Genomic DNA, 109,830 nt, shown 5'->3' with positions numbered 1-109,830 from the left:
ACCGGGTGCTCTGCATCGGCTCGGCGCACGCCTTCGGCGGCACCACGGCCGCCCTCGACGCCCTCGCCGACGTGGTCCGGCCCGGTGGGCGGCTGCTGTTCGGCGACGCGTACTGGGAACGGTCCCCCACGACGGAGATCGCCGAGGTCTTCGGCCCGGAGGTCCCGACCCTTCCCGGGCTGATCGAGGCCGCCCGCGAGCGCGGCTGGCGGTTGCTACACCTGAGCACCGCCGACCAGCGGGAATGGGACGACTTCGAGTCGACCTGGCTCGCCGGCCGGCAGGAGTGGCTGCTGGCATACCCGGAGGATCCCCGTGCGGCCGACGTCCGCGCGGAACTCGACGACCGGTTGCGTCAGTACGTCGGCGGTTACCGGGGTGTCCTCGGCCTCGCCTACCTCGTCCTCGGCCGCTGACGGTCCCGGTCACGTCGGGACCGAACGGCAGAGCCCGGATTGCTGGGCCGCCCGGTCCGCCGACGGCCGGTCGTGACCACGATCGCCGTTGACGCCGATGGCTACGCTGCGCCTTGCGTAGCGGTCCGCTCTACGGTGTCGGAGAGCGAGGCTGACGTGTCTGATACCCGGACGTCCCCCGACTCTCGTCTCGCCCTGCGCTGGCGAATCCTCATCGTGTTCGCCAGCACGGTGCTGGCGTGGCTGTTCCTCTATTACGGCGCGCTGCTCGGCCGTGACTACGACCGCCCGACCCATGTGGCCAGGGCCATCCTCACGACGGTGCTCATCGTCCCCCTGGTGGTGGCCGCCCGTCGCCTGCTCGACCGCCGCCCCTGGACCGGCCTCGGGCTGCCCTCCCTGCGCACCGGCTGGCGACGACTGCTGCTCGGCATGGCCTGCTGGCTCATCCCCGCCGCCGTCGGGTTCGCGCTCTGCCTCGGCTTCGGTTGGGTCGAGATCCGCCTGCGCGTCTCCGCGACGGACGCCCTGGGCGTGGCGGCGCTGCTGGTCGTCCTCGTCTTCCTGTACGAGGCACTGCCGGAGGAACTCGTCTTCCGCGGCTACCTCCAGCGCAACCTCGCCACCCGGTTGTCGGCCTGGCAGGCCGTCCTCGGACAGTCCGTGTTGTTCACAGTGTTCGGGTTCCTCGTCGGCGCCGCCACCTCCCTCGACAGACTGCTGCTGTTCTTCGTCTTCGCTCTGCTCCTGGGTGGCTTCCGTGTCGCCACCGGCGACATCTGGGCGGGCATCGGCTTCCACGTGGCGTTCCAGACCGTCGCCCAACTGTTCGGCGACGTGGGCGCCGTCTTCGACGTGACCGGTTCGAACGTGCTGGGAGTCGTCGCCATGGGTGCCATTTCGTTCGCATTCGGCTGGACAGCCATGCAACGGCTGCACCGCAACCGCCTGAACTGGCAGGCACGAGAACCGGAGCCGACCGGTTGACAAGCCCGTTCGGCGCTACCCCAGGGGCTAGCGCCGGTCGGTGCCCGGCACCGGCTCCTGGCCGGTCATGGCGTTCTCACGACGTCACCGGCGTCGGCTCGCGCGGGTGGGTGACCAGACGGCGCGTGCGGAGCCCGTACGCGCTGGCGGGGCCGTCCGGCCCGGGCGCCGCGTCCGCGGGTGGGTGGGCTGGTCGGCCGTGCGGGCCTGGGCAGCACGAGGCAGACGACGGCGAGCAGCACTGCCGCGACGACGCCGTCGAGCCAGTAGTGGTTGCCCGTGGTCACGACAACCAGCAGGGTGACGAGCGGGTGCGCCAGCCACAGCCACCGCAGGCGCCCGCCGGTCACCGCGATGAGCGCGACGGCGACGGCGAGAGCCCAGCCGACGTGCAGGGAGGGCATGGCGGCGTACTGGTTGCTCAACGCGTCCGTGTCGGGCGGGCCGTAGACGGCGGGCCCGTAACGGCTGCCGGTGTCCACCATGCCGGTCAGGGCGGTCAGTCGCGGCGGTGCCAGCGGAACCAGGAAGTGCAGCGCCAGTGCGGCCGCGGTGAGCCCGGCGAGCATGCGGCGCGTCCAGAGATAACGCACGGGGTGGCGTACGTACAGCCAGATCAGACAGATGATCGTGGCGGGGAAGTGCACGTACGCGTAGTAGCCGTTGGTCAGGTGCACCAACAGCTCGTGGGCGAGCACAGGACGTTGGAAGGCGGCCTCGTCGGGCAGGTGGAACAGGCGCTCCACCCTCCAGATCCATTCCCCGTTTCCCACCGCGGTCGACACCCGGTCGGCCGCCGCCACCCGAGCCGCCTTGTAGATGAGGAACAGTGCGGCGACGAGCCCCAGCTCACGCATGGCCCGGAGCAGTGCGGCGGCTCGCCGGGCGGGTGCCGCTGGCAGCTCCGCGGTATCCACAGACCCCTCGATTCGGTGACGTTCGCTCGTACCGGCCCTGGCTGGACAGACCGGGGCCGCCGCCGTCTGAGGACGGCGGCGGCCCCGGGTCGGATGGCCCGACGTCAGCCTCGCCGGGTCGGTCCGTCCTGCGGGGTGTCGACGCGCACCTGGTCGAAGGCGGGGGCGCCGTCGACCGCGTCGGCGGCGACGGCCGCCGACGTGGCGGCGTCCGGCAGGTCGAGGCTGGTCCGCAGGGTGATCGGCTTGAGCAGGAGCGCGGCGATGATGCCGACGACCCCGATGGCGGCGGAGATGAGGAAGATGTGTCCGGTGGCGTCGCCGTACGCGGCCCGGACGATCTCCTGGACCTGCTCGGGCAGGGCGGTGATGTTGAGGTTGCTGCTGCCCGAGCCGCCGGAGGTGGGGATCCCGGCGGCGGTGAGGTCGCGGGTGATCTGGTCGCCGACCCGGCGTGCGAGGACGGCGCCGAGCACGGAGACGCCGATGGTGCCCCCGAGCGACCGGAAGAACGCGACGCTGGAACTGGCCGCGCCGATGTCCTTGAGCGAGACCGTGTTCTGAACGGCGAGAACGAGGTTCTGCATGGTCATGCCGACGCCGACGCCGACGGTGAACATGGCGGCGCCGACCAGGACGAGCGACGTCTCGTGGTCGATGGTGCCGAGCAGTGCGAACCCGGCGACGAGCAGGATCGAACCGGCGACGATGTACGGCTTGATCTTTCCGCTCTTGGTGATCAGCCGACCCGCGACGATGGAAGAGCCGAGGACTCCGGCCATCATCGGGATGGTGAGCAGGCCTGCCTCGGTCGGGCTGTAGCCGCGGCCGATCTGGAAGTACTGACCGAGGAAGACGGCACCGCCGAACATGGCCATGCCGACCGCGAGGCTGCCGAGGATGGCCAGCGCGGTGGTGTGCTGGCGCACGATACCGAGCGGGACGACCGGCTCGGCCGCGCGTGATTCGACCCAGACCGCCAGGGCGAGCAGGACGAGCGATCCGCCCACCATGGCCGCGGTCTGCCAGGAGGCCCAGGCGAACGAGCCGTCGACGAAGGAGATCCAGATCAGCAGCACGCTGACGCCAGCGGCGATGAGGCTCGCACCCAGGTAGTCGATCTTGACGTTCTCACGCCGTGCGGTCGGCAGGTGCAGGGTGGCCTGGAGCAGGATCAGCGCGATGGCGGCTACCGGCACGCCGACGAAGAAGCACCAGCGCCAGCCGAGCCAGGACGTGTCGACGATGAGGCCGCCGAGCAGTGGGCCACCGACCGTCGCGACGGCCATGACACCACCGAGGTAGCCGTTGTAGCGGCCCCGCTCGCGCGGCGGGATCATGGCCGCGATCGCCACCTGGACGAGCGCCTGCAGACCGCCGACCCCGATGCCCTGGAACGCACGGGCGGCGATGAGCTGGCCGGCGCTCTGCGAGAAGCCGGCGACGACCGAGCCCACCAGGAAGACCACGATGGCGACCTGGATGAGGATCTTCTTGTTGAACAGGTCGGCCAGTTTGCCCCAGATCGGGGTGGTTGCCGTCGCGGTGAGCAGGGTGGCGGTGACCACCCAGGTGTACTGGTTCTGCGAGCCGTTCAGGGCTCCGATGATCTTCGGTAGCGCGGTCGAGACGACAGTGCTGCTCAGCATCGCTACGAAGAGCACCAGCAGCAGGCCACTGAGCGCTTCCAGCGTCCGCCGATGGGTCATCGGCTCAGCGCCGGCCGTCATGGTGGGTGCGCTCATCGCGCGGCCTCCAGGTTGTCGTTGTCGTTGTTTCCGAGGGCGATCTCGATGTCGCCGGTGAATCGGCCGAGGGCGACGCTCAGCGCCGCCACCTCGCCGGGAGTCCAGTCGGCGAGCGCCCGTTCGAGCACCTCGCCGTACCAGCGGTGGCTGTCGGCCAGGGCGGTACGGCCGGCCGGGGTGACCGCCAGGATGGTCGCCCGCTTGTCGGACGGGTCCGGCCGCCGCTCGACCAGCCCGTGCGCGACGAGCGCCGCGACGGAGCGACTGACGGTCGATGCGTCCAGCCGAGTGCGGTCGGCCAGGTCGCGGGCGTGACAGTCGCTGGAGAGCTGTTCGATCTGCACGAGCATGCCGAGCATGCCGGCCGGGATCACCGGGTGTTCGTCGGCCCGGCGCTGCTTCAGCAGTCGAACGCTTCTGACCAGGTCGTACAGGCGAAGGCCGACTTCACCGGCATCGCTGTCCACGTCTGCTCCCCACCCGAGTTGGTTGCCTCAAGCAAGCATCTACCGATCTTTCCCACTGCGCAAGTTTGCTCATTGAGAAGTCGCTCACCCGCACGTACCCTCGGTGCAATGGACGAGACGACCGGTCTGCGGGAGCGCAAGAAGGCGGCCACCCGCCTCGCCCTACACGAGGCGGCCCTCCGCCTCGCCGCCGACGAGGGCATCGACGCGGTGACGGTCGAGGCGATCGCCGACGCCGCCAACGTCTCCCGGCGGACCTTCTCCAACTACTTCTCCAGCAAGGAGCAGGCCCTCTTCCACGGCGACACCATGCGCCTGCACCGACTGTTGGAGCTGATCCGGGAACAGCCCCTCGACGAGGCGCCGTGGACCGTCCTCAGCCGGGCAGCCGAGCGCCTCACCGAGGAGGTCTTCGGCGGTTCTGAACCCTCCTGGCTGACCCAACGCCGGGAGCTACGCGGGCACCCCGGTCTGGCCCCACACCAGGTGGCGGCGTACGCCGCGATCGAGCGCGAGCTGGCCGCGGAACTCGCCCACCGGCTGACCGACGACGACGTCGCACTGCGCTCCCGCCTCCTGGCCGCGACCTTCCTGACCATCCTGCGGGTCGCCGTCCAGCATTGGATCGAGCACCCGGACGACCCCATGGCGGAAACCGTCCGGACCGCGCTCGTCGCGGCCGCGCCCGCGGTGCCCCCCGGACCAGCACCGGCACCTGGCACCGCTCTCCGATCCCCGCAGAATCCCCAGGGCCCAGTGAGTGGTAGCCAACGGGCGCGGTATTGACGGAGCGCAGACATCGGAGGTTTACTGCGTCAGCGACAGAAGTCGATGCGCCTTGACCATCCTTTGTGGTAAGTGGGGCACCTCGGCGACGCGATCGCGATTGGTCGCCACTGCCGAACCAGCCGTCTCCTGGCGCTGGCGGTAGCGACGCTCCCCCCTCGGCGGGCGGGGAGCACCGGCACGGCAACCCGCACGGCGCAGCGTCGCGCTACCCCCGCAGGACGATCCCCACAGGTACGGCACCACCCCGCACCATCTCAGCCGAGCGTCGGCGGCCCGGCTCCGTACCACCGCCAACCTCGGCCCCGGCGAGCCCGCACAGCTCCGTGACGCGCGCCTGGGCCGACGCTCAGCAGAGGAGCAAGACCATGCGTTCCCGTCCCCGCCTGTTGGCACTCGTCACCGGCCTGGCCGTCATGCTGGCCAGCCTGGTCGCCCTGCCGACCCCCGCTTCGGCGGCACCACTGACCAAGGTCCTGGTGTTCAGCAAGACCGCCGGTTTCCGGCACTCCTCCATCCCCAACGGCATCGCCGCGATCCAGCAGCTCGGCTCGGCCAACGGCTTCACAGTGACCTCGACCGAGGACGCCGCCCAGTTCACCACCTCCAACCTGGCCCAGTACCAGGCGGTGGTCTTCATGTCGACGACCGGCGACGTCCTCAACGCCAGCCAGCAGACGGCGTTCGAGTCGTACATCGCCGCAGGTGGCGGGTACGTCGGCGTGCACGCCGCTGCCGACACCGAGTACAGCTGGCCGTGGTACGGCTCGCTGGTGGGCGCGTGGTTCGACTCGCACCCGGCGATCCAGAACGCCACGGTGAAGATCGAGGACCAGACCAACCCGTCGACCGCCCACCTCGGCACCACCTGGGTCCGCTCCGACGAGTGGTACAACTACCGCACCAACCCGCGGTCCACCGCACGGGTCCTGGCCAGCCTCGACGAGTCGTCCTACAGCGGCGGCAACATGGGCGGCGACCACCCGATCACCTGGTGCAAGGCCTACGGCGGCGGGCGTGCCTGGTACACGGGTCTCGGGCACACCGAGGCGTCGTACACCGACCCGAACTTCACCAAGATGCTGCTCGGTGGCCTTCAGGTCGCCGCGGGCTCCGTCACGGCCGACTGCTCGCCGCGCACGACCACCCCGCCGCCCACCGCCACCGGCTCCACCCTGCGGGCCCGCGCCAACAACCAGTACGTCAGCGCGCCCAACTCCACCACCTCGCTGATCGCCAACAAGGCCAGCGTCGGCACCACCGAGCGGTTCGACCTGGTCAACCTCGCCAACGGCAACGTGGCACTGCGGGCCAAGGGCAACGGGCAGTTCGTCGCGGCCGAGAACGCCGGAGCCGCCGCGCTGATCGCCAACCGGGCCACCGCCGGCGCCTGGGAGACCTTCCAGCTGGTCCGCAACTCCGACGGCACGGTCAGCCTGCGGGCCACTGTCAACAACCGCTACGTCGCGGCGGACAACGCGGGCGCGTCCCCGCTGATCGCCAACCGGACCTCCATCGGTCAGTGGGAGAAGTTCGACCTGGTCACCACCAACTGACCTGCTCCCCCCGCTCGTTCTCCACCACCCCACCTGGTCGTGGTGCGCCCCCGCGCGCCCGTCCCCCGGTCGTCGAGAAAGGACGATCATGCTCTCGTACCCCCGGCGCTGGCCCCGGGCGCTCTTCGCGGCGGTCCTCACCGTCGCGAGCGCGGCCCTCGCTGTGGCTGCACCGTCCACCGCCCAGGCGGTGGTGATTCCCGCCTCCGACTATCAACAGGTCAAACTCGCCACCGGTTCGGGCGAGCTGGGTGAGGCCATGTCCCTGGCCGTCCTGCCCAACCGCTCGGTGCTGCACACCGCCCGCAACGGCGTGCTGCGGGTGACCGACGTGGCCGGCAACACCAAGGTCTCCGGCACCCTGTCCGTCTACACCCACGACGAGGAGGGGTTGCAGGGCGTCGCCGTCGACCCCAACTTCGCCACCAACCGGTGGATCTACCTGTACTACTCCCCCACCCTGAGCACCCCGTCCGGGGACGCCCCGACCACCGGTACGCAGTCCGACTGGGACCGGTGGAAGGGGCACCTGCGGCTGTCCCGGTTCACCCTCAACAGCGACGACACGCTCAACCTGGGCAGCGAAAAGATCGTGCTGCAGGTCGCCAACGACCGGGGGCAATGCTGCCACGTCGGCGGTGACCTGGACTTCGACGGCGCCGGCAACCTGTACCTGACCACCGGCGACGACACCAACCCGTTCGAGTCGTCCGGCTACGCGCCGCTCGACGAGCGGACCAACCGCAACCCGCAGTTCGACGCCCAGCGCTCTGCGGGCAACACCAACGACCTGCGGGGCAAGGTGCTGCGGATCAAGCCCCAGGCGGACGGCACGTACACGATTCCGTCGGGCAACCTGTTCGCCCCCGGCACGGCCAACACCCGTCCGGAGATCTACGCGATGGGGATGCGTAACCCGTTCCGGATGAGCGTCGACAAGGCGACAGGCGTCGTCTACCTCGGCGACTACGGCCCCGACGCCGGCAGCACGAACTCCAGCCGGGGCCCGCAGGGTCAGGTCGAGTTCAACCGCATCACGGCACCCGGCAACTACGGCTGGCCGTACTGCACCGGCAGCAACACGAGCACGGAAACATACAATGAATACACCTTCCCGTCCGGGCCGTCGCAGTCCAAGTACAACTGCACGGGCGGGCCGACCAACAACTCGTTCCGCAACACCGGGCTCGGCACGTTGCCCGCGGCGAAGCCGGCCTGGATCAAGTACGCGGGCGACTCCGGTTCGCCGTCGGAGTTCGGCAGCGGCTCGGAGTCGCCGATGGGTGGGCCGGTCTACCGCTACGACGCCTCGCTCAACTCCAGCATCAAGTTCCCGTCCTCGCTGAACGGTCAGTTCTTCGCCGGCGAGTACGGCCGCCGCTGGATCAAGCCGATCGCTGTCAACTCCGACGGGTCGCGCGGGGAGATCTCCAGCTTTCCGTGGACCGGCACCCAGGTCATGGACATGGCCTTCGGCCCGGACGGCGCGCTCTACGTGCTGGACTACGGCACCGGCTCGAACAACCAGGCGCTCTTCCGGATCGAGTACATCGGTGGTGGCAACCGCAACCCGATCGCGGTCGCCTCGGCGAACCCCACCTCGGGGGCCAACCCGTTGACTGTCAACTTCTCGTCGGCCGGCAGCTCCGACCCGGAGGGTGGCGCGCTCAGCTACCTGTGGACCTTCGGTGACGGCACCACGTCGACGGCGGCCAACCCCACCAAGACGTACACCACAAACGGCACGTACAGCCCCACCCTGAAGGTCACCGACCCGACCGGCCTGTCCGGCACGGCGAGCCTGATCGTCACGGTGGGCAACACCGCCCCGACGGTGTCGCTCACCACGCCCGCCGACGGGCAGCTGTTCACCTTCGGTGACACGGTGCCATACCAGATCTCGGTGAGCGATCCGCAGGATGGCACTATCGACTGCGCCAAGGTGAGCCTGACCTACGCGCTGGGCCACGACAGCCACGCCCACCAGATCACCTCGAAGACCGGGTGCAGCGGGACGATCACCCTCCCGACCGACGGGGAGCACGACTCGGCGGCCAACATCTACGGGGTCTTCGACGCCGCGTACACCGACAACGGCGGGCTCACCACGCACAGCATCAAGACGCTGCAACCGAAGCACCGCCAGGGTGAGCACTTCGGCGCCCAGTCCGGTGTGCAGGCCACCGACCACACCAGCGCCGAGGGTGGCCGCACGGCCGGCTTCATCGAGAACAACGACTGGATCTCGTACCAGCCGTACAACCTGGCCAACGCCAACCGCTTCACCGTGCGGGCGTCGTCGGCCGGCGCCGGTGGCACGATCGAGGTCCGGGCCGGGTCGGCCACCGGCACCCTGCTGGGCACCGTCACGGTGCCGGTGACCGGCAACTGGGAGACCTTCGTCGAGGCGTCCGGCACGATCAGCAACCCACCCACCGCGTCGACGACGCTGTACCTGGTCTTCAAGGGTGGGTCCGGCTACCTGTTCGATGTCGACGCGTTCACCTTCGCCACCGGCACCGGTAGCAGCGCACCGGCGAGCACCCTGCGGGCGCAGGTCAACAGCCAGTACGTGTCGGCGGTCGGCACCAGCCCGTTGATCGCCAACAAGGCGAGTGTCGGCACCACCGAGCAGTTCGACCGGGTGGACGCCGGCAACGGCACCATCGCCCTGCGGTCGCGCGCGAACGGACTCTACGTCTCCGCCGAGAACGCGGGCGCGGAGCCGTTGATCGCCAACCGCACGTCTGTGGGTGCGTGGGAGACCTTCCAGCTCATCAACAACTCCGACGGGACGGTCAGTCTGCGCGCCACGGTCAACAACCAGATCGTGGCCGCAGAGAACGCCGGGGCGGGGGCGCTGATCGCCAACCGCACCTCGGTCGGCTCCTGGGAGAGATTCATCCTGACCACAGGCTGACGAGTGGTGGGGCCCGGTCCGGTCGGTGACCAGGCCGGGCCCTACCGCGTGAAGTAGGCGGCGCTCTCCGGGTCCGCCGGGTAGTAGGACTCCACAGCGATCTCCTCGACGGTGATGTCCATCGGGGTGCCGAAGGTGGTGATGGTGGAGAAGAGCCGCAGCTCCCGCCCACCGATCCGCAGGATCATCGGGAGCACCACGTCGGCGTCGGCTCTCTCGCTCGTCGGCTGGTCGGGCAGCGGGTTGAGCAGTTCCTCGTAGAGTGCCGCGAGCTCCGCGTCGGGAGCGGCGGCGAGCTGGCGCGAGATCCGGCTGCGGAACACCGCCCGTACGTCCCCCAGGTTGACGACCAGCGGGGCGAGGCCACGCGGGTGCAGGCCCAACCGGACCAGGTTCACCGGCGGCCGCAACAGCTCGGGTGCCGCGTACGCGAAGAACGGGTCGACCGCCCGGTTGGTCAGCACGATGTTCCACCGGCGGTCGAAGACCAGCGCCGGATACGGCTCGTGCGCCTGGAGCACCCAACGGACCGCGTCGAGGGCACCGGACAGGGCGGTGTCGTCGAGCGGGCGCTGCGGGTACCGGGGCGCGAAGCCGGCGGCGAGCAACATCTGATTGCGGTCACGCAGCGGCACGTGGAGTTGGTCGGCGAGCCGGAGGATCATGCCGGCGCTCGGCGTGGACTTGCCGGTCTCGACCAGGCTGACGTGCCGCGCCGAGACATCCGCGGCGATGGCCAGGTCGAGTTGGCTGAGCCCTCGGCGTTTGCGCCACTGCCGCAGCAGTTCCCCGACCGCGTACACGATCATGAGCCTACTCATCGTCGCCCGGGACGCCATGAAGTGCGATGTCATCGACAAGCGCCCGGGCCGGGCAAACACTTGCGGCCATGACCATCGAGAACAAGAACATCGTGGGACGTGCGTTGGCGGGCCTTGTCGACACCGGCGACGTCGACACGCTCGCCTCGTTCCTGAGCGATGACTTCCTCCATCACCGGTCGGATTCGACGACCTCGACCAAGGACCAGTGGCTCGCCGCAGTCGGCGCCGCGCTGGGCCCGACCGCCGGGATGCGGGTCGACATCCTGCACCTGCTGGCCGACGGCGACCACGTGGTGGTGCACTCGCGACGCCGACTCCCCGACGCGGGGCCGGAGATCGTGGTGGTCGACGTCCTGCGGATCGCCGACGGGTTCATCGCCGAGGTGTGGGAGGTCATCGAACCGGCCGCCCAGGCGGCCGCCAACGCCGCGTGGTGGGACGCGGACGCCTAGATCGGGAAGCGGCCGTGGCGCCAGTGCCAGTGCCCGCCGGCTTGGAGGTGGTCGATGATCGCCCGCTGGAGCACGGTGCGGCGCGGCAACTCGTCGAGCGGCGTGCTCAGGGTGCGGAACCCGAACCGCAGCACCTCGATGTCGGCGTCCGGCCCCGCCGACTCCTCGTAGGGCTCCAGCTCGAACCGGCGCTGGAACCGCACGATGTTGGAGTCCTCGGGGAGGTACTCCCGCAGCTGCGGGTCGAGCAGCCAGGAGGCGCAGGAGAACGCGGTGTAGTGCTCGTCGGGAAAGTGCCGGGGGAAGAACGCGCGGGCCTCGTCGAGCGACGCCTCGATCGCCGTCGGGGTCAACGGCCCCGACTCCGGGACGTGCAGGCCGATCGCGGCGTCGCCGCGCTGGTGCTGCAGCCGGCCCAGCTCGTAGACGCTGCCGCGCGAGTGCAGCGTCAGCCAGCTCTGCATGATCGGCCAGCCCTCGCCGCGCATCCGTCGGTCGATGGCGAGGTTGCGACCCAGGTCAGCGAGGGTCACCCAGGTCACGGCATCGGGGATGCCGTGGTCGCTGTGGTACCCGCGCACGACGTCGACAAGGGCCAGGTACGCGTACACGTAGAGGTGCCGCCAGGCGGGGCCTCGGTCTCGGGGCAGCTCCGGGCCGGGCGACAGCCAGTCGTAGCCCGCCAGGTCGGCGCGGACCAGGGCGATCGAGCGGTCGAGCAGCCAACGCAGCTCGGGAGTCCACAGCGGAGAGTCGGGGTCGGGCCAGCCCGCCATGATCTCGGCGGCGTCGTCCGGCAACACGGCGAGCCGGTCGAGGATCGCGGGCGCGTCGGCCTTGGCTGGCAACGGCGCTGATGGTCCGTCCCCGGCGAGCCGGCGCACCCGGTCGACCTCCTCGACGGGCACCCCGAGCCGGGCGGCGATGTCGTCCACGTCCACGCCGACGACCCTACCGGCCGGCGGGCATTTCAGGAGTCCGCGGGCACTCCGGCGTCGAGCTGCCCGATCATCGGCGCGAGGAGGTCGTTGAGTTCCCGGGCCAGCACCGCCACGGCCCGGTGCGCCGCCACGGCGACCTCGTCGTCCGGACCGGCGGGCGTCGGCGGCAGGTCGTCGAGCGGGACGGGCGCCTCCACCTGCAGCAGCGCGCGCAGGTGGGGGCGGCGGGTCTGGTCCTGCTCGGTGGGGGTGGTGAACTGCCCGAACAGCTGCGGCCAGTCCTGCCAACCACGGTCGCGCTGCCACTGCTTGGTCCAGGTCAGTTCGGCCGGCCAGCAGGAGGCCACGGTCACCGCGCAGACCAGGCTGCCGTCCCAGGGGCTGCGGGCGCAGGTCGCCGAGATGACCCGTCGGTGCCAACGGACGAAGCCGGGCGACAGCTCGGTGGCCAGCCGCCAGGCCGTCACCGCGAACGCCACCGGCGCGAAGTCACCCCAGGTGTCGGCGAACTCGTCGACCCGGCGAAAGACCTCGGCCTCGTACCGGCCGCGCCCGTCGGTGCCGTGTTCGCGGTCGAACTGCTCGTCCAGCCAGAAGGCGCGCGGCTCCGGCATCCCCAACCCCCGTTTATGAGAAGTTCTCGGATGCACGGCGGTGCATCACAGTCAGGCAACCGTCACCGAACGTATACGCACGCCCACTGTAGACCCTCTTCGCCCGAGCCTAGCGTCTGCGGGAGGACGTCGGAGCGCATCGGCTCCGACCATCAACCTCAGGGGGCTCGGCGCGTAGCCGACTCGGATTCCTCACGGTGGGCAGAACGGTGCTTGCCGCTCTCACCGTCGCGCCGGCCCAGGCGGGCGCGACCGCCACCGCCGGCGACCGTGGCCGAAGCGCTCGCCGCCATCCAACGGCGGCCGTCCACCGACGCCGACACCGCGGCGAGGTTGAGCACGGTCGCGAGGAACAAGCAGTGACCGGTACCCACGTCGGCGGTGACAGTGGGTTGACAAGGCACGGGTTCGAGAGTGGACGATGCACCGTGCGAATTCTTGTGGTGGGTGGCAGTGGTCTGATCGGCGCGCACGTCGTGGACGTGCTCCGGGAGCGTGGTCACACCACGACCACTGTGGCGCGTACCGCCCAGCCGGGCGTCGACCACCTGCTCGACGTCGGGTCCGCCTCGGTCGAGGAACTGCGGCCGTTGCTGGCCGGCCACGACGGCGTCGTGTACGCCACCCGCACCGACGAGCAACGGCCGCTGCCCAAGCCGATCTATCCCGAGTTCCGCCGCGACAACGTCGACCCGGTGGTACGCCTGTTCACCGCCGCCCGCCTCGAAGGGCTCACCCGGGGCGTCGTGATGGGCTCCTACTACACCTACTTCGACCGGCTCCACCCGCAGTGGCGCCTCGCCGAACGGCACACGTACATCCGGTGTCGCCTGGAGCAGGCCCGGGAGGGGCGGGCCGCCGCCGGCGAGGGCCTGCCCGTCGCCGTACTCGAACTGCCCTTCGTCTTCGGTCGCGTCGGCGACCGGCTGCCCAACTGGGCCGGACCGCTGGACCGGTGGGCCCGCTCGCGTACCCCGCTGGTCGCCCCGACCGGCGGCAGCGCCGCGGCCTCCGCCCGCAGCGTGGCCGAGGTCGCTGTCGACGCCCTGGAGCAGGCCAGCGGCGCGGACCTCCCGGTCGCCGACGAGAACCTCACCTGGCACGACATGATCGCGCGCATCGCCGACGCGGTCGGTCGGCGTCGCCGGGTCGCGCGGATGCCGTCCGCCGCGGCGAAGGCCGCGCTGCGACTGGGCGGCGCGCTACAGGCCCTCGGCCGCAAGGAGTCGGGGGTCAACCCCAGCTACCTCGCCGACCTCCTGCTCACCGACCTGTTCATCGAACCGACGAGCGGTCGACCGCTGGACCCGGCCCTACGCGAAACCTTCCCGAGCGGCGCCGCCTGACCCCCCTCGGCGTCGGTCGTCAGGTTGCGGGGCCTGCCGCACGGCGAGGTCCACGAACTCGTGCACCAGGGGCGACCGGTTGTCCTCGGCCCAGGCCAGGCACACCTGGTTGTGGCCGAGGTCAGTGACGGGCACGTGGCTGACGTCGGGTCTCGTGTAGAACGTCGCCGTCGACAGCGGCAGGATCACCATCCCGGCGTACGCGGCGACATGCTCCAGCTTCTCCTCGACGGAGTTCAGCTCGGGCCGAGGGCGGGGATCGGGGTCGACGGGGCGGTTCGGCAGGTCCCGCCACTCCGGCACCGCGTCCGGGTCCTGCAACAGCCGCTCCTCGACCAGCTCGGCGAGGCCGACCGACTCCTTGCCAGCCAGCCGGTGATCGGTGGGTAGGACGACGACCCGGGGTTCGGTGAACAGTGGCCGCAGGCACAGGCCGCGCTGGTCGACCGGAAGCCGCACGTAGCTGACGTCAGCGCGCCCCTCGCGGACGATGTCGGCCTGGTCGTCCCAGGACGTACGGACGACGTTGACGGCCAGGTCGGGGTGCCGCTGGCCGATGGCGCGGGCCTCGGCGGTGACGAGAAGGCCCGGCATGAACGCGATGGTGAACGTCGGCCTGCCGTGCGCGGCCCGTTGCACCCGCCGCCGCAGGGCGTCCGCCGAGGCGAGCAGCGGGCGGGCGTCGGTCAGCAGCTGTCGACCGGCCTCGGTCAGCGCTGTGGAGCGGCGGTCCCGAACGAAGAGCTCGGCGCGCAGTTCGTGCTCGAAGGCCCGGATCTGACGCGAAAGGACCGGCTGGGCGATGTGCAGTCGGGCGGCGGCGCGACCGAAGTGCAGCTCCTCCGCGACCGCCACGAAGTAGCGAAGCTTGCGTAGATCGACGTCCACCCTGCCCCCGTCCCGATTCCCGCTCCGGGCGGTTCCATGATACCCGTCGGGTATGAGTGGGGTGATGCCCAACGGGCATCACAGGAGGTGGAAGAGGTCTTGGACGCGGACGTTCCCGGCGGCGCACGGTGGTAACCGTCTCCACCACACGATCCGGAAGGACACCAGCATGACCCTCATCGACCAGCGCGTCGTCGTCCTCGGCGGAACGTCGGGGATCGGCCTCGCCACCGCCGCCCGTGCCGCCCGCGAGGGCGCCCAGGTCGTGGTCGCCTCCAGCAACCAGCGCAGCGTGGACCGCGCCCTGACGACCCTGCCGACCACCACCCAGGGGTACGTCGCCAACCTCACCGACCCGGAGGCCGTGTCCCGGCTGTTCCACGATCTCGGCTCGTTCGACCACCTCGTCTACACCGCCGGCGAACCCCTCGCGCTGATGTCCGTCGACGCCCTCGACCTCGCCGCCGCCCGTACCGCCTTCGACCTGCGCTACTTCGGCTCCCTGTCGGCGGTCAACGCGGCACTGCCGTACCTGCGCCCCGGCGGGTCGATCACCCTCACCACCGGCACCGCCAACCACCGGCCCAGCGCCGGCTGGTCGGTCGCCGCCAGCATCACCGGGGCGATCGACGCGCTGGTTCGCGCGCTCGCCGTCGAACTCGCCCCGATCCGGGTCAACGCCGTCTCCGCCGGCGTGATCCGCTCACCGCTCTGGGACTCCCTGCCCGAGGCAACCCGGGAGCAGATGTACGCGCAGCTCAGCGAGTCGCTTCCGCTGGGCCGGGTGGGCGAGCCCGAGGAGGTCGCCGAGGCGTTCGTCTACCTCCTGCAAGCGACCTACGCCACCGGCACGGTGGTGACAGTGGACGGCGGCACCCTGGTCGCCTGAGCCCGCCGCCCGCGCCTGGGCGCTGCGCCCTCCACGATCCGCCCTACTTCAGGGATGTAGTGGTCTCCGCCGCTCGCGAGGCCCCTACATCCTTGAAGTAGTGGGTGGGCCCGACCGGCGGCGGCCGTCAGCGGAGCTGTTCAGCCAGGCCGACGATGATGCCCTCGGGGCCCCGTACGTAGCAGAGCCGGTAGATGTCCTCGAACCGCTCCACCTCCCCGACGAGTTCGGCGCCGTGGCCGCGCAACCGGGTGATCACGTCCTCGATGTCGTCGACGGCGAACATGATGCGCCGAATGCCCAGCGTGTTCGCCGGCGCGTCCTTCGGCTCCGCGCTGATCGCCGCCGGTCGGTGGAACATCGCCAGCTCGACCTTGCCGTGGCCGTCCGGGGTCCGCAGCATCGCGACCTCCTGCCGGACGTCGTCGATCCCGATGACCCGCTCCACCCACCGCCCCTCGACCGGCCCTCGCCCCTCCAACTCCATGCCGAGTTCGACGAAGAACGCGATGACCGCGTCAAGATCCTCGACAACGATGAGGACGTTGTCCATCCGCTGGATCCCCATGCTGGATCTCCCTGCTCTGGTGCGCTCACAGTGACCGCATCCTCCCCGAGGACGGAGCCAGTCGGCGGTTCTCGACATCCAACACGTTTCACGCTGTCCTGTGTCCCGTGTGTGCCCCGGACTCCATGACCGTGGACGGCTCTCGGAACATGGCGGGCAGGTCGCCCAGGGTGGGGAATACCGGCCCGCCCCAGCTCGGGTCGGTGTCGTTGTGCTCTGTGGTCCGGAAGACGGTCATACCGACCGCTGCCGCCCCCGCCAGCTCACCGTCTGCACCGTCACCAACAAAGACACACTCTGCCGGCCCAACGCCCAGGCGCTCGGCAGCAAGGTGATAGATCGCCGGGTCGGGCTTGGCCAGCCCGACATCGCAGGAGAAGACCGTTACATCGAACCGTTGGGCGAGCGGACTCTGCGGCCACGCCTCGGCAGTGTCCGAGGTGGCATTGCTGATCAGGGCCAGCGGGTGCCCGTCGCCGCGGAGCGCGTCGAGCACGTCCAAGGTGGCGGTCGAGACGCTGTCCAGCACCCGCCGGGCAAGGGCTCGCCGATGCTCACCGGCCCGTGTCACCTGTTCGTTGGTTGGTGTGCCACCGACACGTCCGGCGAGGATGCGGATGGTCTCCTCCACGTCCCACCGGACCAGCCGGTCCCGCCAGGTGGCGTGGTACGCGGCGACCAGCTCGGTCGGAGCTACCCCAACCATGACCGCCATCTCGCCGACAACCCGGTCACGCTCCTCGTCGGCTCCCTGAACCAGGGTATGAAAGAGGTCGAATACCACTGGTCGAGACATCTCAGCATCCTACTGAGATCGTCACCGCAGTCACCTTGCACGCCATGCCTAGCGGCGCTGCCCCTCGTATCGTCCAGCGACAGCTGGGCCGAGGTCGGCCGGAAGGTGGGCGACAGCGAGCGCCACTGCCTCCGTGGCGGTTGCGGTCTCGCCGAGGACCTCACGCCGTCCCCAGACCCGGAAGTTTGAACGCGAACCGTGCGCGCTGAGACTGACCAGGTTGGGCGAGAACGGATATCCCGTGGTGGTGGAGAAGTTCAAGACGGAGTGACTCGTGTACGGGTAGAGCTGCCGTAGCCTCGGCTCGTTGTAGGCCGCCTCGATCAGCGCCGTGTGGTTTGGCCAATCGGCTTCTTCGGTGCGCTGTCTGAGCCACTGCCATTCGGCCGCCACCACTCCCGCCGGGCCCTGCTCGACGACCTCGCCCCGGCGAGTCAGCACGACGAATGGCGCCGAACGCCTGATGTCGTGCAACGGCGTGCCGGCACGCCAGCCGTGCGCCGCACGGACGACCCCGACCAGGTCGTCGGTGTCGCCAACGATCAAGGCGATCCCCTGCCCCCAGCCTTCGAGACTGAAGCGGCGTTCACCGGTGCTCGCACTCACCGTCAGATCGTCACGTACTGGGGATTCACCAGGGACACTTGCCGAGGTCAGGGGCGAGGACGAGTCCAGGGCTCGAACCGTTCCGAGCGACAGACCATGCTGAACAGCGATGGCATCGAGGGCGGCGGCAAGACTCCCCGCGGTTGCCACCTCGGGGTACAGGTCTTCAACGGGATCGCTCGGCATGCAGGCATTCTGCCGCAACCCGGTGCCGGCAGCCGTCCGTGCGTCCGAGCCGATCGAGGCGAATACGGGCGGACGACGCGAACCGCCTCTGGCATCCTGCCGACGTGGACGAGACGCTTAACGTGCTGGGCCTGGCAGAACGCGCCCACGAGCTGCTCATGCCCCGAGCCGCCGCGCGCTGGCCCAAGGACCGCCCCCGCCCGACACTGACCGTGCTCGAACTGTTGATCGATGGAACTCCGTTCCTCGACATGGTTCACGCGCGACGACCCGGCTACTCACTCCGCTCACCGCTCTGGGTCGGCTATCCGCGAATCCTGCAATCCCATGCACGGGCACTCCTCGGCGAAGCACCGTCGGACCTGGCCGCCGAAGATCCGCCAGATCATGTCGCGCTACTCATGTGCCCCAGTTGCGGAACGGGGGGCTGCGGCGTGCTGTCTGCCCGGCTGCTGCGAGGGAGCGGCCGAGTCCACTGGACCGACATCGGTCGCCAGGTGCCCGACCTGGGAGATCTTGGCACGTTGACGTTCGATGCCGACCAGTACGCCGCAACCCTGAGGCCCCTGGCCGAGCTGCGGCCCTGCGGTGACTAGTCCCGGTCCCACTCCGTCGAAGCGGTGAGCACCAGCGGGATCGTGTCGACCAGCTCTTGCGGTCCCTCGATCTGCCACGCACGTACACAGCAGCCGCAGCCGGTCTCCGTTATCCGGCCTGCTGTGACGGGCTCAGTCTTCACACCACCATCTTGCCGGTGCCCGTGCGGCCCGGCTACCCCATGACCTCCAGGCGACAATCGCGGCACGCCTACCTGCTGCCCTGTCGAACTCTGGCTCCGGGCATGGTCATCGCTCGCCAGTCCCCCTACGGCTACCCTCGCGCGGTGGAGCCAGAACGCCAGGACACGGAGGCACCTCCGCCTCGCCCCACAGGCGTTCACCGCCGATGCCCGGAATGCCGTGGTGTTGCGCGGCTCCCGGGCATGGTGAAAACCACGGGCATGGGTAAGGGAATGGGAAGCGTTTTCGGGCCCTGCCCCACTTGTGACGGCGTTGGCTACCTGACCGATGATGACGAAGCGGACTGACCATGGGCAGAAGCAGGGCTCGTCAGCCGTGACCGTGACAGGCGCATCCGCCATCTGGCGTCCCAAGCATCAGGGTGAGCCCTTCCTCAGCCGCCAGCACGGCAGCGCCGAACTCCACCTGAGCGGCGGCCACTGCCGCCTCCCGGTCGTTGCCGGGCCAAAATTGGGTGAGCATCAGGCGGCGGACACCCGCCCGACGAGCCCACCGACCAGCCTCGGTGGAGGTCATCAGATTTCGGGTGGGACGGCTTGTCTCGCCGCCGCGGTCCGTCGCCTCGACGATGAACAGGTCGGCGCCACGCCCCAGCTCGGCCAACGCGGGAGTCGGCCCCGTGTCTCCGGAGTAGGCGAAGGCAATCCCGTCGGCCTCAATCCGGACGCCGGCGTTGGGCACGAAGTGCGGCAGAGACAGCCCGGTGAGGTCGAACGGCCCGACCCGGTAGCTGCCGGGTAGTGGGTGCACCTCGAATACCGCGTGCAGGTCGACGTCGGGCTCCAAGCCGCTGAGCCGGTCGAGCACGCCGGGCGGGCAGTACAACGGCAGCCGTGGTCCCCCCGGCTGACCGTAGAACCGCATCCTGAACAGACCGTGCAGGTCGACGTAGTGATCCGGGTGCTCATGGGTGATGACGACAGCGTCCACCGCACCATCGGGCCAGTGCCTGAGCAACCGCGGTAGCGTGGCGTAGCCCAGGTCAAGCACCAAGCGGTAGCCGTCCCAGTCCACCGCGAAACCGCTACAGGCACGGCCTGGCTCGGGAAAAGCACCACAACTACCGAGTACGGTGACCTGCCGCATCCAGGCAGCGTCTCACCTTGCCTGCTGGGGCCGAATGCCTGGGTAGGAGCGTCCCGGCCTCGTGCAGCCCGATCGTCACCCAGTCCCCCCGGCCCCGGAATGGAGGTCCGGCTGGCCGGAGCCTCACCTGCCGGTTGTGAGCCGGTGGGGCGAAGTCTTCGGCAACGACGTGGTAGCCGCAGCCATGATCGACCGCCTTGTCCACCACGCTGAGGTGATCTCGATGAAGGGCGACAGTTACCGGCTCAAAGACCGCGACCTCGGCCGCGTTCCCGCAGCCACCAAAACCAACGACTGAACATCGACAACCAGCGAGATCACGCTGCATTCGCTCGGCAATCCTGGTGTGGCGGGCCGCGGCTACACTGACGCCTCCAAAGCCCCTGCTCGGCAACGGAAACGGAGGCGCGATGGGTAATCCGCTGTTGGACGCCGAGGATGCGCGGGAACGCCTGGAGGCATGGCAGGCCAATGCCTTGCGTCGGGCCGCCGACACGCAGGCCGCCGCTGCCGGCTTGGGCGCGCTGCGGGTCACGGCCAGCGACGCCCACGGGATCGTCGAGGTCACCGTCGACTCCACGGGGGCGATGGCCGACGTCCGGCTCTCCGCGCGGGTGCAGCGCGTGAGTCTGGAGCAGACGCAGCAGGCGATCATGGGCGCCTATCGCAATGCGCGGGTCAAGCTCGCCGAGGCCGCCGCCGAGGTCGTGCGGGAGACGGTCGGCGCCGACTCGGCGACCGGCCGGGCCCTGCTGGCCGGATTCCGGACCGCCGACACCGAGGACGATGAGGGGCGTTACTGATGCACGGGGGGTTCGAGGTCGACGTCGAGGCGCTGCGCGCGCACGCCACGGCCATGTTGGCCATTCACGACCGCTTCGCCGCCGTCAAGGCCGCGAGCGGCACCATCTTCCAGGCCGACGAGGCGTACGGGCAGCTCTGCCAGTTCTTACCGCCCATCCTGGAGGGACGCCACCGGGACCAGGACAAGGGCGTGGGGATGCTCGCCGAGAACATCGAGCTGCTCGCCGCGGGAATCAAGAAAACCGCCGACGCCTACCAGCGGGCCGAGGAGTCGACCACCGACGGCTTCAACTCCTTCCACTCCGCGACCTGAGCCGGCCCGGCGTCCTCTCATGAGCAACCCACTGGTCGCCACGACCTCCGACATCCCTTCGACCAGCGCCGCGCACCGCGACGGCTGGACCGGCCTGCCGCTCGCCGACGACTACATGGGCATCAAGGACGCCATCGACTCCGGCAGCTGGATCGACGGCTCAATCGCGGGCTTGGGCGCCGCTCTCGACGGGGCGGCCATCGCCATCGACCCGTTCAGCACGCTCCTGTCGATGGGCATCGAGTGGGCCATCGAGCAGGTCGAGCCACTGAAGCAGGCACTCGACTGGCTCGCCGGTGACCCCGCGACCATCGAGACGCACGCCATGACCTGGGACAACATGGCCAGTGAGCTGCTCTCCATCGCCGAGGCCCTCAAGACGCGGCTGGTCGGCGACCTCAACGAATGGCAGGGCGCCGCCGCCGACGCCTACCGCGACATCCTCACCATCAACATCGACGTCGCCGGGATCTTCGCGGGCACGGCCGCCGGCATGGGTGCCGCGACCCGTGGCGCGGGAATCCTGGTGCAGACGGTGCGGGAGGTCGTGCGCGCCTTCATCGCCGACTGCATCGCCAAGGTCGTGGTGTGGCTGGCCGAGGTGGTCTTCTCTCTCGGCTTCGCCACACCGCTGGTCGCCTCCCAGCTCGCGATCGCCGTCGTCCGCTGGACCGGCCGCATCTTCGGCTGGCTGATGGGCCTGATCACCAGCCTATCCGCCCTTCGCGCACTCCTCGACGTCTAGGCGGCCCCCGATGCGACAACTCATGGCGGCTCTGCGGACCACCGCCGTCCTGGTGGTCCTGTTCGCTGTGGCGGGTCTCCACAAGCATCCCTCAGGCCCCACCCCACCGCACGGCGGTGGCGACGATGGCCCCAAGCGTCCCAAGTTCAACCCCGGAATGATGCCCAAGCGCGTGGGACCAGCCCAGCAGCACGGCATCAAGCGCGCCGAGGAGGGCCGCCCGAAGGGCGCCGACACATCCGAGCCCGAGGCGCCCAAGAAGACCAACCCCTGGGACGACCCCGACTTCACCGACGCCAGATACGACATGCACCGCTTCGGTGAGATGGGCGACGGGGCGATGGACAAGATCTGGGACGGCGACGGCCTGGGCAGTGGCAACCACAAGCCCTCGTCCACCGAGCCCGGCAAGACGCTCTTCCCGCCCGGCACCACCAAGGCGCAGGTCGAGGGCTGGTTCAAGAGCATCGCCGCCAACCCCGACAGCCGCCCTCAGGCGCGTCCCCACGGCGACGGCTGGGTCGTCAGCGGCACCCGCGACGGCATCACCTGCGTCGTTACCCTGGACAAGGACGGCAGCATCTCCGGCGGCTTCCCCGTCAGCGGCGAGGGCGTCACCACCAACCCGCCGGCCTAGCCACCGAACCCACGGGAGACCCATGGAAGTCATCGATTTCTACCGGCTCAGCCGCCGGATCACCGACCAGCTCGCACCCAAGATCAGCCCGAATTACCGGCCGATCGTCCTGACCGCCGGAGGCGCCGGGGCCTGGGACCTGGCGATCCCGACGCTCGTCGGCGCCCTGTCGGAGGAGGACGTTGTGATCACAACGGCGGAGAAGGACGCGCTGCGGGAGCTCATGGAGTTCCGCCGGGAACCTCTGACGTACCTGGAGCAGATCCGGACCTCGGACTGACGGCCGAAGCGTAGATCGGGCCCCTCGAACCCTGCACCGTGTCGACCAGCGGGCGTCCCATGCCTGGCCCGATCTCGGCGAGCATGTCGATGGCGACATTCACCGAACGGTAGATCTCGGGATCCGACTGCGGAAGGTGTCAAGATTTTTGAGCGGGTTGATCAGGGATTCTTTGAGCGAATCTGCTGGTCGTCCTGCTCCTGGGCGGGTGGGTTGATCCATGCCGCTGCGGGCAGGACTGCTGGTTCGGGGTGTTTACGGACGAATCGTTCGGGGTGGCGCTGGTAGGCGGCGGTCAGGACCTCGGCGCGGACCGCGTGGACGGTGCCGGCGTGTCCGTGACCTGCCGCATCCAGGCAGCGTCTCACCTGGCCTACTGGGGCCGACTCCCTGGGCAGGATTGTCCCGGCCTCGTGCGCCCCGATCGTCACACAGTTAGTCCCCCAGCCGAACGGCATCGCCGCGAGCACGCACGCTCGGACTCGCGCACCAACGGGCAGTATCGACGTGCTCCCCGACCATGAGCGCCTTGCCCGTTCGGCTCTGCCGTCGAGCAAGCTCCAAGCATCAAGTGCGGCTAGCACAGTTGCCGTACTTCGGTGCTGTACTGCTGGCCATCAGACGAGACGTTGGGTGCGGACCTTCGGGCGCTCGTTCCTGAGGTGGCCATGCTTGTGTTGGCGGACCTGCTCGTCCCAGACCTCCTGGTCGTAGTCCGGGTCCGGCGGGATCCACCTGTGGGAGCCGTCGCTGTAGTGGAACTTCTCGTCGTCCGGCCGCAGGATGCTCATCGGGTCCAGCCGAGGAATCGGTAGTGCAGGTGGCCGGAGGGAACGTGGGCAAGGTCTTGAGCGGCGTCGACGAGGTGGCCGGCCAGGTAGAGGGCGAGTGACACCGGCGCACGGTGATACTCGGCCAGCAGCTCGCGCCGACGGGTCGCACAGGGCCAGTCGGCACCGCAGCCGCCACACATCCAGGCCGGCCTGACCGGGAGATGGGTCGTCATCTCGCTGCCGACGCGTGGGTTGTCTGGAAAGCAGTAGATGGTGGGCGACGAACTGCCCGAACGACTCGGCCCACTCCCTGCAGCGCGCGGCGGTGCGGCAGCGCGAGCTGCTGCTGCTTACCGCCTGGTGCTCGACGAGAATGCGTCGCCGGCCGTGCCAAGGTCGGGACGGTCACGACGACCGCTCACCCGCTGCCGTCGCGACCAGGACGTCCACGCTGACCAGTAGCTTTTAGCAGAACGGCGCCGTGCAGTCGGCGGACTCCCACGCGCACTCCAGCCCGTGGCCGTACACCCAGGCATACGCGGGGTCGTGAGAGTCGTGGACAGACACGACCCGGATGTCGTGGTAGGTGTGGCCGGGCTGCCCGGGCCGGATCTGCCACTCGCCGGGTCGAACCGACACCCGGGTGCCCTGGGCGGGCATCGCCCGGGCGGTCACCGGGTCGGCCCGTCGTAAAAGTGCTCGGCGGCCCGGCCGCGGGCCTGGGAGAGCAGCTGGTCCTTGGCGGCTGCCTGCTCGCGGGCCTGGATAGGCGGGCCCGCGAGCTCGACCGCTAGCGGCTTCCAGCAGCCGCCGCAACCTGAGGACAATGTGCATGTTGTCGCCTCCCCCGGTCCGGGGGCGCGACGATCCTCGCGATAGCGCTGCAGTCGATCCGCGCCCGGTTCAGTGACCAGGACGTTATGTACGCACACGGACCGCAATGGGGACGGTCTGTCCCCCTGGGACAACTACCCCTCCAAGCCCATGGCAAGCGCCAGCTCGCGCGCGTCCTCGCCCACCGTCCCCGGCCGGGACGACAACTCCAGCGCGGCCGTGCGTGAGTAGGGGTTGTGCCGGACGGTGTCCACGCTCTCGCGCAACGCCCGGCCGAGCAGGTGCACAGCGGCGACTTCCTCACGACGCAGCAGGTGCGCCCGAGCGGCGTCGATCAAGTGCCCAGCACGGCGGGTACGCGACGGCAGCGCGCTGTAGTTCGTCGAGTCAGCGCGCCGCACTGCCTCCCCGGCATGGCACAGATCCGTCTCCAACGTCACTGCATACGCGGCGCAGGCCGCCGGGCCGAACATCAGCCACGGGTGGGCGTAATCAGCACCCAGCCGGTCAGCGGCGGCGTCAGCCGCGTCCCAGGCCCGCCACGCCTGCCCGTCCCGGCCCGCCTTTGCGTGGCCAAGCGCGCGACCCAGTTGAAGCTGCGCCCACCGGGCGTACTGCTCCACACCCGCCTCCTTGTCGACGAGTTGCTCGGCGTCGACGAGCACGAGATCGGCTGCGTCGAGCTGGTTCGCTGACCGGTAGACGTGCGCGTAGTACCACGCCGCGGCTGCGATCGCGTCTGGGTCGTCGGCATCCTGCGCGGCGCTCATGGCGCGGTCGGCCGCTAACCACACAAGCTCCGGGTATGGCTGGTGGGCGACATACAGCTGCGCCAAGTGGTAAACGCGTGCCAGCTCGGCCAGTGCAGTCCGCCTATCCGCGCCGTCGAGCCGCCGCGATGAGCGTCGGGCGTCGTCGAGAAGTCCTGGTAGTACTGCGGCTACAGCGGTTCGTTCGGTGCTGGATCGGTGCCACAGCGACCACGCCTGGTCAACGAGTCCGCGCAGCACGGCGACAGGCATCGGATCACCGGCCGGCACGGTGGCGCGTTGCATCGCCGCAGCGACGCTGTCGACGGCAGGGTGCCCGGCGCGGGTCACGGATGCAACCGGCAGAGATTGGTCGCCGGTCAGCTCAGCCAGGTCGGTGAGGTCGAGGACCTCCGCCAAGCGCAGTAGCATCGGTAGCCGCGGCGTGAGTAGGCGTCCAGTCTCCAAAGCTTTGACCCAGTCGGCGCTGCGGCCGACGAGTCCGCCGAGGACGGCGCGGGTCTTCCCGACGTGTTCACGATGCGCGCGTAGGCGGGTGCCAAAGGTGGTCGGCTCAGTCATAGCCGCGGCCTTCCCCAGGTAGCGGTCTGGGCGGCGGCCCGCCGACCGCTACAACCGGCGGGCCTGCCATCACCGACGGTACCGCGATGAGTCACACGAGTCGCGGACACGCGGGTGCGGAATCTGGAGCTGGCGGCCGGTGGGCAAACACTGGCTGCCTGTCTGCGGCGCACCCTCACCGTCGACCGGCAGGTCCAACCCGGTGCCGCACCTCGGACGCGCCAAGGTTGCATCCGGTGTCTTGTGCCCCGCCTGTGCCCCACACCCGCCGTCGAGGGTTGCCCAACCCTGGCCACGCGTCCCGAAGTTGCGATCCGTCGTCGTCGCCTTGGCCGGCGCTTCGCGCAGCGCCTAGCCTCTGCGGCATGGAGCAACTGCGCGACCTTGGCATCCGGCTGGCGATGGACGAGCCGGTCGGCGATGACCTGCCAATGGCGGCTGCTCATGCTCTGACCCGAGGCGTCGACTCTCCGAGCTTGCGTGAGCTCGCCGGCCTTTCGAATGGCCAGTCGCGGGAAGCCGTCGACCTGTTCCGACAGGCGATGGATGAGCTGGGCTGGCCGGTCCCGGACAAGAGCGGCGCCCGGCTACACCTCATGCGCCAGGCGGCGGCGAACATAGTTGCCGGGAAGCGCGACCCCGAGGATCTGGCGCACGAAATCTACTGGCAGGCCTGCTACTCCGAACGGCCGGAGCTGCGACCGGTCGGCGATCGCTTCCTAGAGTTGTACGCCGGATGGGGCGCAACGTACAACGAGGCGGAAGAAGCGGTGGCGGCCATGAAGGCAACAGCACAATCGTTCCTACGCGACCACCCAGCCTGAGCGACTATCCGCTACAGCAAGGCGTTTCCTAGAACGGCTTGACTCCTTGACCCACAGGCAACCATCACGATGCCCTGACCTGCGGCGGCCGTCCGCTACGCTGGGCCAGATCGTCCGCCGCTGTCCACCTGCGTCCAGCGTTGTTCTTCTCGATCGTCACCCAGTTAGTCACTCAGGAAGGTGCCCGTGGCCCGGTTCCCGCATGGGGTCGAGCCCGCTTCGTCTTGTCTCGGAACGGTGACCCTGCATGAGGATGACTCGACGGAGTGCAGCCGACAAGACTGCCTGGCGGCGGGCAACATCCATTGGGACGTCGAGGCGTGCGAGACGACAGGCTGCACCCGTTGTCCGTCGGGACCGACGTGGAGCCACTGGACGCCTTCGTGTGAAGGAAGTTCCGGGCCAAAGTGAACAGCGGCGATGTGGAGGTTTGCTACTCGGTTGGTCCGCCGAAGCCCATGGTTGTTCGGCAGTGTGCTTACCGGCCATCACTCAGTTGGTCACCCAACCAGCGCTGCCGCCTTGGCGCTGGGCTCAGCCCGCCGCTGCCGAGAGATTCACCGCGAAGCCCCCGAAGACGAGAGCAGCGGACAGACCAGTCAGCTTCAAAATCCCCATAGGCTTCCCCTCCGTCTGACGTGCATCTCCTTCGACTGCAACGGCAACGATCGTGAAGAGCCAACCGGCGATCATGAATAGGAGCGACGGAACCCGCAACTGCGGGCTCAGCCCAGCGCCGATTCGATCGTACGTCACCCACGCTCGACCCTCCGGCCGCCGCCCGCCAGCCTCGTCGCCATCCCGTCGCGCCAAAATGCCCCGCCGGAGACACCTGCCCGTGCGGCGATCACCACCACAGCCCCAGATCTACCAACCAGAATGACGGACCGAAACTCTTCGCGCCGCCGGCGGGGCTGCAACCGCCGGGGTGCGCCCCGTGCGCTTGCGCTGTGGGGCGCGGGGCCCCGGTCGGCGGCCCTGTCACCGACTTTGGCCAGGACGATCGAGAAACCACGGCCAACTGTCGCGCATGTGCCGGGACGGATTCGTCAAGCAGGTCGTGGGACAAGACACGCCGGCAGCCCGGCCGAACCACTGGCAACGGGATGGCGAGCAGGCTGGTTCGCTCCGTACCCCTGGCGACATGGCCGCCCTCTTCGATACAGCCCAGGAAGGTGCGACATCTGTTGAAGACGCCGTTGCCCCGTCGTTGGGGTCACGTCCAGGCGGTCGCTGCCAGGGCGGATAGGATCAGAGCCGCCGTTTCGGCCGAGGATCGCGAGGATGGCCCGGAAGCCGTCGACGGCCTGGAGACGGCATGATCATGGTCCGGCGGCTTCCAGGCGACCTCAGGTGCAGGTCAGGCCACCTGCCGTCGTTACTTGGCGTTGAAGTAGTTGGCCTCCGGGTGGTGGACCACGATCGCGTCGGTGGCCTGCTCCGGCATGAGCTGGAACTCCTCGGACAGCTCGACCCCGATCCGGTCCGCGCCGAGCAGGTCCATGATCTTCGCCCGGTCCTCCAGGTCCGGGCAGGCCGGGTAGCCGAACGCGTACCGGCAGCCCCGGTAGTCGTTGTGCAGGATGCCGGCCAGGTCCGTCGGGTCGTCGTGCCCCAGCGGGCGACCGTCGGGCAGGGTCATCTCGGCGCGGATGCGCTGGTGCCAGTATTCGGCGAGGGCCTCGGTGAGCTGCACGGAGAGCCCGTGCACCTCCAGGTAGTCGCGGTACTCGTTGCGGGCGAACAGCTTCGCCGCGTACTCGCTGACCGGCTGGCCGACGGTGACCAGTTGCAACGCGACCACATCGAGCTGGTCGCCCTGGGGCTTGAAGAAGTCCGCCAGGCAGAGCCGCCGCTCCTGCCGCTGCCGGGGGAAGGAGAACCGGGCGCGCTCCGCGTGCCCGTTCTCGTCGAGCACCACCAGGTCATTGCCTTCGGAGTACGCGGGGAAGTAGCCGTACACCACGGCTGCCTCAAGGACCTGGTCGGCGATCAGCCGGTCCAGCCAGTACCGCAGCCGCGGCCGACCCTCGGTCTCGACCAGCTCCTCGTAGGACGGTCCGTTACCGCCCCGGGCACCGCGCAGCCCCCACTGCCCGGAGAAGGTGGCCCGCTCGTCGAGCAGCGCCGCGTAGTCGGCCATCGGCACGCCCTTGACGACGCGGGTGCCGAAGAACGGCGGGGTGGGCACCGCCACGTCGGCGGCCACGTCGGAGCGGACCGAGGAGTCGTGCAGCTCCGGCAGGGAGGTGGTGACCATCGAGCGCTGCCGTTCCCGGCGTGCCCGCCGGGCCGCGAGCGCCGCCTCCCGCTCCGGGTCGATCACCGGGGCGCCGCCACGCTTGGCGGTCATCACCTTGTCCATCAGGGACAGACCCTCGAACGCGTCCCGCGCGTAGTGCACCTGCCCGGGGAACGTCGAGCGCAGGTCGTCCTCGACGTACGCGCGGGTCAACGCCGCCCCACCCAGCAGGACGGGCCAACGCTCCGCAACCCCGCGGGTGGCCATCTCGGCCAGGTTCTCCTTCATGATGACCGTGCTCTTCACCAGCAGCCCGGACATGCCGATCGCGTCGGCGCGGTGCTGCTCGGCGGCGTCCAGGATGGCGCTGATCGGCTGCTTGATGCCGATGTTCACCACCTCGTAGCCGTTGTTGGACAGGATGATGTCGACCAGGTTCTTGCCGATGTCGTGCACGTCGCCGCGCACGGTGGCGAGCACGATGCGACCCTTGCCGCCGTCCTCCGCGGTCTCCATGTGCGGTTCCAGGTAGGCCACCGCGGTCTTCATCACCTCGGCGGACTGGAGCACGAACGGCAACTGCATCTGGCCGGAGCCGAACAGCTCACCGACCACCTTCATGCCGTCCAGCAGGATGTCGTTGATGATCGACAACGGGGACCGGCCGCCGGCCATCGCCTCGTCGAGGTCGGCCTCCAGGCCGTTGCGCTCACCGTCGATGATCCGCCGCTTGAGCCGCTCGTCCAGCGGCAGCGCCGCCAGCTCCTGGGCCCTGCTGGCCCGGGCGCTTGTCACGTCGACGCCCTCGAAGAGCTCCAGGAAACGCTGCACCGGGTCGTACCCCTCGCGGCGCCGGTCGTACACCAGGTCCAGGGCGACCTCGCGCTGCTCGTCGGGGATCTTCGACATCGGCAGGATCTTGCTGGCGTGCACGATCGCCGAGGTCAGGCCGGCCTGCACGCACTCGTGCAGGAACACCGAGTTGAGCACCTGCCGGGCCGCCGGGTTGAGCCCGAAGGAGATGTTCGAGATGCCCAGGGTGAAGTTGACGCCCGGGTAGCGGCGGGAGATCTCCCGGATCGCCTCGATCGTCTCGATGCCGTCGCGGCGGGTCTCCTCCTGGCCGGTGGCGATCGGGAAGGTCAACGCGTCGATCAGGATGTCGGCCCGGTCCATGCCCCACCGGCCGGTCAGGTCGTCGATCAGCCGGGCCGCGACCCGGACCTTCCACTCCTGGGTACGGGCCTGGCCCTCCTCGTCGATGAGCAGCGCCACCACCGCCGCGCCGTGCTCACGGACGATCGGCATAACCCGCGCGTACCGGGAGTCGGGGCCGTCGCCGTCCTCGAAGTTCACCGAGTTGACCACGCAGCGGCCGCCGAGCATTTCCAACCCGGCCTCCACCACGTTCGGCTCGGTGGAGTCCAACATGATCGGCAGGGTGGAAGCGGTGGCGAACCGGCCGGCCAGCTCCCGCATGTCCTGCGTGCCGTCGCGGCCGACGTAGTCCACGCACAGGTCGAGCAGGTGCGAGCCGTCCCGCGCCTGACTGCGGGCGATCTCCACGCAGGCCCGCCAGTCACCGGCGAGCATCGCCTCCCGGAACGCCTTCGAGCCGTTGGCGTTGGTCCGCTCCCCCACCATCAGCACCGACGCGTCCTGGGCGAACGGCACCGGGTGGTACACCGAGGAGACGCCCGCCTCGTGCCGGGGCTCGCGGGCCGGGGCGGTGACGCCGTGCAGCCGCTCGGACAGCACCCGGATGTGCTCCGGGGTGGTGCCACAGCAGCCGCCGACCAGCCCCACGCCGTACTCGGTGATGAACCGCTCCAGGGCCTCGGCCAGCTCCACGGGAGTCAGCGGGAAGTACGCCCCGTCGGCGGTCAGCACCGGCAGGCCGGCGTTCGGCATCACCGACAGCGGGATGCGGGAGTGCTGCGACAGGTAGCGCAGGTGCTCGCTCATCTCGGCCGGGCCGGTCGAGCAGTTGAGCCCGATCAGGTCCACCCCGAGCGGCTCGATCGCGGCGAGGGCCGCCCCGATCTCGCTGCCGACAAGCATCGTGCCGGTGGTCTCCACTGCCACGTGACAGATGATCGGCACCGACTGACCCAGCTCGGTCATCGCCCGCTTCGACCCGACCACTGCCGCCTTGACCTGGAGCAGGTCCTGGCAGGTCTCGATGATCAGCGCGTCCGCGCCACCGACGATCAGACCCGCGGCGTTCTCCTGGTAGGCGTCGCGCAGAGTCGAGTAGGCGGCGTGCCCGAGGGTGGGCAGCTTGGTGCCCGGCCCGATCGAGCCCAGCACGAACCGGGGCCGCTGCGGGGTGCTGGCCGCGTCGGCGGCCTCCCGGGCGATCCGGGCGCCCGCCTCGGACAACTCGCGGATGCGGTGCGGGATGTCGTACTCGGCGAGGTTGGCGAGGTTGGCGCCGAAGGTGTTGGTCTCCACGCAGTCGGCACCGACGGCCAAGTAGGCGTCGTGAACCCCACGCACCACGTCTGGGCGGGTGACGTTGAGGATCTCGTTGCACCCCTCCAGCCCGTCGAAGTCGTCGAGCGAGAGGTCTGCGGCCTGCAGCATCGTGCCCATCGCGCCGTCGGCGATGAGAATGCGACCAGCCAACACATCCATCAATGAAGTCCGCACCAGTTCAGATTAGTGCGATCCGGCCGAACTCCACGACCGTCCTCGAGCGATCCCCTATTGTGTCACCGGGATCACCCTGTCTGGTTCGTTCGGGTATGACCTGTTGCCGGAGCGGCCGACCGGCGCGGCCGACGGGCCGCACCCTCGCCCTGCACGTAGGCTGACGGACGTGAAGGACAACAGGGACGCCGCCGTGCCCCACGGTATGACGACCGGGCGCGGTCCCGGCGCCAGCCGCGACGAGCAGGGTGAGGTGACGGCGTGACCGAGTTCGACGGACTGCCGGTGCTGCGGTCCCCGGTGGCGATCGCCGCGTTCGAGGGTTGGAATGACGCCGCCGACGCGTCCACCGCCGCGGTCGAGCACCTGGAGCAGGTCTGGAACGCCCGGCAGATCGCCGAGCTGGATCCGGAGGACTTCTACGACTTCCAGGTCAGCCGGCCCACCATCACGATGGCCGACGGGGAGACCCGGCGGGTGGAGTGGCCGACGACCCGGTTCATGGTGGCCAGCCCGGAGGGCACCGACCGTGACGTGGTGCTGATCCGCGGCATCGAGCCGAGCATGCGCTGGCGGACGTTCTGCGAGCAGGTGCTGGAGATCTGCCACAGCCTGGAGGTGGAACGGGTGGTGCTGCTCGGCGCGTTGCTGGCCGACGTGCCGTACACCCGGCCGCTGCCGATCAGCGGCAGCGCCTCGGACGCGCAGGCCGCCGAGCGCTACCAGCTCACCCCCACCCGGTACGACGGGCCGACCGGCATCGTCGGCGTGCTGCACGACGCCTGCACCCGCGCCGAGGTGGACGCCGTCTCGTTCTGGGTGCACGTGCCGCACTACGCCAACAACCCGCCCTGCCCGAAGGCGACCCTCGCCCTGCTGCACCGGGTCGAGGAGGTCGTCGACCTGCCGGTGCCGATGGCCGACCTCGCCGAGGAATCCGCCGAGTGGGAGCAGCGGGTGCGCAGCGCCGCCGAGCAGGACGCCGAGCTGGGTGAGTACGTCCGCGAGCTGGAGGAACGGGTCGGCGACGAGGGGATCACCCCGTTGACCGGTGACGAGATCGCCCAGGAGTTCGAGAAGTATCTGCGCCGCCGGGGCGGTTCGGCCGGTCCCACCGCCGGCTCCTGGTAGCACTGTCTCGCCGCGGGCCTTCGGACCTTCTGTGGTCCGGGGGCCCGTTTTCGCGTGTCCCGGGTAGCGCCGTCACACCCTCTACGGCATCCTAGGAACCTAGATGTGATCAAGGAGGCGGGTGTGCAGATCAATCCCGGGGCCGCCGAGTTCCCGCACCGACAGATCGCCGCGCAGCTCAAGGCCCAGGTCCGCCGCGGCGACTGGGGACCGGGCGAGCGGCTGCCGTCCATCCCGGCCATCGCCGAGATGTTCGGCGTCGCCAAGCAGACAGTGCAACGCGCCGTCGACCAGCTGCGGGTCGAGGGCATCCTGATCACCAAACCCGGCTCCGGTACGTACGTCCGGGGCACCCGCCGCCGCCTCAACCGCCTCTCCCGAGGCCGGTACGGCGGCTTCCGCGGCTACCACACCGACCTGGCCGCCCGATACCGTCAACAACTCGTCTCCGTCGGGCACGCCCCCGCCCCCGCCGAGGTGGCCGACGCCTTCGGCGTGTCCGACGGCACCAGCCTGCTCTGCCGCCGACACCTCGTCCGCACCGACGACTCCCCCGTCGAGGTGGGCGCCTCCTGGTTCCTGCCCCGCGACACCGCCGGCACCTCACTGGAGCGCACCGAGGCGTTCGGCCGGCCGCTCTACCAGGAGGCCGAGGAAGCCACCGGACGGCGCTACGTCTCAGCCACCGACACGATCAGCGCCCGCCAGCCGAGCCGGGAGGAGGCCGAGACCCTGCAGATCCGGCCGGACACCCCGGTACTGCACCTGCTGCACGTCGCGTACGACGCGCACCGCAAGCCGATCGAGGTGTCCCAGGCGACCTGGCCCGGCCCCATGACCACGCTCACCGAGGAATACAAGATCCCCGGCCCAACCCCCGACCCGGAGCCCGACCCCGGCCTCATCCTCGGCTGACGGTTCCCCACGGACCACGACCCCGCGCGACCCGCGCACACGCCGGTCGATCGTGAGGTTGACGGGGTGATCGACTCGGCTTCCTGGAAGTCGGGGCATCACCCTGGTCGGGACACCGCGACTTCCTGAAAACCGAGTCGATCATCCTCCCGCAGCGGCACGGCGCGCGGCGCGGACGGCGCGCGGCGCGGCGCGGACGGCGCGCGGCACGGCGCGCGGCACGGACGAGGCGCCGGGGGCCGGTGGGCTAGAGGCGGATGCCCAGGAGGGCGTCCACCGTCTTCGCGAAGAGGGCGGGCGCTTCGGGGTCGTCCGTGGCGCCGGCGAGGGTCGCGTCGGCCCAGCGGTCGGCCGCGGCCAGGGCGCCCGGGGTGTCCAGGTTGTCGGCCAGGCGGGCGCGTACCTCGGACAGCAGCTCAGCCCCGGACGGCCCGGCGGGCGCGGTGGCGGCCCGCCGCCAACGGTCCAGGCGCTCCTTAGCGGCGGTGAGCAGGTCGTCGGTCCAGGTGCGGTCGCTGCGGTAGTGCCCGGAGATCAGCGCCAGCCGGATCGCCATCGGGTCGACCTTGTCGGCGCGCAGCCGGGACACGAAGACCAGGTTGCCGCGGGACTTGGACATCTTCTCGCCGTCGAGGCCGATCATCCCGGCGTGCACGTAGTGCTCGGCGAACGGCGCCTGGCCGGTGAGCCGCTCGGCGTGCGCGGCGGAGGCCTCGTGGTGCGGGAACAGCAGGTCGTTGCCGCCGCCCTGCACGTCGATCCGGTCGCCGAGCAGGTTGAGCGCGATCACCGCGCACTCGATGTGCCAGCCGGGGCGGCCCCGGCCAAGTTCGCCGCCCGGCCAGGACGGTTCGCCCTCGCGGGTGCCGCGCCACAGCAGCGGGTCCAGTGGGTCCCGCTTGCCGGCCCGGTCGGGGTCGCCGCCGCGCTCGGGGAAGATCTCCAGCATCTGCTCGCGGGTCAGGTTCGACTCGTAGCCGAACCGGCCGGTAGCGGAGATGTCGAAGTAGACGTCGCCGGTGCCGTCGTCGAGCCGGTACGCGGCGCCGTCCTTGAGCAGTACCTCGACCTTGTCGGCGATGTCCGGGATCGACTCGACCGCGCCCACGTAGTGCTCCGGCGGGATGATCCGCAGCGCCTCCATGTCCTCCCGGAACAACGCCGTCTCGCGCATCGCCAGGACCACCCAGTCCTCGCCGTCGCGGGCGGCCCGCTCCAGCAGTGGGTCGTCGATGTCGGTGACGTTCTGCACGTAGCGCACCGGGCGGCCGGCGTCGCGCCACATCCGCTGTACCAGGTCGAACGTGATCATGGTGGCGGCGTGGCCGAGGTGGGTGGCGTCGTACGGGGTGATGCCGCAGACGTACATGCTTCCCGCGTCGGCCGGCTCACTCGGGTGGACACCCTGCCGCGCCGAGTCGTACAACGCCAGTGGCTCGCCCCTGCCCGGCAGCCGTGGCACCTCGTGTCCCGCCCAAGACTCCATGGGATCAGCCTAGCCAGCCCGGCGACGACGCCGGAGCGCCCCACGGGTGATCAAGATGACAGCGGCTCACATGGGCGGCCAGGGCATCGCCGGCCAGTCCTCCGGCGGCTGGGGGAAGCAGCCGGTTTCGCGCAGCCGGTCGACCCGGGCGGCCACCTCGGCCACCTCGCTGATCGTCAGGTGGTCGGCCAGCTCCGCGCCGAGCGCCCCGGCGACCTGCCCGGCCAGCGCGTCGAGCATCTCCACGGCGTCCGGGGGCAACTGCTTGCCGGCCCAACCCCAGAGCACCGTCCGCAGCTTGTCCTCCACGTGGAAGCTCACCCCGTGGTCCACGCCGTAGATCCGGTCGTCGGGCCCGACGAGCACGTGACCGCCCTTGCGGTCGGCGTTGTTGAGCACCGCGTCGAGCACGGCGAGCCGGGCCAGCCGCGGGTCGTCGGCGTGCGCGAGGGCGTACGCGGCGCCGTCGTCGTCGCGGGCCGCGGCGATGGGAATCCAGCGCGGCGGTATCTCCCCGGCGGGCAGGAAACCGACGAGTGGTTCGGCGTCCTCCGGCTCGTCGATCCACAGCTGGCAGGAACCGGGGCCGAACGGGCCGTCGCGCAGCACGGTGGGCGGCACCAGGTCCCACCCGGTGGCCCGGGAGACCAGGTACGCCGAGACTTCCCGACCGGCCAGGGTGCCGTCGGGGAAGTCCCAGAGTGGGCGCTCACCACGGACCGGCTTGTAGACGCAGCGGGCCGTCACCCCGCCCAGGGTCAGGATGCCGCGCAGCGTCGTGTTCGACGCGTCGACCAGCCGACCCTCCAGGTCGAGGACGCCGTCACGCAGCAGCCGCAGCGCGGCGTCGCCGTCCTGGCGAGGCTGGAGGCCGGACGAGGTCACCGGTGATAACCGTTGTGCCGCGGGCAGAGGTGCCCGGCGGGGTCCAACGGTTGGCCGCAGAGCGGGCACGGTGGCCGGCCCGCGTTGACCACTCGCCGGGCCCGCTCGATGAACTGGCGGGTCGCCTGCGGGGTGAGCCGGACCCGGAGGCGATCGAGGTCCTCGTCCGGCTCGTCGTCCTCGTCGTCGTCCTCGTCGTCGTCCTCGTCGCCGAGCTCGACCTCGGGCTCCACCTCGCCCGCCGCGATCGCCTCGATCACCACGGTCGCGGTGTCCACGTCGAAGGCCAGCCCGAGGGTCCCGACCCGGAACTCCTCGTCGACCGGAGTGTCCAGTGGCTCGTTGTCGCCGATCACCGGCGCCAGCTCGGGCAGGTCCACCCCGAAGCGACGCTGCGCCTCGGTGAGCAGCTCCTCCAGCTTCTCGGCGAGCAGGGACACCTGGACCTTCTCCAGCGCGACGCTGACCAGCCTGCCGCCGCCGCGGGCCTGCAGGAAGAACGTGCGCTCCCCCGGCGGCCCGACAGTCCCGGCGACGAACCGCTCCGGCGGTTCGAAGGCGTGCACCTGGTGGGTCATACCCACGACCCTATCCGGCCCGCCTTGGCACCGCGCACCCCACCGACGCGAATCGCCGTGGCGACGGCGCGCCCGGTGTGCCAGGGGTTACACCCGGGCGTGGCGGCCTTTCCGGCGTGCGCTGACGCCCCGGCCGGGGGCGGTGTCGTGACACGCCTCACCGCGAGGCACCCGCTCCGCCGCCGACGGCCGCGTCCGAGTCGGCCGCCCGGCTCGCGCGGCGACGCCGCTTGGCCGGCGGCGGCACCAGCGCCGCCAGGTCGCCACCGGTGTCGTTGAGTCGCACCAGAAACGGCCGCAGCGGCGTGAACCGGATCGCCGTGACCGACGCCGGGTCGGCCACGATCCGCTGAAAAGCATCCAGGTGTACGCCGAGCGCGTCCGCCACGATGGCCTTGATCACGTCGCCGTGGCTGCAGGCCAGCCAGACCGCCTCGGGCCCGTGTTCGGCGCTCACCCGGGCGTCCCAGGAGCGCACCGCCGCCACGGCACGCGCCGCCATCGCCGCCATCGCCTCCCCACCCGGGAAGACGGCCGCGCTGGGGTGCTGCTGGACGACCGGCCAGAGCGGCTCCTTGGCGAGCTTCTTCAGCGGCTGGCCCTCCCAGCTGCCGTAGTCGCACTCGATCAGGCCGTCCTCGACGACCGGGGTGGCCTGCGGGAGCGCCAGCTCCAGGGTCTGCCGGCAGCGGATCAGCGGGCTGGTCACCACGGCGGCCAGCGGCACCTGCCGCAGCCGCTCGCCGACAGCGGTGGCCTGGGCGCGCCCAGTGTCGTCCAACTCGACCGGCTGGCGGCCGGCCAGACCGCCGTCCGCGTTCGCTGTCGTCCGGCCATGTCGCAGAAGGAGGAGGGTCGCCACGGGGACCACCCTATGACCTGGACTCCCGGTCGGGTCGTCGCGGGTTCCGGAGGCACCACCCGGTTCTTGCCGCCGGCGCGCTGCCGACGCCGGAGCGACGTCAGCCCGCTCTGGTGGTCGTTGTCCGATCACCGGGTGCGCGATCTTCATGATCGACTCGGTTTCCAGGAAGTCGGGGTGTCGGGCCGTCCCGGACAGCGCGATTTCAAGGAAATCGAGTGAATCACGCCCGGCGGGCGGCGGGCGGCGGGCGGCGGGCTAGCAGCATCGCGGGTGAGGCGGTGGGGATGACGACTGCGTCCCCCGGCTCCGCCTACGGGCGGGGCCGGGGGCCCTCGACGGGTCGGTCAGGTGGCGCTGATCGTGCCGGTCAACAGCAGAGCCAGGACCAGGGTGCCCAGCGCGACCCGGTACAGCACGAAGACGTACAGGGTGTGGTGCGCGACGTACCGCAGCAACCAGGCGATGGCCGCGTACCCGATGCCGAAGGCGATGAGGGTGGCCACGATCGTCTGGGCCACGGTGGGCACGGACGTGCCCGGCGCGGACGGTTCGAAGACGTCCCCGAGGCTGAACACGCCGGACATCACGACCGCCGGGATGGCCAGCAGGAACGAGTACCGCGCCGCCGCCTCCCGGGTCAGGTTGAGCAGCAGGCCGGCGGTGAGCGTGCCACCGGAGCGGGACACACCGGGGACCAGCGCCATGGCCTGGGCGAAGCCCATCACGATGCCGTCCTTCATCCGGAAGTTCTCCAGGGTGCGGGTCTGTCGCCCCCAGTACTCGGCGAACGCCAGCACGAACGCGAACACGATGAGCGTGGTCGCCACCACCCACAGGTTGCGCCCGGCGGTCTTGATCTGGTCCTTGAAGACGAAACCGAACAGCCCGATCGGGATCGAGCCGACGATCACGTACCAGCCCATCCGGTAGTCGAGGCTGGAACGGACCGACTTGTCCCGGATGCCCATCAGCCAGGTCCGGGTGATCCGCCAGATGTCCTTGGCGAAGTAGATCAGCACTGCCGCTTCGGTGCCGAGCTGGGTGACCGCGGTGAACGACGCGCCGGCGTCCCGGTCGAAGAAGATCGCCGAGGTGATCCGCAGATGCCCCGACGAGCTGACCGGAAGGAACTCGGTCAGTCCCTGGACGATGCCCAGGACGATGGCCTCGACCCAGGTCACTCGCCGACTCCCGAAAGATCGAGAGCCTCGGCGACGGTACGCAGGGTCTGCACACCGCTGTCCCGGTCGGCCACGAAAAGGGTCACCGACAGCGTGGTGACGCCGGCCGCGGCGTACTCCCGCATCCGCTCGGCGATGCGCTCCTTCGGGCCGAGCAGCGAGGTGCGGTCGATGAACTCCATGGGTACAGCGGCGGCGGCGTCCCGCTGCCGCTTGGCCAGGTACAGGTCCTGCACCTCGCGGGCGGCGTCGCCGTAGCCCATCCGGGTGGCGAGCTGGTTGTAGAAGTTCTGCTGACGGCTGCCCATGCCGCCCACGTAGAGCGCGGCGTACCAGCGGACGAGTTCGGCGCAGGAGGCCACGTCGTCGCCGACCACCACCGGCACCGACGGCACCACGTCGAACCCGGCCAGCTCCTTGCCGACCTTCGCCCGCCCGGCGCGGACCGAGGCGAGCTGCTCCTCGGCGAACTCCGGGGCGTAGAACACGGCCAACCAACCGTCGGCGATCTCGCCGGCCAGCTCCAGGTTCTTCGGGCCGACCGCGGCCAGGTAGATCGGTATGTGCTCGCGGGGTGGGTGGAAGCCCAGCCGTAGGGCCTTGCCCGGGCCGTCCGGCAGCGGCAGCGTGTAGTGCTCGCCGTCGTACGCCACCTCCTTGCGGGCGATGGCCAACTTGACGATGTCGACGAACTCGCGGGTTCGGGCGAGCGGCTTGGCGAAGCGCACCCCGTGCCAGCCCTCGGACACCTGCGGGCCGGAGACGCCCAGGCCGAGCCGGAACCGGCCGCCGGAGAGCGCGTCGATCGTGGCGGCGGTCATGGCGGTGGCCGCCGGCGTACGGGCGGGGATCTGCATCACCGCGGCGCCGACGTCGATCCGTTCGGTCTGCCCGGCCATCCAGGCCAGCATGCTGGGCGAGTCGGAGCCGTAGGCCTCCGCCGCCCACACCACCGAATAGCCCAGCCGGTCCGCCTCCTGGGCGAGCGCCAAATGGTCGGCCGGTGTGCTCCACGCCGTCTGATATCCGAGACTGAGCCCGAGTCGCACTGGTCCTCCCCCATCCGTGGCACAGGTCGCCCCAGGTTACGCAATGCCGATAACGGACTCGATCACCGGCTCGACACAGTTGATCCCCCCTCCATCGGGGCAGCCCGGGGCGGCGGAACCGGCAGAACCGGCAGAGATACGGGAGCGAGGATATCGGTGGCGGCAGGTTCGAAATAAGGTTCACCCATGCAACAGCGACCGCTCGGCCGAAGCGGGCTGGCGGTTTCCCGGCTCGCGCTCGGCACCATGACCTGGGGCCGGGACACCGACGCCGACGATGCGGCCGCCCAGCTGAAGAGTTACCTGGACGCGGGCGGCAACCTGATCGACACCGCCGACGTGTACGGCGACGGCGACGCCGAGTCGGTGATCGGCTCACTGCTGGGCTCCCTCGTCCCCCGCGAGGAACTGCTGATCGCCACCAAGGCCGGGTTGCGCCCCGGCAGTGGCCGCCGCCGGGACGGCTCCCGGGGGCACCTGCTGCGCACGTTGGACGCGTCGCTGCGCCGGCTCGGCACCGACCACGTCGACCTGTTCCAGGTGCACGGGTACGACCCGGACACCCCCCTCGAAGAGACCCTGGCCGCCCTGGACCACGCGGTGGCCAGCGGGAAGGTCCGCTACGTGGGGGTGTCCAACTTCTCCGGCTGGCAGACCGCGCGGGCCGCCGCCTGGCAGACCGCCTGGCCGGGGCGGGCGCCGGTGGTCGCGTCCCAGGTCGAATATTCGCTGCTGGAGCGGGGCGTCGAGCGGGAGGTGCTGCCCGCGTGCGACGCGCTCGGCCTCGGCGTGCTGCCCTGGTCGCCGCTGGGACGGGGCGTGCTCACCGGCAAGTACCGGCACGGCCGCCCTGGCGACTCCCGGGCCGCGTCACCACACTTCGAACGGTTCGTCGCCACGTACCTGGAGCCGCGCTGCTCCAGCATCGTGGAGGCGGTGGCGACCGCCGCAGGTGGGCTGGGGGTGTCGCCGCTGGAGGTGGCGTTGGCCTGGATCCGGGACCGGCCCGGCGTGACCGCGCCGATCCTCGGCGCGCGCACGGTGGGGCAGCTGCTCGGCGCGCTCCAGGTGGAACGGATCACCCTGCCCGAGGAGATCACCACAGCGCTGGACGACGTCTCCGCGGTGCCGGTCGGCTACCCCGAACGTGACGGCTGACCCGCCCGCCGGGTCACGGCTGATCGGCGCGCCGGGGTCACGGCGTGGGCCGCTGACCCGGGAGGTCCTGGATCGCGGTCAGGAAGCGCGACTGGTCATCGCGGAGCGCGGGCTGGGTGAGCCGGATCCACGAGCCGTCGTCGAAGACGATCGTGGAGGCGAGCTGCACCAGCCCGCTCGCGCCACGCTCGGAGTCGACCCGGGCGACTCGGTCGCGGCGCACACTCCACAGCACCCGCGGTTGACGGCGGTCGGGCCGGTCGGCGTCCGGGCGGGGCCCCATCCGCAGCAGGTGCAGGTGGGTGTCGGTCACCGCCAACGGGGTGCCGCTGTAGCGCTCCAGGAAGAGCAGCAGGCTGCCGGCGAGGGTGGCGAGGTCACCGCTGAAGACGTACCGGCGGCGGTAGGCGATCTCGGCGAGCTGCTCGGCCAACGGACGGTACTGGCTCAGCCGGAACAGCGCCCGGAACGCCTCCTGCTCCTCGGTGAGCGGGATCGGCTCCCGCTGGGCGGGTTGGTGGGGCAGGCCCGGCTCCGGCGCGGCCAACTCCGGCACACCGGCGGCGACGGCGCCGGCCTTGCCCGGCAGCAGCAGCACACCCGCGGCCAGCCGCACCGGCGTCAGCACGGCGTCGACCCAGACCACCGGATTGACGATGTTGAGCAGCCCGAACAGCACCTTCGGGTCGAGCGCGTCGGCCAACTCGGCGCCTACCTCGTCGGCGAGCTGCCGACCGGCCTGGTGGGTCTGCGACATGCGCACCGGCCCGAGCCCCACGTAGCGCAGCTCCTGCTCCGGCAGCAGCGGCGTCACCAGGGCCCGCTCCGGCTCGTCGCTGGTGCGGAACTCGTCGCGCAGCTCACGGGCCTTGTCCCGGGCGGCCCGCGCGCCGCCGAGCACCGCGTCGGTGAACCGACCCAGCCGACCCCGCTCCCCTGACATCACCCGTCGCCTCCCTAGCGGCCCGCCGGCTGACCTGCCGGCGGCTGCCCGAAGACATTCTGGTCGATCCAGTCCGCGCCGCCCTGCACCGCCTTGTCGATCTGGTCGCCGACCTGTTCGCTGCCCGGCACGGAGAGCCCGCTGGTCAACGCGACCGTCCCCCAGGTGACACCGTGGACGACCGAGTTCGGCACGTTCCACGGCAGGTGGGTCGCCCAGTCCCGGGCGATCACCCGGGCCCCGTCGGCGACCCCGTGCGCCCGCAGCGCGGCGGCCCGGTCGAGGGCGCCCATGTCGAACGGGGAACCGGACTTGCCCAACTTGTAGGTGCCCTTGGTGGGATCGAGGAACTTGTGGTGCCACTTGTCGAGCTTGCCGGCGGCGCGGCGCTTGTCGGCGTACTTCTTGCCGGTGCGCAGCGCCTTCTGCATGTCGACCAGCTTGTCCAGGTGCGTACGCAGCTTGCGCAGGTACAGCAGAACCCGCTGGAGCAGGCGGATGACCTTCTGCAGGTGCACCGCGAGCGGCCGGATGACCTTCAACATCCGGGTGACCACGATCAGGCCCCTGGTGACGGCCACGCCCACGCCGGCAGCCCAGGACGCGCCCATGGTGACCGGGGCCATCAGCAACGCCGTCACCAGCGTCACCAGGAGGAAGTTCACGAACTCCACGCAGATGTCCACGAGCACGTCGTGCACGGTCTGCAGGCCGTCGGCGACGCCGCGCAGGTATTCCGCGGTCGCGGCGAACTGCTCGGCGACGTCGAGGAGTTGCTGCTCCACCTCGGCCAGCCGCTGGCCGTACGCCACACCGGACGGTGAGCGCCACCCGGCCTGCGCGGACTCCCGGGCCCCGCGGTGCCCCTTCGCCAGGTCGCGCACCTGCGCGGCCAGCGCGTCCCACTCGGCGGCCTTCGCGCGCAGCACGGCGGGCTCGCCGTCGACCAGGTCGACGAGCTGGATCAGCGGCCAGGCCAGGGTCCGGCAGACACTGTCCACGGCGTCCTGCACCCCGGAGAGCGCGCTGTCGAGGCCGTTCCACAGCTGGACGGCGCTACCGGCCGGGCCGCTCATCCGGGCAGCCCCGACTGGATCGTCTTGAAACCGGCGTCGAGCTCCCGCTCGTTGTGCTCGTACGCCTCGACCGTGTCGGCCAGCGCCGTGGCGACCCGGCCGAACGCGGCGTTCGCGGCGGCGAACAGCTCCTTACCGCCGGTGACCTGCTCGGCGTACTTGTCGCGGAGCATGTCGCTGGCGAACGGCAGATGACCGAAGGCGTCCGACGGCACGTCGCCGGCCGAGACGATCTGCCCCTCCAGCGCGGCGAGCGAGCTGGCGACCTGCTTGGCGGCTGTCTCCAGTCGACGGACCGCCTGCACGTCGACATCGATATCCGGTGGCATGCCGTTCCTCCCCCATGAGTCGAGCGCACCGACGATACGATCTCCCGGCCACCGGGCACCACCCGATCGCACGATCCACGGGGAGGAATCTCATGACGGACCCGACGTCCGCGTTCGACGCGCTCGCCGGGCGGGTCGCCGACATCGAGCGCCGGTTCGCGGGCCTCCGCGACGACCTGGCCGAGCTGTCCGGCACCGCAGCCGACGAGAGCGGGCTGGTCACGGCGACCGTCGACGCCACCGGAGCTCTGACCGGCCTCGCCCTCGCGCCCGCCGCTCTGCGCGCCGGCACGGAGGGGGTGGCCGAGCTGGTGCTCGACGCGTACCGGCGGGCTCGTGAGGTCGCCTCCGCGCACCTCGACGAGCACACCGAGGGGTTAAACGTCGCGCTCGGCGCGGGGCTCGGCGACCTGTTCGGCACGCCGGGCGACTTCTCGGCGCTGGGCCGGCTGGAGGAGACAGTGGCCCGGCTCGGGCGCCTGGACGACCGCCTGCCGGGCGCGCCGACGTGACGTCGCCGTCGCCGACCTGGCCGGACATCGCCGCCCGGCTGCGGGACACCGTCGCCCGCTGCGACCGGGACACCGACCTGGAGCTCTCCGCCGGTCCACGCGTGATCCGGCTGCTGGTGCGCCGCCAGGTGGTGCGGGTCATCTGCCCCGGCCACGACGAGGCACGCCTGGCCGCGCTCGGCTGGCACCGCCCGACCGGCGACGAGGGCTGGTGGTACGAGGCGGCGCGCACTCCGGAGCAGGTGGAGCGGCTCAGTGTGTTCGTGACCCGTACCGCCGCCGAGGTGTTGACCGACGAGCCCGGCGCGCTCTCCTGCCGGCCGGTGCCGCCGGACGCCGGCCCGGGCCCGACAGTTCCGTCGGCGGCGCGCCCTGGTCCGACGATGCCGCCGGCCGCGCGCCCTGGCCCGACGGTGCTACCGGCCGCCCGACCGGCACCGGTCGAGGCGGCTCCCGCCGAGGCGGCGGTGGTGGCGGTGCTGGCCGCGGCCGTCGACCGGCGTGACCTGTCCGGCTACCTCGCAGCACTGGCTGGCGCCACGGTGTGTGTCCCGCTGGCCGGGGACCCGGCGCCGGAGGCCGACTTCCCGTGGACTGTGGTCGTCGACGCGGGCGGGGCGCCGCTGCTGCCGGTCTTCACCTCGCCCGGGGCACTCGCCGCGTTCACCGGGAACGGGGTGCCGTTCATCGCGCTGCCCTGCGCCGAGCTGTTCGAGGACTGGCCGGACCCGTCCTGGGGGATGACTGTCGACCCGGGCACTCCCCAAGCGGTCGCCCTGGCCGCGCCGGCCCTCGCCGCCCTACTGACGGCGAACGTCCCCAACGGCTGACGCCTACCCGGGTTGACGAGCGTCGTCGCCGCGAGCCCCGCCGCCGCGTCCGGGGCGTGAAGACTCCGGGCCTCGTCCGGGGCGTGCGGAGCCGGGTGCCGGCCTCCGGCACCGCGACACCGCCCGGGCGGGCACGGGGCGGCACGAACCACCCCACAGCAGCGTCGTTGGTCACCCCGGAGGGGGTGGCGAACGGCCGCTGGGCTGGGCAGCATGGAGGGCATGGACTACGAGTACGCGCCACTGCGGCTGCCGCCGAACGTCGACCGGTTGACCGCCGCGGCGCAGTTGGCAATCCAGGCGGAGTTCTCCGGATGGGAGTTGGCCCGGGTGCGGCTGTACCGGGACGGCACGCGCCAGGTGGTGCTGCGTCGTCGGCGGGTCAACCAGCCGCAGCCGGGTCTGTCGTACTGACCTGGGCGGTGCCACCCGGGGCCGGAGTCGGCCCCGGGCGGCACCCGGCCTAGTGCTGGTGCCCGGCGTGGTCGTGGTCGTCGTCGAGCTCCAGGAACGGGTGCTCGTCGAGCCGACCGACCAGCCGGTCGTCGACAGCCGGCTGGAACGGGCCGACCGCGTCGTCGTCGTCGAACGACTCCAGGTCGACCGGGGTGCCCACCTCGCTGACCATCACCACCCCGTCGAGCGGCTCCAACTCGGGGACGTCCAACGCGCCGAGCGAGCCGTCACCGCTCTGCAGCAGCTCCAGCACCGCCTCGCCGACGCCCTCCACCGGCGCCGGCTCGTCGTCCTCCGGGGTGCCCTCGCGGCGGGCCGCCTCGGCAGCCCGCAGCAGCGCGGCGACGCTCGGCACCCGGTAGTCACGACGCTGACGCACCGAGATCACCCGGGGGTGCGGGTCACTGGCCTCGGCTCCCTCGCCGCCGCCGAAACGCTCGTCGGCCTCGTCCGGGTCGATCGAGTCGACATCCCACGGCGTCACCTCGCCGAAGGCGTCGAGCAGCCGCTCGTCGTAAGCGAAGGAGGCGTTGTTCAACGCCACGTACGCCTGCCAGACGTCGTCGTCGTCGACGCGGCCCTGCGCGGCGCGTACGGCGGCCAGGTGGTGGCGGGCCGCTTCGATCACCCGCTCGAGAGCGGCGTCCAGCTCACCATGCTGGTCGGTCATGTGGGGCAGTCCCTTCACGATGGGGAGGTTGTGCGCCGGCGGCCACCGCCGGACACGACTAGCAGGTGCGGAGGAACCGGTCGAGAACCCGCACGCCGAACTGTAGTCCGTCCACCGGAACGCGCTCGTCGATGCCGTGGAACAACGCCGAGAAGTTCAGGTCGGCGGGCAGCCGGAGCGGGGCGAACCCGAAGCAGCGGATGCCGAGCTGCGAGAACGCCTTGGCGTCGGTGCCCCCGGAGAGCATGTACGGAACGGGCCGCGCCCCCGGGTCCTCGGCGCGCAGCGCCGCCGACATGGCCTCGACCAGGTCACCGTCGAAGGTGGTCTCCAGCGCCGGCTGCCGCTGGACGTACTCGATCGCGATGTCCGGGCCGACCAGCTCGCGCAGCTGCCGCTCCAGCAACTCGGACTGGCCGGGCAGGCTGCGGCAGTCGATGGTGGCGGTGGCCCGGCCGGGGATCACGTTGTCCTTGTAGCCGGCGCTCAACCGGGTCGGGTTGGCGGTGTTGCGGATGGTCGCACCGATGATGTTGGCGATGGGGCCGAGCTTGGCGATGGCCGTCTCCGGGTCGTCCGGGTCCAACTCGATGCCGAGCAGGTCGGAGACCTCGGTCAGGAAGGCCCGCACGGTGTCGGTGACCACCACCGGGAAGCGGTGCCGGCCGATCCGGGCGACCGCCTCGGCGAGCGCGGTGACGGCGTTGTCGTCGTGCATCATCGAGCCGTGCCCGGGGCGGCCCTTGGCGTGCAGCCGCAGCCAGTCGATGCCCTTCTCGGCGGTCTCGATGAGATAGAGCCGCTGGCTGTCGTTGACCGAGTAGGAGAAGCCGCCGACCTCACCGATGGCCTCGGTGCAGCCGTCGAAGAGGTCCCTGTGGTTGTCGACCAGGAACCGCGCGCCGTAGTCGCTGCCCGCCTCCTCGTCGGCGGTGTACGCGAGCACGATGTCGCGCGGGGGTCGGACGCCGGTGCGCTGCCAGTGCCGCACCACGGCGAGCACCATCGCGTCGAAGTCCTTCATGTCGATGGCGCCCCGGCCCCACAGGTAGCCGTCGCGCAGCTCGCCGGAGAACGGGTCCACCGACCACTCGTCGGCGTCGGCGGGCACCACGTCCAGGTGGCCGTGCACCAGCAGCGCGCCCCGGCTCGGGTCGGTGCCCGGGATGCGGGCCACGACGTTGGCCCGGCCCGGCGCGGATTCGTGCAGGACTGACTCCACACCCACCTCGGCGAGCTTCTCTGCCACGTACTCGGCCGCGCGGCGCTCGCCGACGCTGGTGTCGTTGTCACCCGTGTTGGTGGTGTCGATGCGCAGCAGGTCGCGGCAGAGGTCCACGACCTCTGCGGTGGGGTCGGGTCGGGCGGAGGCGGCATCGCTCGTCATCGCCTCTTCATACCAGCCCGAGGTGGTGGACAGGGCGGCGCACCGACACGGACGGTCCGGCGCGCCCGCGCGCGTCGGCGGACGCATCGACAGGTCTCTTCCCCGCCAGCGCGACCACCACGGACCTCAGTCGGAAACACGTCGCAAAATCCGCCATGCGGGATCTCGGCTCATCGACGGGCGAACCGTACTGTCGAAGCTCCGGCGATCGGATGCGCCTGCCTCTCCGCCGCTGTCCGCAGGGATGCGATGTGACAGAGTCCGACCTGCGCCGCCTCCGGCTCGTGGAGTGGCCACACGACCACCGCGCGGAACAGCCCGGGAAGCTGGCGTCGCCGACCGACCAGATTCGCCGCCCATGACGCACACCGTTCTGACCCGTGACCAGGATCGGGCGGGTGTCCGAGGCCACCGCGTCCCGGTCACCGACAGCGGCGGCACCACCCTTGTCGTCCGGTGCGACATTCCTCCGCGTGGCGCGTCGCGCCGGAGGTCCCTGCGTCTAACCCGGGCGGCTCTCGAGAAGAAGTATCCGGGCCGCGACTGGCCGGACGAGCAACGGGTACGGTTCAGAGTGCCCGACTGGCGGTGGCGTTACGCCGTCGCCGCACTCTGCGTGCTGGCCGGCCTGATCGCCGAGGCGTGGCTGTACGCGTTCGCGCTGGCCGCGATCTGCGCAGCACTGGCGGTCAGCGCCGCGCACGCCCGGGTGCACGACATCGACCGGTTCGATCCGGCGGTGCGGCGCAGTTTCGGGGCCATGCTGAGCGACAACCTGGCCGGCACCGCCCGTCTGTACCTGTTCCCGCTGGGCGTGGTGCTCGCGTTGTACCTCGTGGCCGCGGCGGTGCTCGGGTCGCTCATCGTCCCGACGGCGACGCAGGACACGATCCTGGCCACGCAGAACGTCCTGGATGACGCCGCCGACACGGTCGGCAAGCTGAAACTCCCCGAGTGGGGCCTGGCCCTCGTGCTGCTCGGGGCGTGGCTGCTGACCTCCCTGCTGGCCGCGGTCGGCACTCCCCCGGGCAGCGGGGGCATGGCTCAACGGAATCGTCCGCAGCTACGGACGCTACAGCGGCCCGGCGGTCGCCACGGTCACCGCGCTGTCAGTGTTCACCCTGCTCACGGGCACCGTGGCCACCCTACGTGGACGGGTTCAGCTGGCCGCCGAGTGGACGACGGACGACTACCAGCACGCCGCGGCCGTAGTCGAGGAACGGCTGGCCGCCCAGGTTCTCCAGCAGGTGGTCGGCGCGCTGCGCGAGCAGATGCCGACGGACTACCAGCAGGTACTCGCCGGCGCCGTGGCGGTCCAGGTGGTCACCGAGCTGGAGCGGATCCGGGCGGCCGACGGTGACCGGTCCCGCGACGATCCGGTCGTCGCCACCGAGGAGGGCCGCGTCGCCCGCCGGACCGGGCTGCCGGACCGGTCGGTCATCACCGTCTCCGGTGACGCCCCGGCGCTGCCCACTCCCGGCGACCTGACCGGCGAGGACGCCGCGACGGCGCGACGCTGGGCGGAGGCGGCGCCGCCGGTCGCGCCGACCAGCGTCGCCACCGACGGGGGCAAGGAGGTCCTCGTGCAGATGCCGAAGATCGCGACCGAGCTGGCGGCGTGGAAGCGACTGGGCGATTGGGCACAGGACCACCACCCGGCGGCCAAGCCACTGATCGACGCCCTCGCCGAAGCCTTCGACACCCAGTTGCAGGACCGCCTGCGAGCCCAGGTGCCGCCGCTCGTTCGGAAGATCTCGGCCCGGTCCGGCGACGTGCAGGCGGCCATGAGCACGGCGGTCCGCGACCTCACCGCAACGATCGACATCCCCGCGATCGCCCGCAGGTACACCGCTCAGGCTCGGTCGGGCGTCACCGCCGCGCAGAAGACCCTGTCGGCCCTCACGACAAGGCGTCAGCAGTCGACGGCGCGGGCGGCTCTGCTCACCGAACTGCTCCAGGGAAGTACCCACGACAGGGCCCTCACGGACACCGCCAACGCGACCGAGGCGGTGCGGCGCGCGGTCGTCGCGGAGCTGCGTTCCACCATCGACACCACGACGGCGTCGCCCGATCTCCGCCGCGCGGCGGCCGTCACCCTGCACAACCTGTCCGGCCGTGGAGTCCGGGAGGTGACCGCCACCGACCTCGCCAAGGCGGTGCGGATCTGTGGCTGCGGCACCTGACCTCCCCTCGTCGGGGAGAGGGCTCCAGACGCCGAGCTGAGCGCGCCGGTGGCATTCGGCGAGACCGAACTGGCCGCGCCGGTGCGGTCCGGTTTCGCGGTGGTCGCGTTCGGGTACCGCCGCCCACGACCGTACGTCCCTGCCGGAGCTTCCGCCCGCCAGTCGAGGAGGGCACCATGTCCGCTGTTCCCCTGCCGCCGCTGCCGCCCACGCCCGCCCCCGAGGAGGGCTACCGACCCGGCGGTCGCAGCATCGCCGACATCGTCGACCGGGAGCACCGGCAACTGCTGGAGCTGCTGGATCAGCTCTCCGGCCCGGACAACTCGCCGCAGGAAGGGCTGGCGGTGCTCACCGCCGCGCTGTCCCGGCACCTCTCCGCCGAGGAGCAGTACCTGCTGCCGGCGGTCCGCGCGGCGCTGCCGACGGCCACCGAGCGGGTGGACGCGGAGATCAACGCCGACGCGGCCCTGCTGAGCGCCCTGAAGGGGATGACGGACGAGGCGCTGACCGAGGTCGCCGAGCGGGTCCGCCGGCATGTCGACGGCGTGGGCGCGCTGGTCACCGAGTTGCGCGCGGTCGCGACCGCTGAGGAACTGATCCGGCTCGGCAACCGGTTGGAGATCGCCGAGGAGGCCGCGCCGACCCGACCGCACCCGGGCACGCCGGCCACCCCTCCGTGGAACCGGATCGTGGAGCCGGCGGTCGGGGTGGTGGACAAGGTCCTCGACGCGGTGACCCGGCGTCCGACGTACCTGGCGGACCTGCCGGAGCCGCCGCGCGACCGGTGACCGGCGAGCGCCGGCATTGCATTCATTATCACCGATCCGCTCGGGCTATTCCGCCAGCAGACACGTAGTCCTACCGTCACCCTATGAACCTGGAGCTGCGTCACCTGCGGGTGGTCTGCGCGATCGCGGAGACGGGAAGTGTGACGAAGGCGGCCTCGGCGCTCGGCCTGGCCCAGCCGGCGCTCACCGCCCAGCTTCAACGCATCGAGCGGACGCTGGGCGGCCCGCTGTTCGACCGGGACCGGCGCGGGGCGCGTCCCACCGCCCTCGGTGAGTTGGTGCTGGCCCGTGCTCGGGTGCTGCTGCCGGCGATGAAGGGGCTGCAGGACGAGGCCGCCCGGCTGGCCGGGGCGGGTGACACTCCGCCGTGCTACCGGTTCGGCGGGGTGAACAGCCCGATCCTGGGTCGGCTGGTGCACCGGTTGGCGGCCGAGCAGCCGCCCGCCCAGATCACCACGTACGCGTCCTGGTCGGTGGACGAGTTGGCGCAGCTGGTGGCGGGCGGTCGGCTGGACTTCGCGCTGGCCGGCGTGTGCGGCGACGCCAGCCCGTCGGCCGGGTTCGGGTTGAGCTGGCAGGAGGTGGCAGTCGACCCGGTGCTGGTGCTGCTGCCGGAGACCCACCCCCTCGCGGCACAGGACGAGGTACGCCTGGCGGACCTGCGCCACGAGCAGTGGGTCGCCGCGCCGGGCGACGGCTGCTTCGCCGACTGTTTCGCCGCCGCCTGCGCCCGGGCCGGCTTCACTCCCCGCAAGGTGTACGAGACCGACATCCGCGGCTGCGTCGACCTGGTGGAAGCCGGGGTGGCGGTGGCCCTGTGCCAGGCGACGTTCCGCCCGGTGAGCGGTCTGGTCACCCGTCAGCTCGCCGGGACGCCGCTGCGCTGGCGGCTGCTGCTCGGCTGGCATCCGGACTCCCCCGCCGCCGAGGGCGCGGAGCTGGTGCTGGAGACGGCAAAGGCGGCGTACGTCGACTCGTTGGCGCCGCACCCGGCGTACCTGGCCTGGCTTCCCCGCAACCCGGGGTTCGGTGTCCGGCAGCCCACCGCGGTCCGGCCGGGCTGAGCGGCCGGTATTCCCGGCCGCCGGCGGTGCGAACCGCCGTGGGCCGGGTATCTGGCGGACATGACCGACCTCTACCCGCCCGCCGACGACCGTGAAGTTCTGCGCCAGGCGGCTGCCGCGCACACCGCCGCCACCCGTGCGGTGGAGGCGTTCCTGCGCCGGCTGCCGACGGTGCCCGACCCGGCCGACGTGACCGAGTACGCGAACCTGCTCACCCGGGAGGACCAGACCCGCGGCGACCGGGACGCCGCCGCCGACGCGGCGGGCCTGACCATCGGCAGCCTGGAGCCCGACCAGGGCCAGTAGCGCGCCGCGGCGGTGCCGTCCCAGGTTCGGGACGGCACCGCCGCGGGTGGTCCCGCTCAGCGTTCGACGAGTGGGTCGTGACCCAGATCCAGCAGGGAGTGCCGCCAGCTGTCGTCGGCGTTGCCGCGCGACGGCTTGGCGTCCATCAGCTCGCGGATCCGCTCGACGGCCGCCCGCATCACCTCGATGTCCTCCGGGGTGAGGTCCACCTTGCGCTTGTTGAGCACCTTGAGGATCTCCCGGCCGGGTTGGGGCAGGTCGAGGTTCGGGTTCGGGCTGAACGACTCCTCCCCCGAACCTCGGGTCAGCAGCCAGGTGCGCAGTTGCTCCGACGGGACGTTGACCTCGGCGTGGAAGTCCTCCCAGAGCACTTCCACCTCGGGGTCGAGCCGCGCTTCGCGTACCATCAGGTCTCCTCTCCGGGCGGCGGCCCGGACGTCTCCGGGTCGTCCTGGTCGGTCTTCGGATGCAGGCCCTCCGCGGGCACCCGGGTGCGGCGGGGGTTCGCGGTGGGCGACGCCAGGATCGGGTCGGGATGGTCGTCCTCGTCCCGGTTTTTCGCGGGCTCCTCGGGCTGGTGCGGGTCCTCGTGTTCGTCCCTTCGTGCCGACCCGCTCATCGCGGGTGGGTGGTCGTGGCGGCGGTGTACCCCCGCTCACCCGCTGTCACGTCGAAGGTGAGCGCGCCGTCGCGGACGTCCACAGTGACCTTCTGCCCCGGCGAGATCGCCGACTCCAGCAGCATTCGGGACAGGTGGTTGTCCACCTCCCGCTGGATCACCCGGCGTAGCGGGCGGGCGCCGAACTCCGGCTGGTAGCCGTGCTCGGCGAGCCAGTCGATGCCGGCGGTGGTGAACTCCACCTGGAGGTCCTGGGCGTGCATGCGGCGGCGGGTCTCCTCCAGCAGCAGCGCGGTGATGTCGCGCAGCTGCTCGGCCTCCAGCCGGCGGAAGATGATGACCTCGTCGATGCGGTTGAGGAACTCCGGGCGGAAGTTCTCCTGCAGGCGACGCATCAGCCGCTCCCGCAGCTCGTTGCTCTCCTGCTCGCTGCCCACGTCCCCGGTGCCGAAGCCGACCGAGCGCTGGGCGCCGGTGATCAGCTCGGAGCCGAGGTTGCTCGTCATGATCAGAACGGTGTTCTTGAAGTTCACAGTGCGACCCTGGCTGTCGGTGAGCCGCCCGTCGTCGAGCACCTGCAGCAGGATGTTGAACACGTCCGGGTGGGCCTTCTCGATCTCGTCGAGCAGCACCACCGCGTACGGGCGGCGACGCACCGCCTCGGTGAGCTGACCGGCCTCCTCGTAGCCGACGTATCCGGGCGGGGCGCCGACCAGCCGGCTGACCGTGTGCCGCTCCTGGAACTCGCTCATGTCCACCCGGACCATCCGGTCCGCCTCACCGAACAACGCCTCGGCCAGGGCCCGCGCCAGTTCCGTCTTGCCGACACCTGTCGGGCCGAGGAACAGGAAGCTGCCCATCGGCCGCTCCGGGTCGGCCAGCCCGGCCCGGGAGCGACGGACGGCCTCGGCGACCGCGGTGACGGCGTCGTCCTGACCGACCACCTTCTGGTGCAGGTGGCCCTCCAGGCGCAGCAGCCGGTCGCGTTCCTCCTCGGTGAGCTGGCTGACCGGGATGCCGGTGGCCCGGGAGACCACCTCGGCGATCTCCTGCGGGCCCACCTCGGGCACCTGTGAAGCGGACGTGCCGTCGTCGCCGTTCGCGCGACGGATGTCCGCCTCCAGCTCGGCGATCCGGTCGCGCAGCGCGGAGGCCCGCTCGTACTGCTCGTCGGTGACGGCCTGTTCCTTGTCCCGGCGTACCTCGTCGAGTTCCTGTTCCAGCTCCCGCACGTCGGACGCGGGGGTGCGGGTGCGCAACCGCACCCGGGCGCCGGCCTGGTCGATGAGGTCGATCGCCTTGTCCGGCAGGAACCGGTCGGTGACGTAGCGGTCGGACAGTTCGGCGGCGGCGACCAGCGCCTCGTCGGTGAAGCGCACCTGGTGGTGGGCCTCGTACCTGTCGCGCAGCCCGCGCAGGATGGCGATGGTGTCGTCGACGCTGGGCTCGGGCACCAGCACCGGCTGGAACCGCCGGGCCAGGGCGGCGTCCTTCTCGATGCTCTTGCGGTACTCGTCAAGCGTCGTCGCGCCGATCACCCGCAGCTCGCCCCGGGCGAGGGCGGGTTTGAGCATGTTGGACGCGTCCATCCCGCCCTCGCTGCCGGCGCCGCCGGCCCCGACCAGGGTGTGGATCTCGTCCATGAAGATGATCAGCTCGTCCCGGTGCGCCCGGATCTCGTCGATCACCTTCTTCAGCCGTTCCTCGAAGTCGCCCCGGTAGCGGGTGCCGGCGACCAGGCCGGCCAGGTCGAGCTGGACGACCCGCTTGCCGAGCAGGGTCTGCGGGACGTCGCCGTCGCAGATCCGTTCGGCCAGCCCTTCGACGATGGCGGTCTTGCCGACGCCGGCCTCGCCGATCAGCACCGGGTTGTTCTTGGTCCGCCGGGACAGGATCTCCACTGCCTGCTCGATCTCGTCGGCCCGCCCGATCACCGGGTCGATCTGGTCGTTGCGGGCCAGGTCGGTGAGATCCTGCCCGTACTGGTCCAGGGTGGGGGTGCCGCGGTCCGGCTTCGGCCCGGTCATCGGCCCGCGCTCGGCGTTGGCGGCCTGCAACGACTCGGGTTGGATCCGGCCGGCGGCCAGCATCCGCCCGGCCGGCGACTCCGGGTTGAGCGGCAGCGCCATCAGGATGTGCTCGGGGCCGATGTAGTTGGCGCCCATCGCCCTGGACAGCTGATGGGCGTCGAGCAGCGCCCGCTTGGCGGCGGGGGTCAACGACAGGTTGGGCGGCACCTCCCCGCGCGGCGCGCCGTCGCCCTTTCCGCCGAGGGCGTTGAGCAGGGTGTCCGGGTCGGCGCCGGCGCGGCGTACCAGGTCACGCAGCGGTTCGCGTTGCAGCGCCGCCCAGAGCAGGTGGTCGGTGTCCAGGTCGCTGCTCTGCCGCTGCGCGGCCCGCCGGGCCGCGTCGGCCAGCATCTCCCGGGCGTCGGCCGTCATCAGTCGGGTGATGTCGACCCGGTGCGGCGGTCGGCGCCCTCCCTCACCCCGGCCGAAGTACCTGGCCAGGAATTCGTCCCACGGGTCGGAGCCGATGTCACCGGGTCCCATCATGTCTGTCCTCCGCAGTAGGGCTCGGCACGGTCGGCAGGGGCTACCCGGCGCGCGCCCCGACAAACGCCGCAGGTGGCGGAGCACCGGCATTCCGGGAGTGGCGTCGGGTCAGGGCCGACCGATGGTGGCAGGCTGACGGGATGGATGAGACCCCGCTGCTGATCGTGGATGGCGCCAACGTGGTCGGCTCCCGCCCGAACGGGTGGTGGCGTGACCGGGCCGGGGCCGCTGCCCGGTTGCGCGACTCGCTCGCCCCGGTGGCGAGCGTGGGGTTGCCGGCCCGGCTGACCGCCCCGGTGGAGGTGGTCCTGGTGGTCGAGGGGGCCGCACGGGACGTGCCCGGCACCGAGGGCGTCCGGGTGGTCTCCGCCGCCGGCTCCGGCGACGACACGGTGGTCGAGCTGGTGGAGGGCGCGCCGCGCCGTCGCCGGCTGGTGGTCACCGCCGACCGGGAGTTGCGCGGGCGCGTGACGGCGCTGGGCGCCGAGGTGTACGGCCCGCGCTGGCTCCGCGAGAATCCGACCAGCAACTGAGAAATTCTCGCACTGGGACTCCCACAGATCGGACTCCCGGCACTTCCAAGGGCCTTCCGGACAGGCGGGCAGGAACACCGACAGGGCGGATGTTCTTTCCCGACCGCCGATAGGCTCTAATGGAGATCTCCCCGCCCCCAGGAGGTTCCGCCGTGGCGAGCGTCGCCGAGCTGAAGGCTGCCATCGATGTCGCCCTCCAACAGATCGGAGACGGGCAGACAGCCGTGCAGGCGGCCGGCGAGAAGCTGTCCGAGGCACAGCAGACCCTGGCCGGGGCGCTGGAGGGCAGCGGGCACGAGACGGTGGAGGCGGCCCAGGCGTCGCTGACCCAGGCCAGCCAGGAGCTGGAGGAGTGTCTCGCCGCGACACTTGTCGCGGTGGAGCAGGCACAGCTCTACGTCTCCACCCTGTAGGCCGCCGTGTCCATCATCGAGGATGTCGGCGGGCAGGTCCGTGCCGTCAGCGAGGAGTTCCCGCTGGGCCTGCTCGGGCAGGCGTTGGAGAAGTTCGGCCTGGCCGCGGAGCGGCTGCGCTGGGTACGGCAGGAGTCGGCCAACCCGATGGGGGTGCCCGAGCTCTCCGCCGCCACCGAGCACGCCGAGAGCGCCGGCTACGCGCTGCGGGTGGCGCAGGAACAGCTCTCGGCCTATCTGACGGCGATCGGGCTCGGCGCGGACGGCTCCCCGGCCCCCCGCCCTGAGCAACGCGCCCCCCGACACGACACGCCACCGGCGTCCGGGCCCACCGCTGTCGCGCCGGAGCCGGTCGAGCAGGTGCGAATGCGCCGCTGGTGGTCGGTGCGGGTGGCCGAGCTGACCGGCGGTCGCGAGGGCGCAGACGACGAGCCCGACGAGCGGGTGGACGACTCCCAGGAGTTGCTGCGCCGAGTGGTGGGTGGTGTCCGCTCCGGCGACCGGGACCGGCTCCGCAAGGAGCTGCGCCGGGCCCCGGCCGACGTGGGGCTGGGCCTGGCGGCGCTGGCGCCCCCGCTGCTGCGCGAGCTGGCCGGTGAGCTGCTGGGGCACCCGCCGCGCGCCACCGACCTCGGCCGGCTGCGCGGCGAGTTGGACGGACGCGTCCGCGACCTGCTGCCCGGGTTGCCGCCGCCGGTGCTGGAGACGCTGCTGACCCGGGTGTGCCGGATGCCGCCGCCGCGCGCCTCCGGGGAGCCACCGCACGCCGCCGACTCTGCGGTGACCGCCGGGGTGGCGACCGGCCTGCTGCTCGCCCGCCTCGGTCGGGACCTGCCGGCCGGCGGAGCGAGAGAACCGGCGGGTGCGAGAGAACCGGCGGGCGGCGGGCAGCGAGGCGACGCGGGGCAGCCGGCGCGGGCCGGGCAGCCGGCGGGCGCGCAGCAACCGGGCGGGACCGGGCGGCCGGCGGGCGCGGTTCCCCGGGCCGGCAGCGCCGTGCAACGGCCGGGCACCGCCGGCGCGCAGCGTTCGGCTGGCCTGCCGCCACGTTCGGATGGGCCGACGTCCCGCCCCGGTGGACTGCCGTCACGCTCGGGCAGCCCCTGGCGGGACGCCCCGACGCGTCGGGGCTCCGATGGCTGACCGGCGCGGTCAGCTGGCCAGCCGGGTCCGGGACACCCTCGCCGAGGCGTTGGGCGCCACCCGCACCCGGCTGTCCGCCGCCCAGGCCGACCTGACCGCCGGGCGGGAACGGTTGGCCCGGGTCCAGCGGGCGGCGGCCGCCGTACCGCAGCGGGTGGGCACCCAACGCGACCGCCGGATCGCCGAGATCGACGCCCGCTACTCGACCCGGATCGCGAAGCTGGCCCAGCGGGCCGCCGACGCGGCCCGCCAGGAGGCGCCCGGCTGCGCGGGGGCCGACTGGGCGGGGTGGGCGCCGACGCCCGCCCGCCGGGCCGAACCGCCCGGCGCGCTGCGGGTCGGCACGGTCCGGATCGACGGCGTCGACCCGGTGCCCGCGCTGGTGCCGCTGCTCGACGCCGGGCACGTCCACCTCTCCGGGGACGACCGCGCCGGCTGCGACGCGGTGGTCTCCGCGTTGCTGCTGCGGGCCGTCGGCCGCGCCGACCCCGGGGCGGTACGACTCATCGGGTACGACCCGGATCAGCTCGGCGGTGGCCTGGCCGGGTTCGCCCCGTTGGGCACGGCGGGGCTGCTCACCTTCGTCGGCCCGGGCGGGCTGGGTCCGCTGCTGGACGACCTGGTGGAACAGATCCGCCGGATCAACGAGACGGTCCTCGCCGGCGAGTACGCGTCGCTGCGCGAACTGGCGGCGGCGACCGGCCGACGACCCGAACCGTGGCGGGTGGCGGTGCTGCTCGGTGGTGAGGAGCTGAACCGACACGAACGCGGGCAACTGGACCGGGTGGTGCGGGCCGGCGCGGCCTGCGGCGTACACCTGGTGGTGCACGGTGTGCCGTTGCCCGAGGATCCGACGGTGACCCGGGTGGCGGCCGGGGTGTCCGGCGCGCGGATCGGAGGTTCGGCCGGGCTGCCGGTGCGGCTGGACCCGCCGCCACCGGCGACGCTGGTCACCGAGACCTGCCGGGACGTCGCCGCCCGCGTGAACGCGGGTCCGCCGCCGACCCCCTTCACCGACCTGCTGCCCCCGCCCGAGCTGATGTGGCGGGAGGACTCCGCCGAAGGGCTGACCGCGCCGATCGGTGAGGGTCCGCACGGCCGGCCGGTGCGGTTGACGCTTGGCGACTATCCACCGCACGCGCTGATCGGCGGGCCGTCCGGCACCGGCAAGACCAATTTGATCTTCGCATGGATCGGCGCTCTGGCGGCCCGCTACTCCCCCGCCGAGCTGGAGTTCTATTTGCTGGACTTCAAGGAGGGGGTCTCCTTCGCGCGGTTCGCGCAGGGCCGGCGCGACCCGAGTTGGCTGCCGCACATGCGCCTGGTCGGCATCAACGTCAACACCGACCGGGAGTTCGGGCTGGCGCTGCTGCGGTTCCTCGCCGAGGAGTTGCGCCGACGCGCCGACGCGGCCAAGAAGCACGAGGTGACGAAGCTGGCCGAGCTGCGGGCGGTCGACCCGACCGGGCACTGGCCACGGATCGTCGCGGTGGTGGACGAGTTCCAGATGTTGCTGGCCGGCCGGGACGTGGTCGCCCGGGAAGCGGCCGACCTGCTGGAGGACCTGGCCCGGCGCGGCCGGTCCCAGGGCATCCACCTGGTCCTCGCCTCGCAGGACGTGCGGGGCATCGAGGCGCTGTGGGGTCGCCCCGCGCTGGTCGCCCAGTTCACCCTGCGCATCGCGTTGCCCAAGGCGCTGCGGATCCTGGCCGAGCGCAACGACGCGGCGCAGTCGCTGCCGCGCTGGCACGCGGTGGTCAACGCCGAGTCGGGCATGGTGGAGGGCAACGAGGTCGCCCGCATCCCGTCGGCCAGTGACTGGGAGACCTGGAGCGGGTTGCAGCACCGGCTGTGGCGGATGCGCGCCCCCGACGCGGCGCCCGCCCGGCTCTTCGACGGCGACGCGATCCCCCGGTTGGCGGACGCCCCGGACTTCCGGTCGCTCGCCGTGCCCCCGGACGGGACGGCGCCCCGCACCCCGGTCGCGCTGCTCGGCGAGATCATCGACGTGCAGTCCCGCTCGGCGGCGCTGCGGCTGCCGCGCGCCCCCGGCCGCAACCTCGCGGTGCTCGGCACCCGCGTCGACGAGGCGTGCGCGGTGCTGGACGCGGCGGCCCGGTCGCTGGCCCGTCAGCACCCGCCGGGCACCGCCCGGTTCTCCATCGCCTGCCTCGACCCGGACGCCGACCCGGTCGCCCGCGCCCTCTACGACGACCTGGCCGACGACGCCGCCTGGTACGACGAGGAGACCGTCGGCGAGCTGATGGCCGAGACGGCCGACGGGCTCAGCGGCCCGGCGAGCCCGCACTACCTGCTGCTCTTCGCGGTCGACGCGGCAGCGGGTGCGCTCGCCGCCCGGGTCGGTCGGCGCACCGGCCTGGAACAGCTGCGCCGGATCATGCACGACGGGCCGGAACGGCGCACCCACGTGCTGGCCTGGTGGCGGGGGGTCGCCCGGATGCGCGCCGATCTTGGTGGGCCGGCCGCCCGTACCGACCAGATCGGCGCCTGGGTGGCCCTGGACGCGCACGGCGGCGAGCTGGGCTCCTCGCTCTACCCGGGCACCGGCGGCCCGGACTGGTATCCCCGCCCCTGGCGGGGGCTCTTCTTCGACCGGGCGGTCCACCGCACCGGCCAGGTGATCATCCCCTATGGACCGACACGATGAACGAACCGGTGACCAGCGAGACGTACGCGGCGCAGCTGCGGCGGCTGGCCGACCTCACCGCGCGGGTGCGCGAGCAGCGCGCCGAGGCGCATACCTGGCACGAGCGGCAGTGCGCCGCCGCTGAGCGGGCCGTCGCCGACGCGGCCGCGCAGCTCCAGAGCGCCGAGGAGGAGCTCGTTGCCGCCCGTGAGCAGCAGGAACGGGTCGACGCCGAGGTGGCGCACCTGTGGCAGCAGGTTCGCTCGCGCCTCGGTGCCCGCCGACTCGGCAGCCCGCCCGCCCCGGCGAACGGGGTGGCGGCCACCGACCCGGTGCTGCTGCTCGCCAGGGCCCGTGACCTGCTCGACCGCGCCGGGCAGCCGGGCGAGCTGCCGGGTTCGGTCAACCCGCTGCTGGCGCTCTGTGGGGTGGCCGGCGGCGTGCTGGCGTACGCGCTGGGCGCCGGTGCCCGCGCGCTCGGCGTCGGATACGGCGGGGACCTGGCGGTCGGGCTGCCGGTGCTGGCGCTGATGGTGACGCTGCTCGGGCCGCTGGTCGGCCTGGTGCCGGCCCGGGTGCTGGCCGACCGCCGGCACGCGGTGCTCGGCCCGCGACCGATCACTGTGGTGATCGGCGCCGGTCTGCTGACCACCGTCCTGCTGTTGGTCCTCGGCCGCTGACCGCCGGACGGCGCGTTTGCCGCCGGACGCGGACGGTGTGATCGACTCGGCTTCCCGGAAACCGCGCTGTCCCGGTCCTGCTGACGCCGCGACTTCCGGAAACCCGAGTCGATCAGGGCCGACCAGCCCGTCCCGCCTTAAGCAGTCGATCACCCGCCGGTCAGAGCGGGACCACGACCGCCTCGCGGAGCAGTCGGCGGGCCAGGGTGACCCGGTCGGCGTCGTCGGGCAGGCCGGGCAGGTCACCGACCCGGGTGACCGCGCCGGTGAGCAGGGCGCGGGCGGCCGGTTCGCAGCTCACCGGCAGGGTGATGGTGCGGTCGAAGAGCCTCAGCGTCACCGTGTCCGCGTCGTGTGGCACCAACTGCCAACGCAGGCCGGGCCGCAGGGTGACCCGGGTGTCGGCGCTCAGGGTGGCCAGCGCGTCGGCCTGGGCGAGTGGTCGGATCGGCGCCGGGCGGGCGGCCGGCCAGGCGCGCTGTCGCAGTCGCGCGGCGACAGCGCCGGGGTCGGCCCGCAGCAGCCAGTCCCGCAACGCCTCAACGGTTTCGGTCAGCTCCGGCTCGATGGCGTCCGGGTCGGCGACGTCGGTGCCGAACGGCAGGGTGGCCCGCAACCGCTGGTCGTCGGCGGCCAGTGCCAGCAACTCCTCGACCAGGGCGTAGCGGGTGAGCGCGCGGATGCCCACGGTCAGGTGCAGCGAGCTGGCGTCCTGCGCCTGTGCGCTGTGCAGCCACCCCCGGGGCAGGTACAGGGCGTCGCCGGGGGCGAGCACCACATCCAGCGCGGCCGGGCCCTGAGCGGTGGCACCTACCTCGTCGGCGCGCCCGCCCCACTGCTGCTTCTCCAGCGGGTCGGGCAGCACCGGCGGGTGGATCCGCCAGTGCTTGCGTCCGTCGACCTGGAGCACGAACACGTCATGGGTGTCGTAGTGGGTGGCGAAGCCCTGGCTGCCAACCGGGGTCAGGTAGGCGTTGATCTGCAGCGGCTGGTTGAGCGCGAGGCCCAGATCGCGGGCGAAGTCGACGAGCGGCGGCCAGATCCGGTGCAGGCCCTGCAACACCAGGGTGGCCCCGGAGGCGTACTGCTCCAGAACCCGCTCGTCGAGCACCTGGTCGCCGATCTCGGCGCCCGCGCCGCCGCCGCCGGTCCAGCGCGCCGCCGCCACCAACTGGCCGTCCTTGGCGACGCGCAGGAACGGGGTACGCAGACCGCGCCGACTCAGCAACTCGTCGGCGTCGGCGGGGCTGAGCAGGTCGGTGAAGCCGGCCGGGTCGGGCAGTTCGGCGGCGCGGGACAGCAGCGGGGTGTGCCCCCAGTGCGCGGCGGCGAACTTGGCCGGTTCGACCGAGACGCAACGGGCCAGCGCCGCGGTCGCCTCGTCGGACGGAACCGCCGGACGGCCGTGATGGCCGCCCGGCGGGTCGAGGTATGTCATGGCGTGCCGCTACCGGGCGCTGCCGTCAGCGCCACCGTCCTGCTGGCCCGGGGTGGCACCACCGTCGGCGGGCCCTTCCGCGCTGCCGTCGGCGCCACCGTCGTGCTGACCGGGGGTCGCACCACCGTCGGCCGGACCCTCCGCGCTGCCGTCGGCGCCACCGTCGTGCTGACCCGGGGTGGCACCACCGTCGGCCGGGCCTTCCGCGCCGCCGTCGGCGCCACCGTCGTGCTGACCGGGGGTCGCGCCGCCGTCGGCCGGACCCTCCGCGCCGCCGCCACCGGTGGTCTGCATGTCGTCATCGTTGAGTGCCATCGGTACTCCCTCGGGTGTGCCGCCCCGCCGTGCGCCGGGGTCCGTCGTGCTGCGGGTGGTACCCCACGCGCGATCTTCTCTAACCCTCACCGTAGACGCCGAACCGGGGCGACACGGGCAGTTCACGAGCGGCGGTGGAGAGTGCCAGGATGGGGTGGTGATCCTGGTGGGCACGTCCGGCTGGCAGTACCGGGACTGGCGCGGCCGTTTCTACCCGCAGCGGCTGCCGCAGCGGCTCTGGTTGGAGCACTTTGCGGCAGGGTTCGCCACTGTCGAGGTCAACAACGCCTTCTACCGGCTGCCCGAGCGGGACACCTTCGCCGCCTGGCGGGCGCGGACCCCGGAAGACTTCTGCGTGGCGGTGAAGATGAGCCGCTACCTCACCCACATCAAGCGGCTGCGCGACCCGGCGGAGCCGGTGGCCCGGTTCCTCGGCCGCGCCACCGCGCTCGGTGACCGGCTCGGCCCGGTGCTGCTGCAACTGCCACCGAACCTGCGGGCCGACGTCGAGGCGCTGGACGCGACTCTGCGACTCTTTCCGGCGCAGGTGCGGGTCGCGGTGGAGCCCCGGCACCCCTCCTGGTGGACCGACGCCACCCGGGCCGTGCTGGAACGGCGTCGGGCCGCGCTGGTCTGGGCGGACCGACTGGGCCGCCCGGTCGCCCCCCGCTGGCGCACCACCGACTTCGGCTACCTGCGGCTGCACGAGGGGTGGGCGCGGCCGTGGCCCCGCTACGGTCAGGCTGCGCTGCGATCCTGGGTGGGCCGGCTGACCGACACCTTCGGCGCCGACGAGCCGGCGTACGTCTATTTCAACAACGATCCGGGTGGCGCGGCCATCGTGGACGCCAAAGCGTTCGCCGCGCTGGCCCGTCGGGCCGGGCACCCGGTGTCCCGGGTGCCCACGGCCGCCGAGGCTGCCGACGACTGAGCCCGCCCGACAACCGTCGGACGGGCTCGCGGTGTCAGGCCGTCACGGCATCATCATGGCGAGATCCTTGGGCATGGTGTCCTTCACGTCCTGCCACTCGCCCTGGGTGACGTGGCGGCGCAGCGTGTCCAGCACCACCTGCGTCACCCGCTCCGCGCCACCCTCCGCGTCGTACGGGAAGCCCTGCCGAACCTCGTAGAGGAAGTCGTCGCGGTTGAGCTTGATCGGCACGTCGGACGGCACCCAGCCGTCGAAGTAGATCCCCCGCACCAGCACCGGCAACTGCTGGGCGAACTCCACGCTCTCGTCCACCGGCAGCCGGTCGCGCAGCAGGTGCAGCACCGTGCGCAGCGCCGCGTACGACTGGTTGCGCCGTTCCTTCGGCCAGCCGTAGGCGTTCTCGATGTCCTTCAGAATGAGGTTCGTCTTGTCCAGCGAGGACTCGAACGCCGAAATCATCGAGTCAGCCATCGGTCGACCCCCGTTCGGTGCTGTCCCACCGTCGATCGTCGGCGCGGCGCGGCGGCCCCACCGGCCCACGGCGAGCCCGCACCGGGCTGCCCTGTGGGGCGCGCCGGGCGTTGTCGGCCGTGCCGACCACGTGCAGGACGGCACCACGCCGTCGATCCGTCACCAATCGAACCGTCATCCCCGTCACCTCCGTGTCGTCTCCGGCGTCGGCCGTCCAGGCGGCCGTACCCACCACGTCCACCCTCCCCTCGGGTGGGGTGAGGTGGCCCCACCCGGATCGGGTGAGGTCAGTCCGCGCCGAGAAGACCCACGAGGGTCTTCGCGTTGGTCTGCGCGTAGTCGCGGTAGCAGTTGTTCATGAGCACGTGGGTCTGTCCGGCTTCGTCGGCGAGTTCGCGCAGCTTCGGCGCCCAGTCGGCCAACTCCCGCTGGGAGTAGTGGTAGCCGAACTTCTCGTGGATGTCCTTGCTGGTCCACTTGTCGCTGTGCCCGTGGAACCGCACGACCGCGAGGTCCGCGGTGGCGGCCAGCACCGGGGGCAGCGACGAGCGGTGGCCCTGCGGCATGTCCACGCAGACGTACGGCAGTTTGTGCTCGCGCAGGAAGGCCAGGGTCTCGTCGGCGTTGTCACCGTCGAACCAGGAGGCGTGCCGGAACTCGTACACCGGGCGCAGCGGCGCGCAGCGCTTCGCCACCTCCAGCAGGTATTGCTTGTTGGCCCGCTTGATGGTGAACCACGGCGGGAACTGGAACAGCAGCGCGCCCAGCTTGCCGGCCTCGACCAGCGGGTCCAGCGCGGACAGGAAGCGCGTCCACACCTCTTCGTACGACTGCGCGGGCAGGTCGTCGGGGTAGACGTTCTTCTTGTCCGTCTCCGGGCGCAGGTCCTTGTAGAGCGCGTTGACCCGGGTGGGGTGCCCGGTGAGCAGGCTGAACGCCTTGATGTTGAAGGTGAAACCGGCCGGGGTGCGGTCGACCCACAGCCGTGCGGTCGCCTCGGCGGGCGGCGAGTAGTAGGTGGCGTCCACTTCGACGAGTGGGAACTGCCGGGCGTAGTACGCGAGCCGCTTTTCCGGGGTGTCCGCGGTCTGCGGGTACCACCCCGAGTCCAGCAGTGTGCGGTCGGTCCAGGAAGCGGTGCCCACGAGGATGTCACCCATGGCTGAAGTCCATCGCTTCGCGGACCGACCGGCAACCGCTGGGGTGGCTCAGGCCGCCCGCCGCTCGCGGGTCTGCTTGCACGTCACGCACGTGGTGGCGGACGGGAAGATTTCCAGCCGCTCCACCGGGATCGCCGCCGAGCAGCCCTCGCACCAGCCGTACGTGCCCTCTTCGAGCCGGCCGAGGGCGTGCTCGTACTGGGCGCGGCGGTCGAGGATGGTGCGCAGCAGGGACTGGGCGGTGTCCCGCTCGGCGGTCTTGGTGCCGCTGTCGGCCTGGTCGTCGCCGGCGGTGTCGCCGACCTCCACCAGCCGCAGCACCTGGCTCTGCAGCACCGCCTGGTCGTACTCCGCGGTCAGCTCGTCGTAGCGCGCCTGGAGCGACTGCCGGATCTGGTCGATCTCCGTCTGGGACCGGGTCGTACCGACCGTGTCGTGGACGAGCATCGCTGCCTGCCTTTCCTGGGCCTGTGCCTCAAGGTGAACCGGGTGCCGGCGGCGCGGGGCCCCGGTCACGGTCGCGTTCGGTGCGCGGGCGATCACCCGCGCTCTGTGAGCCGGGCGAGTACCCGTCGGATCCGCCGCGCAAACCGACAAATTCTCGGTTGGTGTCAGTCGTCTCCGCCGCGTTCCACGAGCGCTGGTCGGCGGGGGTCGTCGGCGCGCACCACGACGTCGGCGAAGCTCGCCGGAGCGACCTCCTCGGCGTACCTGTCGAAGGCCGGCAGCGCCCACTGCTGGGCTGGTTCGGTCCGGCGGCGCAGCGCCGCCGGGGACAGCTCCAGGTGGACGGTGACGTCGAAGGGCAGACCGCCGCCGAGCAGCAGCGAGCCGCTGACCAGGACAACGCCACCGGGTGCCAGGTCGACGTAGCGGGCGCGGCTGGCCCGGTCGGCGTCGGCGTCCCAGAGCGACGGGAGGAGCCGGCCGGTGCCGCCCGGGCCGGCCGGGTCGAGCACCTCCCGGCGCAGCCCGGCCTCGTCGAACCAGGCCTCGTAGAAGGAGTCCGGGTTGGTGCGTCCCAGCTCGAAGCGCAGCGACGCGGGACGAAGGAAGTCGGTGGCGCGGACGTGCAGCACCGGGCGACCCTGGGCGCGCAGCGGGTCGACGAGCGCGCCGGCCAGTTCGTCGACGCCGGCGGCGGGGGCGCCGTCCACTGCCACGCGCAGTCGCGCCGGCCCGGCGGCGGCGCTCGCGACGCGGGTCGCCGCGTCGGCCAGCCGGCCGGTCAGCTCGGTGACGAGCAGGTCGGGCGAGATGGGGCGGATGCGCACCGGACCATCCTGCCCCGCGCCGGATGCGCCGGTGCCGCCGGTCAGCCGCTGCGGTCGATGGTTACCCGGGCGTCGTCGGCCAGTCGGTAGCCCACGCCGTAGACGGTGGTCACCAGCGGGACGTCCACGCCCACCTTGCCGCGCAGGCGGCGCACGTGCACGTCGACGGTGCGCACGCCGGCGTGCTCGTAGCCCCAGACGGCGTTGAGCAGTTGCAGCCGGGTGAACACCCGGCGTGGGTGGGCGACCAGGTGCAGCAGCAGGTCGAACTCCAGCCGGGTGAGCGGCAGCGGCTCCTCGTCGCGCAGCACCGAGCGCGACGAGGCGAGGATGTGCAGGGCGGGAATGGTTGAGCTGATCGGGCGGGCCGGCGACCGGCCGGCGGGCGCCTGGTCGGGGCGGCGTTCGGCCGGGACCGAGCCGATGATCACGCCTTCGCCCCGCTCCAGCATCTCGCGGGCGGCCTCCAGCAGCCGACGTGCCGCCGGAGTCAGCGACTCCTCACAGGCCAGCGGGATGGACAGCGTCACGGTGAGCACGGGCGCGGCGGTGTTCGCCGGGCGACGCTGGCCGCCGGGAGGTCGACCGGGCACCGCGGGTTGGGACGTATGCCATCCGGCGCGCGACGAGGCGGGGCTGACCGACATGGTCCTCCTTGGGCTGGTCCGGGTATCTCCCCACGGCCCGGGACGCCGCTTCATCGATGCTTCCCGGCGCCTGGGCGAGGATCAAGAGGCGGCTGCGTTGCATGAATGTGACAATTGACGAACACATCGGAGCCAGATGCTCGCTCTGCGTACGAGGCCTGATGATTACAGCAGAGTCGTCGAGATGCCCCGATACGGGGGTCCCCGACCGGTTCACCAGGCGGTCACATCGCCGCCGGACCAGGGCTCAGCTGCTGTGATCCACGCTGATCGGGGCCTCGTCGGCCAGCCGGTAGCCGACCCCGTAGACGGTGGTGACCACCGCTGAGCCGGCCAGCTTGGCGCGCAGCCGGCGGACGTGCACGTCCACCGTCCGGGCCACCGCGTGCTCGTAACCCCACACGCTGGAGAGCAGTTGCAGGCGGGTGAAGACCCGGCGGGGCCGCTCGGCCAGGAACAGCAGCAGCTCGTACTCGATGCGGGTCAGCGCGATGACCCGGTTGCCCTGGCGGACCATCCGCGAGCCGGCCAGGATGCGGACGTGGTCCGGCGCGGCGGACGGCTCGGCGGCGGGGCGCGGGGCCGGTCGCGGCCCCGACGTGGCGTCCTGCACGGTTCGCAGTTGACCCTCACCCGACTCGGCCAGCTCGCCGAGCAGTTGCACCAGCCGGGCCAGCCGGGGGCTCAGCGGCCCGGGGACGAGGTCGAGGGTGATGGTCAGGGTCGGGCTGGTGCGCGGGCGGGCCGGGCGCACCCCCGGGTGGCGGCGGGTGGGGATGGCGACGACGGACATGGTGCCTCCTCAGTGGCGGTGCGGCCGCCACGCCGGGTGTGGCGTGGCGGTCAGTGGCGCGTCCGCCCGGCGTTGACCGGGGACACGAGGGGAGAGAGATGGCGCAGTGGGGTCGGGCCGAGGGCCGGCAGGCCGGCAATGCGCCAGGCCGCGAACCCACCGACCACATCGGTGGCCCGGTGCAGACCGACGTCCTGCAACGCGGCGGCGGCCAGCGACGAGGTGTAGCCCTCCTGGCAGAGGACCATCACCGGCACGTCGTAGTCGACGGCCTGCGGCAGCCGGGCCGGGCAGCGCGGGTCGAAGCGCCACTCCAGCACGTTGCGTTCGACGATGAGCGAGCCCGGCACCACGCCGTGCGCGGCCCGTTGAGCGGCCGGACGGATGTCGACAAGCAGCGCTCCGGTCCGGTACGCCAGGTGCGCCCGTTCCGGGTCCAGCCGGCGCAGCCGGGCCCGCGCGGCGGCCAGGATCTCGTCGATGCCCCGGGAGCCGGGCGGGGGCACGGGGGCGGGACAGTGCTCGGCGGTTATCTGCATTCTGGGTTCCTTCCGGTGATCAGGGAGAACTCGGTGGGCGCGCTCACCAGGACCGGCCGGCCTCGGCGACCTCGGCGACCCGGAGCCGCCCGTCCAGGAGGCGGTAGCGGGTCATCCGCAGCAGCGCCGGCCGGTAGACGTGCACGCTGACCGCCGGCTCGACGCCCCGGTTGGTCACCTGGTGCACGTGCCGGGGGCCGAAGCGGCGGCCGGCACCGGCGGACAGCAGTCGGGGGCGCAGTCGGCCGACGCTGACCGTCTCCTCGGTGAGCGCGCCGCTGACCACCCGGAACGCTCCGGAGGAGCCGCCGTGGTCGTGCAGGTCGGTGCCCTGACCGGGCAGCCAGCTCAGCGCCCACACCTCGTGCTCGTCGGTGACGGCGAGGCGGGCGTACCAGCGCTCGGCGGGATCGAAGCGCAGCGCGACCGGCCAGCCGACCGGGTCGGCCCAACCGGCGGCAACGGTGAGCAGGTCGGGCTCCGGACGGTGGTGCGTCATGGCGGTTCCTCGCGGGTCGTTCGGCGGGGTGCCCTCGTACTCTAGACGGCAAAGCCTATAGGTTTAGTAGGTAATTCCGTCTGTTGGGACGCAGGTCAGCCGCACCGGTCGATCAGCGCACGGTCAACACCACCGACGCGCGGTGGTCCACACCCCTCCACGAGTACGCGCAGAGTGGCTCGCACCTCGCCGGTCGCCCACCGGGACCGGGCGGACGCACGCTCCACTTCACCTCGGCGTCGGGTGCCGTGCCGGATCTCCCCCGGCGGCGCGAACTGCCCGGGCAGCAAACCGGCGTCGGTGGCGCCGTCGACGCTCGCGTTGCCCACGTCCACCGTCCCACCCATCGGACCCCTCCCCCAGCGCGCAGGCCGCGCAACCTGTCGGGACCGGTGTGGCTAACCTGGACCGGTGACCGAGGACCTCGACGCCGAGACGCTGGCGTTCGCGCACCGGATGTTCGACCTGGCCCGAGCCGGCGCCACCGACGAGTTGGCGGCGCAGCTCGACGCCGGCCTGCCGGTCAACCTGACCAACGACAAGGGCGACACGCTGCTCATCCTGGCCGCGTACCACGCCCACCCGGACACGGTGGCCGCCCTGCTCAGTCGCGGCGCCGACCACTCCCGGGCCAACGACCGGGGTCAGACCGCGTTGGCCGCGGCGGTCTTCCGCAGCAGCACCGAGGCGGTCCGCGCGCTCCTCGCCGCCGGCGCCGACCCGGCACACGGCAACCCGTCCGCCATCGAGACCGCGAACTTCTTCGACCTTCCGGAGATGACCGAGCTGCTGCGCGTCGGCTGACACCGGCACGGCCGACCGGTATACAGGGTCGGTGGAAGATCCTCTGCCGGAGCAGATGCGGGCGGCCAGCACCGCGCTGCTGACCGCACTCGACCCCGCCGCGCGCGAGAGCGCCGTGCATTCGTTCGACGACGAGGCGGCCCGACGCTGGCTGGAATACCGGCCCCGACCCCGACCGGGCGTCTGCCTCGCCGAACTCGACGTCGCCGCCCGTAAGGCCGCGCACCGGCTGCTGGCCACCGCGCTCAGCCCCTCCGCGTACGCGCAGGCCATGGCGATCATCTCGCTGGAGGAGGTGCTGGACCGGGCCGAGGGCTGGCAGCGCGGGCGGCACAGCGGCGACTACTGGGTGGCCGTGTTCGGCGACCCGGCGCGCGACGACCGTTGGGCGTGGCGACTCGAAGGCCACCACCTGTCGGTGAACATGACAGTGGTGGACGGTCAGGTCTCCCCCGCGCCGATCTTCTTCGGCGCGAACCCGGCCGCGGTCCGCTACGCCGGTCGTCCGGTCTCCCGCCCACTCGGCGTCGAGGAGGACCTGGCCCGAGCCCTGCTCGACGCGCTGGGCCCGGCCGAGCGGGCCGCCGCGATCATCGCCGACGAGGCGCCGGCGGACATCATCAGCGCCACCCGGGGGCGGGTCGACGCGCCGCTGGAGCCGCTCGGCGTACCGGCGCAACGGCTGGGACCGACCGGCCGCGCGCTGCTCGACCAGGTGGTCGCCCTCTACCTCGACCGGCTGCCGCCCGAGCTGGCCATCCGGGAGGCGGCCCGGCTGGACGCCGGCCCGCTGCACTTCGCCTGGGCCGGCCCGACCCACCCCGGGCGCCGGCACTACTACCGGGTGCAGGGCGACGACCTGCTGATCGAGTACGACAACACCACAGCAGACGGCAACCACGCGCACACCGTGCTGCGCCGGCCCGCCAGCGACTTCGGCGCCGACGTCCTAGCAACCCACCACCAAAACCACCCCCACCCCTAACCCCGCCCTCACTCGCCCTCTCCCGCCGTCTCCCGCCCCGCTCTTGCCGATCTTGCGGTTCTGGTGGACGGATTGCCCGGTCAGGAGGCTTTGCGAGCACCGAAATTGCAAGATCGACGCGTGCGGGGGTCAGGGGCGGGTGGCCTCGATGAGGAAGCGTTGGGCGTGGGTCACGAAGAGGCCCTCGTTGGTGATGCGGTGGTGGAGTTCGCGCAGCGGCGCGCGGTAGCGGTCGACAGTGAACCCGGGCACCGTCCAGATCACCTTGCGCAGAAACCACACCACCGTGCCGATGTCGGAGAAGGTCGCCCGCAGGGTGGCCCGACGCAGGTCGACCACCCGCAGGCCAGCGGCTTCGGCGGCGGCGACCGCGTGCTCGGGGTGCCGCTGGGTCGCTGGCGGCAACGGCCCGAGGATCGCCTCACTCAGCTCCCGCATGGTGCCGGCCCCGATCTGCTGCGACAGGAACGTTCCGCCCGGTCGCAGCACCCGCGCCGTCTGAACCCAGTCGGTACGCACCGGGTGCCGACTGACCACCAGGTCGAACGAGGCGTCGCGGAACGGCAGCGGCCCGTCCGGCGCGACCGCCACCACCGACGCGCCGACCCGACGCAGGGTCCGTCGGGCCACGTCCACGTTCGGCGGCCACGCCTCGGTGGCGGTCAGCAGCGTCGGTGGACGCGGCACCTCGGCGAGCACCTCCCCGCCGCCGGTGTCCACGTCCAGTGCCGCGTCGGCGTGCGCCATCCGGTCGGCGACCAGCCGGGCGTACCCCCAGGGTGGACGCTCCTCGGTGGCCCGGCCGGCCAGCCAGCCGAAGCCCCAACCATCGACGGGCGCGGCGGCCGCCTCCGCGATCAGGTCCTCGGCGTCACGCTCAGCGGTCATGGCCGTCAGCCTCGCGGCCGGCCACCCGGCCGGCAACCCATTTGCCGCCGGCCGGCTCGGGCGCCCGCGGTGGGTCTCAGCCGAGGCGGAGCCCGTGCTCTTCGAGGGCGGCCTGGAGGATTTTGAACGCCTTGGGGCCCATGCCGTGCAACTTGGCGAGGTCCGCCCGGGGTACGCCCGCGAGCTGGCGCAGCGCGGTGTAACCGGCGCCGTGCAGGGCCCGGGTGGCGGGCGCGCCGATCTTCGGGAGCGTGTCCAGCGAAGAGGTCATCCGCGGATGGTAGACCGACCAACCGCACGGCTGGCGGCCCCGCGCACGGTGCCGACGGCCGGCCGGACGCCAGTCAGCGGGTCAAGTCGGCCAGTCTGGCAGCTCAGGGCGGCCTGGCGGCTTGAGGCCCGATCTGGAGCCGGGTTTGGCAGGTCAGGGCCCGGCCTGGCAGATCGGGTCAGGGACGGGCGATCTCGCCGGTGGAGCCGGCGAGCGCGTCCAGGCCGCCGGTCTCGATCCGGCCGCTGTCGAACTGACGCATCAGCCGGGCGCCCAGGTGCACGCCGACCCCGCCGGCGGCCAGCGCGACCAGTTCGGTGACCAGGATCGCGACCGACGCGCCGCGCTGCGGGGAGTGGGAGCGGACGAGGCAGGTGAGCAGGAACATGGCGGCCATCACCGCGTTCACCAGGTTGAAGGCGACCGCGGTGCGGCGGGTACGGTCGCCCGGCACGTCCCACAGGTCGACCATGCCGGCCACGGCGGTCAGCGCGGCGGCGACGAGCGCGGCGACGGCCGTCCAGTAGCCGACCTCGCCGAGAAACGCGGGCCCCCCGATGACGTCGGTGAGGTCGAAGACGGTGGCGCTGACGAAGAGCCCGAGCGGGAACGTCACCAGCATCGGTTGGATCGGGTGCCCCTGCACCCGCAGCCGGCTCTGCATTGGTCCTCCCCCGGGTCGGCGCAGCTCACCTGACCAGAGTGCTACCCGGGGTCGTGCGAGGCGAAACGATGCTGCCCGGCTCGCCGCTGACCGGGCGAACGGACACCACCCGCCCTGATCAACTCGCCTTCCAGGGAACCGCGCCATCCGGCGGCCGGGACCCCCCGCCATTCGGATCGATCCACTCGGGTTTCAGGAAACCGCGCCATCCCACGAGCCCAGACACCGCGCCTTCAAGGAACGCGAGTCGATCAGCCCGGGCGACCCGCACGGACACGAGCGCCGCACGGACGCGCGCGCGGGATGGCCAGGTGACGCCCGGGATGTCACGTGTCGCGCGAGCGGGAGACCGTCCGGACCAGTCGCTCCGCCACCTCGCGCAGCGGGATGTCCAGCGACGAGGCGGCGGTGCGCAGCACGTCGAGGGCCTCGGCCGGGGGGCACCCGCGCTGCGTCATGATCACGCCGACGGCCTGGTCCACCACCCCTTCGTGCAGGAGCGAGGCGTCCCGTTCACCGGCGAGGGTGAGCTGCCGGCCGCGGTCGCGGACGGCGGCGAGCAGCAGGCCGGCGTGTTCGGCGAGAAGCATGGCGGTCAACTGGTGTTGCGGGGTCAACAGGTCCGGCGCGGCGGCGTACAGGTTGATCGCGCCGATCACCTGGTCGTCGATGTCGACAGGTGCGGAGATCACCCCGCGTACGCCGAGGTCGCGGGCGCGCGCCGTCCAGGCCGGCCAGCGGGGTTCACCGGCCAGGTCGGCGGCGAGGATCATCTCGCGGCGGTGGATCGCGCTCATCGCCGGCGAGTCCGGCCCGTGTCGCAGGTCGTCCAGCCCGGCAAGCCCCTCGTCGGAGGCGGCCACCCCGGCCGGCTCGCCGGCCCGCAGGGCGGTGAATCCGCACCAGCGAACCCCGGCGACGGCGTCCCGGGTGACCCGGACCAGGGCCAGCAACGCGTCATCAAAGTCGGTCAGGGCGATCAGACCGGCGGTCAGCTCCCGTAACAGCGCTGCTGCTTCCAGGACGCCGAGGGTCTGCACCACCGGTTCCCGCGTGTCGAGGTTCACCGGTTCGCAGCCTCCGTGCCGTCTCGCGCCGGCCCGGCACGCATCGTCACCTGTGTCATCGTCTGCTCTCTCCCGACTCGACCGACCAGCCCTACTACCCTGGGGAACCTGGGTCGAAACGGCGTAAATCGGGGCCCCGGTCGCGCCCGGAGGCGCGACGGGGCCCCGACGGTCGGTCGTCAGCGCGAGGTGCCGCTGAGCCGCCGCCCGATCGACGCGATCAGACGGTCGAGCTCGGACCCGAACGGGTTGTCGTGCACCAGGTACGTCCAGGTGGCCGTAGGCCGGACCAGGGTGCCGTCGTCGGGCTGCCAGTCCTCATCGAATTCGGTCTCGGTGAAGGTGGCGATCGTGCGGGCCTCGATCTCCGGGATCAGGTCGTTGAACGCCGGCACCGCGGCCCGGTGGAACTCGTCCAGCGGGTCGAGCCGGCCCAGCGCGCGCAGGTGCACGCCCTCGCGGACCTCGGACAGCTCGGCGAGGTGCTCGGCCCAGAGCCGGTCCAGGTGGTAGAGCGCGATCGACCGGGCGGCACGGGCGAGCAGGTCCTCGTCCATCTCGCCGGCCTTCTCGGGCTCCTTCTCCAGCAGCATCACCGCGGCCACGTCGCTGGTCAGCAGCCGCTCCCGGCGCGCGGCGAGGGCCTTACGCTGCTGCTCGATCACCACGCTGTAGCGCCAGGTGTTGCGGTGGATCTCGTGGTTGACGCCCTCGGCGACCCGCTGGGCGTGCTCCACCGCGTAGTCGACCTGCTCGTCGGTCACCAGGCCGTCGGCGTTCATCCGCGGCGAGGCCGGCACCGAGTCGGCGGCGTGCCGGACGACGAGGTCGTCCTCCAGGCTGACGAAGAAGACCGAGCCGCCCGGGTCGCCCTGCCGGCCGGCCCGGCCGCGCAGCTGGTCGTCCACCCGGCGGCTGTCGTGCCGGCCGCTGCCGATCACGTAGAGCCCGCCCAGCTCGGCGACCCGCTCCTGGTCGCTCTGGTCGCTGCCGCCGAGGCGGATGTCGACGCCCCGTCCGGCCATCTGGGTGGAGACGGTCACCGCGCCGTAGGCGCCGGCTTCGGCGATGATCGCCGCCTCTTCGTCGTCGTTCTTGGCGTTCAGCACGACGCAGGGCACCCCGGCGGCGTTCAGCCCGGCGGCCAACCCCTCGGACTCCTTGACGTCCAGGGTGCCGACCAGCACCGGCCGCCCCTTGGCGTGCCAGCGCTGGATCTCGTCGATCAGCGCCTCGTCCTTCTCCGCCCGGGTGGCGTAGATGCGGTCCGGCTCGTCCTCGCGGATGCACGGGGTGTTCGGCGGGATCACCGCGACCTCGAGGCCGAAGAACTCCCGCAACTGGTCGCCGACCAGCACCGCGGTGGCGGTCATCCCGCAGACCTTCGGGTAGAGCGCGATGTACGCCTGCATCGCGATGGTGCCGAGCACCTCGCCCTCGGCGGTGGCGTCCAGCCCCTCCTTGGCCTCGACCGCGGCCTGGAGGCCGTCCGGCCAGCGGCGGCGCTGGGCAACCCGCCCGCGCATCTCGTCGACCAGCTCGACCGAGCCGTCCCGGACGATGTAGTCCACGTCACGGTGCAGCAGGGCGTGCGCGTGCAGCGCCACGTTGACCGCGGAGAGCTGCGCGACGTGCTCCTCGTCGTACAGGTCGATGCCGAGCTTGGCCTCGATGGCGGCCAGGCCGGCGGAGGTGAAGGCCACGCTCCGCCCGTCCTCGGCGACCGTGTAGTGCTTGCCCTTGCGCAGGCCGCGGACGAGCGCGGCGGCGGCGTGCACCGGGTCCTGCTCGCCCGGCACCGCGCCGGCCAGGACCATCGGCACCCGGGCCTCGTCGATCATGATCGAGTCGGCCTCGTCGACGATGGCGGTGGCCAGCGCGGGCTGCACCCGGTCTTCCACGTCGGTGACCAACTGGTCGCGCAGGTAGTCGAAGCCCGCCTCGCTGACCGACACGTAGGTGACGTCGCAGGCGTACGCGTCGCGCCGCTCCTGCGGGGTGGAGGCCTCGTTGACCCAGCCGACGGTGAGGCCGAGCAGGGTGTAGACCGGCTCCATCCACTGGGCGTCGCGGCGGGCCAGGTAGTCGTTGATGGTGAGCACGTGCACCGGGCCGTTGCCGAGCCGAACGTGCCCGTACGCGGCGATCGTGGCGGTCAGGGTCTTGCCCTCACCGGTGGCCATCTCGGCGACCTTGCCGGAGAGCAGCGACATCGCGCCGAGCAGCTGCACGTCGTACGGCCGCTGGTCGAGGCCACGGCGGGCGGCCTCACGGCCGACGGCGCAGATCTCCTCGTAACCGGCGGCGGCGCCCGCGGCCTCGGTCAGCTCGGCGTCGTCCAGCGCGGCGAGCTCAGCCTCGCGCGCTTCGATCGCGGGGAGCAGTTTCTCCAGCGGAGCAAGATCCACGGTCGAGCCGGGGCGCTGAAGGAACCGCCGGAACTTGCTCTTGAACCGTTGCGACACACCCATGAGCGGCAACGGTACGCGATTCCGGGCGGCGCGCGCGGCCCGGCCGCCCGGCAAGTCGGCCTTCCTGGGACGGAGTCAGCCGACCAGCAGCTGGTGGCTGGCGAGCTCCCGGTACAGCGGGTCGGTGGCGGTCAGTTCGGCGTGGGTGCCCACGGCCACCACCCGGCCGCCGTCGAGGACGACGATCTGGTCGGCGTCGACAACGGTGGCGAGCCGGTGCGCCACGATCAACAGGGTCCGGCGGACGGCCACGGCGTCGATGGCGCGGCGCAGCGCGACCTCGTTGCGGGAGTCGAGGTTGCTGGTCGGCTCGTCGAGCAGCAGCACCGGCGGGCCGGCGAGCAGCGCGCGGGCGATGGCCAACCGCTGCCGCTCACCTCCGGAGAGCAGGACGCCGCCCTCCCCCACCTGCACGTCGAGGCCCTGCGGGGTGCGCTGCGCCAGGTGGCCCAGGTTGACCTCGTCGAGGACGTCGCGCAACCTGTCGTCGGTGGCGTCCGGGGTGGTGATCAGCAGGTTCTCCCGCAGCGTGCCGGCCAGCACGGGAGCCTCCTGCTCGACGTATCCGAGCCGGGCCCGCAACGCGTCGCGGGGCAGGTCCCGTACGTCGGTGCCGTCGAGTCGGACCGCGCCGGCGCTCACCTCGTAGAAGCGCTCGACCAGGGCCAGCAGGGTGGACTTCCCGGCGCCGGAGGGACCGACAAGGGCGGTCCGGGTGCCGGCGGGCACCGCGAAGCTGACCTCGTGCAGCACCGGCTCGCCGCCCGGGTAGCCGAAGCCCACCCGGTCGAACTCGATCATCGGGCTCGCCCGGCGCGGGGTCGCCGTCGCCGCGGCCGACGCCGGCCGGTCGTCAGCGCCCTCCGCCGGCACGGCGAGGATCTCCTCGATCCGCTGCAGCGCACCCAGGCCGGACTGCAACTGGGTGTACGCCCGCAGCACCTGGCCCAGCGGCAGCGCCAGGAGGAACAGGTACATGACGAACGCGACCAGGTCGCCGACGGAGATCGCACCGGCGGCGACCCGCGCCCCACCGATGCCGAGCACCAGCAGGAACGCGCCCTGCACGGTGACCGAGCCGATCGGGCCGACCAACGCCTGCACCCGGGCCACCCGCAGCCCCGCCGCGTACGCCTCCCGGGCGCTGCCGCTGACGGCCTCCGTCTCCCGGGTCTCGGCGCGGCTGGCCCGGATGGTCCGGGCCGCCGAGATGGCCCGCTCCACCGCCGAGGTCATCTCGCCGATCCGCTCCTGGGCGACCCGGGCCAGCGCCCGGACCCGGCGGGCGAAGGTGGCGGCGAAGACCAGCCCCAGCGCCACCCCGAGCAGTGTGACGCCGAACAGCAGCGGGTCGAGCAGCACCATCGCCGTGCCGGCGCCGACCACCGTCACCGCCCCGGTGACCGTCTCGAAGAGCCCGGAGGTGACCACCGCGCGCAGCAGCGTGGTGTCCGAGCCGACCCGGGAGAGCAGGTCGCCGGTGCGTCGGCTGTCGTACTCGGCGATGGGCAGCCGCAACAGGTGGCCGGCCAGCCGGCGCCGGGTGCCCAGCACCACTCCTTCGGCGGTGCGTTGCAGCAGGTAGTCGCGCAGCCCGCCGATCGCCGCGCCGAGCACCACCAGGACCACCAGCACCGCCACTAGCCGGGACACCCCCTGCTCGGCGCCGATCCGCTCGAGCACCGACCGGGTGAGCAGCGGCTGCGCCAGCGACGCCGCCGAGCCGATCAACGACAGCGCGCCCACCACGACCAGGGTGCCGCGGTGCTCCCGCAGGTACGGCAGCAGCGCGCCCAAGCCGACCGGTCGGCCCGCGGCGGTGCCGCCGGCCGACCGGTGGGCCGACGTGCCGCCGGCCGGCCGGTCCGTTGAGGTGCCGCCGGCCGGCCGGTGCGTCGAGGTGCTCATGCCGGGAACGGTAGTCCGCCGCGTCACCCGGGCGGGCACGCTCCGGCCTGGCGGGTCAGGTGGTGAGCACCACCTGAAGCTCCTGGCGGCGACGGTCGGCCAGGTCGGTGAGGAGGGCGGGCGCCTCGTCGAACGGCACCACCGCCGAGACGAGGTGCTTGCGGATCGTGTCGCCGTACGTCCTGAGCAGGTCGACGGTCTCGGCGGAGAGCCGTTCGCGGTCCCAGGTGGGTGCCAGCCCGCGCGGGACCCGGCCGATCTGGGCGCAGCGCAGCGACAGCCCGTTGTGGTGGAACTCCTCACCGAGGCGGACCGCGTCCGCGCCGCCCTGATAGAAGGCGAGGTCGATGACGGTGCCCTGGGGCCGCAGCAACCGCAGCGCGAGGTGCAACGCCCAGGCCTGCCCCCGGCACTGGAACACCACGTCGGCGCCCCGGTCGCCGGCGGTGTGCGCCCAGCGGGTCTTGAGCACGACCGCCGGGTCGTCCGCCTCGGTGTCGAGGGTTTCCAGGCCGAGCGCCTCGGCGACCTGGCGGCGGTGCGGGGTGGGGTCGAGCACCACCACCGACGCGGCGCCGTTGCGTCGGGCGAACAACGCCGTCAGCAGCGCCACCACACCGGCGCCGACCACGGCGACCCGTCGGCCCCGCACCCCGTCGCCGAGCGCCCGGACGTCGGTGCCGTGCAGGTCGGCGGCGGCGTGCAGCAGACCGTTGGCGCAGATCGGGCCCATGTGCGCCACGTAGACGCCGAGCAGCGGGTCCAGGTCGTCGGGCAGCGCCACGAACCGTTCGGCGACCGGGTCGGCCAGCCAGCCGGTGCGGTGCCCGTACGTCATCGCGCCGACAGTGCCCACAGCGACGGCCGGGGTTTCGCTCTCCACCACCCGGCCGACCTGCATGTAGCCGAGTCGGGTCACCGGGTAGGGCGTGCTGGCCGCGCCCGGCTGGAACAGCCCCAGGTCGGCGTTCCAGGTGACGTTCAGGTAGGGGTTGGTGCCCTTGACGTAGCTCAGCTCGGTGCCGGCGGAGACCCCACTGAACAGCGTCTCGACCCGGAACGTGCCGGGGCGCAGCGGGGCGGCGTCCTGCTCGACCAGGTCTACCCGGCCGGGGCCGGAGACCACCACGACCTTGTCACGCATCGACGGTCACCCCGCTGGCGAGCGCCGCCGGCGCGGTCGCGGTGGCGAGCCGCACGGTCGTGCCGGTACGGGCCGAGTCGGCCACCGCGAGGGCCAGCCGCTGGGTGGCCAGCGCCTCGGCGTACGGAACCCGCACGTCGTCGCCGATGCCGCGGACGGCGTCGACGAAAGCGCGGTCCACCGCCACCCGGGCGGCTTCCGGGTCGGCGGGGACGTGTCGTTCGCCGTTGGCGTCGCGGATCGACAGCCCATCCTCGGTGATCGCGAGGGCCAGCCCGTCGGCGAGGATCTCCAGGCCGGCGCGGTGCTTCCAGCCGAGGACGCAGGCGGCGCTGAGCGTGCCGACCGCGCCGTCGGCGAAGCGCAGCGCGGCGGTGGTCACCGAGTCGATGTCGGCGCCGTCGACCGGCGGCGGGGTGCCGTTGCCGTACGCGGTGACCTCGGTGACCTCGCCGGCCAGCACCCGGATCAGGTCGAGCACGTGGGCGGCCTGCTCGACCACCGGGCCGCCGGAGCGGTCCCGCAGCGACCACCAGGCCACCGGGGGCACCTTGTCCAGCCAGGCGCCGCTGACCATCCGCACGGGACGGTCGGCGAGCAGTTCGCGGGCCTGGTCGAGCACGCTCAGGTAGCGCCAGTGGTGGCCGACTGCGGTACGCAGCCCACGCCGCGCGACCAGGTCGGCGATCCGCTCGGCGGTGCGCAGGTCGACCGCGACGGGCTTCTCCACGAACATCGGCACCCCGGCCTCGATTGCCGCCTCCTCGGCGGGGCCGTGCGCGAACGGAGGCACGCAGACGTACACGGCGTCCAGACCGGTGGCCAGCAGCTCGGCGACGTCGGCGTAGGTCCGCCCGCCGTGCTGCGCGGCCAGCGCGGACGCCGCCTCCGGCGCGACATCGGTGACGCCGACCAGTTCCACGTCGTCGAACCCGGCCAGCACCCGCGCGTGGCGCTGCGCCACGCCGCCGGCACCGACCAGACCCACCCGGCATTTCCGCATCCCGACACCCCTTCGAAGACTTTTCATGTGCGGTGGGAGCAGTCCCCTGGGGTGTGCGCAATCAAACGTTCATCCCCCGGGAACCCATTGACGTCACCTCTGTGATCAAGCTGTTGCCGAGAAAGCGGTTAGCGCGCGATGAGGAATGGGAACAACCAATTTCGGTTTTTCCACGCACGAACGGAGGGGTGCCCGTGCGGGATACGACATCGAGTGTGTCACCGGTGGTGGAGGCGTGGGCCACGTACCGGACGACGTCAGCGGCGGACTGGCCCGCACGTCGACTGTTGCGCGCCAAGGGTGAGACCCGGGTCAGCGTGGTGCTGCCGGCCCGGAACGAGGAGGCCACCGTCGGCGCGATCGTGTCGACGATCCGGGAGCACCTGATGGATCGGGTCGCCCTGGTCGACGAGCTGATCGTGGTGGACTCCCGGTCCACCGACCGGACCGCGCAGGTGGCCCGCGCCGCCGGCGCGGAGGTGGTCAGCCAGGACGCGATGACCCGGGGGTTGCCCCGGCTCACCGGCAAGGGCGACGCGCTCTGGGCCGGGCTGGCCGCCGCCGAGGGGGACGTGGTCGCGTTCATCGACGCCGACCTGAGGGAGTTCCGGCCGCACTTCGTGAGTGGGCTGCTTGGCCCGCTGCTGACCGACCCGTCAGTCGACTTCGTGAAGGGCTTCTACCACCGTCCCCTGGTGGGCGCCGCCAGCGTGGAGCAGGACGGCGGGGGGCGGGTCACCGAGTTGATGGCCCGACCGCTGCTCAACCTCTTCTGGCCCGAGCTGGCCGGTTTCGTGCAGCCGCTCGCCGGCGAGTACGCGGGCCGCCGGGACGTGCTGGCCCAGGTGCCGTTCGTCTCCGGGTACGGGGTGGAGACGGCCATGATGATCGACCTGCTCGACCTGGTCGGCCTGGACGCGCTGGCGCAGGTCGACCTCGGTGAGCGCAAGCACCGCCACCAGGACACCGCCGCCCTGGGCCGGATGTCCGCGCAGATCATGTTGACCGCCTGGTCCCGGCTGCAACGACGCGGCTGGGCGACCCCCGGGTTCGCGCCGGAGGCGTTGCTGACCCAGTTCCGTCGCGGTGGTTCGGACACTCTGCCGAACCTGGACCGCGAGATCGTGGTCAGCGACGTGTCCATCGAGGAGCGCCCACCGTTGGCCGAACTGCGCCACCGGGTGCCCCGCCGCCGGGTGGCCGCCGCGTGAGCGCGATGAGTGAGCCGGTCCTGCGCACCCCACGGTCGGGCACCGTAGGAACCGCGAGCGGCCGGAAGGGAGGAGCCCGATGAGCCTCACCGTGCTGATGAACGCCGGCCCGTGGCTGTCGGTGCCACCGCCCGGCTACGGCGGCATCGAGAACGTGATCGCCACTCTGGTGCCGGAGCTGCGGCGACTCGGCGTACGGGTGGTGCTCGCCTCGGTGGGCAGCAGCACCCTGCCGGTGGACGAGCAGGTCTCGGTCTTCGCCGACGGGCAGTTCGCCGCGTTGCAGCGGCCGTACAACCAGGTCTGCGGGATCGCCCAGGCGCACCTGGCCGGGGTGGTCCGGGAGCTGCACGCCCGCGACGACATCGACCTGGTGCACGACCATGTCGAGGCGGTCGGGCTGGCCACCCTCGCCGCGATGGGTCCGGCCGGACCGCCGACCCTGCACACCCTGCACTGGGACCTGGCCAAGCACCCGGCGCTCTACGGCAGCCTGGACGGCGGCGACCGGGTCCGGGTCAACGGCGTCTCCGCGTCGCAGTTGGCCCGCGCCCCGCTGGCGCTGCGGGAGCACTCGGTGGGGCACGTGCACCTGTCCACGCCGCTCGCCGTCGACGCCGACCGGCGGCCCCGCCCGGCGAAGGGCGAGCATCTGCTCATCCTGGGCCGGATCAACCCGGGCAAGGGGCAGGACGTGGGTGCCCGGCTCGCGCACCGGGTCGGTCTGCCGCTGGTGCTGGCCGGCCCCGTCGGCCCCTACCATCGGCCGGCCGACCTGGCCGCGGCCGGCGACGAGGCCCGGCAGAACCCGGACGTGCGGTTCTTCCTCGACGAGGTGGCGCCGCACGTCGACGGTGACCTGGTCCGCTGGGTCGGCACCGTGGCCGGCCAGGAGCGCGACGACCTGCTCGCCAGCGCCCGCGCGTCGCTGTTCCCGCTGCGCTGGGAGGAGCCGGGCGGCACCGCGGTCGTCGAGTCGCTCGCCCTGGGTACGCCGGTGGTGGCCACCGCCCGGGGTTGCCTGCCGGAGCTGATCGAGCACGGGCGCACCGGGCTGCTCACCACCGACGAGGAGGAGTTGGACGACCTCGTCCTCGCCGCCGAGTTGCTCGACCCCGACGAGTGCCGGCGGGTGGCCGCACGGCGTTTCACGCCCGCGGTGATGGCCGAGCGCTACGTCGAGCTGTACGAGCGGGTCCGGCAGTCGGCGCGCGCGACGAGGTTGCTGCCGGCCTGACCGACGGCGGGGGCTGGCCGGTTTGCCGGTCGCGACAGCGGGTAGCCGGCAGCGTTCATGCCCGCCGCGCGACGAGGAGCCGGGAATGGTCGGACCGATGGCGCACTCCCGTGCCCGACCCAACCCGGCCGACGGCAAACCGCCGGTCCGTCGCGCGGCGGCGACGGTGAGCGTGCTGTTCCTGCTGGTCGGCGTGCTCGGCTTCGTGCCGGGGATCACCAGCGGGATGGGCGCGCTGCGTTTCGCCGGGCACGATTCGGGCGCGTACCTGTTCGGTGTCTTCCAGGTGTCGGTCCTGCACAACCTGGTGCACCTGGCGTACGGGGTGGTGGGTCTGCTGCTGGCGCGGACGGTCACCGGCGCTCGGGCGTTCCTGATCGGCGGCGGGGCGATCTACCTGGTGCTCTGGCTCTACGGGCTGGCGGTGGACCATGGCACCGGGGCGAACGTGCTGCCGGTCAACGACGCCGACGACTGGCTGCACCTGGGGCTCGGCGTCGGCATGGTCGCGTTGGGCGTGCTGACCGGCCGGTTCCGTCGCTGACCCGGCGTTACGGGCGTGACCTACCTCGCCCCGGCGTCGGCCCGGTTTGATCGGGAACGTCCTCGGGTAGTTGGCAGATCCGGACCCAGCAGCGAATTGAGGCGCCGATGTCGAGCGGGATCACCTGCGAGGTGCGTACCACAGCACCGGTGGCGGTCGTCCGGCTCACCGGCCCGCTGCACCTGGGCACGATGCGCTCGGTGCACCAGGCGCTCAGCGACGCGCTGTGCGACCAGCCGGAGGCGCTGGTGGTCGACATGGGCGGGGTGAACGTGGAGGATCGGCTGGCGCTGTCCGTCTTCGCCGCGGCTGCCCGCCGTGCCGAGGAGTGGCCGGCGGCGCCGGTGCTGCTCTGCGCCCCGTCGCCGGTCGCCGCGCGGTGGCTGGCCGAGTCGACCACGTGCCGGGTGCTTCCGGTCTCGGCGGACTGTACGGAGGCGATCCGGCTGGCCGGCGCGGCGTCCACGTTGCGGTTGCGGGCCCGGCTGGAGCCGGTGGCCGAGGCCTGCCGGCGGGCCCGGGAGTTGGTCACCGACGCGTGCGCGCGGTGGAACCTGCCCGACGCGTCCGGCCCGGCGGCGTTGGTGCTCAGCGAGTTGGTCGGCAACGTGGTGCGCCACGCCGGCACGCCCATGCAGGTGACGGTGACCCTGCGCCGGCCGTACCTGCACCTGGCGGTGGTGGACGGCAGCAGCGCCCAGGCCCGTGCGGGCGGAACGGACCTGCATGCCGAGGGCGGGCGAGGGCTGATGCTGGTCCGGGAGCTGGCCCAGCGGTGGGGCAGCGTGCCGGCCGGTCAGGGTAAGGCCGTCTGGGCGATGCTGCCGGCAACCTGAGCGTTCGAGGCGCTTGCGCCCGGTACCAGCGTTCTGACCGAATTTACCGCTCTGGCCTGGTTACATGGTGCGAGGGTCGGGTAGGCACGCCCGTCCTTTCTGCCGTCACGACGGGGTGAGCAGCCATGCCCAAGCGGGTAACCACGGAACCCGGTCGCGATCGGGGCCCGGCGATCCTGGCACCGGCCCGTTTCGGAGGGTTCCCGGGACCGGTACGGACACCGATCCCCGGCAACTCCCTGATCAAGTTTCTCGCCACGACCGACCACAAGCAGATCGGCGTGCTCTACCTGCTGACCTCCTTCGGGTTCTTCCTGGTGGCCGGGCTGCAGGCGATGGTGATGCGCGCCGAGCTGGCCCGGCCGGGGATGCAGTTCCTCTCCTCCGAGCAGTACAACCAGCTCTTCACCTCGCACGGCGCGGTGATGCTGCTGCTGTTCGCCACGCCCGCGGCGTTCGGGTTCGGCAACTTCATCGTGCCGATCCAGATCGGCGCCCCGGACGTGTCGTTCCCCCGCCTCAACGCGCTGGCCTACTGGCTGTACCTGTTCGGCGGGCTGATGGTGATCGGCGGGTTCGTCACCCCGGGTGGTTCGGCGGACTTCGGTTGGACCGCGTACAGCCCGCTCAGCGACGTGGACAACAGCCCCGGCGTGGGCGCGAACATGTGGGTGCTCGGCCTGGTCGTCTCCGGGCTCGGCACCATCCTCGGCGCGGTCAACCTGATCACCACGATCCTGACCCTGCGCGCACCCGGGATGACCATGTTCCGGATGCCGATCTTCACCTGGAACATGCTGTTCACCAGCGTGCTGGTGATCCTGGTCTTCCCGCTGCTGGCCGCGGCGCTGCTGGCGCTGTCCGCCGACCGGTTGCTCAACGCGCACGTGTACGACCCGGCCACCGGCGGCCCGATGCTCTGGCAGCACCTGTTCTGGTTCTTCGGCCACCCCGAGGTATACATCATCGCGTTGCCGTTCTTCGGCATCATCACCGAGATCATTCCGGTCTTCTCCCGCAAGCCGCTCTTCGGCTACACCGGGATCGTGCTGGCCACCATCGCCATCACCGTGCTGTCGATGACGGTCTGGGCGCACCACATGTTCGCCACCGGGCAGGTGCTGCTGCCGTTCTTCAGCATCCTGAGCTACCTGATCGCGGTGCCGACCGGTGTGAAGTTCTTCAACTGGATCGGCACCATGTGGAAGGGCCAGCTCACCTTCGAGACGCCGATGTTGTTCGCCATCGGCTTCCTGGTCACCTTCCTGCTCGGCGGCCTCACCGGGGTGCTGCTGGCCAGTCCGCCGGTGGACTTCCACACCCACGACAGCTACTTCGTGGTGGCGCACTTCCACTACGTGGTGTTCGGCACAGTGGTCTTCGCCCTCTTCGGCGGCTACTACTTCTGGTGGCCCAAGATGACCGGGCGACTGCTCGACGAGCGGCTCGGCAAGGCGCACTTCTGGACGATGTTCATCGGCTTCCACGGCACCTTCCTCGTGCACCACTGGCTGGGCGCCGAGGGCATGCCGCGCCGGTACGCCGACTACCTGCCCACCGACGGGTTCACCACGCTGAACACGATCTCCAGCGTCTTCGCGTTCATCCTCGGCCTCTCCACCCTCTTCTTCATCTACAACGCCTGGAAGTCCTGGCGGTACGGGGCGATGGTGACGGTGGACGACCCGTGGGGCTTCGGCAACTCCCTCGAATGGGCCACCAGCTGCCCGCCGCCGCTGCGCAACTTCGACCGGATGCCCCGGATCCGCTCCGAGCGCCCGGCCTTCGACCTGAAGTACGGCCCGCTCGTCGCCGACCTGGGCCGCGACCTGCCGCAGCGCACCACCAAGCCGCCGCAGCACTTCGCCGAGGAGCTGCGTTTGGAGCACCACGCCCCGGAGTCGCCGGCCGCCGAGGGCGCGCACGGCGCCCGCGACGCGGTCGACTACCAGCCCGCGCCGCGCTCCGGCGCCCGCCCAGTGGACGTGCCGGAGCCCGAGGGCGTCCGCCGGCCGAGCTTCGAGCAGAGCGACCCGCCGCAGGATGCCGAGGACGCGCCGAAGCCGCACGAGCGTTGGCGGCACCCGCACAGCGACGGCGACAACGAAGAGCACTGATCAGGGGTACGCGCAGAAGGGCCGACACCTCGCGGGGTGTCGGCCCTTCGCTCGTTGGTTTGCGGTCGGTCAGTCCCGGGCCGGCGCCAGGCCGGCGGCGGTGAGCGAGCGGCGTACCGCGGGCTGGACCCGGGTCAGCCGCAACGGCACCCCGGTCCGCTCCGCCGCGTCCCGCCCGGCCATCAGCGCGGCGATCCCACCGGCGTCGAAGCCGCCCGCGCCGACGAGGTCGACGACCACCTCGCTGGGCTGGCCGGTGACCGCCTCCAGCATGGCCCGGCGCAGTTGGTCCGCGCCGTCGCGGTCGATCTCGCCGCCGACCTCGACCACCACCGAGTCGCCGTTCTGCTTGACCGAGATCCGGGTCTTGCCCGGGTCGGGTTCGGCGGCGCCGTTCTGCCAGGGCGGCGGCGCGTCGGCGAGCATCGCCTGACGCAGCCAGGTGAGCGCCCTCGACAGCAGCCGGGACACGTGCATCTGCGAGATGCCGAACCGGGCGGCGATCTCCGCCTGGGTCTGGTTGCCGTAGAAGCGCATCGCGAGGATCCGCCGCTCACGCCAGGGCAGTCGGTGCAGCAGACCGCTCACCGTCACCCGGTCGTCGACCGATTCCAACGCGTTGTCCGACTCGCCGACCAGGTCCCCGAACTCGGCGGAGCTCTCCCCACCCACCGGCGCGTTGAGGGAGGCCGGGCTGTAGCCGGCCGCCGACTCCAGGGCGGCGAGGATCTCCTCCTCCGGGGTCTCCAGCCGGGCCGACAGCTCGGCCACCGACGGGGCCCGGGACAGTTCGCTGGTGAGTGCGGCGGTGGCCTGCCCCACCTCGAGGATCAGGTCCCGCAGCCGGCGGGGCACATGCACACCCCAGGTGCGGTCCCGGAAGTGCCGTTTGATCTCGCCCACGATGGTGATGGCGGCGTAGGCGGTGAACGAGCCCCGTTCCGGGTCATAGCGGTCGACGGCGTTGACCAGCCCCAGCCGGGCCACCTGCTCCAGGTCCTCCAACGGCTCTCCGCGCCCTCGGTACCGGCGGGCGAGCCGGCCGGCGAACGGCAGCGCGAAGCGCACCAGGTCGTCTCGGGCCTCCCCGCGCCGCTCCGGCGGCATCCCGGCGATCCGGGCCGCGTACGCCATCGCCGCCGCGTCGAGATCCTCCAGACCCCGGTCGGTCGGTGGTGGTGTGGTCGTGGTCGTGCTCGTCTGTCCGAACATCCGCGCCTCCCTCAGGAAGGTCCCCCGCCCGGATCGGGAAACCGGTCGTGCGCGTGGTCGAGCCACGCACCGGGCCGGAAAGTGGGTCAGTGACTGGGATGCCAGCGGGCGACACCGCCTCTACGCAGCGCAATCAGGCCGTAGCAGCCAGCGATGTTCCCGCTCCGTAGGTACTCAATCACGGGACCCCGGGTTCGCGAGGATGTTTCGGCGTGCTCCGTCTCAGGAGACCAACAACCCCTGGTGGCCGCCGCTGTCACGGAGCACTGCGAGGGCCTCGGCGACCCCCAGCGGGGGCGGCGCGGGCAGGTCGTACGGCTGGGCGCGCAGGACCTCGGTGGCCCGGCGGGTGGGCACCGAGGTGACCGGGTAGCCCCGGGCGGTGGTGCGGTCCAGCGCCCGACGCCGCCGGCCGAACCCGGCGACGGCCAGCCACTGCGGCAGCCCGGCCAGCGCGGGCGAACGCACCCCGGGCGGCTCGGGCAACACGTCCACCGAGCTGAACGCCTCGCTGCCGGCCAGCCACCACTCGGCCTCGTCGACGCTGCGGCGGGTGGCGTTCTCGCACCAGTACGGCACCAGCCCCGCCCGCACCACCTGCCACGGGTCGAGCAGTCGGCCGCACTCCACCACCAGCCGGTCGCCGGTCTTGCCGGCGCGCCGCAGCCACCGCCGGTACAGGTCGGCCACCCCCGCGCTCAGCGCCGCCGGCCGGGGCACCAGCACCCGGTGCAGCGGGTGCTGGCGCCGGGCGGACCAGTCCCGCGCGGCCAGCTCGAACCCCGAGTCGACGCCGTGCTCGGCGTACGCCGACGGTACGGACACCTCCGGCGGCTCCCACCGGGTCGCGTCGCCGCCGACGGAGCGCAGCACCTGCCGCAACGCGTGGCTGTCCGGGTGGAAGTCCACCGGGTCCAGCCCGCTGCCGGGGCAGCCGACCTGGAAGCTGTGCCCCGGCCCACGCTCCAGGACCGGCCAGGAGCGCGCGTCGCCGATCAGCAGCACGGGGGCACCCGGCAGCAGCAGGTCGGCCAGGAACTGCGCGTACGCGGCCGGTAGGGCCCTCCACGCGGCGGTCAGCGACACCGTCGCCCCGGTCAGCGCGCCCCCGCTGGCCGGGCAGTGCACCTGGCGCAGGTGCAGGTCGGCGTTGCCGGCGAGCAACCGGGTGGCGAGTGCCGCGCCGTGCTCCACGGCGTCCGCCGGGCGGTCCACCCCGCCGTCGGACCAGTGCACGGTCATCTCGAAGCCCGCCGGAAGCCACGGCACGCCGAGGGCCACCGCGAGGTGCGCCGCCGCGCCGTGTGGAGAGCCGATCAGGACGCCGGGGTAGCGCCGGCGGGGGTACTGGTCGACGAACCAGCGGGCCACTCGGGCGCCGTCCACCTCGTCGATCTGGGCCACGGTGAGCGCGACCCGGCCGGCGGCGCGGGTGACCGCGGCGCGGCGTACCGGCTCGGGCGCGCCGGGGAACCGCGACGTCGGCCCGGTGTGCCCGAGGTCGGCGCAATCGACCCCGCGCAGCGCTCGGGCGGTGGCGGCGACCAGCACCCGGGCGGAACTGCCCGCGGCCACGACCCGGTCGCCGGCGAGACCGGCGCCGTCAGCCGTGAGCCCCTTGTGCACCTTGTGCACCGGCCCCACCTTGCCTCGTTCGCTCACCACGCGGCCGGGCTTCCCCTCCCGATGGGGTTCAAACGGGGCATCACCCACCCGGCGGCACATTCCGCTGGTCGGCGGGGTGCCCCGGTCATCACCGTCGTTCTGCGGCTCGGGTTTCGCCAGGGCCAGGACGGGCACTTCCGGGGCCATGCGCACCGACGACACCAGCGATCCAGCCGCCGCCACGATCACCCCGTACGAGGACGGACCGCTGCTGGTCCGCGGCGACTTCGCGCTGGTCACCCCGGACGGCGAGCGCATCGACGCACGCCGGGGAACGGTGGCGCTGTGCCGGTGCGGGAAGTCGGCGCTCAAGCCGTTCTGCGACGGTACCCACAAGGCGATCAACTTCCGCGCGGGCACGACCCGCGAAGGCTGACCCACGTCGCCTCGCCACCCGGCGAGAGCGCACAGCGGACGGGCCGCACCACAGGCACGCCACCCTTTGCTCTGCACCCGCCCATGCGCCGGTCACGGACCGTGACTGGTGCGCGGGCGGGTGCAGAGCAAAGGGTCGACCCAGGGCGGCACGCCCCCAGCCAACGGCCCGCGGACCGCCCCGCCGGCCCCACACACCTGGGTGTGATCCGTCGACTTACCCGGACGTGACGAGCCCCCGGATCAGACGAGCGCGGGCGGGGCCGGCGGGGTCACCACTGGCAACGCGACAAGCGAGACCTTGGGCGGCAGGGCCGGCGGGGCGGGTGTCCGCAGCGAGCTGCGGCCGGCAGCCCAGCTGCCCAGCAGGTGCGCGGCGAACAGCCGGTCCACAGCGAGCCCGGCCGCCGCGCCGAAGAGCACGTCCGCTGCGAGCGCCGGCTCGGCGCGGACCAGGCCGCCGCACATGTCGTGTGCGGCGATCTGCTCGTGCACCGCGTCGGCCTCGACGTGCTCGTCGTAGAAGCGGGTCGCCGCCTCGTCGAAGCCGAGTCGGCGCAGCCCGTTGCCGTAGCGACGGTTGGGCAGCGAGGAGGTCATCTCGAACGCGGCCAGGTGCCCGAGCAGCGCGCCGCGCCGTCGTCGGTGCAGCCCGAACAGCGACATCAGGTTGTTTGTCGCCAACGTCACCGCCGGGACCACGTCGACGTGGGCGCCGTAACCGGTGTCCAGGCCCAGCCGGTCGAGGGTGCGTCGGAACAGCTCGGCGTGCATGCGGTCCAGCCGGCCGTTGCCGTACTCGTCGGTCTGAATCTCCACCAGCGCCGCCTTGGCCGGGCCACCGAGGCGGGGCAGCGCCCAGCTGTGCGGGTCCGCCTCACGCAGGTGGTAGACGGAGCGGTGGGCGACGAACTCGCGGAACTGGGTGAGGTCGGCGTGCCGTTGCAGAGTCGCGGCCAGCGCCGGCCCGTCGTCGGCCGCGACCAGCTCGGCCAGGCCGGCCGCCACCCCGGCGGCGGGCACCGACGGCGCGCCGACCAGCCGACGCAGCGCCGCCTCGAAGACCCGCTCGCAGCGGGCGCGCAGCGCCAACAGCGTCGGCTGCCACTCCCACGACTCGTCCACCCCGAGCCAGCCCCGGTAGTGCAGCTCGTAGCAGAGGAACAGCGTCAGCTGAAGATCCTCGTCGCTGATCGGGTCCGCCGGGTCCAGGTCGACGCCGAGAGCGGCCGACAGGTCGTGCGGCGGGCGCCGCAGAGCCTCGACGACCGCCGCGGAGAGCGGCCCCCGCGCCCTCGGCAGGGTCGCGGGACCGTAGCGGCGGTCGGCGGGCTCGGACATGGGACCTCCAGCGTCGTCGGGCCGCTACTCATGCCCTGGTCGAAGGCGGCTAAACGAGATCATTGGCCTTCGTGGTGACCTCCACCTGCTCGCGGACCTTCCGGGCCGGAGCGCCATCGGCGTACAGGCCCCGCAGGTCGGCGAAGGCGGGCTCCGGCGGCGCCAGCGACACCGCCGGGTCGACGACCGCCTCCAGTACGCAAGGGCGGTCCGCGGCGAGAGCCTCGTCCCAGGCCGCGCCGACCAGCTCCGGGCGGTCCACCCGCACCCCGTGCAGCCCCAGCAGCCGGGCCCACCCGGCGTACGGCACGTCGGGGCGGCGCTGGGTCGGGTCGGCCGACGGCCGTCGCCCGCCACCCATGCCGTTCTGGTCCCGGTTGTTGAGCACCAGCACCACCAGCCGCGGATCGCGCCACTGCTGCCAGAGGTGCGACACGGTGATCAGTTCGGCGAGCCCGTTGAGCTGCATCGCACCGTCACCGACCAGCGCGATCACCGGCTGGTCGGGGGCGGCGAGCTTGGCCGCCACCGCGTACGGCAGCGCGCAACCCATCGAGCCGAGGGTGCCGCACAGCTGCGCGTTGACCCCGGGCGGCAGGGTGAGGTGGCGGGCGTACCAGTAGAGGACCGAGCCCACGTCGACAGCGACCGCTCCGGTCCCGGGTATCCGGGCGGACAGCTCCTGGAGCACGAGCTGCGGGTTGACCGGGTCCGCAGCGGCGGCGGCCCGCTCGGTGGCGACCTCCCGCCAGCGGTCCACCGAACTCTCCACGGTGGCGCGCCACTGCTGCTCGGACCGACCGCGCACCCGGCTCAGCAACGCCCGCAGCGTCTCGGCGGCGTCACCGACCAGCGGCACGTCGGCCGGGTACCGGGTGCCGATGCGGCGACCGTCGATGTCGATCTGCACCGTTCGCGCCTGCTCGGGCATCGGGAAGTAGTCGGTCCACGGGTCGTTGGTGCCGACCATCAGCAGCGTGTCACAGCCACCCATCAGCTCGGCCGCCGCCGGGGTGCCGACCTCGCCGAGCACCCCGGTGTGGAACGGCAGCCGCTCGTCGAGCACCGGCTTGCCGAGCAGCGAGGTGGCCACCCCGGCGCCGAGCCGGTCGGCCATCTCGATGATCTCGGCGGCCGCGTCCCGACCGCCTTGGCCCACCAGGATCGCGGTCCGCTGGCCGCCGCTGAGCAGCTGCGCCGCGGCGTCGAGGTCCACCTCGTGCGGCAGGACCCGGGCCAGCGGTTCGCCGGGGGTCGCCGTGATCACCCCGGCGCCGTACGTCTGCGGGTCGGGCACCAGCGCCTCCTGCAACTGCCGGGGCAGCACCACGCAGGTCGGGCTGCGGGTCGCGGCGGCGGTCCGGAACGCCTGGTCCAGCAGCACCCCGACTTCCTCGGGGCTGCGGCCGTACCGGACGAACTGGTTGCACACGTCCCCGAAGAGCCGGCTCAGCCCGATCTCCTGGTGCGCGCCGCCGAGCGGCCCGGAGATGTCCTCCCCGACGATGGCGACCACCGGCTTGCTGTCCAGCTTGGCGTCGTATAGGCCGTTGAGCAGCTGGACCGCGCTGGGTCCCTGGGTGGCGAGGCAAACCCCGATGCCGCCGGTGAACTTGGCGTGCCCGGTGGCCATGAACGAGGCGGTCTCCTCGTGCCGGGCCGGGATGAACGCCGGCTCGCCGCCGGTGCGTTCCAGCGCGTCGACAAGTGGAGCGATCGCCTCGCCCGGGTACCCGAAGGCGCGGGGCACCCGCCAGGCGAGCAGCCGCTCCACCACGACGTCGGCCACCGACCGGTCAACCATTGCCGCGCCCCGGTGTGCTCGGGTCGACGTAGCGCAGTACCGCGCCGACGCCGTCGGTGAGGTCGGGTGCCTCGTCGGGGCCGAGCACTGTCAACGCCGCGTCGGTGCCGACGAGCGCCCGGACCAGTGCCGCGTCGGCGCGTACCCGCTGCGGGTCGGCCACCGACATGGCGGCCAGCTGCCCCGGGTCGACGGCGATCTCGGTGGGTTCGGCGCCGATCCACAGCTCACCGTTGGCCGACGGGTCGTCCACGATGAGCATCATGTCGACCTGGTTGCGTTGCAGGGCCGAGACGACCGCGTCGAGGCCGCCGCCCACGTCCTCCTGCACGCCGAACTTGTCCAGCGCGGCGCTGATCCGCTGATCGGCGATCTCCGCGATGGTCTGCACGGTGAGGTCGTCCAGCATCGTCTGGTCGGCGCCGCCGGCCCGGGACCCGGCGTCGGTACGGACCACCAGGTCCTGCCAGCGCTCCGGCATCTGGGCAGCGATCATGCCGGTGGCCCGGACGTCACCGGCGACCACCACCACGTCCGCGCCGACCCGGTCCGCGAGCTGCACGGTCGCCGCGGTGACGTCACCGGCGTTCTGGTGCCACGCCTCCATGGCCGCCCGCTGGTAGCGCGACTGGGACCAGCCGCCGGGCTTCGCCCGCCGCAGCGGGTACTCGTCCCGCCCGGCGACGTGCGCCCGCCGGGGCACCCCGCCGGCGCTGACCGCCATCGCGTCGGCGCCGACCCGGTCGGCCACCACCCGGACCCACGCCACCTGCTCGCCGCGCTGAGCCAGCAGCGGCATCACGTGCGGCAGCGGCCCCACGTGGGCCAGGTCCCGCAGTGGTGGCGCGGACAGGTACTCGGAGAGCACCACCCGGCCGTGACTGGCGAAGACCGCCAGGCCGTAGTCCCCGACCATCGGATCATGACCTCGGACCACCCGGTCCAGAGCGGCGATGTCCGCCTCGTCCGCCCCCTGTTCGGCCAGGCTGCGCTCCAGGGCACGCCAGCGCAGATCCAACGCGGGATGGGCGTCCTCCGTGTCCGCGGAGGCGTCCAGATACACCGAGCACCACGGCCCGGGACGGTCGTAGAGCGGGCGCAGGAAGGACAGCTGCATGCTCGACCCCTTTCCAGCTCGGCCCCCCGCTTACCCGGGTCGCCGGGGATGTCACCTCGCGGCCGTGAGCCCGTGACCAGGTTTCATTCACGTCGTTCAACCGAGGACGTCGATACGATCTGTGAACACAAGCGGACTCTCGGTGGTGGAGATGGACAGCGGACTCGATACCCGACGGATCGTGCACCCGACGGAACGAATCGTCACCGGGCGGCTGATCCGCCTGCTCGACGGCTACACCCGCGAGATACGCATCGGTCAGCCGGTGCTGGTGGCGGTGCTCGCCGCGGCGGCCTTCGCCCGGCTGCCCGCCCTGCTGCTGCGCTCGTTCTTCTCCTTCGGCGGTGGCGGCACCCGCCGTCGGTGGAAGGAGCTGAAGCAGGGCCCGGAATACCTGGTCACGCCGGTGCGGCTGCGCAACACCGCAGGCCAGCTCTGCGAGGTGGAGCTGCACGGTCACCTGCCGCAGAGCGCCCTGCACCCGGCGGACCAGGTGCAGCTCACCCTGCGTCCGCAACGCGACCCGGAGCTGCCGCCCCGGATCGAGCGGATCGTCAATCTCACCACCGGGCAGCTGCTGACCCCGCGTACCGCGACGCTCTGGTCGCATCTCGGGCCGCCGCTGCTGTTGCAGGCGTTCCTGGGCGCGTTGCTGCTGGCCGGCATCGCGGCCTGCTCCGCGCTGACCTGATCCGGTCCGGCCCGATCAGGGCCGGACTGTCTGCCTCGGGCTCAGCCGCCCTCGGGCGAGCGGGCGGGTGGGCGGCTCAGCCGACCGGGGCGGGCTCGCGGGCCGGTTGCCGGTCGACGCCGAGCATTCCCCGACGACGGGCCCAGCGCTCGAAGGCCAGGGTGGCGAACGGCGGCACCGCGCTGGCCAGGGCCACCGCCGTGGCCAGCAGGCTCCACCGGTGCAGCCGGGCCACGGCCAGCACCAGAAGGACGTACGCGACGAACAGGCCGCCGTGGATCGGCCCGAAGATCTTGACGCCCAGCTCGTTGTCCGGCGGGCCGTACTTGACCAGCATGCCGACCAGTAGGGCCAGCCAGGAGCAGGCCTCGGCGATCGCCGCCGCGACGAACAGCCGGGTCACCTTCTCGCGCATCCGCACGCCACCACCTCTCGGGCCGCAATGCTATAGGTCGGCTCTGGCTGGGCTAACGGGGCGGGCAGGTGGGTAGGAAAGGGTCCTCGGGTCTTCCCCCGCCCGCCGATCTCGTGCGAGGTTAGGGGGACCAGCGGTGACAGGGTGGTGACCATGGGCGAGGACGTCGGCGTGCGAACCTTCAGTCGAGAGGATCGGGCCCGCTACCGCGACAAGGTCCGCCGCTGCCTGGATGTCTTCGCCGAGATGCTGCGCGAGTCCCGCTTCGACCTCGACCGGCCGATGACCGGCGTGGAGATCGAGCTGAATCTGGTCGACGAGGCGTCGAATCCGGCGATGCGTAACGCCGACGTGCTGGCGGCCATCGCCGACCCGAGCTTCCAGACCGAGCTGGGCCAGTTCAACGTGGAGATCAATGTGCCGCCGCGCCGGCTGACCGGCACCGGCACGGCCGACTTCGAGGAGTACGTGCGGGCCAGCCTCAACGCCGCCGAGGTGAAGGCCCGGGCGATCGGCGCGCACATGGTCATGATCGGCATCCTGCCGACGCTGCGCCCCGAGCACCTGACCGCCGAGACGTTGTCGGCCAATCCCCGCTACAAGCTGCTCAACGAGCAGATCTTCGCGGCCCGCGGCGAGGATCTGCCGATCGCCATCAGCGGGGTGGAACGCCTGGCGGTCACCGCCGACACGATCACCCCGGAGGCGGCGTGCACCAGCACCCAGTTCCACCTCCAGGTCAGCCCGGCCCAGTTCGCCGACTACTGGAACGCCGCCCAGGCGGTGGCCGGCATCCAGGTCGCGGTCGGCGCGAACTCGCCGCTGTTCTTCGGCCGGGAGCTGTGGCGCGAGACCCGCATTCCGCTGTTCCAGCAGGCCACCGACACCAGGTCGGAAGAGATCAAGGCCCAGGGGGTACGCCCGCGGGTCTGGTTCGGCGAACGCTGGATCACCAGCGTGTTCGACCTGTTCGAGGAGAACGTGCGCTATTTTCCGGCGCTGCTGCCGGTGTGCGACCCGGAGGACCCGGCGCAGGCACTCGCGGCCGGCGAGGTGCCCAATCTGGCCGAGTTGCGCCTCCACAACGGCACCGTCTACCGGTGGAACCGCCCGGTGTACGACGTGTCGCGGGGCCGGCCGCACCTGCGGGTGGAAAATCGGGTGCTGCCCGCCGGCCCGACCGTGTTGGACACCATCGCCAACGGCGCCTTCTACTTCGGGTTGGTGCGCGCCCTCGCCGAATCGGACCGGCCACTGTGGTCGCAGATGTCGTTCAGCGCCGCCGAGGAGAACTTCACCAGCTGCGCCCGGCACGGCATCGACGCGCAGGTCTTCTGGCCCGGTCTCGGCTACCTGCCGGTCACCGAGTTGGTGTTGCGCCGGTTGCTGCCGATGGCGCATCACGGCTTGGACCGGTGGGGGCTCGACCCTGCCGAGCGGGACCGGCTGCTCGGCATCATCGAGCAGCGCTGCCTGACCAGCCGCAATGGCGCGACCTGGCAGGTGGAGACGCTGCACCGGTTGGAGTCGGCCGACCATCTGGACCGACCGGAGGCGCTGCGCGAGGTGGTCCGGCACTACGTGGACCTCATGCACAGCAACCGCCCTGTGCACGAGTGGCCGATCCCGTGAGCGCCCCGGGTGGTCCGATCTGGGCGGCGCTCAGCCTCGCGGGGTGGGAACACCGAAGAGGTCGATGATGCCGCCGGGAAGCTGGGCGAGCAGGTCGTGTCGCTCGTCGTCATTCAGCGCCTCGGCGACGGTACGCAACACCGCCTGGGCGTGTTGACGCACCTGGTCTGCGTTCGCGACCTGTTCGCGGTCCCCGACGTTCTTCAGGAACTCGCCGACGTCCCACCGGCGGCCCTGCGGATTGCGGGTGACGGACCCGTTCAGCCGCTCCGGTAGCTGTGCCGCCAGGTTGTCTGCCTCCTGTCCGGCGAGCCGTTCACCGAGCACCGACAGGACGGCCTGTACGGACCGCACGGCCTCGTTCTCACCGAGGCCCGCGCGCTGTCGTACCGTGGCGATCATCTGCTCGTACTCCATGCCCCGCTCCTTCGGTCTCGTCGGCATGCCGTCAGGCCTGCCTGCGGACGAACGGGGCGAGTTCCCACGCTCTCTGGCCACAAACAGGTCACGCGTCGACCCGGACTTCCCGCCGTCGAGGCGCGAGGCCTCACAAGCCGGCGCGAACCAGACGCGTCACTCGGGTCACCAGCTGAGTCACATCGGGCCGTGCTGGACGCCCGCCCGCTGATACCGGGGCACCGCGCGCTCGCTGGAGTGACCAGCGTCCCTTGTGGACCCCGCACGGCATCGATGACTGTCGTAGGCTGTGTCAGCTCGCACATCGTCTGATCACGATGAGGGGACGCCGATGACCGCTTCTGAAACGGACCCAACCACGATCCAGGGGCCCGCACGGGTGCCCTTGTCCCGTCGACACATGCTGACGATGGGAGCGGCGGCGGCCGGTGGCGCGGCGCTCGTCGGCTCGGCGGAGGCCGCGCCCGCGCAGGCCGCGCCGGTTGGTGCGAAGCGCGTCCTGCGGGCACCGGCGCTGGCACCCGGTGACCGGGTTCGGGTCGTGTCGCCCGGCGGCACCCCCAACCCCACCACCATGGCCCGCGGCATCGAGATCCTGCGCAGCTGGGGCCTGGAGGTCGAGCTGGGCACGCACGTCTACGCCAGGTACGGGTACCTGGCCGGCACCGACGCGCAGCGGCTGGCCGACCTGAACGCCGCGCTCACCGACCCGGGGGTCCGTGCTGTCTTCGCCGCCCGTGGCGGCTACGGCACCCAGCGGATCGTCGACCAGATCGACGTCTCTGGTCTGCGCCGGGATCCCCGGGTGGTCGTCGGCTTCAGCGACATCACCAGCATTCAGGGCAAGCTCTGGCGCGAGGTCGGCCTGGTCACCTTCTACGGCCCCATGATCAACTGGAACGACGCCCGCACCGGCCCCGAGTCGGCCGAGGCGCTCCGCAGGGCGGTGATGACCACCGAGCCCGTCACGATCACCAGGGACCCGGCCGAGACGGCCGCCCCCGTCCTGGTGCCCGGGCGGGCGTCCGGTCCCCTGCTCGGCGGCTGCCTGACGTTGATCTCCACCTCGCTCGGCGCGGGGGACGCGCCACGGTTCGACGACGCGATCCTGTTCTTCGAGGACGTGGACGAGGCTCCGTACAGCATCGACAGGATGCTGACCGAGCTGCGCCGGGTGGGTGTGCTGTCCCGGGTCGCCGGGGTGGCCATCGGCCAGATCACCAACAGCGTCGGCGAACCGGGCGAGTGGGACGCGGCTGCGGTGTTGAAGGACCGCCTGTACGACCTGGGCGTGCCGGTCCTGGGCGGGTTACGGCTGGGGCACGGCAACGGGCAGCTCACCGTTCCACTCGGTGCGCGGGCCACCATCGACGCCGAGGCCGGGACCTTGACGGTGGAGCCGGGAGTCCGCCCGCGTTAGCCGTTCGTCGCCGGATCCCAGGGGGAAGGGTCGTCGCGCAACCGACTGTAGAGGTAGCCGTCGCGCCACTGACCGGCGCGAAACTCGCTGGCGCGGATGACCCCCTCCAACTGGAAACCGGCCTTCTCCAGCGCCCGCTGCTCGGCGACGTTCTCCGGGTGGGTGCCGGCCTGGATGCGCTGTGCCGGGCTGTGCTGGAAGAGGTAGTCGCAGAGCAACGCCTGCGCGCGCCAGCCGATCCCCCGCCCGCGCCATGGCGGCAGCAGGACGATGCCGATCTCCCAGTACGACGCCCGACCGGCGTAGCATCCCGAGCGGTAGCTGACAATGCCGGCGGCGGCCCGTTCCTGTTCCACCTCGACGACGAGCCGCCCGTCGTCCTCGCCGAGGTAACCGTCGACGGCGAACCGCCGTGCCGGCGCGCCGGCGTCGCGGAAGCCGGCCCAGTCCAAACCGATCAGGCCCGGCTCGGTGCAGAACCGCCGGAACATCGCCAGGTCGGGTTCGGCAACCGGCCGCAGTCGAACGGTGAGGTCGGTCGAGACCGGCACCGACGTGCCACCACTCTCCATGGCGACACGCTAACTCGCCACGGCTGGCGGCTGGTGCCCGTGCTCAGCTCCAACGGCAGCGCGACGCACTCCCCCGCCGGCAGCGCTGCCACCCGGTCAGACCTTGAGCAGCACCTTCGTACAGTCGTCCTGCTTCTTCTGGAAGATCTTGTAGCCCTTCGGGGCGTCGCGCAGCGGCATCCGGTGGCTGACGATGAAGCTCGGGTCGATCTCGCCGCGCTGGATACGCTCCAGCAGCGGTCGGGTGTATCGCTGGACGTGGCACTGACCGGTCCGCATGATCAGCGAGCGGTTCATGAACGCGCCCATCGGGAACTTGTCGACGAAGCCGCCGTACGCGCCGACGACCGAGACCACCCCACCGGAGCGGCAGGCCAGAATCGCCTGCCGCAGCGCGAACGGCCGTTCCGTCTCGACCCGCGCGGCCTGCTTGGCCCTGTCGTACGCGTACATGGCGGCGTTGCCGTGGTGGCCCTCCAGGCCCACCGCGTCGATGCACGCGTCGGGGCCCCGGCCGGCGGTCATCTCGTTGAGGGTGTCCAGCACGTCGACCTCCTCGTAGTTGATCGTCTCGGCGTCGACGTGCTCCTCGGCCAGCCGCAGCCGGTACGGGAACCTGTCGATGACGATCACCCGCTCGGCGCCGAGCAGCCGGGCGCTGGCCGCGGCGAGCAGCCCGACCGGCCCGGCGCCCCAGACGGCGACCACCTGCCCGGGTTTGATGTCGCACATCTCGGCGCCCATGTAGCCGGTCGGGAACACGTCGGCCAGCATGACCGCCTGGTCGTCGCTGATCTCGGCGGGCACCTTGACCGGGCCGACGTCGGCGAACGGCACCCGGGCGTACTCGGCCTGGCCGCCCGCGTAGCCGCCGAGCAGGTGGGAGTAGCCGAAGATGCCGGCCGGCGAGTGCCCCATGATCTTTTCGGCGATGCCGGCGTTGGGGTTGGAGTTCTCGCAGACCGAGTAGAGGCCGCGTTGGCAGGACGAGCAGTGCCCGCAGGCGATCGGGAAGGGCACCACCACCCGGTCGCCGGGGGCGAGGTTGCGGACCTGCGGGCCGACCTCCACCACCTCGCCCATGAACTCGTGGCCGAGGATGTCGCCCTTGCGCATCGCGGGGATGTATCCGTGGTAGAGGTGCAGGTCGGAGCCGCAGATCGCGGTGGTGCTGATCCGGACGATCGCGTCCCGGGCGTTCATGATCTTCGGGTCGGGTACGTCGATGACCTTGACGCTGTCGGTGCCCATCCAGGCGGTGGCCTTCATCCTCTGTCCCTTTCGGAGAGCTCGGGCGGTCAGCGGCGGGACGCCGGCAGCGGCTGGGCGGGACGCTGCATGGCCTGTTGGCGTACGGAGATGCCGTTGGGGCTGCCCTCGGAGCGGACCACCTCGCCGGTCTCCAGCACCTGCTTGAACCGGCGCAGGTCGTCCCGGACCTGTTGCTCGGGTTCCTCGCCGAAGAGCTTCGCCACCGCCCGGCCGAGCGCGCCGGCCGGCGGCGCGTAGCGCAGCTCCACCCGCACCTCGGTGCCCCGGTCGCCGGGCGCGGGCCCGAACCGGACCCGGCCGGCGTTGGGCACCCGGGTTCCCGGCAACGAACGCCAGGTGATCGACTTGTTCGGCTGGTCGTCGATGATTTCGGCGTCCCACTCGACGCGGTGCCCGGCCGGGCCACGGGCGATCCAGTGCGAGCGGCGCAGGTCGTCGGCGCGTACCGACTCCAGGTGCGCCATGAACCGGGGCAGGTTCTCCATGTCCCGCCAGAAGCGGTACGCCTCGGCGGGCGACCGGTTCACTGTCACCGCGATCTGCATCCGGAGCACGCGGGCGCGGGCCCGTCGGGCCCGACCGACGCGTACGGCGGCGAGCACGTCGACGGCGGTGACGCCGGCGATGGCGAGGGTGGTCAGCGCGACCCGGCGGCGGCGTTCACCGCTGCGGTCGGCGAGGGCCCGACCGAGCAGGGCGAGGTCCATGGCGTCGCCGGCCACCCGGCTCCAGGCCCAGCCGGCCGGGCGGCGGCCGCTGAGCAGACCGGCGGCGCTGCCCAGTTCCCGCAGGCCGATGGCCGGAAGCACGGACCGCGCGGCCGGGGCGTCGTCCACGCCGGTCAGCCGCGCGACGGGTCCGGGCGCGACCAGCGCGCCCACTCCCAGGGCCAGGCTCAGCAGGCCGAGCGTGCTCGGCAGCGTGGCCGGCACCGGCCCGTCCAGCTCCGGCAGGAGCACAGTGTCGACACGACTCATGTCCGGTCCCTTCCGGTGGGCGTCGCCGCCGGTCCGTCGGCGGGACGGCGGTGGTTCCGCCCCCGTGACGCTATGTCGTACCAGTGCCGGATGCGCCGGGTTCGGGGCAGAACGTCCGATCCGGGCGGCGTGGGGGCATGGCGGATGCCGGTCGTGGCGGACTTCAACCTCGGCTGACCGCATCCTGTCCGGCCATTGGAACCACGTTGACCCGCTTCTCACTCGCACCGTGAACAGGGGGCACCGTCCGGCGTTAGGAGTGACTCGCACCGGGTAGCCGGCATCCGCTCTTACCAGCGCCCGAGGAGGTGGGATGTCGGCGACCAGCGCCTTCTTCGAGCGGTTGACGGTCGCTGGCCAGGATCCGCGGTTCAGCAAGGTCTGTGGCAGCGTGCGATTCGACATCCACGACAACGGCCACCTGGAGCAGTGGCTGCTGGACATCGATCATGGCCGGATGCGGGTGACCCGGAGCGGCAGCCCCGCCACCACGGTGATCCACGTGTCCGCGCAGCTCGCGGAGGCGATGGCGCGGGGCGAGGTGAACGGGCTGGCGGCGATCACCCGGGGCGAGATCATGGTCGACGGTGACCTCGCCCTGGCGTTGCGCATCGGGCGGCTGTTCCCGCGAGAGCCCGGCCCGCTTCAGCACGACGGCCCCGACAGCGGACGTGACCGATGAGGGACATCGCGGGCACCGCGGCCTGCATCGACGGGAACACCTTCATGGTGTCCGACCCCAGCGGCGACGTGGAGTCGTCCCCGAGCACCCCGGTCGGCCTCTTCGCCGCCGACACCCGCTACCTGTCCCGCTGGCGGCTCACCGTCGACGGCGAGTGCATGACCGCGCTGTCGGCGGACGACAGCCAGTACTTCGAGGTCACCTTCTTCGTGGTGCCGGGCGCGGCGGTGGACTACGTGGAGGCCGACGTGTCGGCCATTCGGCGCAGGCGCATCGGCCCGGACCTCACCGAGTCACTGACGATCTTCAACTACGGCGAGCGCGACATGACGCTCGACGTACGCCTGGAGGTGGCGGCCGACTTCGCCGACATCTTCGAGATCAAGTTCGACATCGGCGACAAGACCGGCGCGCACTACACGCACGTCGGCCCGAACGAACTGCGGCTGGGCTATCGGCGGGGCACCTACCGACGTGAGGTTGTCGTGTCGGCGAGTGAGCCCGCCGAGTTCGACCCGGGGGGCCTCCGGTTCACCGTCCGGCTGCGCCCCGGCCAGCAGTGGTCCACGCGGCTGCAGGCCGTCATGCTGGCGCTGCGTCCGGACGGCGTCGACCTGCGCGCTGCCCTGCGAGCCCTACGGCCGGACGACTCCACACTGCCCACCAGCGTGCGGGCCTGGGTCGCGGCTGCCCCGACCCTGGACACCGACACCGCCTCCCTCCAGCAGGTCTACCACCGCAGCCTGGTGGACCTGGCGGCGCTGCGTTTCGCCCCGCTCTCGCTGGGCGGCGCGAGCGTGCCCGCCGCCGGGTTGCCCTGGTTCATGACCCTGTTCGGCCGGGACAGCCTGTTGACCTGCTTGCAGACCCTGCCCGTCACGCCGTCGCTGACCCCGCCGACACTGCGGATCCTCGCGTCGCTACAGGGCGCCCGGACCGACGACGTGTTGGAGGAGGACCCGGGTCGGATCCTGCACGAGCTGCGCTACGGGGAGTCGGCCGCGTTCGAGGAGCAGCCGCACTCCCCCTACTACGGCACTGTGGACGCCTCACCGCTGTTCGTGGTGCTGCTCGACGAGTACGAGCGGTGGAGCGGCGACACCGCGTTGGTGATGGAGTTGGAGCAGGAGGCCCGCGCGGCGCTGGCCTGGATCGACCAGTACGCGGATCTGACCTCCACCGGCTATATCTGGTACCAGCGACGCAACCGCGCCACCGGCCTGGACAACCAGTGCTGGAAGGACTCGTGGGACAGCATCTCCTACGCCGACGGTCGGCTGCCGGGTTTCCCGAGGGCCACCTGCGAAACCCAGGGGTACGCCTACGACGCCAAGATCCGAGGGGCACGGCTGGCCCGTACCTTCTGGGGTGATCCTGCCTTCGCCGATCAACTGGAGAGCGAGGCGGCGGCCCTGTACGAGCGGTTCAACAGGGACTTCTGGCTGGAGGACCGCGGCTTCTACGCCCTCGCGCTCGACCACGACGGCACTCCCGTGGACAGCCTGTCGTCCAACATCGGGCACCTGTTGTGGAGCGGCATCGTGCCACCGGAGCGGGCGTCGCGGGTCGTCGAGCACCTGATGGGTCCAGCGCTCTTCTCCGGTTGGGGGGTGCGGACGTTCGCCGAGGGGCAGCGCCGCTACAACCCGCTCGGCTACCACAACGGCACGGTCTGGCCGTTCGACAACTCGTTCATCGCCTGGGGTCTGCGCCGGTACGGGTTCGCCAACGAGGCGGCCCGCATCGCCGAGGGCATCCTCTCCGCCGCCACCTACTTCGAGGGCCGGCTACCCGAGGCGTTCGGCGGGTTCGATCGCGACACCACCCGTTTTCCGGTGCGGTACCCGACCGCCGGCAGCCCGCAGGCGTGGTCCAGTGGAGCCTGCATGCTGCTGATCCGCACCATGCTCGGCATCAACCCGCACGAGGATCACCTGGCCGTGGACCCGGCGCTACCCGCCACCTTCGGGCGGATCGCGCTCCTGGACATCCCCGGCCGTTGGGGCAAGCGCGACGCGTTCGCCCGCCAACGCCCCGACAGCGCCAACGGCACGTCCAGCTGACGATGAAACCACCGTGGGTGCGCGTCTGCCTCAGCCAGTCGAGCCAGGTCACCCACAGCTCGTCGGTCTCCCACTCGGCGCGCAGGCTCGTCGGCGACGCGTCGTAGAGAATCAACGCCTGCTCGATCTCGGTCGCGCCACCACCCGGGGGCCGTTGCTCGTCAGCTTGAACTCGGGGATCCCCACCTTTCCGAGGCTGGTCTGCGCGGCTGCCGCCCGTTCGGCCGCGTTGTAGGCGTCGCGTCGGTGCTGATCGTTGCGCCAGTCGTCGAAGCTGTCGAACGCCCAGTCCGGAACGGGCTGCGGCGTCGCCTGGTAGGTCATGCCGGCCCACCGCATGCGGTCGGGGCGGGTTCGGGCAGATCGACGTGTTCGAAGCTGTAGCCCAACAGACCCCGACAGACGTGCAGAGCAGGAGTTCGGCATTCTGCCCGACCCCGACCCCGACCCCGACCAGCGACGCCCGACGCGCATACCCGGTCAGGGCTCAACCGGTGGCAGGCCCGGTGGCCCGGAAGGTGCGCCGGTATGCGTCCGGCGGCACACCGACGGTGCGGTGGAAGTGTCGACGCAGCGTCGCGGCGGTGCCCATGCCGGCCGCCTCGGCGACGGCGTCGATGCTGTCTTCGGTTTGCTCCAGCAACTCCTGAGCGCGGCGGATGCGCTGCGTCGACAGCCAGAGCAGTGGGGTGGTGCCGGTGACCGACCGGAAGTGGCGGGCCAGGTTGCGGGAGCTCATGTTCGCCTGCCGGGCCAGGTCCTCGACGGTCAACGGCCGGTCCAGGCGAGCCAGCACCCAGGGGAACAGGGTGGCCAGCGGGTGATCGCCACGGGCGGGCACCGGGGTGGTGAGGTACTGGGCCTGCCCGCCGGCGCGGTGCGGTGGCACGACCAGGCGGCGGGCGACGGCATTGGCGACGGTCGAGCCGTGGTCGCGGCGGATCAGGTGCAGGCAGAGGTCGATCGCGGCGGCCTTGCCGGCGGAGGCGAGCACGGTGCCGTTGTCGACGTAGAGCACGTCCGGATCGACCCGTACCCGGGGATGGCGGGCGGCCAGCGCCTCGGTGTGGGCCCAGTGCGTGGTGGCCCGCAGCCCGTCGAGCACCCCGGCGGCGGCCAGCACAAACGCGCCGGTGCACAGCGAGACCATCCGGGCGCCGGCCCGGTGGGCCGCGCGGACGGCGTCGAGCAGGTCGGGGGGTAGGTCCGCGTCGACGTCCTCGACCGACGGGACGATCACGGTGTCGGCGCGGGCCAGGCGGTCCAGCCCGTCGTCGGGCGCCACCAGGAAGCGGCCGACCCGGACCGGGCCGGGGCCGCAGACCACCACGTCGTACCAGGGGTCGGCCAGGCCGGAGGGGTCGTGGGCGAAGACCTCGCAGGCCAGGGCCAGCTCGAAGTGCAGCATCCCGTCGGTGGCGGCGATCGCGACAAGGGCCATGTCCGAAACTGTACGGGGGTTGGCGTTCCCGACACTGGTCGGCCGCCGACCGCTGCACGAGGCTGGTCCCAGTCGATCTTTCGAGGGGGCATCCATGGGTGACCAGGTGGCGGTGTTCGGGGCATACGGGCACACCGGACGGTTCGTGGTGACGGAGTTGCGCGAGCACGGGTTCGGTGCGCTGCCGGTGGGCCGCGACGCACGCAGGCTGGACGCGTTCGGACTCGCCTACCGGGTGGCGTCGGCCGACGATCCGGCCGCGCTCGACGTGGCGCTGACCGGCGTGGACGCTGTCATCAACTGCGCCGGCCCGTTCGCGTCGACCGCCAGCGGCGTGATCGAGGCCGCGCTGCGCGCCGGGATCCCGTACGTGGACGTGGCAGCCGAGATCGAGGCCAACCTCGACACGTTCGCGCACTTCACCGAGCGCGCCCGCGCGGCAGGTGTCGCGGTGGTCCCGGCGATGGCCTTCTTCGGTGGGCTCGGTGACCTGCTCGCGACGACGGCGATGGGCGACTGGACGTCGGCCGACGAGGCGCACGTCGCGTACGGACTGAGCAGCTGGCACCCGACGGCCGGGACGGTCGCGGCGGGGGCCGTCTCCCGCGAGCGCCGTGCCGGCCGCCGGGTCCGCTACACCGGCGGCCGGTTGGAGTACCACTCCGGCGAGCGGGATCTGCCGAGGCTGGACTGGGACTTTCCCGCACCGCTGGGCCGTCGCACAGTCCTCGGGGAGTTCACCATGGCCGACGTCGTCACCATCCCCCGGCACCTGGCCATTCCCGAGATCCGCACGTACATGACCATCGACGCCGCCACCGACCTGGCCGCCGCGGCCGCGCCGGTCGCGGTCGACGAGCGGGGCCGGTCAGCGCAGACGTTCACTGTCGACGTCGTCGTGCGTCGCGGCGACACGCGCCGCCGCGTCGTGGCCAGCGGCCGGGACATCTACGCCGTGAGCGCGCCCCTGGCCGTGGAGGCGGTCCGGCGCATCCTCGACGGTCGGACGAGGGCGAGTGGCGTCGCATCCGCCGGTGAGATGTTCGACGCGCCCGACCTCCTGCGCGCGCTGTCGCCAACCGTCACCGTCGAACCGGTCAGTGAGTGAGGCCGATAATTCGGCCACAATTCGTTACTCGAAATCCGTAATCCCGGCACCAGAACCGGACGGCAGGACTTAATAAAGAATTAAGACTGTACGCGATAAAAATTGTCATCCCGAGCCGTCGCGCTGGCTGCCAGGGCACTTGTGGACCGGCCTCCTTAATTCTTTCCCCGCGAGTTGATGAAGGCCCCTGACGTGCACATACTCCATTCGACAGGAGCTTTGTCGTCGACTCGAAGGACATCACTGGTAATGCGGACTCCCCCCGCGCACGTCGCACCGCTGGACCGGGCGCGAAAGCGTCGTCGCCTCGCCCGCATCACGCTCGCCTCCGCAGTCGTCGCCGCACTGGCCGGCAGTGGCATTTACATCGCCGGCGCCCAGGCCGAAGAGGTCGCCGTGCCCGGCCGGGTGCAGGCCGAGGCCTTCGCGGCGCAGGCCGGGGCGCAGACCGAGGGCACCGGCGACGCCGGCGGCGGCCGGAACGTCGGCTGGTTGGCCAGCGGCGACTGGCTGCGCTACGACGGCGTAGCGGTGACGGGCGTCGACCTGACGGCCCGGGTCTCCTCGCACAACGCCGCCGGCGGCACCGTCGAGTTGCGCCTCGGCGCGCAGGACGGTCAACTACTGGCCAGCTTCCCGATCGCGCACACCGGTGGCTGGCAGAGATGGACGACCGTCACCGCGAAGGCGTCCGCCGTGCCGGCGGGCGCCCAGACCGTCTTCGCCGTCATGAAGAGCACCTCGACGGCGGACTTCGTGAACCTGAACTGGTTCACGTTCGGCCCGGCGGCCGGCACCTCGGCGAGCGCGTCGGTCACGCCGAGCGGGTCGCCGACGCCGAGCGCCTCGGCCACGCCGAGTTCGACCCCGTCGGCGTCCGTCCCGCCGGGCGCACCGACCGGCGCCTGGGTGCCGGTCGACCAGGCCACGTGGGGCAGGGAACTGGCCGCCTTCAACGCCATCAAGCCGAAGCCGGTGCCCCCGGGCACCACCCGGGTTCCCGAGTTCCACACCGACTGCGGCGTCGCGAACTCGGCCCCGGACGACCCGATCGTCCTGCCTGGCCTCTCGGGCGCCTCACACATGCACACCTTCTTCGGCCCGAAGGTCGACGCCTTCACCACGACGGACAAGCTGTTCGCCGCCGCGAACACCTGCAACGCCCCCGGGGACAAGAGCGCCTACTGGACCCCGGAGCTGCGCAAGGACGGCAAGGCCGTGCCGATCAAGAGCATGCGCGTCTACTACGGCTCGCGGGTCAAGGACCCGTCGACCGTCAAGCCCTTCCCGCCGGGCCTGGTGGTGGTCGAGGGCGACGCCAAGCGGCAGGTGGACACTCCGAAGAACGCCGGAAGCAACCAGTTCTGGTGCGCGGGCAGCGCCGAGGTCGGCCGCAGCGCCGACGGCAACTGGCCGAGGTGCGCTCCCGGGGGCAATCTGATCTTCCAGCTCGTGTTCAAGGACTGCTGGGACGGCAAGAACATCGACTCACCCGATCACAAGTCGCACATGGGCGACCCGGTGAACGGTGTCTGCACCGGCAAGTACCCGGTGGCCGTGCCGGATCTCTCCTTCATGGTCAACTATAAGTCGCTGGGCGGTGACGGCCTCAGTCTCTCCTCCGGCAAGCCGTCATCGATGCACGGCGACTTCATGAACGCCTGGGAGCCGGAACGTCTCGGTGACCTGGTGAAGTCCTGCCTCAACCAGAACGCCAAGTGCGGCGTCGACACGACCTTCGCCGGCGGCTGACCACCGCCTCCGTTTGCGACGGACGGCCCCCATGCTCAGGCGTGAGGGCCGTCCGTCATCACACCCGACCTGATCGGGCTGCGACGGTCAGAGAACGATGTTGATCCCGTTGGCCTTGCACACGGCGCTGACGTCCTTGCCAGCCTTCTCGAAGGCCGGGTTGTCGGCGGCGGTCGCCGGGTCCGCCGCCGCTGCGGCCTTGGCCGCCTCGGCGCCGAACGTCCGCAGGGCCTCGGCCAACTTACCGTCGCCGGTCGAGGCGACAGTGGTCACCTTCACCTCGAGCCCAGTCAGGATCTTCTTGAAGTCCGCCGCCGACGCGTCGCCAGTCGTGACGACCTTCACCATCTCGGCCCTCATCTCGTCGCTGGCCTTCTTCACCGCCTCGCAGAGCTGCTTGTCGGTCGCCGTGCCCGCCGCGGGTGACGGCGTGGCGGCAGCGGAGGTGGCCACCGCGGACGGGGCGGCGGACGTCGGTGCGGGCGTGGTGGATCCGGCGGTCGTCGCCTTGTCACCGTCACCGCAGGCGGCGAGAGCTGTCGTAACGGCCAGGATCAACATGGCGGAAGCAAGACGGGAAGGTTTCACGGACGCGGACGATAGCCGATGTTCAAACGATGATCAATTTACTCGCTACCGAACCTCGGAACAGCGGTCACCTATGTGGACGGCGGGCTGGTAGGAAGAGACGAGTTGCCTCACCTCAGGGAGATGATCGTGGCACGTTCCCACCTGTCCCGCCGTTCGCTGCTGACCGCCGGTGGCGCCGCCGCCGTGGCGCTCGGCGCGGCCGCGGCCAGCCCGTCCGCCGCCGCCGCGCCAGCCGACAACCCGGTCGATACGCCGGCCGAGGCCCTGCGCCGGCTGCAGGCCGGCAACCGGCGGTTCACCTCCGGCCACGGCCGGCACCCGCACCAGAGCCTGGCCGACCTGCACCGGCTCGCAGCCGGTCAGCACCCGTTCGCCATCACCGTCGGCTGCGCGGACTCCCGGGTGGCCCCCGAGGTGCTCTTCGACCAGGGGCTGGGCGACCTGTTCGACAACCGGGTGGCCGGCAACATCGTCGACGACCTGCTGCTCGGCAGCGTCGAGTTCGCGGTGGAGGAGTTCGGCAGCCTGCTGATCGTCGTCCTCGGCCACGAACGCTGCGGCGCGATCACCGCCACCATCGACGCCATCCACACCGGCGGTACGGCGCCCGGGCACATCGGCACCATCGTGGACGCCCTGCGCCCGATCGTCGAGCCGGTGCTGGACCAGCCCGGTGACCCGGTCGAGAACGGGGTCCGGGCCAACATCGCCGCGCAGGTGCGGGCGCTCAGCGAGCGCAGCACCATCATCGCCGAGAAGGTGCACGAGGGTGCGCTGCGCGTGGTGGGCGCTCGCTACGACCTGGACAACGGGCGGGTTTCCCTGGTGGCCTGAGGCCGTCACCCGATCCTGGGCCACCCGGACGGCGACGCTGGTCGGTCATCCACCGACACCGACCAGCGTCGCCGGTCACGCCGCGGCAGACGGGTACGGCGGTAGTAGGACCAACTGGCCAAGGGCAACGCAATCGTCCAGGCCAGCAGCAGCGGGAGCCCGATCAGGACACCGGGCGGGGTGAAGATGTCCTCCGCGGCAGGATCCGTGAGGTCCGCGGCGAACTGCCAGGGCAGGGTCGCCGAGTAGCCGATCATCACGGCGGATCCCAGCACCGTCGGCGTCAGCGGCACCCACTGTGGCACCCGGCGTCCGCGCAGCCACGGCACCCACCGGGGGAAGACCATTCCCCAGTCACTGATGAGCCCCAGCGCCAGTACGCCGCCGAGCCCGGCGAGGACGCACAGGAGACCCAGGTAGAACGCGCCGGCCGGCAGGCCCAGGAAACCGTCGACGGGGTGATCCCCCACCCCGGGCCCGCGACCGTGGTACCACTCGCGGAACGGACCGGGATTGGCGAACATCGGGATGCCCAGGATCCACGGCACGTGCAGGGGGATGAAGCCCAGCACGGGGACGGTCCACGCCACCTGACCGGCCCGGCGGGCCCAGGGCGGCGGTGGCGGGGCGGGCATCGCGTTCGTACCTGGTGTTCGAGTCACGGCGTCGTCTCCTTGTCAACGGCTGGCGTTGGCACCTCCGAGATCACCGTGGCCGAACGGCGGGATGAGCGGATCGCCGCGCGGAGGGATTCACCTCCCCCTGCCCGGGGATGGTGTCTTTTCGTCACGACAGCGTGTGTGACGAGACCACTTCCCGGCAGCCGGCAACGCTCCGGCCTGGTCGAAGGGGCGTTGCGCGCCTGGGCCCATCGGAAGCGCCGCCCCAACTAGGGTGCGGACATGGTCGATCGGCACCAGGTGATGAACTTCCGGGTCCGGGCCCAGCAGCTGGACCGGGACGAGGGCACGCTCGCCGACACCGCCGTCCTGGACATCGGGGTGCAGAACACCGGTCCGGACGGCGCCCGGTGGGCGCTGGCGGTGCGCGGGGTCGACGTGACCGCGTTGTCCGACCCGGAACTGTCCCTGCTGTGGACCGTACGAGGCGCTCCCCACCTCTACCGCAGGGCCGACGTTGCGAAGGTGGCGGCCGCCGTCGAACCGTTCTCCGAGGCCGACGCGGGCAAGCGCATCTACGACGCCGCGAAGCCGTTGAAGGCCGCCGGCATCGACACCCTCGCGGCCCTGGACGAGATCGCCACCCGGATGCGGGCCATCGTCAGCACGCCGACGGTCAAGGGTGACGTCTCCGGCCGCCTGGCCACGATGCTGCCCGAGCCGTACCTGCGGTTCTGCCGGCCGTGCGACGCCACACATGTCTACGAGATGCCGTTCCGGCTCGCCGCCCTGCGGGCCGGCCTGGAGTTGCAGCTCGACACCTCACCCCCGATCCTGCGACGCATCACCGGGTTCCGGAGAGCAGCCGCTCCGGGTGAGCGTTTCGACGTCATCCGCGCGTACCTTCGCCTGCTCGGCCCGGCCACCCCGAAGCAGGTGGCCGACTATCTCGACGCCCCGGTGAGGGACGTGAAGGCGCACTGGCCCGACGATGTGATCGAG

General features: G+C 71.8%; 112 protein-coding genes and 1 pseudogene (2 of these 113 only partly in view). 49 read left to right on the top strand and 64 right to left on the bottom strand.

The genetic code is table 11. The features are described 5' to 3' along the window. On the top strand, window positions 1-416 hold the 3' portion of the coding sequence (locus tag ABZU74_RS11260) for a methyltransferase domain-containing protein (protein ID WP_355421266.1). 328 nt of this gene lie to the left of the window's left edge; only the last 416 of its 744 coding nucleotides appear in the window; the start codon falls outside the window, past its left edge; it ends in the stop codon at window positions 414-416. 156 nt (window positions 417-572) lie between these two features. After that, on the top strand, window positions 573-1,403 hold the full coding sequence (locus tag ABZU74_RS11255; RefSeq protein WP_355421263.1) for a type II CAAX endopeptidase family protein: 831 nt from the start codon (window positions 573-575) through the stop codon (window positions 1,401-1,403). A 65-nt stretch (window positions 1,404-1,468) separates the two neighbouring features. Here ABZU74_RS11255 and ABZU74_RS11250 read toward each other — a convergent pair whose 3' ends face one another. The 3 genes from ABZU74_RS11250 to ABZU74_RS11240 form a co-directional block, all read right to left on the bottom strand. After that, window positions 1,469-2,320, bottom strand: a complete 852-nt coding sequence (locus ABZU74_RS11250) for a phosphatase PAP2 family protein (protein ID WP_355421260.1) — start codon at window positions 2,318-2,320, stop codon at window positions 1,469-1,471. 104 nt (window positions 2,321-2,424) lie between these two features. Further along, entirely contained in the window at window positions 2,425-4,065 is a 1,641-nt protein-coding gene (locus ABZU74_RS11245) for an MDR family MFS transporter (protein WP_355421258.1), read from the bottom strand. Beyond that, the gene (locus ABZU74_RS11240) at window positions 4,062-4,535 is read right to left on the bottom strand and encodes a MarR family winged helix-turn-helix transcriptional regulator (RefSeq protein WP_355421255.1); all 474 of its coding nucleotides are present in this window, start codon (window positions 4,533-4,535) and stop codon (window positions 4,062-4,064) included. Before ABZU74_RS11240 ends, ABZU74_RS11245 begins: the two co-directional genes overlap by 4 nt. Window positions 4,536-4,643: 108 nt before the next feature. Between ABZU74_RS11240 and ABZU74_RS11235 the strand changes: the two genes are divergently transcribed. The 3 genes from ABZU74_RS11235 (at window position 4,644) to ABZU74_RS11225 (ending at window position 9,797) form a co-directional block, all read left to right on the top strand. Continuing rightward, window positions 4,644-5,321: a TetR family transcriptional regulator gene (locus tag ABZU74_RS11235; protein WP_355421253.1), complete on the top strand. Its 678-nt coding sequence runs from the start codon at window positions 4,644-4,646 to the stop codon at window positions 5,319-5,321. Between the two features lie 416 nt (window positions 5,322-5,737). Beyond that, entirely contained in the window at window positions 5,738-6,877 is a 1,140-nt protein-coding gene (locus ABZU74_RS11230) for a ThuA domain-containing protein (RefSeq protein WP_355421401.1), read from the top strand. Window positions 6,878-6,965: 88 nt separating this feature from the next. Next, complete coding sequence (locus ABZU74_RS11225; RefSeq protein WP_355421250.1) at window positions 6,966-9,797, top strand: PQQ-dependent sugar dehydrogenase; 2,832 nt, start codon at window positions 6,966-6,968, stop codon at window positions 9,795-9,797. A gap of 41 nt (window positions 9,798-9,838) precedes the next feature. On the opposite strand, the gene ABZU74_RS11220 is transcribed toward ABZU74_RS11225, so the two are convergent. After that, entirely contained in the window at window positions 9,839-10,606 is a 768-nt protein-coding gene (locus ABZU74_RS11220; protein ID WP_355421247.1) for a helix-turn-helix transcriptional regulator, read from the bottom strand. Window positions 10,607-10,686: 80 nt separating this feature from the next. Here ABZU74_RS11220 and ABZU74_RS11215 point away from each other — a divergent pair, with 80 nt between their 5' ends. After that, on the top strand, window positions 10,687-11,073 hold the full coding sequence (locus ABZU74_RS11215) for a nuclear transport factor 2 family protein (protein WP_355421245.1): 387 nt from the start codon (window positions 10,687-10,689) through the stop codon (window positions 11,071-11,073). On the opposite strand, the gene ABZU74_RS11210 is transcribed toward ABZU74_RS11215, so the two are convergent. Together ABZU74_RS11210 and ABZU74_RS11205 are read right to left on the bottom strand one after the other, a co-directional pair. Continuing rightward, window positions 11,070-12,014, bottom strand: coding sequence for an acyltransferase domain-containing protein (locus tag ABZU74_RS11210; RefSeq protein WP_355421242.1), 945 nt, complete (start codon window positions 12,012-12,014; stop codon window positions 11,070-11,072). The two genes, ABZU74_RS11215 and ABZU74_RS11210, sit on opposite strands and share 4 nt — an antisense overlap. A gap of 29 nt (window positions 12,015-12,043) precedes the next feature. Next, window positions 12,044-12,628, bottom strand: coding sequence for a hypothetical protein (locus ABZU74_RS11205; RefSeq protein ID WP_355421239.1), 585 nt, complete (start codon window positions 12,626-12,628; stop codon window positions 12,044-12,046). A 428-nt stretch (window positions 12,629-13,056) separates the two neighbouring features. On the opposite strand from ABZU74_RS11205, the gene ABZU74_RS11200 reads away from it, so the two are divergent. Then, on the top strand, window positions 13,057-13,974 hold the full coding sequence (locus ABZU74_RS11200) for an NAD-dependent epimerase/dehydratase family protein (protein ID WP_355421236.1): 918 nt from the start codon (window positions 13,057-13,059) through the stop codon (window positions 13,972-13,974). Here the strand turns inward: ABZU74_RS11200 and ABZU74_RS11195 are convergent. Next, a complete protein-coding gene (locus tag ABZU74_RS11195; protein ID WP_355421233.1) occupies window positions 13,942-14,862 on the bottom strand; it encodes a LysR substrate-binding domain-containing protein in 921 nt (306 codons plus the stop codon). The genes ABZU74_RS11200 and ABZU74_RS11195 overlap by 33 nt on opposite strands. Window positions 14,863-15,031: 169 nt before the next feature. Between ABZU74_RS11195 and ABZU74_RS11190 the strand changes: the two genes are divergently transcribed. After that, window positions 15,032-15,751, top strand: a complete 720-nt coding sequence (locus tag ABZU74_RS11190) for an SDR family oxidoreductase (RefSeq protein WP_355421230.1) — start codon at window positions 15,032-15,034, stop codon at window positions 15,749-15,751. A gap of 127 nt (window positions 15,752-15,878) precedes the next feature. Here the strand turns inward: ABZU74_RS11190 and ABZU74_RS11185 are convergent, their stop codons facing one another. The 3 genes from ABZU74_RS11185 to ABZU74_RS11175 form a co-directional block, all read right to left on the bottom strand. Beyond that, the gene (locus tag ABZU74_RS11185) at window positions 15,879-16,319 is read right to left on the bottom strand and encodes a VOC family protein (RefSeq protein ID WP_355421227.1); all 441 of its coding nucleotides are present in this window, start codon (window positions 16,317-16,319) and stop codon (window positions 15,879-15,881) included. Between the two features lie 88 nt (window positions 16,320-16,407). Continuing rightward, on the bottom strand, window positions 16,408-17,115 hold the full coding sequence (locus tag ABZU74_RS11180; protein ID WP_355421224.1) for an HAD-IA family hydrolase: 708 nt from the start codon (window positions 17,113-17,115) through the stop codon (window positions 16,408-16,410). A gap of 48 nt (window positions 17,116-17,163) precedes the next feature. Then, a complete protein-coding gene (locus tag ABZU74_RS11175) occupies window positions 17,164-17,907 on the bottom strand; it encodes a DUF6193 family natural product biosynthesis protein (protein WP_355421222.1) in 744 nt (247 codons plus the stop codon). A gap of 104 nt (window positions 17,908-18,011) precedes the next feature. Between ABZU74_RS11175 and ABZU74_RS11170 the strand changes: the two genes are divergently transcribed. Then, a complete protein-coding gene (locus ABZU74_RS11170; RefSeq protein ID WP_355421219.1) occupies window positions 18,012-18,503 on the top strand; it encodes a hypothetical protein in 492 nt (163 codons plus the stop codon). Between the two features lie 513 nt (window positions 18,504-19,016). On the opposite strand, the gene ABZU74_RS11165 is transcribed toward ABZU74_RS11170, so the two are convergent. Then, window positions 19,017-19,793 (bottom strand): MBL fold metallo-hydrolase, encoded by a 777-nt coding sequence (locus tag ABZU74_RS11165; RefSeq protein ID WP_355421216.1) that lies wholly within the window; start codon window positions 19,791-19,793, stop codon window positions 19,017-19,019. A gap of 142 nt (window positions 19,794-19,935) precedes the next feature. Here ABZU74_RS11165 and ABZU74_RS11160 point away from each other — a divergent pair. The 6 genes and pseudogenes from ABZU74_RS11160 to ABZU74_RS11135 form a co-directional block, all read left to right on the top strand. Continuing rightward, window positions 19,936-20,091 (top strand): annotated as a pseudogene (locus ABZU74_RS11160) (ATP-binding protein); the annotation flags it as partial. A gap of 112 nt (window positions 20,092-20,203) precedes the next feature. Next, the gene (locus tag ABZU74_RS11155; RefSeq protein WP_355421214.1) at window positions 20,204-20,596 is read left to right on the top strand and encodes a YbaB/EbfC family nucleoid-associated protein; all 393 of its coding nucleotides are present in this window, start codon (window positions 20,204-20,206) and stop codon (window positions 20,594-20,596) included. Further along, entirely contained in the window at window positions 20,596-20,910 is a 315-nt protein-coding gene (locus ABZU74_RS11150) for a hypothetical protein (protein WP_355421211.1), read from the top strand. Before ABZU74_RS11155 ends, ABZU74_RS11150 begins: the two co-directional genes overlap by 1 nt. A gap of 19 nt (window positions 20,911-20,929) precedes the next feature. After that, the gene (locus tag ABZU74_RS11145; protein ID WP_355421208.1) at window positions 20,930-21,655 is read left to right on the top strand and encodes a hypothetical protein; all 726 of its coding nucleotides are present in this window, start codon (window positions 20,930-20,932) and stop codon (window positions 21,653-21,655) included. Window positions 21,656-21,665: 10 nt separating this feature from the next. Continuing rightward, a complete protein-coding gene (locus ABZU74_RS11140; RefSeq protein ID WP_355421205.1) occupies window positions 21,666-22,292 on the top strand; it encodes a hypothetical protein in 627 nt (208 codons plus the stop codon). Between the two features lie 22 nt (window positions 22,293-22,314). After that, window positions 22,315-22,572: a hypothetical protein gene (locus ABZU74_RS11135; protein WP_112625574.1), complete on the top strand. Its 258-nt coding sequence runs from the start codon at window positions 22,315-22,317 to the stop codon at window positions 22,570-22,572. Window positions 22,573-23,189: 617 nt separating this feature from the next. On the opposite strand, the gene ABZU74_RS11130 is transcribed toward ABZU74_RS11135, so the two are convergent. The 3 genes from ABZU74_RS11130 to ABZU74_RS11120 all read right to left on the bottom strand — a co-directional run bounded on the left by ABZU74_RS11130 (window position 23,190) and on the right by ABZU74_RS11120 (window position 25,510). Further along, a complete protein-coding gene (locus tag ABZU74_RS11130; RefSeq protein ID WP_355421202.1) occupies window positions 23,190-23,363 on the bottom strand; it encodes a hypothetical protein in 174 nt (57 codons plus the stop codon). Next, entirely contained in the window at window positions 23,360-23,578 is a 219-nt protein-coding gene (locus ABZU74_RS11125) for a flavin reductase (RefSeq protein ID WP_355421199.1), read from the bottom strand. Before ABZU74_RS11125 ends, ABZU74_RS11130 begins: the two co-directional genes overlap by 4 nt. Before the next feature lie 735 nt (window positions 23,579-24,313). Further along, window positions 24,314-25,510, bottom strand: coding sequence for a helix-turn-helix transcriptional regulator (locus ABZU74_RS11120; protein WP_355421196.1), 1,197 nt, complete (start codon window positions 25,508-25,510; stop codon window positions 24,314-24,316). Between the two features lie 365 nt (window positions 25,511-25,875). Between ABZU74_RS11120 and ABZU74_RS11115 the strand changes: the two genes are divergently transcribed. Beyond that, the gene (locus ABZU74_RS11115; protein WP_355421194.1) at window positions 25,876-26,334 is read left to right on the top strand and encodes a hypothetical protein; all 459 of its coding nucleotides are present in this window, start codon (window positions 25,876-25,878) and stop codon (window positions 26,332-26,334) included. 1,378 nt (window positions 26,335-27,712) lie between these two features. On the opposite strand, the gene metH is transcribed toward ABZU74_RS11115, so the two are convergent. After that, on the bottom strand, window positions 27,713-31,228 hold the full coding sequence (metH, locus tag ABZU74_RS11110; protein ID WP_355421191.1) for a methionine synthase: 3,516 nt from the start codon (window positions 31,226-31,228) through the stop codon (window positions 27,713-27,715). 261 nt (window positions 31,229-31,489) lie between these two features. Between metH and ABZU74_RS11105 the strand changes: the two genes are divergently transcribed. Both ABZU74_RS11105 and ABZU74_RS11100 read left to right on the top strand, forming a co-directional pair. Continuing rightward, on the top strand, window positions 31,490-32,359 hold the full coding sequence (locus ABZU74_RS11105; RefSeq protein WP_030332815.1) for a PAC2 family protein: 870 nt from the start codon (window positions 31,490-31,492) through the stop codon (window positions 32,357-32,359). A gap of 123 nt (window positions 32,360-32,482) precedes the next feature. After that, a complete protein-coding gene (locus tag ABZU74_RS11100) occupies window positions 32,483-33,274 on the top strand; it encodes a GntR family transcriptional regulator (protein ID WP_355421187.1) in 792 nt (263 codons plus the stop codon). A 247-nt stretch (window positions 33,275-33,521) separates the two neighbouring features. Here ABZU74_RS11100 and mshC read toward each other — a convergent pair whose 3' ends face one another. The 6 genes from mshC to ABZU74_RS11070 form a co-directional block, all read right to left on the bottom strand. Then, window positions 33,522-34,760, bottom strand: coding sequence for a cysteine--1-D-myo-inosityl 2-amino-2-deoxy-alpha-D-glucopyranoside ligase (gene mshC, locus ABZU74_RS11095; RefSeq protein ID WP_355421184.1), 1,239 nt, complete (start codon window positions 34,758-34,760; stop codon window positions 33,522-33,524). 66 nt (window positions 34,761-34,826) lie between these two features. Further along, window positions 34,827-35,645: an SCO1664 family protein gene (locus tag ABZU74_RS11090; RefSeq protein WP_355421182.1), complete on the bottom strand. Its 819-nt coding sequence runs from the start codon at window positions 35,643-35,645 to the stop codon at window positions 34,827-34,829. Next, a complete protein-coding gene (locus ABZU74_RS11085) occupies window positions 35,642-36,223 on the bottom strand; it encodes a DUF3090 domain-containing protein (protein ID WP_238685851.1) in 582 nt (193 codons plus the stop codon). The genes ABZU74_RS11090 and ABZU74_RS11085 overlap by 4 nt, the downstream gene beginning before the upstream one ends. Window positions 36,224-36,380: 157 nt before the next feature. Next, complete coding sequence (locus ABZU74_RS11080; RefSeq protein ID WP_355421179.1) at window positions 36,381-37,094, bottom strand: MSMEG_4193 family putative phosphomutase; 714 nt, start codon at window positions 37,092-37,094, stop codon at window positions 36,381-36,383. Between the two features lie 338 nt (window positions 37,095-37,432). After that, entirely contained in the window at window positions 37,433-38,269 is an 837-nt protein-coding gene (locus ABZU74_RS11075; protein WP_355421176.1) for an undecaprenyl-diphosphate phosphatase, read from the bottom strand. Continuing rightward, a complete protein-coding gene (locus ABZU74_RS11070; protein ID WP_355421173.1) occupies window positions 38,266-39,318 on the bottom strand; it encodes an LLM class F420-dependent oxidoreductase in 1,053 nt (350 codons plus the stop codon). The genes ABZU74_RS11075 and ABZU74_RS11070 overlap by 4 nt, the downstream gene beginning before the upstream one ends. 186 nt (window positions 39,319-39,504) lie before the next feature. Between ABZU74_RS11070 and ABZU74_RS11065 the strand changes: the two genes are divergently transcribed. Then, window positions 39,505-40,476: an aldo/keto reductase gene (locus ABZU74_RS11065; RefSeq protein WP_355421170.1), complete on the top strand. Its 972-nt coding sequence runs from the start codon at window positions 39,505-39,507 to the stop codon at window positions 40,474-40,476. A 37-nt stretch (window positions 40,477-40,513) separates the two neighbouring features. Here the strand turns inward: ABZU74_RS11065 and ABZU74_RS11060 are convergent, their stop codons facing one another. The 3 genes from ABZU74_RS11060 to ABZU74_RS11050 are packed head-to-tail and all read right to left on the bottom strand — an operon-like array spanning window position 40,514 to window position 42,824. Further along, window positions 40,514-41,422, bottom strand: a complete 909-nt coding sequence (locus tag ABZU74_RS11060) for a hypothetical protein (protein ID WP_355421167.1) — start codon at window positions 41,420-41,422, stop codon at window positions 40,514-40,516. 11 nt (window positions 41,423-41,433) lie between these two features. Further along, the gene (locus ABZU74_RS11055) at window positions 41,434-42,495 is read right to left on the bottom strand and encodes a WXG100 family type VII secretion target (protein ID WP_355421165.1); all 1,062 of its coding nucleotides are present in this window, start codon (window positions 42,493-42,495) and stop codon (window positions 41,434-41,436) included. Further along, entirely contained in the window at window positions 42,492-42,824 is a 333-nt protein-coding gene (locus ABZU74_RS11050) for a hypothetical protein (RefSeq protein WP_355421162.1), read from the bottom strand. Before ABZU74_RS11050 ends, ABZU74_RS11055 begins: the two co-directional genes overlap by 4 nt. Window positions 42,825-42,916: 92 nt before the next feature. Here ABZU74_RS11050 and ABZU74_RS11045 point away from each other — a divergent pair, with 92 nt between their 5' ends. From ABZU74_RS11045 to ABZU74_RS11035, 3 genes are all read left to right on the top strand, one after another. Continuing rightward, a complete protein-coding gene (locus ABZU74_RS11045; RefSeq protein WP_355421159.1) occupies window positions 42,917-43,336 on the top strand; it encodes a YbaB/EbfC family nucleoid-associated protein in 420 nt (139 codons plus the stop codon). Beyond that, the gene (locus tag ABZU74_RS11040) at window positions 43,333-44,166 is read left to right on the top strand and encodes an SseB family protein (RefSeq protein WP_355421156.1); all 834 of its coding nucleotides are present in this window, start codon (window positions 43,333-43,335) and stop codon (window positions 44,164-44,166) included. Before ABZU74_RS11045 ends, ABZU74_RS11040 begins: the two co-directional genes overlap by 4 nt. Before the next feature lie 222 nt (window positions 44,167-44,388). Then, window positions 44,389-44,580: a DUF5703 family protein gene (locus ABZU74_RS11035; protein ID WP_013734349.1), complete on the top strand. Its 192-nt coding sequence runs from the start codon at window positions 44,389-44,391 to the stop codon at window positions 44,578-44,580. Between the two features lie 49 nt (window positions 44,581-44,629). Here the strand turns inward: ABZU74_RS11035 and ABZU74_RS11030 are convergent, their stop codons facing one another. The 3 genes from ABZU74_RS11030 to ABZU74_RS11020 form a co-directional block, all read right to left on the bottom strand. Then, a complete protein-coding gene (locus ABZU74_RS11030) occupies window positions 44,630-45,292 on the bottom strand; it encodes a hypothetical protein (protein ID WP_355421153.1) in 663 nt (220 codons plus the stop codon). A gap of 58 nt (window positions 45,293-45,350) precedes the next feature. After that, window positions 45,351-46,679, bottom strand: a complete 1,329-nt coding sequence (locus ABZU74_RS11025) for a M20/M25/M40 family metallo-hydrolase (protein ID WP_355421150.1) — start codon at window positions 46,677-46,679, stop codon at window positions 45,351-45,353. A gap of 594 nt (window positions 46,680-47,273) precedes the next feature. Beyond that, on the bottom strand, window positions 47,274-47,579 hold the full coding sequence (locus ABZU74_RS11020; RefSeq protein ID WP_355421147.1) for a hypothetical protein: 306 nt from the start codon (window positions 47,577-47,579) through the stop codon (window positions 47,274-47,276). Window positions 47,580-47,815: 236 nt separating this feature from the next. Between ABZU74_RS11020 and ABZU74_RS11015 the strand changes: the two genes are divergently transcribed. From ABZU74_RS11015 to ABZU74_RS11000, 4 genes are all read left to right on the top strand, one after another. Next, window positions 47,816-48,862: a hypothetical protein gene (locus ABZU74_RS11015; RefSeq protein WP_355421144.1), complete on the top strand. Its 1,047-nt coding sequence runs from the start codon at window positions 47,816-47,818 to the stop codon at window positions 48,860-48,862. A 176-nt stretch (window positions 48,863-49,038) separates the two neighbouring features. Continuing rightward, window positions 49,039-49,650 carry a hemerythrin domain-containing protein gene (locus ABZU74_RS11010; RefSeq protein ID WP_355421141.1) on the top strand — a complete coding sequence of 204 codons (612 nt, stop codon included), beginning with the start codon at window positions 49,039-49,041 and terminating at the stop codon, window positions 49,648-49,650. Window positions 49,651-49,733: 83 nt separating this feature from the next. Then, window positions 49,734-50,714, top strand: coding sequence for a LysR family transcriptional regulator (locus ABZU74_RS11005; RefSeq protein ID WP_355421139.1), 981 nt, complete (start codon window positions 49,734-49,736; stop codon window positions 50,712-50,714). Between the two features lie 60 nt (window positions 50,715-50,774). Then, window positions 50,775-51,020, top strand: coding sequence for a hypothetical protein (locus tag ABZU74_RS11000; protein ID WP_355421136.1), 246 nt, complete (start codon window positions 50,775-50,777; stop codon window positions 51,018-51,020). A 56-nt stretch (window positions 51,021-51,076) separates the two neighbouring features. Here ABZU74_RS11000 and ABZU74_RS10995 read toward each other — a convergent pair whose 3' ends face one another. From ABZU74_RS10995 to ABZU74_RS10985, 3 genes are read right to left on the bottom strand one after another with little or no spacing between them, the layout of a single operon-like run. Beyond that, complete coding sequence (locus ABZU74_RS10995; RefSeq protein ID WP_355421133.1) at window positions 51,077-51,427, bottom strand: DUF3140 domain-containing protein; 351 nt, start codon at window positions 51,425-51,427, stop codon at window positions 51,077-51,079. Next, window positions 51,427-51,639, bottom strand: coding sequence for a hypothetical protein (locus ABZU74_RS10990; RefSeq protein ID WP_355421131.1), 213 nt, complete (start codon window positions 51,637-51,639; stop codon window positions 51,427-51,429). Before ABZU74_RS10990 ends, ABZU74_RS10995 begins: the two co-directional genes overlap by 1 nt. Then, complete coding sequence (locus ABZU74_RS10985) at window positions 51,636-54,194, bottom strand: ATP-dependent Clp protease ATP-binding subunit (RefSeq protein WP_355421128.1); 2,559 nt, start codon at window positions 54,192-54,194, stop codon at window positions 51,636-51,638. The genes ABZU74_RS10990 and ABZU74_RS10985 overlap by 4 nt, the downstream gene beginning before the upstream one ends. Before the next feature lie 140 nt (window positions 54,195-54,334). Between ABZU74_RS10985 and ABZU74_RS10980 the strand changes: the two genes are divergently transcribed. The 5 genes from ABZU74_RS10980 (at window position 54,335) to ABZU74_RS10960 (ending at window position 59,610) form a co-directional block, all read left to right on the top strand. Further along, window positions 54,335-54,727: a hypothetical protein gene (locus tag ABZU74_RS10980; protein WP_238679125.1), complete on the top strand. Its 393-nt coding sequence runs from the start codon at window positions 54,335-54,337 to the stop codon at window positions 54,725-54,727. 152 nt (window positions 54,728-54,879) lie between these two features. Next, on the top strand, window positions 54,880-55,140 hold the full coding sequence (locus tag ABZU74_RS10975; protein WP_030332749.1) for a hypothetical protein: 261 nt from the start codon (window positions 54,880-54,882) through the stop codon (window positions 55,138-55,140). 6 nt (window positions 55,141-55,146) lie between these two features. Continuing rightward, entirely contained in the window at window positions 55,147-56,283 is a 1,137-nt protein-coding gene (locus tag ABZU74_RS10970) for a hypothetical protein (protein WP_355421125.1), read from the top strand. Further along, window positions 56,276-58,951 (top strand): FtsK/SpoIIIE domain-containing protein, encoded by a 2,676-nt coding sequence (locus tag ABZU74_RS10965; RefSeq protein WP_355421122.1) that lies wholly within the window; start codon window positions 56,276-56,278, stop codon window positions 58,949-58,951. Before ABZU74_RS10970 ends, ABZU74_RS10965 begins: the two co-directional genes overlap by 8 nt. Next, window positions 58,948-59,610 carry a hypothetical protein gene (locus ABZU74_RS10960; protein WP_355421119.1) on the top strand — a complete coding sequence of 221 codons (663 nt, stop codon included), beginning with the start codon at window positions 58,948-58,950 and terminating at the stop codon, window positions 59,608-59,610. The genes ABZU74_RS10965 and ABZU74_RS10960 overlap by 4 nt, the downstream gene beginning before the upstream one ends. Window positions 59,611-59,770: 160 nt before the next feature. Here the strand turns inward: ABZU74_RS10960 and ABZU74_RS10955 are convergent, their stop codons facing one another. Both ABZU74_RS10955 and ABZU74_RS10950 read right to left on the bottom strand, forming a co-directional pair. Further along, window positions 59,771-61,048 carry a cupin domain-containing protein gene (locus ABZU74_RS10955; protein ID WP_355421116.1) on the bottom strand — a complete coding sequence of 426 codons (1,278 nt, stop codon included), beginning with the start codon at window positions 61,046-61,048 and terminating at the stop codon, window positions 59,771-59,773. Between the two features lie 9 nt (window positions 61,049-61,057). Next, a complete protein-coding gene (locus ABZU74_RS10950) occupies window positions 61,058-61,363 on the bottom strand; it encodes a hypothetical protein (protein WP_030490939.1) in 306 nt (101 codons plus the stop codon). 157 nt (window positions 61,364-61,520) lie between these two features. Here ABZU74_RS10950 and ABZU74_RS10945 point away from each other — a divergent pair, with 157 nt between their 5' ends. Beyond that, complete coding sequence (locus tag ABZU74_RS10945) at window positions 61,521-62,294, top strand: DUF72 domain-containing protein (protein WP_355421112.1); 774 nt, start codon at window positions 61,521-61,523, stop codon at window positions 62,292-62,294. Window positions 62,295-62,336: 42 nt separating this feature from the next. Here the strand turns inward: ABZU74_RS10945 and ABZU74_RS10940 are convergent, their stop codons facing one another. From ABZU74_RS10940 to ABZU74_RS10895, 10 genes are all read right to left on the bottom strand, one after another. Then, window positions 62,337-62,765 carry a DUF2267 domain-containing protein gene (locus ABZU74_RS10940; RefSeq protein WP_355421110.1) on the bottom strand — a complete coding sequence of 143 codons (429 nt, stop codon included), beginning with the start codon at window positions 62,763-62,765 and terminating at the stop codon, window positions 62,337-62,339. Next, window positions 62,758-62,943 carry a hypothetical protein gene (locus ABZU74_RS10935; protein WP_238659534.1) on the bottom strand — a complete coding sequence of 62 codons (186 nt, stop codon included), beginning with the start codon at window positions 62,941-62,943 and terminating at the stop codon, window positions 62,758-62,760. The genes ABZU74_RS10940 and ABZU74_RS10935 overlap by 8 nt, the downstream gene beginning before the upstream one ends. A 109-nt stretch (window positions 62,944-63,052) precedes the next feature. Beyond that, window positions 63,053-63,925 carry a DUF72 domain-containing protein gene (locus ABZU74_RS10930; protein WP_355421107.1) on the bottom strand — a complete coding sequence of 291 codons (873 nt, stop codon included), beginning with the start codon at window positions 63,923-63,925 and terminating at the stop codon, window positions 63,053-63,055. Between the two features lie 48 nt (window positions 63,926-63,973). Next, window positions 63,974-64,372 (bottom strand): TraR/DksA C4-type zinc finger protein, encoded by a 399-nt coding sequence (locus ABZU74_RS10925; RefSeq protein WP_091408390.1) that lies wholly within the window; start codon window positions 64,370-64,372, stop codon window positions 63,974-63,976. 164 nt (window positions 64,373-64,536) lie between these two features. Then, complete coding sequence (locus ABZU74_RS10920; RefSeq protein WP_355421104.1) at window positions 64,537-65,199, bottom strand: uridine kinase; 663 nt, start codon at window positions 65,197-65,199, stop codon at window positions 64,537-64,539. A 41-nt stretch (window positions 65,200-65,240) separates the two neighbouring features. Further along, a complete protein-coding gene (locus ABZU74_RS10915; RefSeq protein ID WP_355421102.1) occupies window positions 65,241-65,846 on the bottom strand; it encodes a winged helix-turn-helix domain-containing protein in 606 nt (201 codons plus the stop codon). Between the two features lie 247 nt (window positions 65,847-66,093). Continuing rightward, window positions 66,094-66,639, bottom strand: a complete 546-nt coding sequence (locus ABZU74_RS10910; protein WP_355421099.1) for a winged helix-turn-helix domain-containing protein — start codon at window positions 66,637-66,639, stop codon at window positions 66,094-66,096. Between the two features lie 50 nt (window positions 66,640-66,689). Further along, complete coding sequence (locus ABZU74_RS10905) at window positions 66,690-67,178, bottom strand: rhodanese-like domain-containing protein (RefSeq protein ID WP_355421096.1); 489 nt, start codon at window positions 67,176-67,178, stop codon at window positions 66,690-66,692. Window positions 67,179-67,221: 43 nt separating this feature from the next. Further along, window positions 67,222-67,677: a cysteine dioxygenase family protein gene (locus tag ABZU74_RS10900; RefSeq protein ID WP_355421094.1), complete on the bottom strand. Its 456-nt coding sequence runs from the start codon at window positions 67,675-67,677 to the stop codon at window positions 67,222-67,224. 95 nt (window positions 67,678-67,772) lie between these two features. Next, complete coding sequence (locus ABZU74_RS10895) at window positions 67,773-68,024, bottom strand: hypothetical protein (protein ID WP_355421092.1); 252 nt, start codon at window positions 68,022-68,024, stop codon at window positions 67,773-67,775. A 64-nt stretch (window positions 68,025-68,088) separates the two neighbouring features. Between ABZU74_RS10895 and ABZU74_RS10890 the strand changes: the two genes are divergently transcribed. Together ABZU74_RS10890 and ABZU74_RS10885 are read left to right on the top strand one after the other, a co-directional pair. After that, complete coding sequence (locus ABZU74_RS10890; RefSeq protein WP_355421089.1) at window positions 68,089-68,481, top strand: ankyrin repeat domain-containing protein; 393 nt, start codon at window positions 68,089-68,091, stop codon at window positions 68,479-68,481. Window positions 68,482-68,512: 31 nt separating this feature from the next. Then, window positions 68,513-69,466: a DUF3500 domain-containing protein gene (locus tag ABZU74_RS10885; RefSeq protein ID WP_355421086.1), complete on the top strand. Its 954-nt coding sequence runs from the start codon at window positions 68,513-68,515 to the stop codon at window positions 69,464-69,466. A 129-nt stretch (window positions 69,467-69,595) separates the two neighbouring features. Here ABZU74_RS10885 and ABZU74_RS10880 read toward each other — a convergent pair whose 3' ends face one another. The 8 genes from ABZU74_RS10880 to ABZU74_RS10845 all read right to left on the bottom strand — a co-directional run bounded on the left by ABZU74_RS10880 (window position 69,596) and on the right by ABZU74_RS10845 (window position 78,882). Continuing rightward, complete coding sequence (locus ABZU74_RS10880) at window positions 69,596-70,354, bottom strand: class I SAM-dependent methyltransferase (RefSeq protein WP_355421083.1); 759 nt, start codon at window positions 70,352-70,354, stop codon at window positions 69,596-69,598. A 76-nt stretch (window positions 70,355-70,430) separates the two neighbouring features. Beyond that, window positions 70,431-70,625 carry a helix-hairpin-helix domain-containing protein gene (locus ABZU74_RS10875; RefSeq protein ID WP_355421081.1) on the bottom strand — a complete coding sequence of 65 codons (195 nt, stop codon included), beginning with the start codon at window positions 70,623-70,625 and terminating at the stop codon, window positions 70,431-70,433. Window positions 70,626-70,803: 178 nt separating this feature from the next. Further along, the gene (locus ABZU74_RS10870; protein ID WP_355421078.1) at window positions 70,804-71,289 is read right to left on the bottom strand and encodes a DUF2231 domain-containing protein; all 486 of its coding nucleotides are present in this window, start codon (window positions 71,287-71,289) and stop codon (window positions 70,804-70,806) included. 326 nt (window positions 71,290-71,615) lie between these two features. Continuing rightward, on the bottom strand, window positions 71,616-72,356 hold the full coding sequence (locus ABZU74_RS10865; protein WP_355421075.1) for a GAF and ANTAR domain-containing protein: 741 nt from the start codon (window positions 72,354-72,356) through the stop codon (window positions 71,616-71,618). Between the two features lie 179 nt (window positions 72,357-72,535). Beyond that, window positions 72,536-74,827: an accessory Sec system translocase SecA2 gene (secA2, locus tag ABZU74_RS10860; protein ID WP_355421072.1), complete on the bottom strand. Its 2,292-nt coding sequence runs from the start codon at window positions 74,825-74,827 to the stop codon at window positions 72,536-72,538. A 75-nt stretch (window positions 74,828-74,902) separates the two neighbouring features. Further along, window positions 74,903-76,735 (bottom strand): ABC transporter ATP-binding protein, encoded by a 1,833-nt coding sequence (locus tag ABZU74_RS10855; RefSeq protein ID WP_355421069.1) that lies wholly within the window; start codon window positions 76,733-76,735, stop codon window positions 74,903-74,905. A 55-nt stretch (window positions 76,736-76,790) separates the two neighbouring features. Then, window positions 76,791-77,879, bottom strand: a complete 1,089-nt coding sequence (locus ABZU74_RS10850; RefSeq protein WP_355421066.1) for a zinc-binding alcohol dehydrogenase — start codon at window positions 77,877-77,879, stop codon at window positions 76,791-76,793. Continuing rightward, entirely contained in the window at window positions 77,872-78,882 is a 1,011-nt protein-coding gene (locus ABZU74_RS10845) for a Gfo/Idh/MocA family oxidoreductase (RefSeq protein WP_355421063.1), read from the bottom strand. The genes ABZU74_RS10850 and ABZU74_RS10845 overlap by 8 nt, the downstream gene beginning before the upstream one ends. Before the next feature lie 227 nt (window positions 78,883-79,109). Here ABZU74_RS10845 and ABZU74_RS10840 point away from each other — a divergent pair, with 227 nt between their 5' ends. From ABZU74_RS10840 to ctaD, 5 genes are all read left to right on the top strand, one after another. Further along, window positions 79,110-80,093 carry a glucosyl-3-phosphoglycerate synthase gene (locus ABZU74_RS10840; RefSeq protein ID WP_355421398.1) on the top strand — a complete coding sequence of 328 codons (984 nt, stop codon included), beginning with the start codon at window positions 79,110-79,112 and terminating at the stop codon, window positions 80,091-80,093. A gap of 79 nt (window positions 80,094-80,172) precedes the next feature. Continuing rightward, window positions 80,173-81,330, top strand: coding sequence for a glycosyltransferase (locus ABZU74_RS10835; RefSeq protein ID WP_355421060.1), 1,158 nt, complete (start codon window positions 80,173-80,175; stop codon window positions 81,328-81,330). A gap of 85 nt (window positions 81,331-81,415) precedes the next feature. After that, window positions 81,416-81,874, top strand: coding sequence for a DUF4383 domain-containing protein (locus ABZU74_RS10830; RefSeq protein ID WP_355421057.1), 459 nt, complete (start codon window positions 81,416-81,418; stop codon window positions 81,872-81,874). 107 nt (window positions 81,875-81,981) lie between these two features. Further along, the gene (locus ABZU74_RS10825) at window positions 81,982-82,710 is read left to right on the top strand and encodes an ATP-binding protein (RefSeq protein ID WP_355421054.1); all 729 of its coding nucleotides are present in this window, start codon (window positions 81,982-81,984) and stop codon (window positions 82,708-82,710) included. A 125-nt stretch (window positions 82,711-82,835) separates the two neighbouring features. Beyond that, window positions 82,836-84,827 (top strand): cytochrome c oxidase subunit I, encoded by a 1,992-nt coding sequence (gene ctaD, locus ABZU74_RS10820; protein ID WP_355421051.1) that lies wholly within the window; start codon window positions 82,836-82,838, stop codon window positions 84,825-84,827. Between the two features lie 69 nt (window positions 84,828-84,896). Here the strand turns inward: ctaD and ABZU74_RS10815 are convergent, their stop codons facing one another. Beyond that, on the bottom strand, window positions 84,897-86,039 hold the full coding sequence (locus tag ABZU74_RS10815; protein ID WP_355421048.1) for a SigB/SigF/SigG family RNA polymerase sigma factor: 1,143 nt from the start codon (window positions 86,037-86,039) through the stop codon (window positions 84,897-84,899). Window positions 86,040-86,261: 222 nt separating this feature from the next. Then, window positions 86,262-87,704 carry a hypothetical protein gene (locus ABZU74_RS10810; protein WP_355421045.1) on the bottom strand — a complete coding sequence of 481 codons (1,443 nt, stop codon included), beginning with the start codon at window positions 87,702-87,704 and terminating at the stop codon, window positions 86,262-86,264. A gap of 145 nt (window positions 87,705-87,849) precedes the next feature. Here ABZU74_RS10810 and ABZU74_RS10805 point away from each other — a divergent pair, with 145 nt between their 5' ends. Next, the gene (locus ABZU74_RS10805; protein WP_355421042.1) at window positions 87,850-88,080 is read left to right on the top strand and encodes a CDGSH iron-sulfur domain-containing protein; all 231 of its coding nucleotides are present in this window, start codon (window positions 87,850-87,852) and stop codon (window positions 88,078-88,080) included. 242 nt (window positions 88,081-88,322) lie between these two features. On the opposite strand, the gene ABZU74_RS10800 is transcribed toward ABZU74_RS10805, so the two are convergent. Genes ABZU74_RS10800 through ABZU74_RS10790 form a run of 3 tightly spaced genes read right to left on the bottom strand, consistent with a single transcriptional unit; the run spans window position 88,323 to window position 92,341 of the window. After that, the gene (locus tag ABZU74_RS10800; protein ID WP_355421040.1) at window positions 88,323-89,420 is read right to left on the bottom strand and encodes an iron-containing redox enzyme family protein; all 1,098 of its coding nucleotides are present in this window, start codon (window positions 89,418-89,420) and stop codon (window positions 88,323-88,325) included. A 49-nt stretch (window positions 89,421-89,469) separates the two neighbouring features. Continuing rightward, a complete protein-coding gene (locus ABZU74_RS10795; protein WP_355421037.1) occupies window positions 89,470-91,224 on the bottom strand; it encodes a thiamine pyrophosphate-binding protein in 1,755 nt (584 codons plus the stop codon). Further along, window positions 91,217-92,341 carry a Vms1/Ankzf1 family peptidyl-tRNA hydrolase gene (locus ABZU74_RS10790; protein ID WP_355421034.1) on the bottom strand — a complete coding sequence of 375 codons (1,125 nt, stop codon included), beginning with the start codon at window positions 92,339-92,341 and terminating at the stop codon, window positions 91,217-91,219. The genes ABZU74_RS10795 and ABZU74_RS10790 overlap by 8 nt, the downstream gene beginning before the upstream one ends. Window positions 92,342-92,483: 142 nt before the next feature. Between ABZU74_RS10790 and ABZU74_RS10785 the strand changes: the two genes are divergently transcribed. Further along, window positions 92,484-93,032: a hypothetical protein gene (locus tag ABZU74_RS10785; RefSeq protein WP_355421395.1), complete on the top strand. Its 549-nt coding sequence runs from the start codon at window positions 92,484-92,486 to the stop codon at window positions 93,030-93,032. 76 nt (window positions 93,033-93,108) lie between these two features. Here ABZU74_RS10785 and ABZU74_RS10780 read toward each other — a convergent pair whose 3' ends face one another. Then, the gene (locus ABZU74_RS10780; RefSeq protein WP_112602008.1) at window positions 93,109-93,447 is read right to left on the bottom strand and encodes a DUF3817 domain-containing protein; all 339 of its coding nucleotides are present in this window, start codon (window positions 93,445-93,447) and stop codon (window positions 93,109-93,111) included. A 153-nt stretch (window positions 93,448-93,600) separates the two neighbouring features. On the opposite strand from ABZU74_RS10780, the gene ABZU74_RS10775 reads away from it, so the two are divergent. Beyond that, complete coding sequence (locus tag ABZU74_RS10775) at window positions 93,601-95,079, top strand: glutamate--cysteine ligase (protein ID WP_355421031.1); 1,479 nt, start codon at window positions 93,601-93,603, stop codon at window positions 95,077-95,079. Window positions 95,080-95,109: 30 nt separating this feature from the next. Here the strand turns inward: ABZU74_RS10775 and ABZU74_RS10770 are convergent, their stop codons facing one another. Beyond that, window positions 95,110-95,496 carry a DUF2267 domain-containing protein gene (locus tag ABZU74_RS10770; RefSeq protein ID WP_170158688.1) on the bottom strand — a complete coding sequence of 129 codons (387 nt, stop codon included), beginning with the start codon at window positions 95,494-95,496 and terminating at the stop codon, window positions 95,110-95,112. 400 nt (window positions 95,497-95,896) lie between these two features. Here ABZU74_RS10770 and ABZU74_RS10765 point away from each other — a divergent pair, with 400 nt between their 5' ends. Then, a complete protein-coding gene (locus tag ABZU74_RS10765; protein WP_355421027.1) occupies window positions 95,897-96,916 on the top strand; it encodes an LD-carboxypeptidase in 1,020 nt (339 codons plus the stop codon). On the opposite strand, the gene ABZU74_RS10760 is transcribed toward ABZU74_RS10765, so the two are convergent. The 3 genes from ABZU74_RS10760 to ABZU74_RS10750 all read right to left on the bottom strand — a co-directional run bounded on the left by ABZU74_RS10760 (window position 96,913) and on the right by ABZU74_RS10750 (window position 99,737). After that, window positions 96,913-97,488, bottom strand: coding sequence for a GNAT family protein (locus ABZU74_RS10760; RefSeq protein WP_355421024.1), 576 nt, complete (start codon window positions 97,486-97,488; stop codon window positions 96,913-96,915). The two genes, ABZU74_RS10765 and ABZU74_RS10760, sit on opposite strands and share 4 nt — an antisense overlap. A 96-nt stretch (window positions 97,489-97,584) precedes the next feature. Next, entirely contained in the window at window positions 97,585-98,757 is a 1,173-nt protein-coding gene (locus ABZU74_RS10755; protein ID WP_355421022.1) for a zinc-dependent alcohol dehydrogenase, read from the bottom strand. Between the two features lie 29 nt (window positions 98,758-98,786). After that, window positions 98,787-99,737, bottom strand: a complete 951-nt coding sequence (locus ABZU74_RS10750) for an SRPBCC family protein (RefSeq protein ID WP_355421019.1) — start codon at window positions 99,735-99,737, stop codon at window positions 98,787-98,789. A 313-nt stretch (window positions 99,738-100,050) separates the two neighbouring features. Between ABZU74_RS10750 and ABZU74_RS10745 the strand changes: the two genes are divergently transcribed. Then, window positions 100,051-100,419, top strand: coding sequence for an SCP2 sterol-binding domain-containing protein (locus tag ABZU74_RS10745; protein ID WP_355421017.1), 369 nt, complete (start codon window positions 100,051-100,053; stop codon window positions 100,417-100,419). Beyond that, entirely contained in the window at window positions 100,416-102,482 is a 2,067-nt protein-coding gene (locus tag ABZU74_RS10740) for a glycogen debranching N-terminal domain-containing protein (protein ID WP_355421015.1), read from the top strand. The genes ABZU74_RS10745 and ABZU74_RS10740 overlap by 4 nt, the downstream gene beginning before the upstream one ends. A 111-nt stretch (window positions 102,483-102,593) precedes the next feature. Here ABZU74_RS10740 and ABZU74_RS10735 read toward each other — a convergent pair whose 3' ends face one another. Both ABZU74_RS10735 and ABZU74_RS10730 read right to left on the bottom strand, forming a co-directional pair. Continuing rightward, window positions 102,594-102,806, bottom strand: a complete 213-nt coding sequence (locus ABZU74_RS10735) for a hypothetical protein (protein ID WP_355421012.1) — start codon at window positions 102,804-102,806, stop codon at window positions 102,594-102,596. 163 nt (window positions 102,807-102,969) lie between these two features. Next, window positions 102,970-103,923, bottom strand: a complete 954-nt coding sequence (locus ABZU74_RS10730; RefSeq protein WP_355421010.1) for a helix-turn-helix domain-containing protein — start codon at window positions 103,921-103,923, stop codon at window positions 102,970-102,972. Window positions 103,924-104,017: 94 nt separating this feature from the next. Between ABZU74_RS10730 and ABZU74_RS10725 the strand changes: the two genes are divergently transcribed. Further along, window positions 104,018-105,031 carry a saccharopine dehydrogenase NADP-binding domain-containing protein gene (locus ABZU74_RS10725; RefSeq protein ID WP_355421007.1) on the top strand — a complete coding sequence of 338 codons (1,014 nt, stop codon included), beginning with the start codon at window positions 104,018-104,020 and terminating at the stop codon, window positions 105,029-105,031. Between the two features lie 249 nt (window positions 105,032-105,280). Further along, window positions 105,281-106,783 carry a DUF1996 domain-containing protein gene (locus ABZU74_RS10720; RefSeq protein ID WP_355421004.1) on the top strand — a complete coding sequence of 501 codons (1,503 nt, stop codon included), beginning with the start codon at window positions 105,281-105,283 and terminating at the stop codon, window positions 106,781-106,783. Between the two features lie 87 nt (window positions 106,784-106,870). Here ABZU74_RS10720 and ABZU74_RS10715 read toward each other — a convergent pair whose 3' ends face one another. After that, window positions 106,871-107,371, bottom strand: coding sequence for a hypothetical protein (locus ABZU74_RS10715; RefSeq protein WP_355421000.1), 501 nt, complete (start codon window positions 107,369-107,371; stop codon window positions 106,871-106,873). Between the two features lie 129 nt (window positions 107,372-107,500). On the opposite strand from ABZU74_RS10715, the gene ABZU74_RS10710 reads away from it, so the two are divergent. Beyond that, window positions 107,501-108,208, top strand: coding sequence for a carbonic anhydrase (locus tag ABZU74_RS10710; protein WP_355420997.1), 708 nt, complete (start codon window positions 107,501-107,503; stop codon window positions 108,206-108,208). Between the two features lie 5 nt (window positions 108,209-108,213). Here ABZU74_RS10710 and ABZU74_RS10705 read toward each other — a convergent pair whose 3' ends face one another. Beyond that, window positions 108,214-108,870, bottom strand: coding sequence for a hypothetical protein (locus tag ABZU74_RS10705; protein ID WP_355420994.1), 657 nt, complete (start codon window positions 108,868-108,870; stop codon window positions 108,214-108,216). A 240-nt stretch (window positions 108,871-109,110) separates the two neighbouring features. Here ABZU74_RS10705 and ABZU74_RS10700 point away from each other — a divergent pair, with 240 nt between their 5' ends. After that, window positions 109,111-109,830 carry the 5' portion of a winged helix DNA-binding domain-containing protein gene (locus ABZU74_RS10700; RefSeq protein WP_355420992.1) on the top strand. The gene runs 372 nt beyond the window's last position, so 720 of the gene's 1,092 nt are visible here — the first part of the coding sequence; its start codon is at window positions 109,111-109,113; its stop codon lies off the right edge, out of view.

The sequence above is a fragment of the Micromonospora sp. NPDC005171 genome (genome assembly GCF_040608575.1).
GTDB lineage: Bacteria > Actinomycetota > Actinomycetes > Mycobacteriales > Micromonosporaceae > Micromonospora.
The sequence above is the reverse complement of the archived record's forward strand: the minus strand, read 5'-3'. Positions and strand labels throughout refer to the sequence as shown.

Bases quoted from the DNA above. Each gene is read 5' to 3' on its own strand.
- ABZU74_RS10875 (WP_355421081.1), bottom strand. From the start codon at position 70,625: ATGACCTCTTCGCTGGACACGCTCCCGAAGATCGGCGCGCCCGCCACC.
- ABZU74_RS10855 (WP_355421069.1), bottom strand. From the start codon at position 76,735: ATGAGCACCTCGACGCACCGGCCGGCCGGCGGCACCTCAACGGACCGG.
- ABZU74_RS11025 (WP_355421150.1), bottom strand. From the start codon at position 46,679: ATGACGAGCGATGCCGCCTCCGCCCGACCCGACCCCACCGCAGAGGTC.
- ABZU74_RS11050 (WP_355421162.1), bottom strand. From the start codon at position 42,824: ATGCCACCGGATATCGATGTCGACGTGCAGGCGGTCCGTCGACTGGAG.
- ABZU74_RS11205 (WP_355421239.1), bottom strand. From the start codon at position 12,628: ATGCCGGAGCCGCGCGCCTTCTGGCTGGACGAGCAGTTCGACCGCGAA.
- ABZU74_RS10805 (WP_355421042.1), top strand. From the start codon at position 87,850: ATGCGCACCGACGACACCAGCGATCCAGCCGCCGCCACGATCACCCCG.
- ABZU74_RS11125 (WP_355421199.1), bottom strand. From the start codon at position 23,578: ATGACGACCCATCTCCCGGTCAGGCCGGCCTGGATGTGTGGCGGCTGC.
- ABZU74_RS10910 (WP_355421099.1), bottom strand. From the start codon at position 66,639: ATGTCCGTCGTCGCCATCCCCACCCGCCGCCACCCGGGGGTGCGCCCG.
- ABZU74_RS10900 (WP_355421094.1), bottom strand. From the start codon at position 67,677: ATGACGCACCACCGTCCGGAGCCCGACCTGCTCACCGTTGCCGCCGGT.
- ABZU74_RS10765 (WP_355421027.1), top strand. From the start codon at position 95,897: ATGCTGACGATGGGAGCGGCGGCGGCCGGTGGCGCGGCGCTCGTCGGC.
- ABZU74_RS10745 (WP_355421017.1), top strand. From the start codon at position 100,051: ATGTCGGCGACCAGCGCCTTCTTCGAGCGGTTGACGGTCGCTGGCCAG.
- ABZU74_RS11085 (WP_238685851.1), bottom strand. From the start codon at position 36,223: ATGACCCACCAGGTGCACGCCTTCGAACCGCCGGAGCGGTTCGTCGCC.
- ABZU74_RS11145 (WP_355421208.1), top strand. From the start codon at position 20,930: ATGAGCAACCCACTGGTCGCCACGACCTCCGACATCCCTTCGACCAGC.
- ABZU74_RS11165 (WP_355421216.1), bottom strand. From the start codon at position 19,793: ATGCGGCAGGTCACCGTACTCGGTAGTTGTGGTGCTTTTCCCGAGCCA.
- ABZU74_RS10735 (WP_355421012.1), bottom strand. From the start codon at position 102,806: ATGACCTACCAGGCGACGCCGCAGCCCGTTCCGGACTGGGCGTTCGAC.
- ABZU74_RS11190 (WP_355421230.1), top strand. From the start codon at position 15,032: ATGACCCTCATCGACCAGCGCGTCGTCGTCCTCGGCGGAACGTCGGGG.
- ABZU74_RS11245 (WP_355421258.1), bottom strand. From the start codon at position 4,065: ATGAGCGCACCCACCATGACGGCCGGCGCTGAGCCGATGACCCATCGG.
- ctaD (WP_355421051.1), top strand. From the start codon at position 82,836: ATGCCCAAGCGGGTAACCACGGAACCCGGTCGCGATCGGGGCCCGGCG.
- ABZU74_RS11180 (WP_355421224.1), bottom strand. From the start codon at position 17,115: ATGTCTCGACCAGTGGTATTCGACCTCTTTCATACCCTGGTTCAGGGA.
- ABZU74_RS11115 (WP_355421194.1), top strand. From the start codon at position 25,876: ATGGAGCAACTGCGCGACCTTGGCATCCGGCTGGCGATGGACGAGCCG.
- ABZU74_RS11130 (WP_355421202.1), bottom strand. From the start codon at position 23,363: ATGAGCATCCTGCGGCCGGACGACGAGAAGTTCCACTACAGCGACGGC.
- ABZU74_RS10755 (WP_355421022.1), bottom strand. From the start codon at position 98,757: ATGAAGGCCACCGCCTGGATGGGCACCGACAGCGTCAAGGTCATCGAC.
- ABZU74_RS11185 (WP_355421227.1), bottom strand. From the start codon at position 16,319: ATGGGGATCCAGCGGATGGACAACGTCCTCATCGTTGTCGAGGATCTT.
- mshC (WP_355421184.1), bottom strand. From the start codon at position 34,760: ATGGAGTCTTGGGCGGGACACGAGGTGCCACGGCTGCCGGGCAGGGGC.
- ABZU74_RS10780 (WP_112602008.1), bottom strand. From the start codon at position 93,447: ATGCGCGAGAAGGTGACCCGGCTGTTCGTCGCGGCGGCGATCGCCGAG.
- ABZU74_RS11120 (WP_355421196.1), bottom strand. From the start codon at position 25,510: ATGACTGAGCCGACCACCTTTGGCACCCGCCTACGCGCGCATCGTGAA.
- ABZU74_RS10750 (WP_355421019.1), bottom strand. From the start codon at position 99,737: ATGAGTCGTGTCGACACTGTGCTCCTGCCGGAGCTGGACGGGCCGGTG.
- ABZU74_RS11155 (WP_355421214.1), top strand. From the start codon at position 20,204: ATGGGTAATCCGCTGTTGGACGCCGAGGATGCGCGGGAACGCCTGGAG.
- ABZU74_RS11035 (WP_013734349.1), top strand. From the start codon at position 44,389: ATGGACTACGAGTACGCGCCACTGCGGCTGCCGCCGAACGTCGACCGG.
- ABZU74_RS10995 (WP_355421133.1), bottom strand. From the start codon at position 51,427: ATGGTACGCGAAGCGCGGCTCGACCCCGAGGTGGAAGTGCTCTGGGAG.
- ABZU74_RS10955 (WP_355421116.1), bottom strand. From the start codon at position 61,048: ATGACATACCTCGACCCGCCGGGCGGCCATCACGGCCGTCCGGCGGTT.
- ABZU74_RS10795 (WP_355421037.1), bottom strand. From the start codon at position 91,224: ATGGTTGACCGGTCGGTGGCCGACGTCGTGGTGGAGCGGCTGCTCGCC.
- ABZU74_RS11215 (WP_355421245.1), top strand. From the start codon at position 10,687: ATGACCATCGAGAACAAGAACATCGTGGGACGTGCGTTGGCGGGCCTT.
- ABZU74_RS11150 (WP_355421211.1), top strand. From the start codon at position 20,596: ATGCACGGGGGGTTCGAGGTCGACGTCGAGGCGCTGCGCGCGCACGCC.
- ABZU74_RS10930 (WP_355421107.1), bottom strand. From the start codon at position 63,925: ATGGGTGACATCCTCGTGGGCACCGCTTCCTGGACCGACCGCACACTG.
- ABZU74_RS10980 (WP_238679125.1), top strand. From the start codon at position 54,335: ATGGATGAGACCCCGCTGCTGATCGTGGATGGCGCCAACGTGGTCGGC.
- ABZU74_RS11005 (WP_355421139.1), top strand. From the start codon at position 49,734: ATGAACCTGGAGCTGCGTCACCTGCGGGTGGTCTGCGCGATCGCGGAG.
- ABZU74_RS10935 (WP_238659534.1), bottom strand. From the start codon at position 62,943: ATGACGGTTCGATTGGTGACGGATCGACGGCGTGGTGCCGTCCTGCAC.
- ABZU74_RS10790 (WP_355421034.1), bottom strand. From the start codon at position 92,341: ATGCAGCTGTCCTTCCTGCGCCCGCTCTACGACCGTCCCGGGCCGTGG.
- ABZU74_RS10990 (WP_355421131.1), bottom strand. From the start codon at position 51,639: ATGAGCGGGTCGGCACGAAGGGACGAACACGAGGACCCGCACCAGCCC.
- ABZU74_RS10845 (WP_355421063.1), bottom strand. From the start codon at position 78,882: ATGCGGAAATGCCGGGTGGGTCTGGTCGGTGCCGGCGGCGTGGCGCAG.
- ABZU74_RS10720 (WP_355421004.1), top strand. From the start codon at position 105,281: ATGCGGACTCCCCCCGCGCACGTCGCACCGCTGGACCGGGCGCGAAAG.
- ABZU74_RS11235 (WP_355421253.1), top strand. From the start codon at position 4,644: ATGGACGAGACGACCGGTCTGCGGGAGCGCAAGAAGGCGGCCACCCGC.
- ABZU74_RS11220 (WP_355421247.1), bottom strand. From the start codon at position 10,606: ATGATCGTGTACGCGGTCGGGGAACTGCTGCGGCAGTGGCGCAAACGC.
- ABZU74_RS10725 (WP_355421007.1), top strand. From the start codon at position 104,018: ATGGGTGACCAGGTGGCGGTGTTCGGGGCATACGGGCACACCGGACGG.
- ABZU74_RS10870 (WP_355421078.1), bottom strand. From the start codon at position 71,289: ATGCAGAGCCGGCTGCGGGTGCAGGGGCACCCGATCCAACCGATGCTG.
- ABZU74_RS11000 (WP_355421136.1), top strand. From the start codon at position 50,775: ATGACCGACCTCTACCCGCCCGCCGACGACCGTGAAGTTCTGCGCCAG.
- ABZU74_RS10925 (WP_091408390.1), bottom strand. From the start codon at position 64,372: ATGCTCGTCCACGACACGGTCGGTACGACCCGGTCCCAGACGGAGATC.
- ABZU74_RS10825 (WP_355421054.1), top strand. From the start codon at position 81,982: ATGTCGAGCGGGATCACCTGCGAGGTGCGTACCACAGCACCGGTGGCG.
- ABZU74_RS10760 (WP_355421024.1), bottom strand. From the start codon at position 97,488: ATGGAGAGTGGTGGCACGTCGGTGCCGGTCTCGACCGACCTCACCGTT.
- ABZU74_RS10960 (WP_355421119.1), top strand. From the start codon at position 58,948: ATGAACGAACCGGTGACCAGCGAGACGTACGCGGCGCAGCTGCGGCGG.
- secA2 (WP_355421072.1), bottom strand. From the start codon at position 74,827: ATGGGTGTGTCGCAACGGTTCAAGAGCAAGTTCCGGCGGTTCCTTCAG.
- ABZU74_RS10965 (WP_355421122.1), top strand. From the start codon at position 56,276: ATGGCTGACCGGCGCGGTCAGCTGGCCAGCCGGGTCCGGGACACCCTC.
- ABZU74_RS10895 (WP_355421092.1), bottom strand. From the start codon at position 68,024: ATGGGTGGGACGGTGGACGTGGGCAACGCGAGCGTCGACGGCGCCACC.
- ABZU74_RS10950 (WP_030490939.1), bottom strand. From the start codon at position 61,363: ATGGCACTCAACGATGACGACATGCAGACCACCGGTGGCGGCGGCGCG.
- ABZU74_RS11065 (WP_355421170.1), top strand. From the start codon at position 39,505: ATGCAACAGCGACCGCTCGGCCGAAGCGGGCTGGCGGTTTCCCGGCTC.
- ABZU74_RS11230 (WP_355421401.1), top strand. From the start codon at position 5,738: ATGCTGGCCAGCCTGGTCGCCCTGCCGACCCCCGCTTCGGCGGCACCA.
- ABZU74_RS10940 (WP_355421110.1), bottom strand. From the start codon at position 62,765: ATGGCTGACTCGATGATTTCGGCGTTCGAGTCCTCGCTGGACAAGACG.
- ABZU74_RS11135 (WP_112625574.1), top strand. From the start codon at position 22,315: ATGGAAGTCATCGATTTCTACCGGCTCAGCCGCCGGATCACCGACCAG.
- ABZU74_RS10730 (WP_355421010.1), bottom strand. From the start codon at position 103,923: ATGGCCCTTGTCGCGATCGCCGCCACCGACGGGATGCTGCACTTCGAG.
- ABZU74_RS10880 (WP_355421083.1), bottom strand. From the start codon at position 70,354: ATGACCGCTGAGCGTGACGCCGAGGACCTGATCGCGGAGGCGGCCGCC.
- ABZU74_RS10800 (WP_355421040.1), bottom strand. From the start codon at position 89,420: ATGTCCGAGCCCGCCGACCGCCGCTACGGTCCCGCGACCCTGCCGAGG.
- ABZU74_RS11030 (WP_355421153.1), bottom strand. From the start codon at position 45,292: ATGACCGACCAGCATGGTGAGCTGGACGCCGCTCTCGAGCGGGTGATC.
- ABZU74_RS10740 (WP_355421015.1), top strand. From the start codon at position 100,416: ATGAGGGACATCGCGGGCACCGCGGCCTGCATCGACGGGAACACCTTC.
- ABZU74_RS10850 (WP_355421066.1), bottom strand. From the start codon at position 77,879: ATGCGTGACAAGGTCGTGGTGGTCTCCGGCCCCGGCCGGGTAGACCTG.
- ABZU74_RS10985 (WP_355421128.1), bottom strand. From the start codon at position 54,194: ATGATGGGACCCGGTGACATCGGCTCCGACCCGTGGGACGAATTCCTG.
- ABZU74_RS10815 (WP_355421048.1), bottom strand. From the start codon at position 86,039: ATGTTCGGACAGACGAGCACGACCACGACCACACCACCACCGACCGAC.
- ABZU74_RS11010 (WP_355421141.1), top strand. From the start codon at position 49,039: ATGTCCGCTGTTCCCCTGCCGCCGCTGCCGCCCACGCCCGCCCCCGAG.
- ABZU74_RS11045 (WP_355421159.1), top strand. From the start codon at position 42,917: ATGACGGACCCGACGTCCGCGTTCGACGCGCTCGCCGGGCGGGTCGCC.
- ABZU74_RS10905 (WP_355421096.1), bottom strand. From the start codon at position 67,178: ATGCAGATAACCGCCGAGCACTGTCCCGCCCCCGTGCCCCCGCCCGGC.
- ABZU74_RS10770 (WP_170158688.1), bottom strand. From the start codon at position 95,496: ATGGAGTACGAGCAGATGATCGCCACGGTACGACAGCGCGCGGGCCTC.
- ABZU74_RS11225 (WP_355421250.1), top strand. From the start codon at position 6,966: ATGCTCTCGTACCCCCGGCGCTGGCCCCGGGCGCTCTTCGCGGCGGTC.
- ABZU74_RS10830 (WP_355421057.1), top strand. From the start codon at position 81,416: ATGGTCGGACCGATGGCGCACTCCCGTGCCCGACCCAACCCGGCCGAC.
- ABZU74_RS10835 (WP_355421060.1), top strand. From the start codon at position 80,173: ATGAGCCTCACCGTGCTGATGAACGCCGGCCCGTGGCTGTCGGTGCCA.
- ABZU74_RS11175 (WP_355421222.1), bottom strand. From the start codon at position 17,907: ATGCCGAGCGATCCCGTTGAAGACCTGTACCCCGAGGTGGCAACCGCG.
- ABZU74_RS11140 (WP_355421205.1), top strand. From the start codon at position 21,666: ATGCGACAACTCATGGCGGCTCTGCGGACCACCGCCGTCCTGGTGGTC.
- ABZU74_RS11055 (WP_355421165.1), bottom strand. From the start codon at position 42,495: ATGAGCGGCCCGGCCGGTAGCGCCGTCCAGCTGTGGAACGGCCTCGAC.
- ABZU74_RS10775 (WP_355421031.1), top strand. From the start codon at position 93,601: ATGGGCGAGGACGTCGGCGTGCGAACCTTCAGTCGAGAGGATCGGGCC.
- ABZU74_RS10915 (WP_355421102.1), bottom strand. From the start codon at position 65,846: ATGTCGGTCAGCCCCGCCTCGTCGCGCGCCGGATGGCATACGTCCCAA.